The following is a 90,004-nucleotide window of genomic DNA, read 5'->3' as shown; positions in this document are numbered from 1 at the left end:
CCCGTCGCCTACGACCGCGAGCATGTGCTGGTCCTGTCGGACTGGAGCTTTATGCACCCACACGAAATCCTGGAGAAGCTGAAGAAGAGCCCGGGCTACTTCAACCGGCAGCGCACCACGCTCGCCGGTCTGATCAACGGCAGCGACCGCATGAGCCTGGAGGAGCGGCGCATGTGGGGTGAGATGCGGATGGACCCGCGCGACATCCTCGACGTCAGCGGCTCGACCTATACCTATTTGATCAACGGCCACGGGCCGCAGGAGAACTGGACCGGCCTTTTCAGCCCCGGCGAGCGCGTGCGGCTGCGCATCATCAACGCCTCGGCCATGTCGATCTTCAACGTCCGCATCCCCGGCTTGCCGATGACCGTGGTGCAGGCCGACGGCGAGAACGTCCGCCCGGTCGAGACCGACGAGTTCCAGATCTCGGTCGCCGAAACCTACGACGTCATCGTCCGGCCGACTGAAGACCGGGCCTACACCATCGTCTCGGAGGCGATCGATCGCTCGGGGATGGGCCGCGCCACCCTTGCGCCGCGCCTGGGCATGACCGCCGAGGTTCCGCCGCTGCGCGAGGTCCCGAACCTGACCATGCGAGACATGGGCATGGGCGGAATGGATCACGGCTCAATGGGCGGCATGTCCGGAATGGACCACGGCACGATGGCCGGCATGGACCACGGCGCCCCAGCCCAAGGCGCGGCGCCGGCGGGCGAGATGGGCGGAATGTCCATGTCAGGCATGAACATGCGAGATCCCGAGAACGCCCCGCCGGACATGGCGGTCGGCGTGGGCGTCGACGCGATAGCCATGGCCCCCGCCAACCGCCTCGGCGAGCGGCCGATCGGCCTGACCAACGTCGATCACCGCGTTCTCGTCTACACCGACCTGGTGTCGCTGCAGCCGAACAAGGACCAACGCCCGCCGTCGCGGACCATGGAAATACACCTGACCGGCAATATGGAGCGGTTCATGTGGGGCTTCGACGGGCGGAAGTTCAGTGAACTGGTCGAACCCATCCGTTTCGAGCGGAATGAGCGGGTGCGCGTGACCCTGGTGAACGACACCATGATGGCCCACCCCATCCACCTGCACGGCCACTTCTTCGAACTGGTGACCGGCGGTCCCCCGGGGCATCAGCCGCTGAAGCACACGGTAAACGTCGCGCCCGGGGGCAAGGTGACCTTCGACCTGACCGCCGACGCGCCCGGCGACTGGGCCTTCCACTGCCACATGCTGATGCACATGCACGCCGGCATGTTCAATGTCGTGACGGTCCGGCCCATGGACGGAGCCGCGTCATGAACCGCTTCGCCGTCGCCCTCGCTCCGCTGATCCTCGCCGCCAGCGCCGTCACCGCCCAAGCGCAGGACCCGCACGCGGGCCATGTCATGCCGGCGACCGCGGCGCCGCGAGCCACGCCCGCTCCGGCCGTTCGGCCTCAGACGTCCACCCGGCCGCCGGCGCAAGACCCGCACGCCGGTCATGTCATGCCGCCCGCGCAAACGCCGCCAGCTGCCGACCCTCACGCCGGCCATCAGATGCCGGCTGAGCCCCCGGTCGTTGATCCGCATGCGGGTCACGACATGTCGACAATGCCGCCGACGGCGCAGCCCGATCCGCACGCCGGCCACGACATGTCCGCCATGCCCTCCACCCAGGTCGACCCTCGTGCCGGGCATGATATGTCGACCATGAGTATGGGACCGCCGGACGTGCCGACCAGCGCCGACAATCCCGGCCGTCCTCCGGAGGACCCGCTCCCAGCCGCCGCCCTGAGCGGCCCCACGCACGCCGCCGATCTGGTCTTTGGCGCCGAAGCGATGGCGGCCGCCCGTCAGATTCTGGTTCGCGAGAACGGCGAGGTCCGCACCACCGCCGTCATCATCGATCGTCTCGAAGCCGGCTTCGGCGGTGCTGAGGAGTCGTATCTCTGGGACGTCCAGGGCTGGAGCGGCGGCGACATCAATCGCTTCTGGTGGAAGTCCGAGGGCGAAGGCGACTTTGGCGGCAAGTTGGAAGAGGCCGAACTCCAAGCGCTTTACAGCCGCGCGATAGCGCCGTTCTGGGATGTGCAGGCCGGCGTGCGTCAGGATTTCCGGCCCGACGGCGAGGATACGACGCACCTGGTCCTCGGCCTCCAGGGCCTGGCGCCCTATTGGTGGGAGATCGACGCGGCCGCCTTCCTCTCCACCGAGGGCGACCTGACCGCCCGCGTCGAGGCCGAATACGACCAGCGCATCACCCAGCGCCTGATCCTCCAGCCCCGCCTCGAAATCGACGCCTCAGCCAGCGACATTCCGGAGTTGGAGATCGGCTCGGGCTTGTCGTCCATCGAGGCGGGCCTGCGCCTGCGCTACGAGTTCCGCAAGGAGTTCGCCCCCTATGTCGGCGTTGAGTGGAGCCGGGCGCTCGGAAACACCGCCGACTACATCGAAGCCCGAGGCGGTGGGGCTGATGACACCCGCTTCGTCGTCGGCCTCAAGGCCTGGTTCTGACCTAAGGAGACCACCCCATGATCCGCATTCTCACCCTCACGGCCGCCCTGGCCTTCGCCGGCGCCGCCGCCGCCCAGGATCCGCACGCCGGGCACAATATGCAGACGCAGGCCGCCGAGCCTCAATCGGCCGTCACCACGGTTCCGGCGAACGGGGCCATGACCCACGGATCGCCAGAACGCTTCAGCGTCACCTTCCCCCATGCGATGGTCCTGAAGACGGTGACCCTGAGCGCCGAGGGGCAGGCCCCGGTGGTCGTGAATGCCCCCGCCGCACCGGCCGCCGCGACCGTCAGCGTGGCCCTTCCCCGGCTTGCCCCGGGAACCTACACCGCCGCCTGGACCGCTGAAGGTCCGGACGGCCACAAGATGTCCGGCTCTGTCAGCTTCATGGTTCACTAGGAGAACGACGATGCGAGTTTCCAACCTGCTGGCCGCCGCCGGCGCGATTCTGGCCCTGAGCGCTGGAGCGGCCCTGGCCGCCGAAGGCTGCGAATGCTGCAAGGATATGGCCGCTGACGCCGCCATGAGCTGCTGCGACAAGATGAAGTCCGACGCTCCGCCGCCCGCCGAACCCGCGCCGCCCGCGCCGGCGCCCTCAGATGCTCCGGCTCCCCAGGGTCACGCCGACCATAACTGACCGCCCGATCTGAACCACTCCGGCAGGCGCTCCGACGGATCGGAGGTCTGTCCGGAGCAGACAGGCGTCAACTCTCGGTCTTCGCCGCGCTGAGCCGCGCCGCGCTCCCTGTGACGCCCACTCCCGCAACCCGGATGAAACGGACGGTTTCGGCCCGCGTCCGCGGTTCGGCGACGAAGCCCGCGTCGGCGAAGGCGAGGTGCTGGGGCATTTGCTCCCTCGCCGGATTCGCGCGCCACCAGTCCTCCAGCGAGGCCCCCTTGGGCAAGATGCCGCCGACGATCCGCTCGATGTCCCGAAACGACAGGTCCACCTCGGCGCCCTTCTGACGTCTGAGAAAGGCTGCGAGCGGCGTGTATTTAGCCATCTGGGTGTCTTGCTCCGCTGCTGCCGGGGGTCAAGCCCGGCTGGCGCGCTTGCGCTGCCCGATCTAGACTTACCGGCGGCGGGTTCCGGGAACGATAGGCGCCGATCGAGAGCCAGGGGACGTGCAAACGTCGGCGGCGATCGGCGGCGAAACGCCGGGCTTCATCACAGAAGTTCCTGGCCCGCCCCCTTCCCTCATCCCGGGTCGATCAGACCGCGCCGGACCGCCGAGGCGACCGCTTCGATCCGGGTCCGGACCCGGAGTTTGGAACAGACCTTCTCAAGATAGCTGTCCACGGTGCGGGGCGACAGCGACAATATGGTTCCGATGTCGGAGGAGCTCTTCCCGCGACAGACCCATTGCAGGCATTCCTGTTCGCGCGGGCTCAGGCTGACCGCGGGCGATCCACGGTCCGGATCTTCGGAGACAGCTTCCATATTACACCACGGGTTGTCCGACTTTCTCCGTACACGGCGGGTTCGGACCCGGGCAACGTCGATCAATTGCGGGCCGCCCGCAGGTTTCTTGCGGTCCGACGGCGCCGGTTGAACCGTAGAAGGGTCGCGCCTACAGCGGAGCCGTCGGGCGCCGCGAGATAGGCGCACAGCCGGAGCCGGGGTTCGTCGCTGACGGAGGCGGCGCTGCGCGCTGAAGTAACGGGCCTCGATCGCAGAGGATTCCAACGCCCGACCCCTCCCGCTTGCGTCGGGATTCCGTTTGATTCATGCTTCGATGTCGGCGTTCGCGCCGATAGGGGCCTGGAATCCCCTGTGCGATATCAAATCATCGACGGCTGCCGCTCTGTGCGTCGGCCGGTTGCCGCCATCTGAGCGCGCGCGTCGGCGCGCCTGCCCGGAATCGCGCGGCCACGCCGGGATTCCCGCCCCTCTCGTCGAGAGGTCGGAGATCCGTGGTGACCGATACGAAGCAGCTGGGGGTGGAGGCGCAGGACGGGATCAACCGTCTCTACCGGCGATACGCCGTCTGGCTGGATCGCCGGTTGCGCCCTCACATCGGCGCCGACGCTGCGGCGGATGTCGTCCAGGAGACCTACCTCAGGGCGGCGCCTTACGCCGTGTCGGACATCCGCCATCCAAAAGCGTTCTTGCTGCAGATCGCCCTCAATCTGGTCCGCGATGAAAGCCGAAGAGAGGGCCGACGCCGCCAGAGCCAGGCGCTTCAAAGACCTGCCGAGGCCGAGGCCGCGCCGCAGTTCGACCAAGTTCTTCTCGAACAGGTTATCCGGTCCATGCCGCAACTCTACCGCGACGTCTTCGTCTTGAACCGCTTTGGCGGTATGACTTATCCCGAGATCTCCGTGTCGCTCGAGATCAGCGTGAAAACGGTGGAATGGCGAATGTCCAGGGCGCTTCAGTACTGCGCGTCTCGGCTGGACCTGTAGGCAACGGATGATGATCGAGGCTGAAGCCGACATCAGGCGCAAGGAAGCCGCCGACTGGTTCAGCAAGTTGAACCAGCGCAAGGTCACGACCGCCGACGTGAAGGCGTTCAGCGCGTGGCGGCGAGACCCGGAGAACGCGCGCGCTTTCAGCCGTCTCGAAGCCATGTGGGACGCGGCAGGGACGCTGGCGCAAAGCCCCGGGATGGCGGGGCTCGCCGACGAGGCCTTGAGTCGGGTCGAAAAGGCGCGCCCGCGCCGTCGGATGCGGGACGCCGGCCGTCTGATCCCGCTCGGCGTCGCGGGCGCCATGGCGCTTGTGATCGGAGCCGGGAGCCTGACCTGGTGGTCCCTGCAGCGGCCGGACGCCTACGCCACGGCCATCGGCGAGCAACGCACCGTGCGGCTGGAAGACGGTTCCCGCATCGTCCTCGACACGGACTCGCGGGTCACCGTTCGCTTCACCGACGCCCGTCGCGTGGTCACGCTCGCAGCAGGACGCGCCATGTTTGAGGTCGAGGGCGACGCCGCGCGGCCTTTCTTCGTCCAGGCGGGCGACACGGAGGTCACCGCCGTCGGCACGCGCTTTGACGTTCGGCGATCCGGCTCCGGGGCGCGTGTCGTCCTGGTCGAAGGGCGCGTCGACGTTCACAAGCCGTCCTCGAGGACGGCCCAATGGACCCTGGAGCCCGGCCAGCAGGTCACCACCTCGGGTCCAACGCCCCGGGTCGTCGCGGTCAATGTCCCGGCCGAAACCAGTTGGACAGTCGGCCGGCTGACCTTTGAGAACACGCCGATCGCTGCGGCCGTGACGGAGGTGAACCGCTACACCTCCAAACCGATCGAGCTTCGCGACGAACGCATCTCGTCGATCCGGGTCAGCGGCGTTTTCAACGCCGGGGACATCGACGGCTTCGTCGCCGCCCTGCGCGACCTCTATCACCTTGAAGCCGCCACGGCGGCCGACGGCCATCTGATCCTTTCGGGGCCGGCATGAAAATAATCTGCGTCCGGACTTAGGGGACGCCCCGCGACCCAACGTCTCCTCCCCGCCCCGCAAAGCCGCGGGTAGAAAAGAGGGGGAGATCATGGGTCACAGGTTCACTTCAACCGCGCTCGCTGCGCTCATGCTGGGTGTCGCGACGCCGGTCATCGCGCAATCGACCGAGGCCGTCCGGACGTTCAGCATCGGCGCCGGGCCGCTTGAGCGTAGCCTGCCGGTGTTCGCCCAGCAGAGCGGCCTGCAGATCCTCTATCCCAGCGCGCTGGTAACCGGCCGACAGGCTCGCGCCCTCACCGGCGAATACACTCCTGAGGCCGCGCTCGCGGAGCTCCTGCGCGGGACGGGCCTGGCCTATCGCCAGAGCCGCCCGACGGTCTTCGTGCTCGTTGATCCCTCAGCCCGCGCCGAGGCCGAACCGCAGGCCACCCAGCTTGAAGAAATCGTGGTCACGGGGACCTATCTGCGGGGCGCGGACAGTCCGTCGCCGGTCACCGTCATCACCCAGGACGACATCGCCCGGCAAGGCCGCGCGACGGTCGCCGAGACCCTCGCCGCCTTGCCGCAGAACTTCACCGGGGCGGCCTATGAGGGGTCTGCCGGGACAGGCGCAGACCGCACGAGCCGAAACTCGGCTTATGCGACCGGGGTGAACCTGCGGGGTCTGGGCGCGGATGCAACCCTCGTCCTGGTCAACGGCCGGCGGATCGCGGGCACGGGCAGCGCCGGCGACTTCTCGGACATCTCCAATCTTCCCAGCAGCGCCATCGCCCGAGCGGATGTGCTGCTCGACGGCGCGTCGGCCCTCTACGGCGCAGACGCGGTCGGCGGTGTGGTCAACATCATCCTGAAGTCACGGTTCGACGGCGCCGAAACCCGGCTACGTGTTGGCGGCACCAGCGACGGCGGGGCCGAGGAGACTCTCCTGTCTCACAGCGGCGGTTTCAACTGGTCCAACGGCGGCCTCCTCGCCGCTTACGAATTCCACGACCGCGGCGAGTTGCGCGCCGCCGACCGTCGCGCAACCGCGAATGCGGACCTGCGCCCGCTGGGCGGCTCGGACTGGCGCTTCACCTACGCGGCCCCGGGCAACCTCATGGCGTTCGATCCGGTCAGCGGATCCTATGAACCGGTCTACGCCATCCCACGCAATCAGAACGGCGTGGGCCTCCCGCCTGGAGACTTTCGCCCGGGCGAAGTCAATCTGACCAATCAGATGGAGGGCCTGTGGAGCCTGCCGCACCAGCGCCGGCACAGCCTTTTCGTGGCGGGCCGGCAGGACCTTCCGGGTGGTTTCAGTCTGGACGGCGACCTTCGCTACACCGACCGGACCTACATCCAGGAGTCGGTGGCCGACATCGGCATCCTGTTCGTGACGCCGGACAATCCCTTCTTCGTGCCGGTGGCGGGCGAGCCCTATCAGGAGATCGCCTATTCCTTCATCAACGACCTGGGGCCGGGCCGTGACGAAGGCTTCTCCCGCAGCGTCGGCGGCGCCGTCGGGGTCACGGGTGAACTCGCCGGATGGAACCTCGCGGCCTATCTGAGCGGAGGTCGGGAGACTACCGGGCTTATGGCCTCGAACCGGGTCCAGACGACCCGGCTCGACGAAGCCCTCGGCTCTACGCCGAACAATCCGGGAACCACCTTCAACCCGGCCGTCGACGGCTACTTCAATCCCTATGGCGATCCCGCCGCCCATAGCCCGGCCCTGTTGGCCTTCATCGGGTCCGGCTACCTTCGGTCCGAGAACATCAGCACGGTCGGCTCCTTCAACCTCAAGGCCGACGGCGTCCTCTTCGCCCTGCCAGGCGGGGACCTGCGCATGGCCGTCGGTGTCGACTATCGCCAGGAGCGTTTCGAAACCTCCGGCGAGAATTTCATCTCCGGCGCAGCGCTGCGCATCGCCGCCCCGACGGCGTTCGAGCGCGACGTCTCGGCCGCCTTCGTCGAACTGCGCGCGCCGCTCGTGGGGCCCGACAACGCCCGGCCCGGCCTCGAACGGTTGGAGCTGTCCCTTGCCGGTCGTGTCGAGGACCATGAGGGGATCGGCCAGACCAGCAATCCCAAGGTCGGCGTCCTCTACAACCCGACCCCCGACCTGCTCCTGCGCGCCAGCTACGGCACCTCGTTCCGCGCCCCTTCGCTGAGGGAGTTGAACAGCGCCTACCGGCTCGGCCCGGTGTTCCTGGACCGCGCCGGCGCCAATGTGATCAGCATCGTCCAGTACGGGGGCAACCCGAATCTCATCCCGGAGACCGCGGAGTCCTGGACGGCGGACTTCGTCTGGACGCCCGCCGCCGCCGAAGGTCTCCGGATCGAGGGCGGCTGGTTCCGGACGACCTTCGAGGACCGGATCGCGACCCCGGTCGCGGAGAACCTGATCAATGCGCTCAATGATCCGACCCTGGCCCCTTTCATCCGCTATGTGAGCCCCGGCTCAAACGCGGACGACCGGGCCTATGTCCAGTCCCTGCTCGGCCACCCGGGCAACTTCAATCCGAACGTCTTCCCGGCGACCGCCTACGGCGCCGTCATCGATAACCGCTACGTCAATGCTTCGGCCGTGGAGGTCGAGGGGCTCGACCTTTCGACCCGCTATCGCTTCACCCTGGGGTCGGATGACATCTCGCTCGACGCGAGCGTGACCCATCTGCTGACCAACGACCGGACGGTCACGGCTGCGTCGCCCACCGAGGACCTGCTCGGCGCCCCGAACTTTCCCGCCCGGTGGCGGGGCCGCTTCGGCGCCCAGTGGCAGCGGGGCCCGCTCACCCTCGGCAGCGCCCTCAACCACGTCAGCGGAGGACGCGATCGGGTCAACGGACGCGGGATCGATGACTGGATCACCCTGGACGGCCAGGTCCGCTACGACTTCGGGAGCGGATGGGGCGAAGGCCTTTCGCTCACCCTCAATGTGCTCAACCTGACCAATGAGGAGCCGCCCTTCTACGATGCGCCGGCGGGGATCGGTTACGACGCCGCCAACACCAATGTGCTGGGCCGGCAGATCTCCCTTCAGCTCGTCAAGCGCTGGTGAGCGTCCATGCGCATGGTCGCTTTCGCCCTCGCGGGCCTGCTCGCGACGGCGGGCCCGGCGTTGGCCAGGCAAGAGCCGCTCACGGTGGATGTCATTCTGGGGCTCGAGAGCTTCGGACGGGTCGCGATCGATCCGTCCGGCGCGGTCGCCGTCTTCGAGGAGCGGCGCGCCCGAGGCGATCTCCCCCGCCATGATCTGGAGGCCGAAGGCGCCAACCGGTACGCCCGGCTGTACCGCATCGACCTCGACGCCCCCGACCATCCGCGACCGCTCCTGACGATGGACGAAGACGCCGGCTATTCCGTCGGCGCCTTCTCGCCCAGCGGTCGGCGTCTGGCCGTGTTTCGGCTCCGGAACGACGAATGGCGGCTGGGAATCGTCGAGATCGCCGCGGGGGAGGTGGTGTGGACCGATGTGGCGCCGGAGCTTAGCCTATGGGGCCGGTCCCTGGAATGGCTCACGGACGACACCCTCGTCGTGCTTGGCATGCCGGACGGGGCGCTTCCTCCAAGACTGGCGGGCCCCCGCGCCGAACAGGCACGCCTGCTGGCGCTGAGGGCGGCGGCGACGGCCGGGTCGCCGGCTGCGATCACGGTGGGCGAAGACGGCCCGCCGGAAGCCTTGCCGCCGCGACGTCTCTGGCGGATCGACGCCGTCACCGGAGAGGCCGCGGCGATCGCCGACGGTCCCTTCCTCGACCTCGAGGTCTCTCCGGACGGACGATACGCCGCGCTTCTGCTGGACGGCCCCCTCCTGCCGCCGCCCTCCGCCGATACCGCGAGCGAGGTGCGCCGCGCCCGGGGGCTGGAGCTCGTCGAGCTGACCACCGGGGCCGCCGTCCGGCCGCCCGAAGCCGGCAACATCTCCACGAGCCTGCTGGCCTGGTCGCCGGCCTCCGACGCCCTTCTGGTGGCGACGATCGGCGACGAACCGGCCCGGCTCCTGACCGTCGCTCCGGACGGCGCGGCGCGGGATGTGACCCCGGCCGGGGCGCACCCGACCACGCCGATCGACTTCCAGGGCATGGCCACGGCCGAGGGCGGCTGGTTGGGCGGTGTCCCGATCTTCAAGGGCCGCTCCGCATCCGGCGAGGGCTGGTTCGTCGCAGGGGCCGACGCCCAGCCGCTCACAGGCCTGTCTCCGGACGCCCGACTCGTCGCCGAGGGTCGCTCCTCGGTTCTGTTCGCCAGCGGCGGTCGCGTCATCCGCCTCGGCGCAGACGGCGAGTCCGTCGATCTCGGGGCCGCCGCCTCGGCGGTGAACCCGCGCGGTCCCTTCGGATTGCGGGCTCAGAGCGGTCCGCTGAAGGCGGACTTCGCGGTGATCGAACGTCCCGACGGGCGACTGTGCCAGGCCTGGGCCGATCCCGGGGCCGAGCCCCGATGCGTCGCGGCGACGCCTGGGGCCGCGATCAGCTGGAGCCGGGGGATCGGCCTCGACCGGAGCGGGCCGGAGGCCGAACCGAATACGCTTCGCCTCCAGCGCGGCCATAGCCGGGAGGTGGTCTGGCGGCTGAACCCCGAGCTCGACCGGATCGCGGTCGCGGCGCCCCGGCGCATCACCGGCGTTGGCGGCGCGGGCGGCTGGCTCTATTCGCCGTCGAACCCGACAGCGACGCCGCCCGTGATCGTGGTGCCCTATCAGGGCGAGGCCTACCCCGCCCCGCCGTGGTGGATGCGGCGGGAGTCCACCGGCCTGTCGCTGGCGCCCCAGCTGATGGTCGCGGCGGGCTACGCCATCCTCATCCCGGACCTCCCCGCGACCCCGGAACCGGCGGACGGCCTCGCCCAGCGCATCCTGTCGGTCGTCGACGCCGCGGCGGCGGAGGGGCTGGTCGATGCGGAGCGCATTGGTCTGTGGGGCTGGAGCTTCGGCGCCTGGTCCGCCGTGATGAGCGCTGCCCAGTCTCCCCGCTTCGACGCCGTGGTGGCGTTAAACGGGCCGATGAATTTCTCGACGGTCATCGGAGACGTCGGTTCGACCCTGCGGCTGGAGGGCGGGCATGCGCTCGCCGCGACGGCCGGCGCCCGCTGGCTGGAATCCGGCCAGGCCGAGATGCGTGACGCCTACTGGCGCGCCCCCGACCGGTATCGGCGCAACAGTCCGTTCGAGCAGGCGGACCGCATCACCGCGCCGACGCTTCTCGTGGTGGGCGAGTATGACCTGATGCTGGGCCAGTCGGAGCAGCTCTATGGCGCCCTGCACCGTCTGAACCGCCCGGTGGCCCTGACCCTGCTCATCGGCGAGGACCACGGGGTTCAGAGCCCGGGCAACATCCGGCTCTATTACGACCAGGTCCGCGACTGGTTCGACCGGCATCTCAGGGGTTCCGGTGGTCCAGCCGTTCCCGCCAGCGCCGCACCCAGGCCTCCGTCAGGGCCAGACTGAGCAGGTGGGAATGGCCGCCACGCCACAGCAGGGCGTCCCGGGTGAGGCGGTCCTCCAGGCCGGGATCGATCAGCCCCGCCTCGGCCAGGGCGCCGCCGAGCAGATAGTCGCGCAGGAAGTCCAGGTGCGCGGCGACCGCGTTGCCATAGTAGGCGCCCAGTTCGCCCTTCGAGCGGCGATCGAGGATCGAGGGCGGCAAGACATCCGCGAAGGCGGCGCGCGCGGCGGCGCGATCCCGTCCGCCCCAGGTCAGATCGACCGCCGACAGGGCCAGCCCCGCCTCCATCACCGGCTGGCTGAGCAGCGGATTGAGGCAGGGACCGAGACGGCTGCGGACCGCCAGCCCCTGGAAGGTCTGACAGAAGGCCAGGGCGGACATCTGCAAGGCCTTGGCTGGCGGGACGCCGCCCAGATCGTCGAGCCAGGGGTGATCCCAGTCTGCGCGATGGCGGACCTCCTCGCGCCAGTCCTTCGCCAGCGCCGTCGGCCACAGGGGGCGCCGCAGCCAGCGCGAGAGCCGATGCAGGACCGCCAATCGCGCGCGACCGCGCCGCTCCCAGATCTCGTCCAGCCCGATCAGCAGGCTGGGCATCTGAAAGAAGACCGCGTCGCCGCCCTGCCCCGTCAGCGAGCCCCAGCCGCCTGTCGCCTCGATCCGGTCGGCGATGTCGTCGTTGTAGTCGGGATCGATGTCGTTGGCCGCCGGCCGGAAGGTCTCGGCGCAGGCGGCCAGACGCACGGCGTCGAGTCTGAGGCCGTCGCGGCGGACTTCGGTCAACGCGAAGCCATGCCTTTCCGCCACCGCCCGGGCGTAGGCCCGCTCGTCGCCCTCGGGCTGATCGACGTAATGGTTGACCCAGGCGGCGACGTTGCGGCGTTGGTCGGCGGTCAGGACGCCCGCCACGATGGCGGAGTCCAGGCCGCCGCTGACCTCGGTGATCCAGGGCCTGTCGCCCGCCAGCGCCCGCACCGACCGTTGCACCGCCCCTCGGAGGTCGGGAGGCGGACGCGAACCCCGGTCCCGGTACACCTCCGCGGGCCGCCAGATCTGGCGACCTTGGTTGACGCCCTCCCCAACGACCCGCAGTTCGCCACCGGCGACGGCCTGCAATCCGGTTAGGGCCAGTCGATGTCGATATTCGCCGGGGCGGGCCACCAGGGCGGCGACCGCGTCCCAATCCAGCGCGATCCCGTCGGGCAGCCAGGGATCGATGACCGCCGCGGCGCTCGTCGAGATCAAGGTCACGCCGGCCTTGCGCCAGACGACGCAGTCCAGGGCGCCCGACGGGTCGCGGAGCACGGCGACGTCGCCCTCGACCCGCCGGACCAGCAGGTAGCGCCCCCAATGGTCCGAACAGACCGTGCGGGCCTGCGCCGCGTCCAGCCGTCGGCATCCCAGGGCGCCGCGCGCCCGCAGCGACAGCGCCTGGCCCTCGCGGTCGTAGATCTCGCCGAGCACCACGCCGTGCCCGTCGAGCCCCCGCGCCACCTCGAGCCGTCCGCCGGTCGGGGCGAACACCTGGATGAAGGGGTCATGCGACTTGCGCGACCAGCCGGCCCGGCTCAGGCGCTGTCGAAGCGGCGCGACCAAGGCGTCGAGCGCAGCCGGATTGTCGCCGACCAGAATGATCGCAGAGTCCGCCGCCACCTCAGATCACCAGGATCGGTCGATAGACGGTCAGGGTTTCCGGGGCTTCGCTGACGCACTGGTCTCCGCTCTGCAACCAGCAATGGGCGAGAAAGGGGAAGGTGCGGACCCCGAACACCCAGTCCGCGTCCAGATCCGCGGCGTTCACGAAGCGCAGCAGCAGTTCCGCCTGAAGCAGACAGGCGCCGGTCCAGGGCGCCAGCGGCAGCAACTGGCGGAACACCTCGACCCGCGCGGCGAGCGCCTCGGGATCCGACCGGCGACCGCGACGCCGGGCGTATCGCCGGCTGAGGTCCAGAAGTGTCGGCCGACGCCGCACCGCTTCGACCCAGATGACGCCGAAGGTAACGAGGTCCCGCAGCGTCGGCCGGATCGGCGGCGCAGGCGGCAGGCGCGCCGACGGCAGGGCCGGCGGCGGGCTCCGATCTTCCGGCGCCGACGTGGGATGCAGCAACTCCTCGGCGGCCAGGCGAAGAAGATCGTCCATCGACCCCAGCGCCCGCCGTCCCTCGATCCGGAGATCGCCGCACTCCGGCAGGCACAGATAATCGTCCGCGGCGAGATCGAGCAGGACCAGATCGTCGCCGACACGGACCGCGTGAATGCCCTCGGCGAGCCAGCCGCAGTGACCGTCCTCGGCGCGAAGCGCTTCGGCCATTCCCAGACCTCTCCCTGTTAGAGCTGAACTTGGCTGGTCCGCCCTGCGGCAGGACCCGGCGGGGCCGTCCGGAACCGGACGGCCCCCTGGGCTCATTCCGGCGGCATGGTCCAGTGACGGGCCGGGTTCAGTTCGGTGAACGGTCCCATCAGGATCGCCCGGGTCAGCCGACGGGCGGCCCCCAGACGCAGCATGCGCGTCTCGTTCTGGATCTTCATCGATCCCTCTCCTGTGTCAGGAATGGCCCCTGCTTGCGGCGTCCGGGGCGAGGCCGGGCCCGGACGTCCGGGCCGCCGAAGCGGCCCGTCCGATCATTCGCTGGGCGGAATGGTGTACTTCAGCACCGGATTCAGCTCGTCGAATTCGCCGCGCGAGACCGCGCGGGTCAGGGTGCGGGCGGCCCCGAGGCGCACGAGGCGCGAGGTGCTCTTGGTCATGGTCGTCTCCTGTTTTGAAGGCCGACAAAACGTCGACGACGAACCATCAACGCCGGAAAGCAAATCGATTCAAACTATATTTCGCGTATACTTCGACTGACCTGGATCGATCCGCCGAACACGGGAGGCGAGGCCCGTCGCGGCGATCCGCCAGCGCGCATAGTAGGCCTCGACCTTGCTCGCCGGCGCGGGACCCGCGGCCGCTTCGGTCGGGCCGTTCAGGCGTCTGAGCGGCGCCAGGCGACGGCGCACGCGAACGAGGCTCTCGATCAGGGGTTGGTTGTCGCAGGCGTCAACCAGGTCGTCGATCCACGCCTCGACGGACGCGTCCGTGGCGTCGCAGGGCTGGGCGACCCGGGTGTAGAGCGCCGCGAGACCGACATGGGCGGCCTCCAGATCGAGCAGACCCAGAACGTCCTCCAGAGGCGCGGCGCGGGTGAAATAGCCCAGACCGCGGCGATCCTCGACGAGGCCTTCGCCGCACAGGCGGGACAGGGCTTCGCGCACCGGGCTGGTGCTCAGCCCGAGCGAGGCGGCGATGTCGACCACGGACAGATGCTGGCCGGGGGCCAGGCCGTCCTCGAGCGCGGCGCGCAGGCTGGCGAGCGCCAGGCCGAAGGGATCGCGCTGCCTCACGACCGCCTCCGGGCCGCTCCGGGACGCAGATCGACGACCGGCAGGCTTCGGGGCGATCGGGTCATGCGGCGCTCCTATACTGATGTCCGCAAGATAATTGCGTCGTATCCGCAGCTTTTATGCTGTTGATCTTTCTAGGCTTTCATTTGACGCATCGCTGAGGCATTTTTCAACCTGTAGGGGTGCACTCGCTTCGTAGTCGCGTGGCGCCGGAGGCGAGGGAGTAACTGGAGACATGGACGCCCGACACACCCAGACGGCGAACGCGGTGCTCTCCTCCAGCCTGCGCCTGATCCGGTCCCATCGGCGGATGCGGGCCGCGGACGTCGCCCAAGGCATGAATATGGCGCTGCGGTCCTATGAGCATTTCGAGTCCGGCGCCGGTCGGATCAACCTCGAACGTATTCACCGCTTCGCGGAGGTCACCGACAGCGATCCGCACGGAATCCTCGCCGCCCTGGCCCTTGGGTCGCCCGCCTTCGCCTTGCGGTGCGCCGACAACAAATTGGCGACCATCCTCGCCGTGGCGCTGCAGGAGTTCGACGAAGAAGCCGGGGACGCCATCGGCGATCTGGACGCCCGCACCATCATCAACGCCTTCACCAAGAGCCTGAAGGACCTCGCCGATCAATCCGTCCGGCGCGACGCCGAGGCCGAGGCCTGGCTTGAACAGCGCCGGGGACGGTTGATGGCGCCCGCCCGGGAGGATGGGACCGGCGACGGCGCGTAACGCCCCCTCGCCACGGTCGTAGACTTGCGGTCCGAGACTCGCGGACTGGCGCGCGGGACCGATTGCGCGGTTGGATTCGGGCATGAAAGTCCTCCCCCCTCATTCCCCTCCCCATCTGCTTCACCCTGCCACCGGCTGTCGGATCGCCAGCGGGAATGTCTGGACCTGGCGGCTCTGGGTCTGACCTCCGCCCGGATCGGCGATCGGCTCGGCCTGTCGCCCCGAACGGTCGACGAGCATCTCATGGCCGCCTGTCGCGTCCTCGGCGTCCGCACCCGCATCCAGGCCGTCGCCCGGCTCGCCGCCGCTCAGCGGCCGTCCGAACCCCGGACCTTCCTACCGTAGATTTCCGGCGGGGAGCTCGCGGGTCGCCGGTCCCGCTCCCGATCGGGTTTGCTGGGGGCTCATGCTGGAGCCCGCCGTGCTGGACCTCAATCTGATCCTCGCCCTGTCCCAGGCCTGCGCGCCGCAGGTGGCGCCGGAAACCTTGGCGGCCATCGCCTATGCGGAGAGCCGGTTCAACCCGATCGCGATCGGCGTCAACCGGGGTCCGCGTCCGGCCCGATCGCCTCGGGACGCCGCGGACGCGGCGCGCATCGCCCGCGGCCTGCTGGCGCGGGGCGCGAACCTCGATCTCGGCGTGGCCCAGATCAACAGCGACAATCTGGACTGGCTCGGCCTGTCCGTGGAGGCGGCCTTCGACCCGTGCCGCAACCTCGCCGCCGCCGGCGTCGTCCTGCGCGCGGGCTATCGCCCGGCCGAAGGTGTCGATCGCCAGACGACCCTGAGGGTCGCGCTGTCCCGATACAACACCGGCCATCCGGAGCGCGGCTTCCGCAACGGCTACGTCGCTCGCGTCGAGGCGGCCGCCGCGACCCTCGGCGTCCTGCCGCTCGCCCCTGTTCGAACCCCTGCAGACGACCGGCCCGCACCACCCGCTCCGCCGCTGCCGCCGCCCGCCTGGGACGTTTTCGGGCGGGCCCAGGCCAGCGCCGTCCTCACCTTCACCGCCGCCCCAGACACGGAGTTCTGAGATGACCGCATCCGCGACCGTCCGCAGGGCCGGCGCCGCCGGCGCCATCGCCCTCGCCGCCAGCCTCGTCCTGGTCCAGCCCGCCTTCGCCTCGGCCAATGTCGAAGGCCTTCTGCAGAACGTCGTCGACATGCTCACCGGCAACACGGCCCGGCTTCTGGCCGTGCTGGCGGTCGTGGTCGTCGGCATCCTGTGGATGTTCGGCCTGTTCGACCTGCGGCGGGCGGCGATCGTCGTGCTCGGCATCGTCGTGGTCTTCGGCGCGGCCGAGATCGTCAACCTGATCACTGGCGGTGCGTGATGGAGGCGACCCTGCCCTGGCTGGCGGTCGCTTCGGCCGCGATCGTCCTGGCCCTGTGCCTGATGCTCGGCCTGAAGCTGATCTCGCCCACGCGGTTCGCCCAGATCCTCGCCGGCCTCGCCTCGGGGCTCGCCCTCGCCCTGACCCTGTCGCGCCTGTCCGCCGGAGGTCATCATGGCTGACGAACGTCTGACCGAGGACCCGCTGTTCCTGGCCTGCACGCGGCCGGCCATGATCCTGGGCGTGCCCATGGAGGCCATGGGCGTCAACGTCATCGTCTCGGGCGTCGTCTTCCTCGTCGGCGGCAGCCTGCTCTATCTGCTCGTCGCCCCGGCCCTGCATTTGGTCTTCCGGGCGATCTGCCGGGCGGACCACAACGCCTTCCGGCTCCTCTTCGTCTATGTCGACACCAAGGGCCGGTCGCGCAATGCGGGCCTCTGGGGCGGGAGTTCGGCGACGCCCCTCCCCCTCGTCCGCCGCTATCGCCTGGCGGAGCTGACCCGTGGCTGAGGGCGGGGTTCCTCCGGCGCGCCTGCGGCGGGAGGCCGACGCCCGGCCGCACCTGCCCTATGCGCGTCATGTCTCCGACCATGTGGTCACGCTCGACAGCGGCGCCCTGATGATGGTGTTCCAGATCGACGGAGCCAGCTTCGAGACCGCCGACGCCCGGGACCTCAACGACTGGCACGTCAAGCTCAACCAGGCCTGGCGCAATCTCGCCGACGACCGGCTGGCGGTCTGGCATCATGTGGTCCGGCGTCCGGTGGAGCTGGAACGCTCCTCCGGGTTTCGATCGACCTTCGCCGGCGAACTCGGCGCCCTCTACGACCATCGGGTCGCGCGCCGGCAGCTCTGGATCAACGAGCTGTTCGTCACCCTCGTCCTTCATCCGGGTCGCGACGCGGGCGACCGGGCCGCGGCGCTCGCGAAACGCCTGAAGGCGGCGCGCCGCAGCGACGGCGAGGTCGAGGTCGCCCATATCCGGCGCCTCGAGGAGGCCGGGCGCGACCTGGCCCAGTACCTTGGGCGGTACGCGCCGCGCCGGCTCGGTCTCTACGAACGCGACGGCCTGTGGTTCTCCGAGCCGATGGAGGTCATGCGGCTCGTCTTGACCGGACGCCGGTCGCCGGTCCCGATCGTGTTCGGCCACCTCGGCTCGGCGGTCTACACCGTGCGCGCCATCTTCGGTCGCGAGACCCTCGAGCTGCGCGACGCGGCCGATGCGCGCTACGCCGGCGTCCTGGCCATCAAGGAGTATCCGGCGACGACCCGGCCCGGACTGTGGGACGACCTGCTGAGCGTCCGCTTCGGCTTCGTGATCAGCCAGTCCTTCGCCTTCCTGTCCAAGGCCTCGGCCCGGGCGGTGATGGAGCGCAAGCAGAACCAGATGGTCTCGGCGCGCGACCGCGCGGCCTCCCAGATCACCGGCCTGTCCGACGCGCTGGACGATCTCGTCAGCAACCGCTTCGTCATGGGCGAGCATCAGGCCTCGATCCTCGTCCACGGCGACACGCCGACCGCGCTGGCGGAGCATCTGTCCAAGGCCCGCGCCATCCTCGCGGACTCCGGCCTGGTCGTCGCGCGCGAGGATCTGGGGCTGGAAGCCGCCTTCTGGTCCCAGTTCCCCGGAGCCTTCGCCCGCCGCACCCGGCCCGCCGCCATCACCTCGCGCAATTTCGCGGCCCTGGCGCCGTTCCACGCCCATCCCGTCGGCAAGGCCCACGGCAATCACTGGGGCGAGGCCGTCGCCGTGCTGCGCACCACGGCCGGTTCGCCCTTCTGGTTCCACTTCCATGTCGGCGATCTGGGCCACACCTTCATCTGCGGACCGTCCGGATCGGGCAAGACCGTCGTCCAGAACTTCATGCTGGCGCAGTTGGAGCGGTTCGACGCCCAGCAGCTGTTCATCGACAAGGACCGGGGCGCCGAGATCTTCGTCCGCGCCTGCGGCGGAACCTACCTCGCCCTGCGCAACGGCGAGCCGACCGGCTTCGCCCCGTTCAAGGCGCTCGACCCCAGCCCCGCCAACCGCGCCTTCCTGGTCCGGCTCGTCCGGGCCCTCGTCGCCCGCCCGAACGAGACCCTGACCGTACCCGAGGCCCGCGCCATAGACCAGGGCGTCGCCGCTCTGGAGGCCTTGCCGCGCGAGCGTCGCTCCATCGCCGCCCTGCGCAGCCTCCTCGGTCAGGGCGACGCCGGCGGCGTGAGCGCTCGGCTGGAGCGCTGGCAAAGGGGCGGCCCGCTCGGCTGGGTGCTCGACAACGATGAGGACGCCCTCAGTCTGGAGGCCCGCTTCGCCGGTTTCGACATCACCCAGGTGCTGGACCACGACGAGGTTCGCACGCCGGCGATGCTGTACCTGTTCCATCGCATCGCCGAGCGGGTCGACGGTCGCCGCCTCGTCCTCGACATCGACGAGTTCTGGAAGGTGCTGGGCGACCCGGCCTTCACCGATCTCGCCCAGGACGGGCTCAAGACCTGGCGCAAGCAGAACGCCTTCATGGTGTTCGGCACCCAGTCGCCCGCCGACGCCCTGCGATCCCCGATCGCCCACGCCATCCTCGAGCAGTGCGCGACCAAGATCTTCCTGCCCAACGCCCACGGTCAGGCGCGCGACTATGTCGACGGCTTCGGCCTGACCCAGGAGGAGTTCCGTCTCGTCCGCGAGGTCCTCACCCCGGAGTCGCACCGCTTCCTGGTCAAGCAGGGCCACGACAGCGTGGTCGTCGAGTTGGACCTCGGCGGCATGGACGACGCCCTGTCGATCCTGTCCGGCCGCACCGAGACCACCGCCCTGCTCGACCGGCTGCGCGCCGAGGTCGGCGACGACTACGCGCGCTGGCGCGATCCCTTCCATGACCAGAGGAGGTTCCTATGAGAGCCGGCATTCCCTTCGCCGCGGCGGCGGCCGCATTCGCCCTCGCCGTCGCCCCGACGGTCCAGGCCCAGCAGATCGTCCACGATCCCCGGGCCCTGGCCCAGATGATCGAGGAGGCGCGCACGACGCTAGACCAGCTGAGGGCGCTGCAGACCCAGGTCGAACAGGGCCGGCAGCTGTTCGACAGCCTGAACGACCTGTCCGGCGTCAACGCCCTGGCCGGCGAGCTCGGCTTGCCGACGGTGCGCAATCCGCTGCCGGACATGCGCGCCCTTCGCGCCGCGGCCGACGGCGACCTGTCGGCACTCGGCGACCTGGCCGACCGCGCCGACGCCATCCGCCGCGACACCCGGCTCTATACGCCGCCGGCGGGCGACCTCGACCCGGCCGAGGCCTATTACCGCGACAGCCTCGAACGCGCCGGCGCCCGCACCGCGCGGGACCTCGCCGTCGGTGAGGCGGTGGCCGGCGCCGCGGACCGGCGTCTGCAGGGTCTGGAGACGCTCCGGTCCGCTCTCGACACCGCGCCCAACGCCCGCGCCGTCCTGGATCTCGAAGCCCGCCTCGCGGCCGAACAGGCGATGATCCAGAACGAACAGGTGCGGCTGCAGGGTCTGGCCCTGACCCAAGCCGCCGAAGCTCGGCTCGAGGAGCAACGCGCCCGCGAGCGGGCGGAAGCCGCCCGGGCGGCGCGCATGACAGTCTATGAGAGGGCGTTCCAGTGAGACGATCCGCCCTGCTCGTCGCCCTCGGCCTGGTCGGCTGCGGGTCGCCCGAGCGAACGGCCGAAGACTTCGCCGCCGATCCCGACGCGGCCGAAGCGGTCGTGGCGGCGTGCGACGCCGGTCGAGCCGAGCGCGAATGCGAAGCGGCGCGTCAGGGCCTGGCCGAAGCGCGTCGGCAGGCGCGGATGCGCGTCTATGAGCGGGCCTTCTGAGGATCCCGACGATGAGCTTTCGCGTCTTCGAACCCAGCTACGACTTCATCGACGAACGGCTCAACGTCTTCCTCGGCGACCGTCTGTCGTCTGTGATCGCCGAGGTCGAGGGACCGCTGCGCATCGCCCTGGTCCTCTATGTCGTGCTCTACGGCGTCGCCATCCTGAGGGGCGCGATCAGCGAACCGGTGATGGACTTCGCGGTCCGCTCGCTGAAGCTCGCCTTCCTCTATCTGCTGGCGACCACGGCCGCCTATTCCACCTTCGTCACCGAGCCGCTGTTCACCGGCCTGCCCAACGCCCTCACCCGGGCGGTCAGCGGCGCGGACACCCCCAGCGTCGGCGCGGCCTTCGACCAGTTCTTCGCCTATGCGGCCTGGCTGGGCGAGGACATCTCGCGCGAGGGCTCCGCCTTCAATCCGGGCCCTTGGGTCGTCTCGGCCGCCGTCTTCATCATCGGCGCCCTGGCCGCCGCCCTCGGCTTTGGGGTGGTTCTGGTGGCCAAGCTGGCCCTGGCCCTGCTCGTCACCCTCGGCCCCATCTTCATCGCCTGCGCCCTGTTCGACGCCACCCGCCGCTTCTTCTTCGGCTGGCTCAGCCAGGCGGTGAACTACCTCGTCCTGTTCGCCCTGATCATCGTCATCTTCCAGCTCGTCCTGTCGCTCGTGCGCGACCAGTGGGGCGCGATCCAGGGGGCCGACCCGATGATCGGCGGGCTGATCTTCATCGCCCTGTGCCTGCTGGGGGCGATCTTCTTCCTTCAGACCCCGGCCATCGCCGCCGGCATCGCGGGCGGCGCCAGCGCCGGCCTCGCCGACTTCGCCAACGCCGCGGCCCTGGGCGGGAGCGGCTCGGGCCGCACCAAGGGTCCGCAAGAAGCCAGCCGCCAACCGCCCAGGGGCGGCGGCTCCATTCGACCGAGAGGCGCCTGACATGACCCACCGCTCCCTCCTGCTCGCCGGCCTGATGCTGCTGGGCGCCTGCGCCCACCGGGGCGATCCCGCCCTGCCGACCTGCGACGGCTCCGCCCGGCGGCCGGCTAATCCCCACGGCTCGGTGCTTGCGCCGCACGCCGAACCACGACCGGCCGAGGCCGCCGCCGGTCCCGACGCCGGAACAGGAGGCTGCGCATGAGCGGCGTCCCTTCCTCCGAACTGAAGCGCTATTTCACCGAGGCGCGGCGCTGGGACCAGGATCGTCTGGCCGCGGCGCTCCGGTCCCGCCGCCTCGCCTGGTCGGCGGCGGCGCTGGCCACGGGTCTGGCGGTGATCGCGACCGGCGCGGTGGCGATGCTGACGCCGCTGAAATCCACCGAACCCTTCGTCATCCGGGTGGACCGGACGACCGGCGCGGTCGATGTCGTGCGCGGCCTCTCGGCCGAGGACGGGCCGGTCCACTACGACGAGGCGGTCAGCAAATACTTCCTCGGCCAGTATGTACGCCAGCGCGAGGGCTACCTCGACCCGGCCGCCGAGGACGCCTTCCGTCTGGTCTCCATCCTGTCGGCGCCGGCTGAACAGCGGCGCTGGGCCGATCTGTTCCGCGGCTCCAATCCCGACAGCCCGCAGAACCTCTATGGCCGCGACGGCGAGGCCGTCATCTCGATCCGCGCCATCGGCTTCATCAACGACGGCGTCGCCAACGTCCGCTTCCACCGCACGGTCCGCCAGGCCCAGCAGACGGTGGAGAGCGACTGGATCGCCACCATCGCCTTTACCTACACCCGCGCGCCGATGTCGGAACCGGACCGGCTGAGGAATCCCCTCGGCTTCCAGGTGACCTCCTACCGCGCCGATCCTGAGGTCATCCGATGAGACGCTCCCTGTCCCTGCTGGCCCTGGCCGCCGGCCTCGCCCTCGCATCCCCGGTCGCGGCGCAGGCCCCTCTGGACCCGCGCATTCGCGAACTCGCCTATGATCCGGCGGCCGTCTACCGGATCGCCGGAGCGTTCCGGACGGCGACCCAGATCGTGTTCTCGCCGGACGAGACCATCCGACACGCCGCGATCGGCGACAGCGTCGCCTGGGAGGTGGCTGCGGAAGGGTCAGTGCTGTTCCTCAAGCCGCGCGAGCGCCATCAGGCGACCAACCTGCTGGTCGTCACCGAGCGCGCCGGCGTGATCCGCCACTACGCCTTCGAGCTCGTCGCCCGCGAGCCCGGCGACCGGTCCGCGATCGCCTATCAGGTCCGGTTCCGCTACCCGGCCGACGATCAGGCCGAGGCGGCCCGGGCGCTGGCCGTCCAGGCCGAGGCGGTGGAGCAGCGTCTCATCGGACTGGAACTGGAGCGCGGCGTGGTCGAAGGGACCCGCAATCTGGCTTGGTCGGCCCAGGGCGACGCCGCCCTGCAGCCGAGCGAGGTCAGCGACAACGGTCGTTTCACCGTGCTGCGCTTCCCCGGCGTCCAACCCCTGCCGGCCGTGTTCGAGGTCGGGGAGGACGGGGCGGAACGCCTCATCCCCTATGACGTGCGCGGCGAGTTCGTCGTCATCCACGGCGTGACGCGCGGTCTGCGGCTGCGGCGGGGGCAGTTGGTGCTGTGCCTGTTCAACGACGCCTATGACGCCCGCGGCGTCGCGGTGGGCACGGGCACGGCCTCTCCGGCCGTCGACCGCGGCCCCCTCGGAGGCCGGTCATGACCGCGCCCGATCCCATGCCGCCCGCTGACGCGCCGCCTCCCCCCGCCGCTCCCGGCGATCGCGGCGTCTCGCCGATCGCCGGCCGGTTCGGCGGACGGCAGGGCAAGCTCATCACCCTGGCCGCCCTGGCCGTCGGCTGCGGCGTCTTTCTGATCGCCAGCTGGGATCGCGGCGACGCCGAGCGCGGCGGGCCGTCCCGTCGCGACGAACCGGCCCGGCAAACGACGCCCTTCGAGCCTGCTCGCCGTGAAGCGCCGCCTCTGCTCAGCGAGGCCGCCTTCGATCCGAACGCGCCCGCCCTGACCGACGACGACGCCATCCCGCCTCTGGAAGCCGCGCCCCGGGGCGAACCCCCACCCCGATCCGGCCCCAGTCCGGCGGAACAGCAGCACGCCCTGGCCGAGAGCGCCCGACGCGCGCCCGTGCTCGCCTATAGCCGGGCCGGCGGCCAATCTGGCCCGCCGCCGATCTCGACGACGGCGGCGCCTCCGGGCGAGCCGACGTCGCTCGACCAACTCCGTCAGCTCACGCCCGTGGGCCAGACCCGCGCCGGCCGCCTGCCCGACCGCAACCTGCTGGTCACGGCGGGGACCAGCGTGCCCTGCGTCCTGCAAACGGCCCTGGACAGCACCACGCCCGGCTATGTGACCTGCGTCCTGCCGCGTGACGTCTGGTCCGACAACGGCGCCGTGGTGTTGCTGGAGCGCGGCACCCGGGTTCTGGGCGAGTATCGCGGCGGTCTTCAGCAGGGCCGCCGCCGGCTGTTCGTGCTCTGGACCCGGGCGGTGACGCCGACCGGGGTCGCCGTCGCGCTCGCCTCGCCGGCCGCCGACGCCCTCGGCCGGTCAGGATTCGACGGCGTGGTCGACACTCATTTCTGGGACCGGTTCGGCGGCGCCCTGCTGCTTTCCATCGTCGACGACGGCGTCCATGCCGCCGCGGGCCGGAACGACGGCGCATCCTCCACCGCCCGCCTGCCGTCCGACGCCGCCAGCGTCGCCCTACAGGGCTCGGTCGAGATCCCGCCCACGCTGCGCAAGGGCCAGGGCGCGGAGGTGTCGATCTTCGTCGCCCAGGACCTGGATTTCTCCGGGGTTTATCGGCTGCGGCCTCGCTGATGGATGACACCTCGGTCCTGGATCACTACCTCGCGCCCCTGCGCCCCTTCCTCGAGCCGGCGACCGTGACCGAGGTCGTCATCAACCGGCCGGGCGAGGTCGGCGTCGAGGCGGACGGGACCTGGCGCTGGGCCGAGGCGCCCGAACTGACCGAGGCGTGGCTGCGCACCCTGGCGGTGGCCGCCGCGGCCTACACCCGTCAGGACGTTGGACCCGAGCAACCGATCTGCTCGACCACCCTGCCCGGCGACGTGCGCTGCCAGATCGTCCTGCCGCCGGTGGCGGCGGACGGGGGCCTCTCCCTCACCCTGAGAAAGCCGTCGCGGCGACGTCTGGGCCTGAAGGAGTTCGCGGCGGCCGGTCTGTTCGACGAGGTCGCCGACGCCCAGACGGACGCCACGGATCTCGTCGACGCGGAACTGGTTCGTCTGCGGCAGGCCGGCGACTGGTCCGGCTTTCTGACCCTGGCGGTCACGGCCCGGCGCAACATCCTGATCTCCGGCGCAACCGGCTCGGGCAAGACGACCCTGGCCAAGGGGTTGATCGAACTGATCCCGGACCATGAGCGGCTGCTGACCATCGAGGACACCCGCGAGTTCGTCGTGCCGCATCGCAACGTCGTCCACCTGGTCTATTCCAAGGACGGACAGGGCCTGGCCCGGATCGGTCCGAAACAGCTTCTGGAAAGCGCCCTGCGCATGCGGCCGGACCGCATCCTGCTGCAGGAACTCCGCGACGGCACGGCCTTCTTCTATCTGCGCAACGTCAACTCGGGGCACCCGGGCTCGATCACCACGGTGCATGCGGATTCCGCCGCCCTGGCCTTCGAGCAGCTCACCCTGCTGGTGCGGGAGTCCGAAGGCGGGCGCGACCTGCCGCGCGAGGACATCCGCGCCCTGCTGCATCTGCTCGTCGACGTCGTCATCCAGATGAAGAAGGTCGACGGGCGCTTCCGTGTGACGGAGGTCTGGCATGACCCGGATCGCAAGCGCCAGCCCGGGGGCTAGGGCGGCGGCTTTCGCCGTCGGCAGCCTGGCCGCCGTGACCCTGCTGGCCATCCTAGCCGCCCTCATCGCTCTTGTCGGTCTGGGCCAATTCTCCGGCGCCATCGATCCCGCCCGCGTCCCCGGCTGGTTCTGGTACTATCGCCAGGACCCGGAGGTGCGGCGCTGGCTGACCGTCGGCGTCTCGGTGTCGGTTCTGCTCGGCGGGGTTCTCGTCGCGGCGATCCTGCTCTCCCGACGCCGGCCCTTGCACGGCGCCGCCCGCTGGGCCTCGGGATCGGAACAGCGGCGCGCGGGTCTGCGGGCCGACCGCGGCGTCATCCTGGGCCGGGCCGACGGCGGCTTCCTCATCGCCGACGGGCCCGAGCACGTCATGCTCTACGCGCCCACCCGCACCGGCAAGGGGGTCGGCGTGGTCATCCCCAACCTCCTAGCGTGGTCGGACTCCGTAGTCGTGCTGGACATCAAGCGCGAGAATTTCCTCGCCACGGGGGGCTATCGCGCCGAGGCCGGCCAGACTGTGCATCTGTTCGATCCTCTGGCGCGGGATGGTCGCACGGCGCGGTTCAATCCGCTCGGCCATGTCGATCGCACGGACCCCATCGCGGTGCTGGACGAGCTGCAGCGCATGGCGGTGATGCTGTTCCCGGTCCACGACCGGGCCGATCCCTTCTGGGCGGAGGCGGCCAGAACGGGGTTCATCGGCGTCGGCGGCTATGTCGCGGCCACGCCCGAACGGCCCTTCACCCTGGGCGAGATCTTCCGCCAGTTGACCGCCGGGGACGCCCGCGCCCGCCTGCCCCGGATCGTCGCGGCCCGGGAACAAGAGGGCCGCCCCCTGCCTGGTCCGGTCGTGGCGGCGCTCACCGACTTCACCAGCTCCAGCGAGAACACCTTCGCCTCGGTGCGCCAGTCGATCACCACCCGGATGGGGCTCTGGCTCAATCCCCGGGTCGACGCCGCCACCTCCGCCTCGGATTTCGACCTGCGCGACCTGCGCGGCGGCCGGCTCTCCCTCTATCTGGGCGCCACCCCGGACAATATGCTGCGGATCCAGCCGCTCTATGCGCTGCTCTTCCAGCAGTTGGTCGACCTGAACAGCCGCGCCCTGCCCGGCCCCGCCGACCGACCCGCCCTGATTGTGCTCGACGAGTTTGCCCGTCTCGGGCCCGCGCCGGTGCTGGCCCACGCCTTCGCCTGGGTCGCCGGCTACGATCTGCGGCTGCTCGCGGTGCTTCAGAGCCCGTCCCAGCTGAGGGCCATCTACGGTCCGGACGTGGCCGAGGAGGTGATGACCAACTGCGGGGTCGAGATCGTCTTCGCGCCCAAGGAGCTGAAGGTCGCCCAGGAGCTCAGCGATCGGCTGGGCGCCTATACGACGGACGGCCGCAGCCGCAGCCGACCGACGGGACTGAGCCAGGGTCGTCGCAGCACGACCGTGTCCGACCAGCGCCGGGCGCTGATGCTGCCACAGGAGCTGATGCAGCTCCCGCAATCGGCCCTGATCGTGTTGAAGGCCGGCCTGCCGCCGGTGCGGGGCCGGAAGATTGCCTACTTCCGGGAGCGCGTCTTCCAGCGCCGACTGCGGCCCGCCCCCGACCTGGCGCCGGTCGCCGCGCCGACATCGCCCCCTGTTCCGGAGGAGGATCCGATGGATTTCGACGTCATCGCCCGGGCCTTCGCCGCCGAAGGCCTGCCGCCGCCTCCCGCCGGAGCGGATGAGAGCGCCGTCGGCGCCTGGCTGGATCGGGTCGTCGATACGGCCGTGCTGGAACGCGAGCCATGAAGACGCCCGACGACGCCCCGTCCAACCGCCTCGCCCCCGCATCAAGTGCGACCGGGTCGCGGCGTTCGACCGCCAAGGGCGATGTGCACGAGGCGGTGCTCGATCGCTATCTGGTCGAGCGCGACCTGCGGGGCCGACCGGAACGCTTCTTCCGCGATCATCGCGCGTCCGAGCCGACGTTCCGCGACCGCGGCGGCTCGCTCGTCTCCAGTCAGGCCTATCCGGACGCGGTCGTCGATATGCTCAAGATCGCCCGCCACCGCGGCTGGGACCAGGTTCGGGTGTCCGGCGATCCGGCCTTCCGGCGCGAGGTGTGGATCCAGGCCCAAGCCCTGGGGCTGGAGGTGCAGGGCCATCGACCGCGAGAGCGGGATCGGCAGGCCGCCGGCGAGCCACATCCCCAAGCCTCCCCGGACCTCGGCGCGCGGCTCGACCGCGCCGCCGTCGTGGTGCGCGCGCTCATCGCCGATCCGGCCGCCCAAGCGCGGCTGATGGCCCGCGCTCTGACCCGGGCTGCGGACCGGACTCCTCAACCGGAGCAGGTCCGCGAGCAGCGAACCCGAACCCGGTAACCGAACCTCGGATCTGTTGATGATCAGACAGTGCCAATTGATCGGGCCATAAGTTCGCGCTATGTTCTTGCAATGCCTGTTCGAAAGAAAGTCCTGGTCGAGTGGCAAACAGCGGGGCCGCGCCGGTCCTACTTCGTGCGGCCCGGTTCCCGATCGCGACCCTGGATCTGGTTCAGGGACGGCCACATGCCTCATTTCGACGAACCGACGGCCTGGTTCATCGTGGAAAAACGCAAGGGCTATTGGGTGGCGGTCGAACGGGTCGATCAGCCCTGAAGGCCTTGGCCGCGCGCGTTTGCGATCGGTCGTGACTGTGCCACGCTGGTGGCATGTGCAACCTCTACAGCCTGTCCAAACACATCTCGGCCATCCTTCAGATGGTCGCGGCCATGACCAAGGACATCGGCAATTTCGGCCCGATGCCGGCGGTCTTTCCCGACTATTCGGGGCCGATCCTGCGCGGTCAGGCTGACGGGTCGCTCCTGCTCGCCCGGGCTCGGTGGGGCATGCCGAGCAGTCGGAAGGCGCTGTTCGAGGCGGCCACCAAGCGGGCCGACAAGCTGAGGGCCAAGGGCAAGCCGTTCGACTTTGAAGAACTGCTGCGGATGGAACCCGACAAGGGCACCACGAATATTCGCCGCACCGAGAGCCGGCACTGGTGGCCCTGGCTCGCTCCGGAGAACCGATGTCTGGTCCCCTTCACCGCCTTCAATGAACCCGACCAGGTCAACCGCGGCGACAGCGTCTGGTACGCCCTCGGCGAAGACCTGCCGCTCGCTTTCTTCGCCGGCGTCTGGACCCAGCACGCCTGCGTTCGGATGATCAGCAAGGGGTGGGAAGAGCTGGACACCTATGGCTTCCTGACGACGGACGCGAACGCCGATGTGGCGCCGTTTCATCCCAAGGCGATGCCGGTGATCCTGCGGACAGCGGAGGAGCGCGACGTCTGGATGCGGGCGCCTTGGGACGAGGCCAAGGCCCTTCAGCGGCCGCTGCCGGCGGGCGTCCTGACCATCGTCCAACGCGGCGGCACGGAGCATTCCGACGGACCCCTCTGACGGGCAGGTTCAGCAGCCAGCCCTTCAGCGTTTGCGTTTGGATTTCGACGGCGGTTTGGTCGTCTTCAACGCCTTCCGGATTTTCTTCACCTCAGCGACGCCGCGCTTCGCCTCGGCGCGAACCCAGTTCGGGTCAAAGCCAAGGACCGTGGACAACTCATCGAGATTCTCGTCGCCCTTTGAGAATTCGACGGCATGAACAATGCGCGTGTTGCTGAGAGGAAAGGTCTCGTCCCGGGGGTCCAGACGGGAGAGCATGACCTGGACCTGCACGGCCTTATCCAGACTATCCGTCAGGCTGGTCGCCGTCGGCGCCGTCGCGCCCCACTGATCATACAGGGCGACGCGGTGAACGGCCCTCTGGTTGGGAGCCAACTCATAGGGGTGAAGACGAAAGACGTGACGTTCCTGGAAGAAGCGCGTCAGGCTCGACCAGTCGCAGATTTTCACGCCATCGCGGCCCTCGGGGAGTGCGAACGGCTCACTGAACAGAATGCAGGGGACGATCGTGTAGTCCGCGATATCAATGCCGCCGGCGGCAAGCGCCATATCCGGATGGCGTCGCAAGCCGCCGATCTGACGTTCGATCTGGCTGACGAAATCGTCGAGTTGTTCGCCGAAACAGTACCCGGCCATGGGATTGCCGTCGGACAGCCCCCGGTTCTTGCACTCGAAGACGAAAAGTCTGTCGCCCCACGGCACCAGGACATCGAGCTCATAATCTTCGCCGTCCCGAGTGGTGTCGATTGTGAACGGCTTCAGCCCCTGCGCGACAAACAGGTCGTGCACGGCCTGCTCAAAAACGGTGCCCTTGTCCTGGGGCGCGGCGCCCATCGCATTCAGTCGAGAGAGCGTGGTCTTGCCCGGGTCCGCGTTGAACGATGCGGCAGAGATGAGGAAAAATCCGCCGTCATCGAGGCGGACCAAGGGCGTATCGAACAGGTCGCCGCTGCGCTTGTGCAAGCTGGCGTGGGCGACGAAGGCCTCAGCGGTCGCTAGATCCAACCCAACGGTCCCCAGTCTTGCCTCCAGATCGCCCGGCGCGAACCGAACCACCCACCGATCCACCCCGTCCTGGCCGACAGCGCCTCTTCCGCGAAAAACCCCAGCGCTGCATAGCCCCGCAACCATTCGACCAGCCTGAGCCCCGCAAAGCGTCGGACGTCCTGAAAAATGTTCTGGCCAAGCACCGTTGCGAGGTAGCCGGCGCCCACGATCTCGGGGGCTCGCAGCGCCGCCAGCGGCGCCAGCGGAACGGGTGAGCCAGGCGCCGGACTCCGACACGGCCCCGCGCCGAAGCTAGCCAAAATGGTCTTTGCGAAGCTCTGGATTGCGACCTCTTTGGCCCGTTCATTGGCGATCCAGTCGAGAACCTCCTCTTCGGTCGCATGATACTGCAGCACCTCCGACGGCCCGGGCGGCGGCGCGGACGCCTCGCCCTCTTTCGCCGTGCGCGGATCTGTCGGACCTGACGTCAGCGTCCAGTCCCCGCCCCAGAATCGCCGACGTTCCTCCACCCGTTCCCAGCGCCGCCAGAAGGCGGCCATGATCTCGCAGCCGTGTCCGTCCTGGGGCTGTGCGGCCTGGAGATCCAACGATGCCGGGAAAACCGCGACGCCGGCCTTGTCAAACCAGTGGCGCTCGTACGCCAGCATGGTCAGGGTGATGCGGAGACCGCTCAACAACGCCCCGGTCACGCCGTCGATGGAATACGGCTGACCATCAGAATCCAGGCCCCGAATTTCGTTGCCGAGATTCAGCGCCGTCATGCGGGCAAGGGCCGCGTCCGCCTCTGTGTGAAGGCCCTCTGACCGAACCGCAATCAGGGCCAGGGCGATGGCCGCCTGGTCTTCGGGCGAACGGGACCGGACCGGCAAGGCGGCCAGATGTCCGCCCAGGCTGTGGTAACCGGCCTCGATTTCCCGATGCACCGCGAAGACCGCCGCCAGGCGCTGCCCTTCGGTTTGGCCCGTCGTCGTCGTGACGTGCGCAACGATGTCGGCGGCAAAGGCATCGCGTCGGGACTGGCGCGCCAAGTTCGGAGTTTTGGAGAAGAGATCGCCCGATCGGAGCAGCAAACCGCAAAGCTTGTCCATCTCTTCCGGCGCCAGCGCGCCTGTCGGCAGCGCCAAAATGAACCCCGCCGGGGATAGCGACGCGAGCGGGCTACGCAAGGCAGAGAGGGACACGCGGGATTTGGCCATCGCGATCAGATAGGGCCCGGGACGCCGTCGCGTAAGGGTCCGATCAGTCCGGCCAAACCACCGCTTGCATTCAGGTCAGGCGACAGCCCCGGCGTTGGCTCGCCGGGCGAGATCCGCACAGGTCTCCATCAAGGCCTCGAACGGTTCGGCGTCCGCCTCGAGCAGACCGTCCTCGACCATCCGACGATAGTCCTCGCCCAAAGCCTCCAGGGATGCTCCCTCCGGCTTCAACTGAAGACCGCCGGCGACCGCCCGACCGTAGTCGATCTCCGCCCCGTCGGCGGTCTCGCGGAAAAACATCGCCTTATGCCGCGCGACCGCCTCGGCCACCGCGCGATCGGTGATCGCCGTCCCCGCAAAACCGGCGGCGTCCAGACGGGCCAGATCGTGCCAGTGACGCGAGAAGCGATCCCCGCGCAGGCGACCCTGAACGCAATAGACATGGGCCGCCGTGGCCTTCTCCCAGAAGGTTCGTTCGGCGGCCATCACCCGGGGCGTGGCGATCGGGAACGTCACGCCCTGCAGATGGGCGGCCGCATCGCAGACCACCGGACGCGGCGCGCTCGGTTCGCCGGTCGCACGAGCCCCGAACTCGAGCATCACGCTGGGCGAGACATAGCCCGTGCCGGTGCTGGTCGGGGCGTAGTCCACGAAGGCCTTGGCGCCCTCGATCCGCACCTCGGCGGCGACTCCGTCGGCGGCCAGGCGCGCCTCGAGCACCGGCCGGACCTCGCCCTCGACCCAGAGCGGCAACAGCCGGTGAACGTCGCGCGACCAACGCCGCTCCTCGGCGCGGGTCGCCGGCACGGGGTCTTCGGGCGCGTCGGCCAGGTCCGGAAGGAGCCGGCGGATGTCATAGGTCAGGTCGATGTCTTCAGAGAAGCGCTGGATGACGTCATAGGCCTTGGACAGGGACGTGCCGCCCTTGAAGACCAGCGCCTCGCCCAACGGCGCGTCGAACAGAGCCCGAAGCGCCCACACGACCCAGACGTCTTTCTCCAGCAGATGCGCGGGACGGCCGGACTCGGCCGCCGCCGTCGCAAGCGCCTCGATCCGGTCCTCGGCGGACAACTGCAGGAAGACGTCAGACATGCGCCGCCTGGCTCACCGAACGCGCCAACCACGTCGGCAGACGCGGTCCGACGGACACCAGTTCTCCGAACGCCGAAGGCCCTAGCTTGCGCTTCAAGGTTTCGAGCGCCGTTCCGGCCTTCTCCGGCCCGAGCCAGGCTAGGGCGCGAACCGCCTCGCCGGCGGGACGATCGGCCAGGAGCAGTTGCCATGCGGGCGCGTGCTGGAATTCCACCGTCTGCTTGCCGACGCTGAAGATACGGCTCTTACCGTTGGTCAGATAGACCATGCGGATCGGCACCTGGGTGGTCAGGCCCAAGGCGTTGGCTGCGGCGGCGCCATTGGAGGCGACGACCTCGCCACGCTGCTCGCTGACGGCTCGCACCACCTTTTCGATCGAGGGCGTACGAGCGCCGAACCGGCTTTCCAGCGGGCGCATATAGACGCCGCGACCGGCGCGCAGCAGCCGGCCCCGGCGCACCAGCCGCGACAGGGCCTGATCCACAGCCGCGCGGCTGCCCAGGTGCAACAACCCCTTGGCGGCGATCGGCGCGCCTTCCGGCAGCGTCGAGGCGCGCTTCATGATTTGATCGGCGAGTGTTTGCATCACAACCTCTGTGTCAGAAATATAGGTCAGCTTCTGACACTTCGCAAACACCATGCGCCCGCCTGCAATGTCCGACCTATCGGTCACGCGTCCGGCCGGCATCGCGCCGGGCCTCCCGTCCCTGTCGCAGCGCCTGATCTCGCGTCATCGGGGCCGGCCGTTCCCGGACGAACCGCTCCACCAAAGCGGCGAGCGCGCGGTCCCTGGGCTGCTCCGATCGCGACAGACGAAGGGCCTCGGCCACAAGGGTGCGCCGGATGGACAGCTCACGTATCCGGATCGCGTCCAGCCAGGGCGTTTCGCCACCGCCTACTGTGAGCGCGGCCCGATAGGCCGCGGCGAGGACCTCGGGCAACGGCCCCTGCCCCGCCGCGAACCGCTCGCGCATCTTGCGCACCGGGATGCGCTCGGCCTTGCGAGTGACGCCCCGGGACCGGCGCGGCGTCGCCTCGGCCTCGATCGACCGGTCGCTAAGGGCGCGCGCGAAGCCTTCCCGCCAAATCTGCAGGTCCGCCTTGCGAGGATTCAACCGCTCGCCGTCCCGCCCCAATCTTCGCACCGTCAGATGGACGTGCGGATGTCGGCCTTCATCATGCAGGGCGAAGACATAGGGAAAGCGCTCGCCGAACGTCCCGGCCGCAAAGGCCCGCGCCGCGTCCTGCAAACGGGCGGCGTCGGTCCCGGACGGCATGCTCAGCACGATCGACAGGGTGATCGACGCATCCCGCCGACGTCCCGGCTCGAGGGCGAACTCCTCGGCCCAGTCGCGCGCCAGTTCTCGCACCTGCCCACGGCCTTCCAGTCGCTCTCCATCGGGCCCTTCCAGCGCCAGCGCTCCGTTACGGCTGATGTAGTCTAGGTGCGCCTTCAGATGAGCGTTGTCCCGGGTCCGTCCGGTGATCTTCACCATCACCTCGGGTACGCGGCGAGCCACCCGCGCGAACCGGACGGACGGATCGCCGCCGTCCCCGCGAGACGGACGCAGCACCGCAGGCGTGATCCGGGCGCGCCGGATTTCGACGGGCGGACGCAGCACCTCCTCGAAACCGCGCGATGACCGGAAGTCGGTCACGACGCCGGCGCCCAATAGGCGAGATTGCCCTCGAAGGCCTCGCCGAGCGCCTCGACCCAGGCCGAGATCTCAGCCTGGAAAGCGCCGAGTTGGGCCAGTTCCAGATCCAGCACCGCACCGTCCATCACGGCGGTGTTTAGCGCGCGGGCGATCTGATTGATGTTCACGCCGATCCGCCTGAGCTCGCGGCGCACCTCGATCAGGGTCAGAGCTTCGGGCCGGCTGAACTGCGGCCGATCATGCAGGCGGCGACGGATGAGCGCCACGCTCCACTGGGTTCGCGACAGGCCCGTCGCCGCCGCCTCGCGCTCCAGGAGACGCAGGTCTGCTTCGCCAAGACGCAGAGTCAGCTTGCCCGACCGCACCGCCACCGGTGCTTCCTCCAGCGCCGGAAGAGCCGCCTGAGCGGCGCCGTCCATGAGCCTCCGGAGAAGCCGCGAGCGCCCGCCTTGATCGGCCGCGGCGGCGTCGAACCGGCGGATCAAATCGGGCGAAACGCGGAGGGTGAGGCGGTCCATGGGAGAGCGGGTCTGTCAGACATTGCCGGCGCAAAGCCTATCCTGCCCTAGACCGTCACCCCCCTCGCCCCGTAGGCCTCCGGTGCTGCACGTCCTCCCCTCGGCGACCGCTGCACGGCCGCTCGCCCGCCGTCCTGTCGGACGCCCCAGCCGGACGGATCATGAGGAGGGAAGCGGCCTCGGAGGCAGACGCCCGCGCTTTCGCGCGGGCGTCCTCCGTCAGCGGATCAGCAGCAGGGTCCGCCGTTACAGCAGGCCGCGAGAAGCTCGCAGCAGGAGGCGGCGGCCTTGACCACCGAGTCGGGCGCGGCCGCGAAGGCAGCCGAGGCCGAGGTCAGCAGCACGAGGGCCGCGAGCGAAAAAGCACGTTTCATTGTCGATCTCCATGGATCGGTTTTCTGAGAAAAGGATCGTCGGTGGAGATCAGGTTCGAGGGGGCGGGTCCTCCGCTTCCGGCTCCACCCCCGCGAGGGCGTCGGCCGGTAAACGATCGTGCACATCGGCGGAGGCCGCTACCGGGACGGCCGCGGCGGGCGTCGGAACCAGGCCATGGCAGAGCACGGCGCACAGCCGAGCGCAGCTCATCTTCACGGGATCGCAGGGGGCATCCGGACTGGAGCCGTCGGCGGGCGCCATCGGCATCGACATGGCCGCGGCCGGAGTCTCCCAGGCCGTGACCGGGCTCGACGCGAACAGCAGGGCGAACACGGCCAGAATGGCCGGCGCCCAGGCCGCAGTTGTTCGACGTCCGATCATCAAGCTCAATACGTCCAGCAAGACCCCAAGGTTACAGCGCAGGTGACGCGCGCGCCAGCCATGACCGGCGCGCGCCCCTGCATCTTTTACGTCCCCGGCGTCAGCCGCCCTCGCCGGCCGCATGAAGAAAGTCCACGGCGCGCTGGGCGTGGGCGGCGGCCGAGAAGATGAATCGCTTGTCGTCGCGCAGCACCTCGAGCCATGAGGCGACATAGGCGGCGTGATCCTCGCGCGGCTCGAGAGCCAGCCCCAGGTCGGCGCAGAGGAAGGCGGCGCCGATTTCGGCCACCAGTTCTTCCCGGGCGTAGCCGGCGTCTCCATGCCGGCGGCGTCCGAAGTCGCGGTCGAGCCGAGCGGGGTGCCTGGTCCAGTGCGTCAGCTCGTGGCCCAGCGTCGCGTAGTAGGCTTCCGGATCGCGGAAGCTTTCGAACACCGGCATCTGCACGAAGTCCGGTCCCGGCGCATAGAAGGCGCAGCCGCCGCCATGACGGACGTCGGCGCCCGTCGCGGCGAAGAACGTCTCGGCCCGGGCGATCCGTTGACCGAGGTTCAGGACCGGCGCGGGCGCCGGGGCGGACGAGGCCGGGAGACCCTCGATCTGTTCGACGTTGAAGACCGTGTAGGCCTTCAGGAACGGAATGCGTCGGGTCGTCTCCTCCCCGGCGTCGTCATCGTCGATGCGGACCAGCTGGTCGGCGTAGACGACGGTGGAACCCTTTTCGCCCTTGCGGACATGAGCGCCCAGGGCCAGCGCCTGCCGGAAGGTCATCCAGGTGGAGGACTGAAAGCCTCGGGCGGCGGCCTCGCCCCACAGCAGGACGACGTTGACGCCGCGGTAAGGCGTGCCGTCGTGCCGGAGGGGTCGGCTGACGCTTTCGGATGCGGCCCAGGGCTGGCTCCAGGGCCGGACGCCGGCTTCGAGCTGGGCGACGATCTGGTGGGTGATGCGGGTGTAGAGGTCGGGACGTGAGGGTTCGTTGGGGCGCGACATGGCGGCCTCCTCAAGACGGGATTTGAAGAAGGGGCGGCGGCGCTGTCGTCAGCGCCGCCGCGGCTCGCTCAGCGGGACCAGATCAGGCTGTGTCCGCCATCGATCTCGACCAGCGAGGCGTAGATCGGGGCCGGGAAGCTGGGATCGTCGAGCTTGACCGACAGGTAGTCGCGGTTCTGCTGGCTCGTTTTCTTCCAGGCCGCGCCGAACTCGGTCTGGCCGGAGAAGATGCGGAAATCAGGAGCCTTGTCGTCGGTCTTGTCATTGGCCCGGAGTTGGGCCGCCTTGACGTTGAGGGTCAGGGTCTTGATCGAACCGCTGTAGCTGCCGTCCGCTTGCTGGGTGAAGGAACCGATGGTGGCCATGGAAGTCTCTCCTTGCTGATCTCGGGCCACGCCTGCCGCGGCCTCGATGGCGATCGGCGGACCGGAGGCCGGGCGGCCCGCAGGCGAGCACAGGGAGCCCCGCAGCGCAGCGGAGGACCGGGAGCGCGACTTTCTTGCCTCGCGAGGAAGGCCGTCAGGCCGGGGAAGAAAGTCGCGCGAACGGTTGCGGAAGCCGGACGGGCTTCGGTCAGATCAGGCCATTGAGAGGCCGCGCAAGGCTTGGCGCGTCGCAGGAGAGACGGCTGGTCACCGCCGCTTGAACCATGCGGCCAATCGCGGCGCTCGTAGGGATCGTGCCGCCAATGCCGGTGCATCCGCTCCGCCACCAAAGACGTGCCCAGGATTCACCGCTTCCGCGTCGTCGCAGCTGACGCGCGGCATGGCGACGGGCGCGGCCACGCCTGGCATGAATCTGAGGTGTCTCCTGCTATGAAGGGAACCTGAAGCAACTCCAGCTTCGTTCCCCTTCCGAGCGTTCCGTTCGAGGGACAGTCGCGGTGTCGTAAGCCAGCCGGATGAGGCGGCCGGAGCGTGCTCATCGGGAGTCAGAACAATGCGCAACTCCATCAAAATCGCTGGCTGCGGAGACAGCCCTCGGCGTCATCGCCGGTCTCGTGGCCACGAGGGTAACCGAGAGGGCGCAGACGGCGCTCTACCAGATCAAGCCGCCGAAAGTACGGGAAGAGGAAGTGCTGGAGCGACCATGCTCTTGATGATCGACGAAGGTCTGACGCCTGTGTTCGGCTACAGTGCTCCCAATCGAGACAACCCCCTGCTCACCCAGGCTAGAGGGGTCGCCGGGCACCTTCTCTTTGGCGCCGTCAACGCGGTGGTGACCGAGGCACTGTACCGCCTCGTCCGTCCCAAGGTAGCCGCTACAGAGCGAGCGCGGAGCATACATCGATGACCAAACATTATGATCTTGTGGTGATCGGGACCGGGACCGCCGCCATGGTCGGAGCCATGCGGGTTCGCGCTGCTGGTCGCAGCGTCGCGGTTGTCGATTTTCGTCCCTTTGGAGGCACGTGCGCGCTCCGGGGCTGCGATCCAAAAAAAATGCTGATCAGCGGGGCCAACGCCGTCGATCATACATGGCGGATGCGAGGCAGGGGTGTCGCCGGCGACGCCCGAATTGCTTGGGCCGACCTCATGGCCTTCAAGCGGGGTTTCACCGATCCCGTTCCCCAAAAGCACCAAGAGCGGTACTCTGAAAGAGGCATCGACACTTTTCATGGACGGGCGCGCCTCACCGGCCGCAACAGCCTTGAGGTGGGCGAGGAAACGCTGGAGTTTTCGAACCTGCTCATCGCCGCCGGAGCCGAACCCAGGAAACTCGGCATCCCGGGGGAAGAGCATCTGGTCACCAACGAGGGCTTCCTCGAGCTGGGTGACATGCCAAAGCGCATTGTGCTGGTCGGCGGAGGCTATATCGCGGCCGAGTTCTCCCACATCGCCGCGCGGGCTGGCGCCGAAGTCGTAATCCTCCAGCGTGGCGAGCGATTGCTTCCCCAGTTCGACCCGGACGTGGTCGGTTGGCTCATGGAAAGCTTTCGCCAACTCGGCGTTGACGTGCGCCTCGAAACGACAGTCCAGGCGGTCGAGCAGACGCGCGCAGGCTTTCGGGTTCACTCCCAGACGAAGGGGAAAGCCGTCGATGTCCATGCTGATCTGGTCATTCACGCCGCCGGACGAGGACCTGCGATCGACGATCTCGGCCTTGACGCCGCCGGGGTCGAGCATGAAGGAGGCCGCCTGAAGCTCAACGAATTTCTGCAGAGCGTTTCCAATCCAGCCGTCTATGCCGCGGGCGACGCAGCCCAGGTCGGTCCGCCGCTGACCCCCGTGTCCAGCCACGACGCCAAGGTCGTGGCGGCCAACATTTTGAACGGTAACTCCGAAAGGCCGAACTATCGCGGCGTCCCGAGCGTGGCCTTCACAATCCCGCCTATCGCGGCGGTCGGGCTGACGGAGAGGGAGGCTAAGGATCAGGGTCTGCTCTACCGAGTCAAAAATCAGAAGGCCTCCGACTGGTTCACAGCACGCGCAGCGGCCGAACCCACCTTCGGCTTCAAGGTCTTGGTCGAGGAAGGGACGGAACGGGTGTTGGGCGCCCACCTCGTGGGCCCGAACGTGGACGAGGTCATCAATATTTTCGCTTTGGCGATCCGCCATGGACTGACTGCGGATGACCTCAAGACCACGATGTTCGCCTATCCGACGGGCGCATCGGATGTGGGCTACATGCTATGACGCTCAAGCGGTGTCGCGGTAGGTTCATGGCGCCATCCGCATCGCGGATTGGAGCGAAGGAGGGATCCCTTGGAGAGGCAGTCCGACACCATCCAGTTCACGGTGATCCGGGGCGACGGCGACTGGCGGGTGCTTCGCGATGGCCGACCCTCAGGGCATTTCGACTTCAGCGTCGACGCCATAGAGTCCGCGCTCGTGAAGGCGACGACGCTGATCGACAAGGGCGAGCAAGTGGAAGTCTTTGTCCAGGACGCGGCCGGCCAGTTGCGTCAGGTCGATCCGGTCGGCGGGGAAGTGCTCCACTAAGAGGACGGCGATTCCGACCTCGTCGCCTTTTAACCCGTCCACTCGAGTTCGAAATCCGGAGTGAGCGCGATCAAGCCTGTTTCGATCTGGTTCCAGGTCAGGCGGAGCGCCTTCAGATCTTCGGGCGTGAACAGGTGCGCATGGTGCGACGCCGCGCGCAGCTTCCCGGCCTGCTTCAGAAGATCGAACACCGCCTCTGGGTCGTCGAAACCAGCCTCGAAGATCGCCTGGAAATGCTCCGGATGGCTCATGATCCGCGCGTAGTGGGTGTAGTCGGCATGGTCGAAAACCTCGCCTCCCCGCTTCTTCCACTTCCCCAGCAAATCCTTGCAGTCGCACAGCGGCAGGCGCTCGTCCGCCCAGTCCTCACCGTAGGTCTCGGCCATCACGGCATCTAGAATTTCCCTCAAGGTCAGTTCGTAGCGGTGAACCAGAGTTTTGGCGCGCTTCACATGCGGCGGGGCCGAGTTGGCCTGAAGGCGGGCCTTCAGGCGACGGCGCTTCTCCGCCATCGTCAGGAGACGCCGTCTCGGCCAGTGCGCAAGCCGCAGTCCCGCCGCGTCGAGGAAACTGCGATAACCGGCCAGATTGGCGAACTGCGGCATCTCCGTGATGGAGAAGGCGCCGACCGCCTCTCGCACTCCCCGCGTCAGCCGGTCGCTCTCGGCGAACATGTCGGCCATCGCCGAGGCCCGCGCGAAGGCCTCGATCTGGGCGGGTCGCCCGATCGCCAGGGCGCTCGCGCCAAGACCACTGTCCGACAGTCGGAGGATGCGATCGACGAAACTGTCCGTCGGCGTCCTGAAGCGCTCGAGACCATCCGGCAAGGCGAAGCCGGCGGACAGTTGCGCGATCCGCTCGGCCTGCTCGATCAGGCCATTCGGAAACGCGGCGCGATAGACGCGGTCCGCGTCGGTCTGAGCCCTCATCAGGGCGCCGACGCCCTGCATCCGGTCCATGAACGGGTTACGACCCATCGCGGCCAAGGCCAGCGGGGTCTCCAGCTTCATGCGCTCGGCGATGCCGAGCACGCCGCTGGCCCGCAGCATATCGTGCTGTCGGCGGACGTCCTCAAAGGGATCGGCCATCCGTCTTGCGGCGTCCAGCGTCGCGCGCATGCTGGGCGGGATCAAATCACGCGGAAGGGTCATCGCTCGCCGCTTCGCGCAGATGGGCCAGCCGTTCCTCGCACACAGTCGTCGCCAGCGCGCGCAGCACCTCAACCCGCTGGGTCAACCAGGTCAGTTCCTCGACGCTGATCTTGTAGTGCTTGGAGTAACGAGCCTTCACATAGGCCTCGCGCAGCAGCTCGAAGCAGCGGCGCTCGAACTTGGTCTCGCGCGGCCAGGCCTCGGCCAGGCGGGCGTCGATCGCCTCGCACTTCTTGCGCAGGAAGGCGAGGTTGTGCGCCTTGCCGCTGTAGAGCGTCACAACCAGCAAAACGCAGTGGTAGAGGTGTTCAGCCGATTGATGAAGGTTGAACGCGGCGAGCTTAGGATCAGCGCCCTCGCCCATATAGAATTTCGCGCCACGAGCAAAGCTGGCCGAACTCTGCGTCCAATCTCCGAAGAACTCCTCCGCTTCCTTAAGGGCAACCTGAGCTTTCAGGTCAGCCGGCTTGCGCAGCTTGGCGCCGGGCGTGTCGAAGAGAACGATGCCCTCACGCACGATGTCGGCCCAGAAGTATCGCCCGCGGTCCAACTGCTCGTTCACGTCTTCCAGACTGTGCACGATAAGGCTCACCGGCGTGCGGATCAGGGTCTCGCCCGGCATCAGCTTGTTCTCGGCGTCATGCCAGAACTCGCCGTCGGTCAGATCCTCATGATCGACAACGATCAACAGATCGAAATCCGAGAAGTAGCGTCCGACCGGATCATGGACCCAATCGCCGCGCGCATACGATCCGTAGAGGATGATCTTGAGGATCTTGCCGTTCTTCAGCCGCTCGGCCCGACGGGTCGAGACGGTTTCGGCGAACGACTCGCGGATCACCTCGACCACCCGGCGCAGTTCCACCTGCTTGCGCGGCGGCAGATGATCGATCGAAGTCTTCATGACGCGAGTCTCGCGCAACGCGTGCATCGGGGCAAGGCGCGAAGCCTCAGTTCTGGATCAGGCGGATCAGGGTTCCGTCCGGGTCGATGAGCGCGCCGATCCGCATGCCCGACTCCTCGATCTTGGGCGCGTGCAATCGGGGTTGGCCCCAGCACGTCTCCGGCAGTCCGGTGCCAAGGCACACGGCGTAGAACGCGTCGAGATCGTCAAGCCGCAGGCAACAGCTGAAGTTGCTGGTCAGCGGATCAAGTTCCGGGTGCGGGAAGAACTCAAGCGTCAGCCCGCCCCGTTTCAGGATCATCCACCCTTCGTCGCGCCAGCCCTGCTGGAAGCCCAGTCGAGTGTAGAACTGGGACGTAGCTTCGAAATCCCGCGACGGCAGGTTGGGCGTGGCGTGATCGGTCACGGCGAACTCCGGAATGCAGCAGTGCCGCCTAAGCCTAGCCGCAACAGCCCTTTCCATCCACCTGGATCGGCGGACACGGCACGTCGGCATAGGAGCAGAACACGCAGCAATCGCCGGGTTGAGGCTTCAGCTTCACGCCGCAACCGAGGCAATCGTAAAACCAGATGCAGGCGTCGGTGGGCATGGTCTCGGTCGCGACGTGACCGCAGTGCGGGCAGGTCAGCGTCGATTCCAGAACGATGGCGGGGCTCATCGCATGGCCGCCAGTCGCGGCATGGCCCATGGTTCGATGTAGGGCTGCCAGGCCAGGGACAGGACGATCAGCAGGCTGGCGATCACCAGCAGCCAGAACGCCAGACGCGAGGGCCGGCGGCAGGATGCGTCCTTCCGACACATCCGCAGGCGACGCCAATGCAGCAGCCAGCCGGCGGCCAAGATGACGGCGGCCAGAAGCGTCAGCCAGGTTCGCGCGCCCGCGATGACCGCGGCGCCGGCGAAGGACACGCCCGCCACCGAGAGAGCCAGAGGCAGTACACAGCACGCGGCCCAGGCGAACACCGAGGCCACACCGCCGATGGCGGCCGAGGCGCTGACGGCGACCTCAGGAATGTTGGGCCGGTCTTGATCGATGGCCATGGGGCCTCCCGTTCGATTTCTGCTACAGGCTACAACCCGTAGCCGCTACGGGATCAAGAGCCATGTCCGCACGAAGTTTGACGATCGGGCGCCTCGCAGAGAGCGCCGGGGTGAACCTGGAAACGGTGCGCTACTACGAGCGGATCGGCCTGATGCCCGCCCCGGCCCGCACCGAGGGCGGACACAGGAGCTATGAGCCGGAACACGCCCAACGCCTGCGCTTCATCCGCCGGTCCCGCGAACTGGGATTCGGCATCGACGCCATTCGGCGGCTGATCGCGTTGAGTGAGCCGGGCGTCCAGGCCTGCTGCGAAGTCCGCGACATGGCCCAGGACCACATCGCCAGCGTGGACGCCAAAATCGCGGATCTGGAGCGGCTCCGGACGGTGCTTAAGCAGGCCGTCGCGGACTGCAGCGAAGGCGGGCGGGTTCGGTGTCCGGTGATCGCAGAACTCGGATCGATCGCATAGGTGATGACCTGCGCACCCTGTCGAGCCGGTAGGGTCCTGGCAATCACGCGCCGATGACGCCGAGGTGCTCAAGCAGGATCATCAGACCGAGCGCGACAAGCGCGAGCCCTCCCAGAAGCTCGGCGATCTTGCCAAAACGCTGGCCGACGGCCCGGCCAATCAGCATGCCGATCGTGGTCAGCAGGAAGGTCGTGACGCCGATTGAGGCCGCGATAACCCAGATATTGGCTCCGATGAAGGCCAGGCCGACGCCAACAGCCGCCGCGTCGATGCTGGTCCCGACCGCCATGGCGATCAGCGCCCAAGGTCCGGACCGGCGTGGGGCATCCTCAGCCAGGGGACGGGTCGCTTCCCAGATCATCTTGCCGCCAACAGCGGCGAGGAGGCCGAAGGCGATCCAATGATCCACGCGTTCGACGAGGCCTGCAGCGACCATGCCGAGCCCCCAGCCAATCACCGGGGTGATGGCCTCGATACACCCGAATACCAGGCCTGCCTTCACGGCGCCGGCCAGGTTCGGTCGATGCAAAGCACCACGCCCAACGGCGGCGGCGAAGGCGTCGGTAGACATGCTGAGAGACAGAACGGCGATGGCGACAGGAGTCATGACGAGCATCCACCCGGCAACGAACAGCGCTTCCCTCCCCGGCCGGTGCGGCGGTGGGACGCGCTGGTCTCGCTAGGCGGCGGTTCCGCTGGTCGGACCGCGCGCCGAAACGCGAGTGTGTTGATCCGACCCCGGCGATCAGACGCCGGAAGCTACTCCCCAACAGGAAGCGGCCTCATAGGAGGTGTCGCGCGCCGGTGCAAGATACTATAGGGGAGTATCCATGGCGCATACCTCCACGAACAAGAAGAAGCTCGTCGCGCGGGTCCGGAGGATCTCGGGTCAGCTCAGCGCAATAGAGCGCGCCATCGAGTCTGAAGCCGGGTGTTCGCAAATCCTGCAGCAGGTCGCGGCCGCGCGGGGCGCCATGGGCGGGCTTCTGGAAGAGTTGATTGAAGACCATCTGCGCCACCACGTCGCTCATCCCGATCTGAGCAAGGACGCCCGGCAGGGCGGCGCCGACGAGTTGATCGCCATCATTCGCCGCTATTCAAAGTAAGGCCCGCGCCATGTCCGCGTCCGAGACCGACTATCTGACCCACGACCACTATTTCCTCAGCCGTTCGCACGACGACAGCGCACGGCGAACGCTGTGGGTGGTCGGCCTGACGGCCGTCATGATGGTCGGGGAGATCATCGCCGGCCTGGTCTACGGCTCGATGGCCCTGCTGGCCGACGGCTTTCACATGGCGACCCACGCCGGCGCCCTGGCCGTTGCGGCCGGCGCCTACGCCTACGCCAAGCGGCATGCCGCCAACCGGCGCTTCAGCTTCGGGACCGGCAAGGTCGGGGACCTGGCGGGGTTCGCCTCGGCGCTGGTTCTGGGCATCGTGGCGCTCGGGATCGCGGGAGAGTCCATCGGCCGCCTGATCGATCCGCGCTCGGTCGCCTTCGGCCAGGCGACGCTGGTCGCCATCCTGGGTCTCGTGGTCAATCTGGTCAGCGCCGTCCTTCTGTCCGGCGGGGGGCACCACCACGGTCGTCATGGCCACGGGCATGGCCATCACCACGACCACGATCATCACGACGACCATGATCACCAGCACGGTCATGGCGGCCATCGCGACAACAACCTGCGCGCCGCCTACATCCATGTGCTGGCCGACGCCCTGACCTCGGTGCTGGCGATCATCGCCCTGCTTGCGGGCCGCTATATGGGATGGGTCTGGCTAGACCCGCTGATGGGCATCGTCGGCGCGATCGTCATCGCCCGGTGGTCGTGGTCCCTGATGCGCGACACCGCCGCGGTGCTGCTCGACACAACGGACACCGCCATCGAGGCCGAGGTACGCGAATTCGTCGAGGGGCCGGGCGACGCCCGGATCACCGATCTGCACGTCTGGCGCATCGGGCCGGACGCGCACTCGGCTATCGTCAGCGTGACCGGGGCTGTGGATGTCGCGACCGTTCGCGACCGGCTGAGGCCGGTCCACGAGCTCGGGCATCTGACGGTCGAGTGCCGTTGACGGCGATCGGCCTCAATGGCGTGACGGTGTGATCGAGGAGGCAGCCTCGCGGCAAGCGTTTTCGCAGCGGCGGCATTCCTCGGCGCAGATGCGGCAATGCTCGTGCATCTCGGCGTGTTTCTCACATTCGACAGCGCAATCCGCGCAGGCCTCGGCGCAAGTCTCGAGCATGCGCTGGATCAGTGTCTCGTGGCTGCCGGCGCGACGCGCGGCGAGGCCGGCCGTGACCAGGCAGACGTCGGCGCAATCAAGATTGAGGCGGATGCACTGGGTGAGATCCTTCACCATATCCTCGGCCAGGCAGGCATCGGCGCAGATGTGGCACACCGCGGCGCAGCCGTAAGCCGCTTCGATCGCGCGAACGAGACTGTCGTTGACGCTTCCGCGCACGTCGGGATGGGTGCTGATCATTGGTTGGATTTGCATCGGAGGGCTCCTTGGTTGATCGGAGTCCAACCCAAGCGCCGCGACGGGGTTCCGAATGGCGACGCCTCCGGATATCCCGCGGATGACCATCGCCTCCTCTCTGGGGCTACGGACAGATAAGACTGCGGTGAAGCGCCAAAGAGCGGACATCAGTCCGCCGCCGAGAACTAGATGTTTCGACAAAATCGAAGTTGTCCGCACGCGGCGGCGGACCAACATACATCGTATGGCTGGCTGTCCGATCGCGAACCCGTAGTGGCGGGAATATCCGACAACCGTAGCCGTTGACTCGGAGGACCGCCGAGCGCAACCCAAGCGTTAGCAAGGGGCGATTCAGACCCGTGGAGGGAAACATGGCACGTCGGGTGTTCTTCAGTTTTCACTATCAACGCGACATCTGGCGTGTGAATCAGATTCGCAACATCGGCGAGATCGTGGGCACCGCGGCGGTCGGGTTCCATGACGCCTCGCTCTGGGAAGAAGCCAAAAAGAAGGGCGATACGGCGATCAAGAAGATGATCGACGACGCGCTGCTCAACACGTCGGTTACGGTTGTTTGCATCGGCGCGGCCTCAGCGGGCCGCAAGTACATCGACTACGAAATCAGCCAATCGATCGCGCGGGGCAACGGGATAGTGGGCATCCAGATTCACGAGCTCAAGGATAGGCTCGGAAATACGGATCTTGCCGGCGCTACCCCGGCTCTTCTTACGAGGGCCGGGGCGCCCGTCTACAAGTATGCCGATCACGCCCGGTTGGCGGCTCGGATTGAAGAGGCGGCCAAGCGGGCCGGACGGTAGGATGCCTACGTCAAGCCGAAATCGCTTTCTCAAGGATTTTCCAGCTGCCCTCCACGAAGGCGTTGGCGCAGTGTTCGTCGGCGCCGGTGTTTCGAAGGCCGCGGGATATCCGACTTGGGCGGAGCTTCTTAAGGACATCGGCGAGGAACTCGGTGTCCGCTCCAGCGACATCCAGGACCTCGCCGCACTGGCCCAGTGGCACATCAGCGAGAGCGGTGCCGCGACCGGCGTCCGCAACGTGATCCGGCAAGAGATCGGCAAAGATCGACCGGTTCCGCCGACCTTGGAGGTGCTGGCGCGCCTCCCCGTTCGGCAGATCTGGACGACGAACTACGACCGTCTGGTCGAGCGCGCCTTCGCCGTGATCAATCGGCCTGTCGATGTTGTCTCCGGGGCGGCCGACCTTTCGCTCCGCGCCCGGCCCGGCGCGGCACGGCTCTACAAGATGCATGGGTCCGTCGACCGAATGGACGACATCGTCATCTCGACCGACGACTACGAACTCTATCGGTCCAAGCGTGGGGCCTTCCTCCCCCTGCTGCAGGCGCATCTCAGCAGCATGTCCGTTCTTTTCATCGGGCTCAGCCTGACCGATCCCAATGTCCGGCACGTGCTATCCCTCATTCGTGAGAGCTTCACTGAAGCGCCGCCGGAGCACTTCGCAATCGTGAAGCCGCCCAGCCTGGCGGACTGTTCTTCCGAGGACGAGTTCAGGGCCCGCACGGCGCAGCATAAGCACTGGGCCAAGGACCTTCGCCGCTACGGACTGAGGACAATCGAGGTAGAGCATTACGACGAAATTCCCGAACTGATGCGCCAGGTAGAGCGCCGCGTCGCCGCGATGCGGGTATGGGTCAGTGGAAGCTGGCCGCTCGACGGCGACGACGGTCGCGCCGGCGATCTGTATCGCCTTTCCGAGGCGGTCGGCGGGTTGATCGCGGACACCGGGCGGGATCTGGTGAGCGGATCGGGCTTACTGGTCGGCCCAGCTGTGATTGGGGGCTTTATCGACCGTCTCCGTCAGGACGGCGGGTGGGATCTGGACCGCCGGCTGATCGTCCGACCCTTCCCTCAACCGCTGACGGATAGGGAGCCGGACCAGAAACGATGGACCGCGCTTCGCGCCGAGATGGCGCGACAGGCCGGGATTGTGATTTTCCTAGGCGGCGCAAAGCTCGAGGGCGGCTCTCAGATCGTTGCGGACGGCGTGTTGAAGGAGTTCGAGGTCGCGCGCGAGGCCGGGGCCTTCATACTGCCCATCGGTGCGACCGGAGGCGCGGCCGAGCAAATCGCGCAAGATCTGACTGGGTCCGCTATCCCATCGCAGGGCGCAAGCGCGGCCAGGCCAACCGACGAAGAGCTAGCCGTCCTGTCAAACCAGGCCACAACACCCGACAAGCTCCTGAAGCTCGTTCGAGAGATACTCCAACGGCTGGCGAAGCCACAGGACGACAACTGAGGTGACCCGGTTCGTAACAAGGGCGGAACTTCGGGGTTTCGCCGCGAACATCACTTTGACCGAACAGGCCTCCGTGCTTCGCACGGCTTCGGCGCGAAGCCCTGCCGGCTCAACTTTCCTGTCCCACTCCAGCAAGGACCAGGATCTTGTCGTGGGTGCCACGATCGTCCTGCAGAACCACGGCGCCGTGGTCTACATCGATGAAATCGACCCGGAGATGCCTCCCTACACCACGGACGAAACCGCCAATTTGCTGAAGTCTCGCATCAAGCAGAGCAGCAGGTTCGTTCTTCTGACGAGCAAGAACAGTAAGGGGTCGCGCTGGGTGCCTTGGGAGCTGGGAGTGGCTGACGGCTACAAGGGCCTCGGACAAATCGCTCTGTTTCCGTCCTCGGACGATCTGCACGACTCGACCTGGGCCTCATGGGAATATCTGGGCCTCTATCGCCGGATCGTTTGGGGCCAGATGAAGGGCAGCGACCAAGACATCTGGATGGTACTAAATCACAAAGCGAACACCGCAACGCCTCTCCGGAAATGGCTGACGGGTGGGTAGCTAGGTCGTGGGTCTAAGCTTATCAGCGCCACGCCGCCATTCATCATAGGACTTGTACGACCCCATCTCCGTGCGTCGTACTTGGTTCACGAATATGCTGGGGCTGCCGCTTAGGTTTGCGAAGTCTATCTTGGGATAAATCTCTAGATACTCTTCGCCTGTGAAGTCGAGTTCGCCCGTTGGAGGGATCAGCGGAAGGATCGCGACGTTGCCGTTATGGCCGTCGAAAAAACCGAGCTCCCACGGCATCCACCTCGACCGCCTCGAATGTCGGGAAAAGAGATAGAAGCAGGCGTCGCACTTCCTCATACGATGCCGCAACCTCTCTGCCGTAGCGCCGGTGACTGCGTTTCGGTCAAGGTTCGGATCGCTGATCCAGTCCACGTAGACGGTCTTTCCGGCCTCCTCCAGGATCCGCTTCACCCCCATGACGAGACTAGCGTCCCGAACGGAATGGGAGAGGAAAATGTCGAAGCGATCTGTCAGGGCGCTCAGCGCGGAGTCGAGAGCGAGCGCGAACGCCAGCACATGAGCGGGCTCGTCCTCTGCTACGCCAGCGCGAGCGCGGGCTTGAGCTTCAGTTAGATACATACGGTCAAGCTGAAGCGTAGACCCGCCCGTGTCCAATTGGAGATTGAGTAGGCATCGGAAGTCCGGGGTTCAGCAACTCGAAGCGGTTTGACGCCCTGCTCCCCGAAGCGCGATCTTGTTTTTGAAGGACCTGCCGCCGGGAGGCCGACAATGCAGCGGCCTTCATTGCGCTGGGTACTGCGGAGAGCGCCACAAGCGAACCAAGAGCGACGGCTCTATAGCGGATGTCAAATCCGGATCTGCGTGAGCGACACTTCCAATCCCTTCCAGCCATATTCTCTTTAGCAACGGCAGGTCATAACTTCCGCATGGCCTTGCCTTGGGACTTCAGCTCGGACCACTGTCCGGTCGTATACCACTACACCTCGATCGAGGCGGCGCGGGCGATCGTTGAAAACCGGACCTTTCGGCTCTCCGAGTATACCGCGCTGAACGACGCTTCGGAGTTTTCGTATGCTCGTGATCGACTGATCGGCCTTATGCGGGATCGACAGGTCTACACGGACCTCACGACCCGCATTTTCGTCGTGTCGGAGCTTGAGGGGCTGACCGCAAACACCGGCCTCATGATCGGGTCATTGACTCCTCGGCGCGACGATCTGGGGCAGTGGCGAAGCTACGCGGGCGATGGTGGCGGGTGCGTTCTGGGCTTGGACGCACGGCATCTCGAACACGACGCCGGCGTCGCGATCCGGACCGTGGTTTACGACGAAGCCTTGGTCGACCGAATGCTCTGTCTCGGCTTGGGCGTCGTCCAGCAACAGCTAGAGGATGATCCTGACGATCACCCGACGCTTTCGGACTATGCGCGGCGCCTGTGCGTCGACCTCTTTTCGATGAAACACCCTGGCTTCGCGGACGAGCGCGAAGTGCGGATATCGCGGATGCTAGTTCGCAATGGCGACGGCGCACTCGAGGACGTTGGTGGAAATCGGACGGGCGGAGAAAAGACACCTGCGCTTCCAGTGGGTCTTCGCGCCGGCCGTTTCGGGCCGACGCGATATGTGGATGTGCCCCTCGCCCGCCAGGATGGTTCGTCGGCGATAGTCAGCGTCGGCATGGGCCCGACCATGTCTGCGGACGCCGCCCCTGAGGCCAGCGACTTCTTCCAGTCTCACGGGCTCGAAATCTGGCGCTCCTCGCTCCCATACCGGGCTTGATATTCAGAAAGCCGCTTCTGCTGGGCCGAAAGGCCCGTTCTGGTGACGGCCCGACCCCGCGATGGCGACCTGCTAGCGCTTTATCAAGCCGAATGTCAGAGGCGTCCAAAAGTCGGCGCGGATCCGAGTGAGACGCAGGACACCTGCGGTATTCAGGCCCCGACTCCAAGCCCGGTTAGTCCAAGTCGGCCCGGCCATAGCCAGACCTCCACTTGCCTGTGAGCGCAAGGACAGGGTTGCGGCTCCGTCGAAACAGCCGACATCGCCGGCCTTGGGGTTCAACACCCGCCCCTCGAAGACATAGCTGAGGACGGCGTCCCCGGCTTCGTTCGCCGGCCTTAGTTCAACGGCCTTCAGGGTTGATATCTGATAGCGATCGTCGGCACTTTCGAGTTCGAGATAAATCCGGGCGAAGGTGGTCCGGATTTTCACCGACACGGGAACCTCGACCAAGTCCGGCAAGGGCCTAGCCAAGTCATCCACGTCGAGAGCGGGTGCGCCAGCCTGTTTGGCCGCCTCCTTAAGCCGCTCGACGACGGACCAATTCGAGGCGACCACGCCCGACCACTCCCCGTCAAGCTGCGGAGCCTTGCGTTGAAAATAGGGGACAAGCCACAGCAGCCGCCAGATCGGCGTCGCGACGAAAACCGTCACTAAAAGCGAGGTCAGGCTCATACCGCTTTGCAATGACGGGAGGATTTCGCTTCCGACCAACAAGCGCGCGCCAATGATCGCGACGCAGATCGCCAAAGCTGCCGTGAGCCAAGCCTTCCAACCCAGAACGGAATGCATTTCGCCCCCTTGCGGTCACAATCTTTAACCCTAGATGTAGGGTTCGGGCGCGCTCAGGACAACAACATGCGGTATAATGCACATCGGCTTCTTCATCAGGCGGCGAATCAACCGTGCCTGAGATGCGAACTGGTTATCACCGACGCGCAGAAGCACAAACTCCAGACCGCACAGAAGCTGGTCCGCAACGCGCTTCGTGCAGGGCTGCGGGTGGCCGGTGCCTATCTGACCCAGGACGAGGTCCCTCTGGTCAAGGCGCACGGGGTTCCGGACCCCGCCGCCCTGTCCTTTACCCCGAAGTTCCGCACCCAAGGATCTTGGGCGTACGGCACGCTGAATCAGCCCGCGAAGGCCTGTCAGCAACTCGACCTCGATGACGGCATGTATGTCCCCATGTCGATCGTCGGGCTCAACCCGGCCGTGGCCTCGAACACGCTGTTCGCGATCGTCGAACGCATCCTGGGCGCCCTCTGCGACGCCCAAGGCTGGACCCTCGACACAAGCAAAAGCATCTGCGTCCGGGTCGTGATTGATGCGGAAGCGCACCTCGACCTCAACATCTACGCCATCCCTGACGTGAAGATGGCCCTACTTGAAAAAGCCTTTCATGCGGCGGCCAATCGCGCAATGGCCGGCTCCGCGTTCTCGTCCCCGCCGCCCGAAATCCGGCTCGATCCGAGCGAGATCTATGTCGCCCACCGGACTACAGGCTGGGAGCAGTCGGACCCGCTGGAACTCGAGGACTGGTTCGTCAATGCGGCGGCGCGTCATGCCAGCTGGACCGACCTAAAGCGGCTTACTCGCTATCTCAAGGCGTGGCGGGACTACCACTGGGACAGCTGTCGTTTGAGCTCTCTGGTCCTGATGGTCTGCGCTGTTGAAGCCTTGGACGAAGCCAATACCCCGCCCCAGCCTGGGCGGGACGACGACGGGCTGCTGGTGGTGGCCCGCGCCCTGTCCGCCAAGATCGCGGGCGTGGTGTGGAACCCGGTGGTTGACGACAAGGCCCTGAACGACAACTGGACCACAACCGAGCAGAACCAGTTCGAACTCAAAGCGCGCGCCCTCGCCAGTGAATTGGACGGTGCTCTCAACAACGAGACCAGCATCTTCAATGTCGTCGAGCGCTTCCGCAGGCTCTTCGGTCATCGGGTGCCGGACAACGCCGCTCTTGTGTCGCCCATCGCATCCGCAAGCCAGGTGCGCTCCACCGTTGCAGCGCAAAGCCCATCGCCCCGGGTGGGGTCCCAGACCTCCGGGTGACGCCTCTGGAGACCCGCGCTTGGGCGGCCCTCGACGCCGCCCTCAAGGCGCGAGGGTTCGCCTATGTGCAAAGCCGACGCGGGATCACCCGCTATCGCGGCGACCTCCGGTCGGGGAGGACCACCATCGCGGTCGCGGTCTGCGTGACTGATCCGGTGATGACGACGCCACCGAAGATCTATGTCGAAGACCTCGCGATCCGCAGGCGCCTTTTGGCCCACCTGAACGCCGATGACAGCCTCTGCTTCGCCGAGAAAGAGGTCGAGGAATATGATCCCTACAATGCCGGAGGGGCCATCCTTAGGGTGCTCGAGTCCGCCAAAGAGACGCTCGACCAAGTGCTCCACGCTTCCACGCTCGCCGACCGCCAAAGGGAGTTCGTCTCCTACTGGAACCCTGACACCTATCTCTATACGGACCTCCCCGCAGGGTTCTCCGGTCGCGCGCGCTGCTGCACCTGGAACAGGGTCGGCGGGCGAGACAGTTTGGTGATCACGACACCAGAACGGGTTAGCCGATGGAGCCGGGACAAGCCTGACGATGTACGGCAGGCATATGTGCTGCGCGGCAACCGCCCTTTCGACATTCGGCGAGGCGGAGGGCCGGGCAAAACCCTCGCCACGCTAAAGACTTGGATCGCGCATTTCGTCGATGAGCCGGACGCCATCGCCCACGCATTTGCGCCTGCCTTGGTGGACAAGGGGCACATCATCCTTGCGGCCGAGAACGGGGTCGTCGCCGCGTCATTCAAATGGCCCGAGTTCGCCAGGATCGCCTATGCGAAAGCGCCCCAGAATCGTCGCGCCCGATCCATATCTCACGGAGAGAACGAGATGACCCTCGATCGTGGCCTTGCCGACAGCGTCGCTCTCCCGGACTTGGTCAACGGCCGGCTCAGCGCGCCTTCTCCCCTTATCGGAAAGGCCGTCGCAGTCGTGGGCGCGGGCGCAATTGGTTCCCGAGTCTGCCTAGAGCTGGCGAGGTCCGGCGCCGGTCAATCTCAGCGCCCCATGTTGATCATCGACGGCGATCAGTTCTCGACCGCCAATTTTGGCCGCCATGTCCTGCCGGTTTCCGCGGTTCGCCTCGCCAAGGCCGGCGCTCTCGCCGCCGAAGTTCGACGGCTCCATCCCGACCTGACGGTGGAGGGCGTGGCCACCGACGTGTTCGGGGTCACAGCCCGACTCCAAGACTACGACCTCGTCATCGACGCGACTGGCTCAACACCTGTGGGCCTTCGTCTCAACGATTTGGCCGTAACGACCCGCCGCCTAGGCAAGCCCTTCCCCCCGGTGATCCACGCCGCCATCCACGGCAATGGTCTGGCGGCCCAGACCGTGCTGGTCACCCGCTCAGCCCATGCCTGTCTAAAGTGCTTGCGGCCTAACCACGGCGAACTCAAAGCCAATCCCCTCAAACCCGGCGTGACCACGGCGGTCGAGAGCGGCACCTGCGGCGATGGCGCTCATATCAACTATGCAGCCCCGGCGCCGATGCTCGCTGCCACCCTTGTCGTTCAAGCCGCCCTTGAATGGGCGGCGGCACCCGACATGCCAGGTCCTCGCGTCCGCACTCGGGTGCTGGATCTCGAGCATACGGCTCCTCCGAAGGACCGAAACTGGCCCATCGAGCCGCTTTGTCCGGCCTGCCAAGGCCCGGTGACTTGAGTTTCGGCCCCCCGCAACGTCCTTGTCGAACACATGGTGTTGAGCCGCATCAAGGCCATCGCAGAAGCCGCAGCCTTTCGACACGAGGTCGGTGGGATTCTGTTGGGGAGCTATCGTGGCCGCGATCTTCATGTCATCGACGCTTCCGCTCCTCAGAACAGCGACCGTTGGTCCCCGACACGGTTCTGGCGATCTCCAGCCGGTCACCAGGCCTTTGCGGATGCAGCATGGAGACGGTCTGGCGGTCTGGTAACCCATATTGGCGAATGGCATTCCCACCCGGAACTCCGCCCGACCCCCTCGGTGATCGACCGGGCGTCCTGGCTCAAGTCGCGACGTGAGCAGCGACGCCCGCTCGCCTTCCTCATTGTCGGGACCGCCGATGTCTGCGTCTGCGCCGACGCGGAGCTCGGAACGATCCGGGCGCTTGTCCCCATCGACCAAGACGAAATGGGCGTTCTGTTTGGGCATCCCCTGAGCGATCCATCGCGACCTGTGACCGTAAGCTAATGACGAAGGCACGTCTCGATGTTCCCGAAGACTGGATTTCCCGGACGCTGGATCACGCGGTCCAGCGCTATGCGAACCGGACGGGTGAACTATTCTATTTCAGCATGAAGGGTCACCACGAGGCGGTCCGTCACGCTTACGAGGACCTCGGTGGCGAAGGTCAGTGGTGGATCCCCACCCTCAGCAACAATCTGCTCAAGGCCATCGCCCTGACGTTGAACGGCCAGTGGCAGAACGACGTGGTGGAATGGTTGTGCGAAACCCAGGCCTTCGGATCATCAGGTGCCACGGACTTCTCCAAATTCAGGAAAAGCGCGTCGCCGGAAGCGGTCGACAAGCACGTCCGCCGCCTACGGGGATGCGGCCTCTCGACATTCCCGGAATACGCCACGCTCCGGGAACTGCACCTCGTCGCTAATGCGGTGAGGCACGGTCCGGGACGTTCCCTGACCGAACTTTGGGAAGCCCATCCGGAACTGTGGGCACCCGATAGCGAGATCATCCGACTGCGCCCTTGGTACATGCCCGCGAAAGAGCCCTTGTCTCAGTTCATCGTCAGCGAGGCTGACATGAACCGATACAACGATGCGGTTTGCACCTTCTGGAACCGGGTCGCTGAGGCAGCCCTCACGGAGGGTGAAGGATCAGACTGACCTGCGTCAGCGGTCAAAATTAACAGAGTCCGCACCCCAAGATCTCGATACTCGATTTGCTTAGCTACCCGCTCCCGCAAAGCAGACCAGATCGACGACGGCTCAGAGTCACGAGCCGCCATCAAGCCATGAAAAAGCCGCGCGCCCCCAAAGGGCGCGCGGCGAGTTTTCGCTCGATCTGTGCGCTGCGGCTATTCGGCCGCGAACGCATAGGCGTCGTCGTTCGGCGCGGTGCGGGTTTCGTCGTCAGCACCCTCGCCTGCCTCCTGCGCCTCCGCAGGCACACCAGCCTGCGTCCGCAACACCGACGGCAGCCAGCCCCGACCCTCCACTAGCCGTTCCGCCGCCTCGGCCATGTCGCCCTTTCTGAACCCGGCGATCCGGCCCGCTTCCTCCGGATTGACGGCCTCGGTCACCGCCTCCAGCACCCGCGCCTTGGCCACCCGCGAGAAGTAACTGGCCGCCGTCGCCGTCCACGTCCCGGCCATGTCGAGCCCTACAGCCGTCGCCAGCGTCTCGGCCTGCGCCAAGGCGCCGGGCCGCCGGTCGTGCGGATCGCGCACCGCGTAGAGACCGACCCCGGCGCAGCAGGCCATCAGGTCCAACTGCTCCGAAGGCGGCAGCGCGGCCACCACGCCCCAGAGGTCTTCCGGGCGCTCGGGCAGGCGCGCGCCCCACGCCTCGCACCGGTCGCTGACCCGGCGTCCGGCGGGGCCGTCCTCCACCCCCGGCGCCAGCCGCTCCAGCCCGGTCGTCGTCAACCGAAGCTGCAACGGCGTCCAGACGCCGTAGCCCGGATAGAAGACCTGCAGGGCGAGCGCGTGAACCACCGTCGCCAGCGCCGCATTCACATCGGCCTGCACCGCGTCGCGCAGACCCATGGTCTTGTGGGCGGTCAGGTCGATCAGCAGACGATCCGACAAGGCCGAGGGCGCCTCGTCCTCGGCGGCCTCCGCCTCCGAGCCCGGCGAATTGTCCGCACTCTCGTCCGCCGCCTCTTCCTCCTGCCACGGCGACGGCGGATCGGCGGGCACGTCCTCGGCGCGGACCAGTCCGCGCTCGAAGCGGGCGAGGCCGTCGTGACCCAGCGTCACCACGACCCCGGCCCGCGCCCTGGCCTCGCCGGCATAGGCGAAGTCCGGGCCGAAGGCCTGCAAGGCCTTGTCGATCTCCTCCAGCCGGGCGTCCACCTCGGGGGGGAACATTTCCGCCGCGTCGGTTTCAGAGACGAGGCGGTCGTATTCCTCGGACAGGGCCGCGATTTCGGCGACGTCCGCGTCCGACCGTTCGACCGCCACCGGATAGACCCGCCCGAACGCCGAAACGTCGGGGTAGTCCAGACAGGCCTCGGCCCATTTCCAGCCCTCGCGCTCGCGGGCCTCGTCGGCCAGTCCGGTCAGCTTGTCGCCGACCAGCCGGTCCAGCAGGACCACATCCTCCAGCCAGCCGCCGCCGTCCTCGGTGAACAGGTCGCGCAGCACCCCGCCCCCCTCGGCCTCGTAGGCCTCCACGCCGACGAAGCGGACGCGCCGGTCATCGACGCGGACCTTGGCCTCGGTCATGGCGCGGCGGATGGCGTAGGCCGGGGTGTGCGGCCCGATCTGCTCCAGCACCTGCCGTTGCCGCTCGCGGTCCTCGCTGACGCAGAAGGCGGTCAGTTGGTCGAGCGCCAGCGTCCCCTCCCGATAGGCCGTCATCAACTCCGGCGCCGCCGACCCGAGCCGCAGCCGCTGGCGCACCACATGGGCCGACACTCCGAACCGGGCGCCGATCTCTTCGGGTCCGTAGCCCTTCTCGGCGGCGAGCCGCTGGAAGGCCTCGAACTGGTCGGCGGGGTGCATGGCCTCACGGGTCATGTTTTCGTCGAGGCTGATCTCGTGGGCGTCGTTCTCGGCGTCCACGATGACCCGCACCGGATGGGTCCGCTTGATGGCCTTGCGCTTGGCCAGCAGCCGCAGCCCCTGACGGCGCCCTTCGCCGATGGTGACGAGGTAGTTTCCGGTGGGCGCGCCCTCCCCGTCCCGCTCGATCTCGACCACGGGCGGCTGCAACACCCCCTTGGCCTTGATGGAGGCCGCGAAGGCCTCGATGGTCGCCGGGCTGTGCGGCGTCTTCCTCGCATTCTTCGGCGAGGCCTTGAGCCGGTTGAGCGGCACGGTGATCTCCGAGCCGTGCTGCGGCGCGGTCGCTTCGGTCGCGGCGGTTTCGATGGATTGAGCAGTCATGTCTGCCTCCTTTGGGCATGGGTTGCAGGGACGCGAACTGCGCACCTGAAACCCTGCCCGTCGGCGAGACCGGGGTAGCAAGGGCCAGGGCGGACCGGCCGGAGGGGGATCGCCCGGCCTGCACAAGCCGACGACGATGATGAAAATGAACAGCATGACCGCGCGGAAGGTCGGGGAGACCGGCCGGTCCGGCGGCGCAGCCGCTTCACCCTGACCCGCGCGAGGGCGGAGCCCTTAGCCTTCTGGGCGGCGTCCCGGCGTGCGCCTGTGGATGACGACGGCGGGCGCGCGAAGCCGGCTTGACCCCGCTTCGTGTTCTGCGTTTGTTCTTGCCATGCCCCTCCGCAAGACCGTCACCATCGAATGGCAGGACGCCGGCTCCAGCCGCGCCTATTTCGTGCGCCCGGGCAGCCGGTCGCGCCCGTGGATCTGGTTCCGGGACGGCGACGTGCCGGCCTTCGAGGAAACGTCCGCCCGCTTCGTGGTCGAGAAGCGCGGCGGACGCTGGGTCGCGGTCGAACGGGTGGACACCTGACCGCAGGGGTCGCCCATTGACGGCGGACGCCCGCGGGCCGATCAAGGCGGCTCGATTTCAAGGAGACCCGCGATGACCCTCAAGATCGCCGCCGCGGCGGCCGCCTTCCTCGCCCTCAGCGCCGGCGCGGTGCTCGCGGCGGAGGCCTGCGCCTGCTGCAAGGACATGGCCCCCGGCGCCGCCATGGAGTGCTGCGACGAGATGAACGCTCCGGCCCCGGCTCCGGACGCACCCGCCCCGGCTCCGGCGCCCGCTCCCGAAACGCCGCAGAGCGGCGGGCACGCAGGTCACACGCCCGGCTAAGCCGCGGCGTCATCGTCACCCAGGACCGCCATGAACCGTTCTCCGACCATCCTTGACCGCCGGTCCATCCTGAGCGGCCTGTCCCTCGCCGCCTTCGCCGCCCCGGCCCTCGCCGCGCCGCCGAAGCGGATGACCGCCTACAAGACGCCCTGGTGCGGCTGCTGCGGCGGCTGGATCGCCCACATGCGCCAGGCCGGCTGGACCGTCGAGGTCGTCGAGCGCGAAGATCTCGCGCCGACCCGGGCGCAACATGGCGTTCCGGACCGGCTGGCCTCCTGCCACACGGCGGTCGTCGGCCCCTATGCGATCGAGGGCCATGTTCCGGCCGGCGACGTCGACCGGCTGCTCAGCGAACGCCCCGGCGCCCGGGCGCTGAGCGCCCCCGGCATGCCGGCTGGCTCGCCGGGCATGGAAGCCGCCGGGCGCGAACCCTATACGACCGTCCTGATCCTCAACGATGGTTCAACCCGCGTGTTCGGCCGCCACAACGGCGCCTGACGCCCGAGGCGTCGCGGGTGCGTTCCTGTCCGCAGCCGCCAGCCTGACGCGCGACGGGTTGAGCCAGCTCTGCACCGGCCGGTCGAAGCCATAGCGGAACACCGCCGCGGCCGCGAAGGCGCCGATGAAATCGATCGACCACAGCGCCCAGCGAACCCCCGACGACAGGGCGTCCTGGCCCAGGGCGTCGAGCAGGCCGAACCAAACGATACGGGTGACCTCATTGGTCAGGAACATCGAGAACGACATCAGGGCCAGATGTTCGATCAGGCGTGACGGCCTGCGCACCGATACGGCCCCGGCGGCCCAGATGATCACGGTCATCAGGCCCAGCGACAACAGGCTGAAGGCGCCGAAGGCCTGAAGGATGACAAGCGCGATGGCGGCGCCGACCCCGATCGCGCCGGCCAGACGGGATGCGACATAGACGCGTGAACCGTAGAAGGCCGCCGCGACCCCGAGCAGGAACAGCGGCAAGGCGCGCAGGACGCCGTAGCGCATCGGCAGGCGGTAGATCGGATCGCCGAGCCACAGCGAGGCCGCGAGGTCGGCGCCGACGACCAGCAGCGTCGCGCCGATCACCACGGCGATCGGCGGCCAGCGCCACAGGGCCCGGCAGATCCAGGGCAGCAGGAGGTAGCAGGCAATCAGGGCCGAGAGCGTCCAGGTCGGGGCGTTCCACCCCTGCCCGCCCGGCACGCCCCAGGCCTGGAGCAGCAGCACCTGGGCCGGCAGCTGCGACCAGTCGAACCAGCGCGGGTTGCTGGGCGCGATCCCCGCCAGAGCCGCGCCGCCGACGAGGACGACGAGGATAAGGCTGACGACGAGGTGGGCCGAAATGACCCGCAGCAGCCGCTGGCGCGCATAGGCGCGCAGCGACGCCTGACCGGCGGCGAGCCGGTCGCCGTAGATGCGCGCCAGGACGTAACCGGAGTCGATGATGAAGAAGTCGGTGAGCAGATAGCCGCGGTCGATCACCGGATGCAGCTGGGGCAGCGGGACCGGCGAGGCCTCGCGGAAATGGTAGAGGATGATCAGCGCCCCGACGATGAAGCGGAGCGCGTCGAGCCAGCCGCCGCGGGCGATGCGCGGTGGGCGGGACTTCATCGGCGCGGCGTCGCTGCGGACCATGGGCGCAGCCTAGTCCGCAACGGGGCAAGGAATGGTTATCAGCGCGGGCCGCTCACTTCGCCACCGACCCGGGCTTTGGCCCCGGCCGTGTGATCATGGGCGTAGCCGCCGTCGTCACTCAGGCTTCTTCCCCCGCTCTCGTTTCGGCCCGGGAGTCGCGGAGGATGTCGACGCCGCCCTTCACGGCGATGCCGGCCACGATTAGGCCCACGACCAGATCCGGCCAGGACTGATCCAGCCACAGGACCAGGCCACCCGCGATCAGGATGCCGCCGTTGGAGGCGAAATCGTTGAAGCTGAAGGTCTCGGCGGCCTTCATGTTCACATCCTCGCTGCGTTGGCGCCGGATCAGTTCCAGGCACACCAGGTTCACGATGGCGGCGACCACCGCCATGCCCATCATCGTCCAGCCTATGGGCTCCGTCCCCATCAGCGTTCGTCTCAGCACGTCCAGCAGGACGCCCGCAGCGAAGATCAGCAGCAGGATTCCGGAGGCCCGGGCGGCGCGGGTCTTCCAGATCAGGGCGCGGCCCACCGCCAGAAAGCTGATGAGGTAGACGGCGGAGTCAGACGCATTGTCCAGGGCATTGGCCAGCAGAGCGCTGGAATCGGCGAGCAAGCCGCCGATCCCGAGCCCTACAAACAGGGCGGCGTTGAGGATCAACACCACCAGCAGGGTGCGGCGCTGGACGCCTTCCGTCTCGTCTCGTTCGCTCATCAATCCTCGATCCCTTCCGCCTTGCGATGCTTCACCGCCTTGGCGGCGAAGGTGGGCAACACCAGCAGTGTCAACGCAGTCGCCGTCAAAAGGCCCCCGATGACCACTGTGGCCAATGGTTTCTGGACCTCGGCCCCGGCCCCGTGGGCGATGGCCATGGGAATAAAGCCCACGATGGCCACCAGGGCGGTGGTCAGAACCGCCCGCAGGCGGCTGGACGCCCCTTCGATCGCGGCCTCACGCGGCGCCAGGCCCGCCGTCAGCCGCTCGCGGATGGCCTGCATCAGCACCAGGCCATTCAGGGTCGCCACCCCCGAGACGGCGATGAAGCCGACCGCCGCCGAGACGGAGAAGGGCATGCCGCGCAAGAGCAGCGCCAGGGCCCCGCCGACCAAGGCGAGCGGGACGCAGGCGAACACCAGACCGGCTTCAGCGAATGAGCCGAGGGCCATGAAAAGCAGGACCCCGATGAGGATGAATACGATCGGAACCACGAGGCCCAGACGCTGTTCGGCGCGCTTGAGATTCTCGAACTGACCGCCCCAATCGAGCCGGACGCCCGGCGGAAGATCGATCCGCTCCACCCGCGTCTGCGCATCCGTGACGAAACCGCCGAGATCCCGGCCGCGGACGTTGGCCTGCACCACCATGCGCCGACTGCCGTTGTCGCGGCTGATCTGGTTGGGCCCCTCGGCGGTCTGGATGCGCGCCACCGAGGACAGGGGCACCACCACGCCGCTCGAGGAGACGATCGGCAGGGCGGCCAGGCTGGTTGGATCGTTGCGGGTCGCCTCGGGCAGACGGACGACAACGTCGAAGCGCCGATCCCCTTCGAAGATGCGTCCAGCCTCTGTTCCGCCGATGGCGGTGGAGACCGCCTCCGAGACGTCCGCCGCCGACAGGCCGTAGTTGGCCGCCGCGAAGCGGTCGACGCTGACCGTCAGCGTCGGCAACCCCGACGCCTGTTCCACTCGAACGTCGGCGGAACCCGGTGTTTCCTCCAATGCGCGAGCCACCTGCTCGCCGACCCTCTGCAGGGTGTCGAAGTCGTCGCCGTAGACCAGCACCGCCAAATCGGTCCGGACGCCGGAGATCAGTTCGTTGAAGCGCAGTTCGATCGGCTGGCTGAACTCGAAATTATTGCCGATCTGCTGACTAACCGCCTCCTCAATGCGCTCGATGAGCGCCTCCTTTTCGAGGCCCGGGTCTGGCCAGTCGCCTCGGTCCTTGAGGATGATCACGCTGTCGGAGATGTTACGCGGCATGGGATCGACGGCGGCCTCCGCCGTGCCGGTGCGCGAGAACACCGTCTCCACCTCGGGCTGGGCCTTGACGACCCGCTCGAGGGCCATCTGCATAGCCAAGGACTGGTCCAGCGAAGCGGACGGCACCCGCAGGGCCTGCATGGCGATATCGCCCTCATCGAGGGTGGGAATGAACTCCCGGCCGAGGGTGGCGAAGGCCAGACTGCCGACGACCAAGGCGCCCAGGGCCGAGGCGAGCACGACACGGGGCTTGTCTACGGCGGCGCTGATCGCGGGTTGGATCCAGCGGCGGGCGAAGCGCAGGACGCAGGTTTCGTGCTCCTGCACGCGGTCGTTGGCGTCGAGGTGGGCGCTTTTCGGGTCGCGTACCAGCAGCGCAGTCATGGCCGGGACGAAGGTGAAGGAGAAGATGAAGGCGCCGACCAGGGCGAGCATGACGGTCGCCCCCATGGGAATGAAGGTCTTACCCTCCACGCCCTCGAGCATCAGCAGGGGGGTGAAGACCAGCAGAATGATCAGCTGGCCGAAGGCGGCCGGCTTCACCATCTGCCGGGCCGCGGCCATGGCGACGTCCAGTCGTTCGTGACGGCTGAGCATGCGGCCCAATTCCGCGCGCCGCCGGGTCATCATCAGCAGGGTATTCTCCACCACCACCACCGCCCCGTCGACCATCAGGCCGAAGTCGAGGGCGCCGAGGCTCATCAGGTTTCCGCTGATGCCGAAGCGGTTCATGCCGATGACGGCGAACAGGAAGCTGATCGGGATCATCAGGGCGGTGATGCTCGCCGCCCGCAGGTTCCCCAGCAGCAGGAACAGCACGACGATGACGAGCAGGGCGCCTTCGGTCAGATTGCGCGCCACCGTGCCGATGGTGGAGTTCACCAGGGCGCTTCGGTCGAGCACGGTCATCGCCTCGATCCCGGGGGGCAGGGTCTCGCGCACCTCCTCGAGGCGCTCTCCGGCGGCCTGGGCCACGGTGCGGCTGTTGCCGCCGGCGATCATCAAGGCCGTGCCGAGCACCGACTCGTGGCCATCGCGGCTCGCGCCGCCCAGCCGCGGAGCTTGCCCGACCTCGACCGTCGCCACATCGGCGACGCGCACCACCAGGCCGCCCCGGTTGACGACCGGGGCCTGGGCAAGATCCTCGACGGTGGAGGCCAGGGCGTCGGTCCGGACGGTCAGCGCCTCGCCGCCGCGCTGGACGTAGCCGGCTCCGGCCTGGGTGTTGGCCCGCTCCAGGGCCGTGACGAGGTCGCCCAGCCCCAGCCCATACGCTGACAGGCGGGCGGCGTCGGGGCGGACGGCGTATTCCTTCACATAGCCGCCGATGGTGTCGACGCCGGCGAGCCCGGGCGTCGTCCGCATCTGCGGCGCGACGATCCAGTCCTGAACAGTGCGCAGGTAGGTGGCGCGCGCCTCGGGCGTGGTCAACCGCTCCCCCTCGGGGGTCAGGTAGACGCCGCCTGGCTGCCAGCCGGGTTGTCCCGGCCGGGCGAGGTTGCGGCTGTTGAACGGCAGATAGTCCACGGTCCACATCAGGACCTCGCCGAGGCCGGTGGTGATCGGCGCCAATGCCGGCTCCACGCCCTCGGGCATGCTTTCGCGCGCCTGGGCGAGGCGTTCGGCCACCTGCTGGCGCGCGAAATAGATGTCCGTCTGGTCGGTGAAGATGACCGTGATCTGGCTGAAGCCGTTGCGGCTCAACGAGCGAGTGCTGGTCAGTCCGGGAATGCCGGCCATGGCCGTCTCGAGCGGATAGGTGACCTGCCGCTCGATCTGTTCCGGCGCGAGCGCCGGGGCGACGGTGGTGATCTGGACCTGCCGGTTGGTGATGTCCGGAACGGCGTCGATCGGCAGCTTGGTCAGTTCGAACAGACCGAGCGCGGCGACCAGCGCGGTCGCCAACACAACGAACCAGCGGAAGCGCACCGAGGCTTCAATGATGGATTTGAACATGCCGCGCCTCAGTCGTCATCGCCGGCCTCGCCCTTGGCGAGTTCGGCTTTCAAGAGAAAGGCGTTGGCGGCGGCGATGCGTTCACCCTCGTCGAGGCCGCGCAGGATCTCCGTGCGCCCTCCCGCCTGACGACCGGCCAGCACCGGGACGGCCCGGAAGCCGCCCTGGACCTGAACGAACACGACCGTCGCGCCTTCGATGGTCTGCACGGCTTCGCTGGGGACCGTCAGGCCGCCGGGGACGGCATCGCCCGTAACGATGGCGCCGGTGACGGCGGATCCCGTCGGCGGCAGCGACACGCCCGACGGCCGGGCGCGAATGATCGTCGCGCCGCTCTCGGCGCCGGCGCCGGGCGCCACGCCGGTGACGACGGCTTCGAATTCCCCGTTGGGCCCGGTCGCCCTCAGGCGCGATCCGGCGCGGACCTGGGCGGCCAGAGCCGGCGGCGCGTTGAAGACCAGTTCAATCCGCGCGGGGTTGGTGACCTCGGCGACGACGCCGCCCTGGGGGACAAAGCCTCCGGGGCCGACCTGCACCGAGGTGACGACGCCCGAAATCGGGCTGGTCACGCTCAGCCGTCCCGAAGCGTTTGGCGATCCGGCCGCCGAAGCCCTGGCGCGGGCGGCGCGCGCCGACGCCTCGGCGCTGAGCGACTGGGCTCGGGAGGTCTCCACCTCCTGCCGGGCCACCACGCCCTGGTCGGCCAGGTTGCGATCGCGGTGATAGGCCTGGCGCGCGGCTTCGGCCTGCGCCACCGCCGCGTCGGCGTCGGCGCGGAAGGTCGCGGCGTCGCCGCTGACCAATGTGGCGAGGGCCTGACCGGCGCGCACGGACTGCCCCGGCGCGACGAGCACGCGCTCGACCCGGCCGCCGACCGAGGCGGCCACGGCGGCGCGCGCATCGACCATGGGCTCGACGCGTCCCGCCAGCCGGGTCTCTGACCCGCCGCCGGCGCCGACGGCGACCACGGCGATGCCGGCGGCGCGGATCTGTTCGGCCGTGAGCGCCACGACGCCTTCGGGGGCCTCGGCGCCCTCGCCTTCCGCGTGCCCCTCCTCTTCCGCGTGACCGGCCTCGCCCTCGGCGGCCGGCCGCGCGTCGCGATTGAGAGCCAGGAACAGCCCGCCGCCTCCGAGCAGGACGACGGCGGCGACGCCGCCAATGAGCAGCGTTCTGTTGGATTGCGGCTTGCGCATTATTGGACCCCTCCGAAGGGTGCGCGCGCTTGCAGGCGCGCGAGATCGATTTCGGCGCGGACGCGCGCCAGGCGGGCGTCGACGGCGGCGTTGCGGGCGGTGATGAGGGCGGCGCGGGTTCCGCGCAGCTCCAGTTGCGAGATGCGGCCGGCCTCGAAGCCGATCCGGGACAGGCGATAGGCTTCCTCGGATGAGGTCACGCCGGCGTCGGCGGCCGCGACGCGGCTCACCGAGGCGTTCAGCCGGGCGACCGCGGCCTGACCGTCGGCCTCGGCCTCCTGGCGCGCGCCGGCCAGGCGGGCGTCCGCGGCGCGGAACTCGGCCTGGGCCGCGTCGATATTGCCGCGGTTCCGGTCGAACAGGGGCAGCGGCATGCTGATGCCGAAGGTCAGCGCTGTCGCATCCTCGGCTTCGTAACGCCGAACGCCGACGCTGGCGCTGACATCGGGCCGCGCGCGCACTCGCTCGACGGCGATCCGCCGTTCGGCCGCTTCGCGTTCGGCCTCGGCGACGCGAACGGCCGGCGCCCCGGGAGCGGCTTCGATGGCCGTCCGGGTCGGCGCGTCGTCCAGCAGGCTGTCGACGATCGAGGTGACCGGCGCGGGCAGCATCGCGACAGCCGTCAGGCGGGCGAACGCCGCGTCCCGCTCGGCCTGCGCCTCGTCACGGGTCGCGCGGGCCGCCGCCGCCTCGCTCTCGGCCTGGATGCCGCGCAGCATGGGCTCGCGTCCCTCCTCCACGAGCACCAGGGCGGCGCGGGCGTCCGCGATGGTCAGGCTGAGCGCCTCCTCGGCCAGGGCGAAGCGCCGCTCGGCGGCTTCCGCTTCGGCGTAGGCGAGTGCGAGCCGTCCGGCGGCGTCGACGACCGCCTGATCGCGACGCAGCGAAGCCGTTCCGGCCTCCGCCCGCGCCACCTCGACCCGGGCGCCGCGCCGGCCCCACAGTTCGAGGTCCTGGGTGAGCGAGAGCGTGGTCTCGGCGTTGTCGTAGCCGGAAAAGGGACCGCTGCCGAAGGCGTTCTCCGCCTCGAGGGCGGCGGTCGGGTTGGGCCGCACGCGCGCCTGGCGCACCCGGGCCTCGGCCGCTTCGAGCAAGGCGTCGGCCTCGGCCGCGGAGGGGCTGGCCCCTATGCGCTCAAGCAGGGTCCGGAAGGATGGCGCGGGATCGGCCCAGGCCGGGCCGGTCAAGGCGGTCGTCAGGGCGACCACAGCGCAGCCGACCGCGAAAGGCGGCAAGCGGCGAATAGGGGATGGCATGTCTCATGTCCCGGAAGGTTGACGTGAAGGGCGCGCGCGAACGCGAGGTCACGTCAGGTTCTGGGCGGGCGCATGGGACCGGCGGGCATCCGGGAGGCCGGCGCCTGATCGAGCGATGGCGCCAAGGGCGCGCGATCGAGGGCCATCGACCTCATGTCGTCAATCGCCGGCGGCGCGGTAATGCCGCAATGGTGGCAATGGCCGTGGGCGCAGGCGACCTGACCTGCTGCGTCCTTGCGTTCGCCGTGACCTGTATCGGACACAGCGACGACGTCCGACGCGGCCAGGCCTTGCAAGCTTCCGGTCTCGGGTGCGCAGGCGAAGGCGTCGGCTGCGGAAACCAGGACGAACAGGGCCAGGAACGACGCGAGCAGCGCCGCCATCCACCCATGCCTAGTCGAGGGAAACCCCATGCCGTCCCATAACACGGTGCGCCGCGACATCAATCGCCTCATCGTCGCACCGCCCGATACAGAGAGATGGATCCGGTGGCGGTCGGGATGACATCGAGCACTTGAACCTGTGTGAAGCCGGCCTCGGCCATCAGCGTAGGCAGAACGCCGTCGGCGTTCGGTTGGGTGTTTTCGTAGCCGTCCAGAGACTGCACCAGGCGGAAGAGCACGCGCATCGCACCCGACTGGCGGCCGTAGTCCGCGACATGCAGCGTTCCGCCCGGCTTGAGCGCCCGCAGGCTCGCGGCGAGGCCCGCTCGCTTCTCGGCCATGGGCAGCTGATGGAAGACCAAGCTGGAGACCACCTTGTCGGCGGCGTCCTCGCCCAGGAGCGCCGCCACATCGCGCGAAAACCCCTGGATGAAACGGACGGCCTGACCTGCAGCGGCCGTCTTCGTCTCGGCCCGCCTGAGGATGTCGCCGTCGGGATCGAGGCCGAAGATGCGCGCGTCCGGCGCCCGGTTCGCCATGGCGATCGCGAATGAGCCGGTTCCACATCCAAGATCGATGATCGTCTCGCCAGGGGACGGAGCCACCTGTTCGAGAAGGCGGCTCCGCCACAGCGGTTCCCGGGTCAAAAGCGCGATGGCCGGATCATACAGCCCGCTCAGGGCTGTATGGCCGAGCGCGGGGGTGAAGTTCGCGGTCACGCGGCGGCCTTCAGTTCTTCGCGGGACTGACGAATGATCGACCAGCCGGATTGCAGGAAGACCACCGCCAGGATCGCGCCGGCGATCAGGTCGGGCCAGCGAGAGGCGGTCAACCAGACGGCCACGCCCGTGGCCGCGACCACCAGGCTCTGGATCAGGTCGTTGCGCGTGCACAGCCAGACCGAACGGACATTGGCGTCGCCTTCGCGATGGCGGACCAGCAGCAGCGCGGCCAGGGCGTTGGCGAAAAAGCCCAGGGCGCCCAGGCCGGTGATGACGACGCCTTCCGGGGGCGCCCCCGAGGTCGCCCGCCAGATCGCGTAGCCAAGGATGAACAGCGCCAGCGCCGCGAGGCTGGCGCCCTTGATGATGGCGGCCCCGGATCTCACGGCGACCGAGCGCCCGATCACGGCCAGGCTGATGCCGTAGGTGGCGGCGTCGGCCAGGAAGTCGAGGGCGTTGGCACCCAGCGAGGCCGAGCCCTGCAGGGCCGCGCCGCCGGCGATGGCCAGGAAGGCGGCGCCGTTGATAGCGATCACCGCCATCAGGATGCGGCGATAGGCCGGCGTGGCGCCGTCGAACTTGACGGCCGCGCCGCAGCCGCAGCCGGCGGCCGCCGGTTCGGGGGACGAGAGGGAGTCAGTCATCGAAGTCCGCCTTTCACCACGAGAATGCATCCTCCAGTCGCTCGAGGATCAAGAACAAAAATGGATGCCTCGCCCAAAAAGACGCGGTTTGGCGGAACCGACTTGATCCTCTAGTAGCTAGAGGACGCACAATCGGACGAAATCCACAGGAGGCCTCATGATCACGATGCACCCGTCGCGACGCGGTCCCAGCCGCATGCGGGCGATCGCCTTCTCGTTCTTCATGCTGATCGCCGCTCTGGATCAGGCCGCCAAGGCCGCGGCTCGCGCCCGACTCGAGAGCCCGGTGGACCTCACGCCGTTCCTCGCGCTGCGTTTGGGATTCAATCCCGGCGTCACCTTTGGCCTGTTCGCAGACTCGGGCGCGGTGGGACGATGGGCCCTGAGCGCCGTGGCATTCCTGATCATCGGCGTCCTGCTGACCTGGATCTGGCGTACGCGAAGCGCCGTCACGGCGGTCGCGGCGAGCCTCATCGCCGGTGGAGCGCTCGGGAACCTGCTCGATCGTCTGCGCTCCGGCGCGGTGACGGATTTCATCGATCTTCATTGGGGCGACGCGCACTGGCCGACCTTCAACCTCGCCGATGCGGCCATTGTTTGCGGCGTGGCGCTGCTCCTCCTGACCGTCCGGGGCTCGGACGGCCGCCCGGCGACGTCGACCCTGGGACGGGCGGCGCGATGACCTTTTCCGCCGAACAGAAGGCGATCGCCGTCCGTTCGGGGTTGGCGATTCTCATCACCGCTGCGGCGGTGGCGTCAGCTTGGCTATGGCTTTCGCCACGTCTCCTGGGCGCCGCGCCGGACATGGCGACAGCTGATCGGCTGGCCTACGCCCTGAAGGCGGACCTCCTCGTTTTCCTGTGGCTCGCCGGTTGTTTGAGGGCCGTGGCGAGCATCCGGTTCCGGTCCGACGCCGACCGGCCGGGTTCCGCCTATGCGGCGCCCAGCTCGAGGCTCGCCGTGCCTGCCGCCGTGCTTCAGAACACCCTGGAGCAGACGGTCCTGGCGGTGGGCGCCCACCTGGTGCTCGCCACCGTGCTGCGCGGCGAGGAGATGGTCGTGCTGCCGGTGCTGGTCGCCCTCTATCTGATCGGCCGCGTGTTGTTCGCCCACGGTTATGCCCGGGGCGCGGCGGCCAGGGCCTTCGGCATGGCCCTTACCGGCGCTTCCACGATCGCCGCCTTCGGCGCCGCCATCGTCCTCATGGGGCTGGGCCGATGATCCTTTTCCGTCCTGCGCCTGCCGCCCTTCAGCCCGCTGCTGCGAGATGATGCGATGACCCTGCCCTCCCCGGCCTCGTCCGGCCTGCGCCCTATCGGCAAGCTCGCCGCGGCCACCGGCGTCAAGGTCCCGACCATCCGCTTCTACGAGGAGATCGGCCTGCTTCCCGCCGCCCCGCGCACCGCCAGCGACCGGCGGATGTATGACGACGCGGCGGAACGCCGCCTGTCGTTCATTCGGCATGCACGGCAATTGGGCTTCGATCTGGACTCGATCCGCTCCCTGCTGGATCTGTCCGATCACCCTGATCGGCCCTGCGCCGAAGCCAGCATCCTCGCCGAACGTCATCTGGCGGAGGTGACGCATAAGATCGCCCGACTCCGGGCCCTGCAACGCGAGCTTTCGCGGATGACGGCGGAATGTGCCGGCGGCCGCGTGTCCGCCTGCAAGGTGATCGAAGCCCTGCACGATCCCTCGGCGCCGGTTTGAAGACGAACCCGACCCGGGTTTGCACCGCTCCTCGGCCTCGCCGTGCAGGTCGGCGCTGAAGGTCAGAACGGGCCCGGGATGATGCAGGAGCCATTGGGTCACCGCGACGTTTTGAGTAATCCCGCGGCCCTCGTCGCGCTCCCTTCGTCCATGGAGGACTTCGATGGCGCATCGATCGACACAGCGACACGCCGATCAGACGTTCGCCCTTTTGACGGACCCGTACAGGCGCATCTCCCGCCTGTTCGAGCAGGCCGGCGCGGACGCAATCGAGACCCGTCTGGCGCTGAAGGAGACGGCCTGTCTGAGAGGGCGCGAAGCGGCCCAGGTCTTCTACGACGAGACCCGCATCTCGCGCGCGGGCGCCATGCCGGCGCCTGTCCGACGCACACTGCTCGGCGAAGGCGGCGTCCAGGGCCTGGATGGCGAAGCGCACCGCGCCCGCAAACGCGTGTTCATGGCTCTTATGTCGCCGGAACGGATCGCGCGGCTGGGCGACCTGTTCGAGGCGGAATGGCGACGCGCGGCCGTTGAATGGGCTGGCCAGGAAGAGATCGTGCTGTACGACGCCCTGCAGCCGGTGCTCACCCGCGCCGTCTGCCGCTGGGCGGGGGTGCCGCTGAATCCCGACGACGAAGCGAAACGGGTCAGTCACCTCAGGGCGCTGTTTGACGCGGCAGGATCGCGGGGGCCTCGCCACCTGTGGTCGAGGTACGCGCGGCGACGCGTCGACGCCTGGCTGGCCTCGATCATCGAGGGCATTCGCGCCGGACGACTGGCGCCGGATCCAGACACCGCCGCCTACGCCTGGGCCTGGGCGAGCGCGGATGATGGCGAACCGTTGGCGGCCCGGACGGCGGCGGTCGAACTGGCCAATGTGCTGAGGCCGACCGTGGCGACCTCGGTCTATATCGTGTTTGTGGCGCACGCGATGCAGGCGCACCCCGCGGCGGCCCGTCTGGCCACCGCGGACGCCGGCCGCCGCCGCGCCTTCGTTCAGGAGGTGCGACGCCTTTATCCGTTTTTCCCGGCGGTGATCGGGCGTGTGCGCGCGCCGTTTCGCTGGCGCAACCTTGACTTCCCGGTGGGTCGGCAGGTGATCCTCGATCTCTATGGCTCCAATCACGATCCTGCCGTCTGGACCGATCCCGACGAATTCCGGCCAGAGCGTTTCATCGACGGCTCCGGGGACGCGTTCGGCCTGATTCCCCAAGGCGGCGGGAACGCCCTGACCGGTCACCGTTGTCCCGGCGAAAGCATCGTCGTCGAATTGATGGAGCGGGCCCTCGGCTTGCTCGCCGGCCTGAACTACCGGCTGCCGGCTCAGGATCTGGAGATCGACTTCCGCCGCCTTCCGGCCCTCCCCAGGAGCGGGTTCCGAATGATGACGCGTCGGACTTCCCCGCGTGAGGGCGGCGCCTGATGTTTGCTCATGCGGGTGGCCGGCGCCTTCGTCCCTCTTTCACTTACAGCGAAGGCTGACGCGATGGCTTCGATGACATCCTATGACCTGGTGATAATCGGCGGCGGGCCGGGCGGGTACCCCTGCGCCATCCGGGCGAGCCAGCTCGGCATGTCGGTGGCGGTTATCGACGACCGGGAACTCCTCGGTGGAACCTGCCTGAACATCGGGTGCATTCCGTCAAAGGCGCTGCTGCAGGCCACAGAGCGGCTGGAGATGGCCCGCAATCTCGAGGCTTTCGGCGTCCTGGTCGACAATGTGCGGGCCGACCTTGCAGGCGTCATGCGGCACAAGGCCAGGGTCGTGACGGAGCTTGGTGAAGGGGTCGCCTACCTCCTGCGCAAGAACAAGGTCACCCGCCTGCAGGGCCGCGGCCGGCTGCTGTCGCGCGACCGTGTGGAAGTGAGCGCCCCGGACGGCAGCTTCGAGGTGCAGGTCCGCAAGGCGATCGTGCTCGCCAGCGGATCGAAAGCGGCGACGTTGCCGGACCTGCCCATCGACGAGCAGCGGATCGTCACCTCGGCGGGCGCCCTCAGCCTGACGGCGGCGCCGCGCCATCTGGCGGTGATCGGCGGCGGCTATGTCGGACTGGAGCTGGGCTCCGTCTGGCGCCGTCTCGGCAGCGAGGTCACCGTCGTCGAGGTGCTCGACCGGATCGCGTCCGGCGTTGATTCAGAGATGTCGACGGCGCTGCACAAGGTGCTCGAGGCCCAGGGCTTCCAATTCTGCCTGGCGCACAAGGTGGTCGGATCGCGAATGGAGGCGGACGACGTCGTCCTTGAGGTCGAGCCCATGGGAGACGGCGCGCGAGGAACCATCAAGGCCGATGTCGTGCTCGTGTCCATTGGCCGACGTCCCGCCACCGACGGACTCGATCTGGAGACGGTCGGCATCAAGCCGGACCCAAGGGGCTATATTCCGGTCGACGACGGCTTTCGAACCAGCGCCGAAGGGGTCTACGCCATCGGCGATGTCATCGGCGGCGCCATGCTGGCCCACAAGGCGGAGGAAGAAGGGATCGCCCTTGCCGAGCGCCTTGCCGGCGCCGCGGGCCATGTCGACTACGGAACGATCCCGGCCGTCGTCTACACCTGGCCGGAACTGGCCTCAGTCGGGCGCACCGAGGACGACCTCAAGGCGGCCGGCGTGGCCTATCGCGTCGGGCGCTTTCCGTTCTCGGCAAACGCCATGGCCAAGGCGCGGTTGGAGAAGAACGGGCTGGTCAAGGTGTTGGCGGACGCCGGCACGGACAGGATTCTCGGCGTGCACATCCTGGGGCCGGACGCGGGCAGCCTGATCCATGAAGCGGTCGCCGTCATGCAATTCGGCGCGGCGGCCGAAGACGTGGCGCGGACGAGCCATGCGCATCCGACGCTTCCGGAAGCCTTGCGCGAGGCATGCCTGGCTGTGGCCGACCGCACGATCCACCTGTAACGACCGCCCGTCGCGTGGCTGCCCGGGCTGGCCGCGCGGCGCCGAGGCGTCCCGGCGGGCGTAGAGGACCCGTAGCCGCCTACGAGCCCGGCCGCGTCGCGAATAAAGCGCGACAGCGTCGCCGCCTGAATGCTAATGCGAGCCGTTCACATCTGGATTGACCATGCGTCCTCTGCTCCGTCTGCTTGCCCTGCTGTTCGCCCTGGGGCTGGCCGCGCCCGCCCTGGCCCAGACGCCGTCCGCCTCCGAGGCCCAGGTCGCCTGGCGGCTGCTCGACTATGTAGCGGTCGACTACGCCGGCGCGGTGGCCGACGGTCAGGTGACCAATCCGGCCGAATACGGGGAGATGATCGAGTTCGGCGGCCAGATCCGGACCCGCCTGGACGCCCTGCCGCCGAATCCGGCCAAGGCCGGTCTGGTCCGCGACGCCGAGGCCCTGCAGGCGGCCATCAGGGACAAGGCGGATCCGCGCGTCGTTGGCGACCGGGCCAAGGCGCTCGCCGGCGCGGTGCTGACGGCCTATCCGAGCCCGCTGGCGCCTTCGTTCCCGCCTGATCTGGCCCGCGGCGCGACGCTCTATGCCGAGCAATGCTCGGTCTGCCATGGCGTGACCGGACGCGCCGACGGCCCGGGCGCCGAGGGGCTTGATCCGCCCGCGATCGCCTTCGCGGATGTGGAGCGCGCCCGTCAGCGCAGCGTGTTCGGCCTCTACCAGGTCATCGATCAGGGGCTGGAGGGCACGGCGATGGCCAGCTTCGCCCATCTGCCGGCCGAGGACCGCTGGGCCCTGGCCTTCTACGTGGGCCGGTTCGCCTTCACCGACGCCGAAGCCGCCGAAGGTCGACGCCTCTGGGAGAGCGACCCGGCGATCCGCGCCGTCTTCCCGGACCTGGCCGCCCTCACCCAGGCGACGCCGGCCGAGCTGGCGACAAGGATCGGCGAGACGAAGGCACGGGCGGTCACGGCCTACCTGCGCCGCCACCCGGAGGCGACGGTCCGCGCCGAGGGATCGACCCTGTCCCTGGCCCGGACGCGACTGGCCGAAAGCGAGGCCGCCTATCGCCGGGGCGATCGCAGGGCCGCGACCGACCTGGCCCTGTCGGCCTATCTCGACGGCGTCGAACCGATGGAGCCGGCGCTGGGCGCCCGCGACGGCGCCTTGCTGCGGCGGGTCGAGACGGCCATGACCGACCTGCGCGTCTCGATCAGCAGGGGCGCGCCGGCCCAGGAGGTCGCGGACCGGGTCGCCCGCGCGAACGCCCTGCTGGACACGGCCGAACGCGCACTCGCGCCCCAGGAGGCGGACAATCTCGCCAGCTTCCTCGGCGCCTTCACCATCCTGCTGCGCGAAGGTCTGGAAGCCATCCTCATCGTGGTGGCGATGATCGCCTTCCTCAGGAAGGCCGAACGTCCCGAGGTGCTGCGCTACGTCCACGGCGGCTGGGTGGCCGCGCTGGTCGCCGGCGGCGCCACCTGGGCGGCCGCGACCTTCTTCATCTCCATCAGCGGCGCCAGCCGGGAGCTGACCGAAGGGTTCGGCTCGCTTCTGGCGGCCGTCGTGCTCGTCTCGGTCGGCATCTGGATGCACGGCAAGTCGCACGCCGACGCCTGGCAGACCTATATCCGCGACAAGCTCTCTCACGCCCTGTCGAAACGGTCGGCCTGGTTCCTGTTCCTGCTGGCCTTCGTGGTGGTCTACCGCGAGGTGTTCGAGACCATCCTGTTCTATGCGGCGATCTGGAGCCAGGGCGGCCATCTCGGCATGCTGGCCGGCGCCCTTACGGCGGTGGCGATCCTGGCCGTGGTGGCCTGGGCCTTGCTGGCCTACAGCAAGCGCCTCCCGATCGGCCGGTTCTTCTCCCTGAGCTCGATCCTGATGGCCATCCTGTCGGTCGTCCTCGTCGGCAAGGGGGTGGCGGCGCTGCAGGAGGCGGGCTGGCTCGATGTCCATCCGCTGGCGTGGATCCCCCGCATCGAGATCCTCGGTCTTTATCCGACGGTCGAAGGCGTCGCCGTTCAGCTTCTGACGATCGCTATCCTCGTGGTCGGCTTCTCCCGGCATGCGGCGCCGAAAGGCGCGCGCCCAGCCTCTTGAGCGGGCGTCTGAGGCCCTCAACTGCGACCCGTTGGCAGGGTTTCGGAGCTGCTTGGGCGCCGATAGCCGCGCAGTCCGCGGATACCCAAGGTGCGGGGCCGCAGCCGATAGCGTGCGGAGACCACCCTTGGTGCGGAGATTAGGCGCCCTATTCTCCGCACTTCGCGCGGAGAATAACCTTGCTCTTGCGGCGAATAGCGCCCATATTCTCCGCAAGGAGTGCGGGGAATGGCGCAATACATCCATGAGATCGAAGGCTGGCCGCGTCTGGACTGGCGCGCTGACGCGCTTGCCGATCGCCTCGCAGCCGTCCGTCATCGCCAGGGCCTTCTGCTTGGCCGGATGCACACGCTCGGCTTCGACCTCCGCGCTGAAGCCGTCCTCGAGACCCTTACCGAAGATGTCCTGAAATCCAGCGAAATCGAAGGCGAGCTGCTCGACAAGGATCAGGTGCGATCCTCCATCGCCCGCCGCCTCGGCATGGATATCGGGGCCCTCGCCGCCGCGGATCGCAACGTCGAAGGCGTCGTCGAAATGATGCTCGACGCGACCCAGAACTTTGCGTCTCCGCTCACCGAGGAACGGCTGTTCGCCTGGCACGCCGCCCTGTTTCCGACCGGGCGCAGCGGCATGACGAGGATCGTCGTCGGCGCCTGCCGCAACGAGAGCTCCGGCCCGATGCAGGTCGTCTCGGGCCCCTTCGGACGAGAGCGCGTGCACTATGAAGCGCCCCTTGCCGACCGTCTGCAGGACGAGATGCGGGCGTTCCTCGACTGGTTCAATGACGAGCCGCGGACGGATCCGGTCCTCAAGGCCGCGATCGCCCACCTGTGGTTCGTGACCATCCACCCGTTCGACGACGGGAACGGCCGGATCGCGCGGGCGATCGCCGACATGGCGCTCGCCCGCTCCGAGAAAAGCGCTCAACGCTTCTACAGCATGTCCGCCCAGATCAGGCTGGAGCGCAAGGACTACTACGCCACCCTGGAGGCGACCCAGAAAGGCGCGCTGGACGTGTCCCTCTGGCTGGACTGGTTCCTCGGCTGCCTCGATCGCGCGTTCGATGGCGCGGAAACCACCCTGACGCATGTCATGCGCAAGGCGCGCTTCTGGGAGGCGCTAGCAGGTCAGACGTTGAGCGAGCGCCAGAGCACGGTCATCAACCGGCTGCTCGACGGCTTCGAAGGCAAGCTCACCTCGACCAAATGGGCGGCGCTGACGAGGTCCTCGCCCGACACGGCCCTGCGCGACATCAACGATCTGGTGGGGCGGGGCATCCTCGTGAAGGATGAAGGCGGCGGGCGCAGCACAAGCTATTCGCTGGTCGATCGAGGATAGGCGGGACCGCACGACGCCGGCACGGCACTTCGCCAGGTCGGTCGCTCAAGACCCGAGCCTCAACAGGGAGGATCGCAATTCGCCACATCTGGCGAGTTACCGCCAACAACCCGCCTAATTCGCCAGAAGTGGCGAATTACCACCTTTGCCAGGCGCGCGACGCCGCAAGGCGCCGCCGACGCGGCCTCACGCCTGACGCGCGATGGCGATGGCGGAGAGATCCGCTGCGGCCTCGACCGGACTGCCGGCCGCCTTGCGCTCGGAGTAGCGGTCCACGAGCTGGGTGGCGTGCGGTCGAGTGAGGACAGTGAAGCGCACCAGCTCCTCCATCACATCGACGATGCGCTCATAGTAGGCCGAAGGCTTCATCCGGCCGGCCTCGTCGAACTCCTGAAAGGCCTTGGCCACGCTCGACTGGTTGGGAATGGTGATCATCCGCATCCAGCGGCCCAGAAGGCGCAGGGTGTTGACGGCGTTGAAGCTCTGGGAACCGCCCGACACCTGCATCACCGCGAGCGTGCGGCCCTGGGTCGGGCGCATGCCGCCCAAACTCAATGGCAGGTGATCGATCTGCAGCTTCATCAGTCCGGAGACCTGGCCGTGCCGTTCCGGACTGCACCAGACCATGCCCTCCGACCACAGGGCGTGCTCGCGCAGCTCGCGCACCGCCGGATGGTCGTCGTCGCCGGGCGAGCCCGGCAGAGGCAGGTCGGAGGGGTCGAAGATGCGGGTCTCGCATCCCATGCGCTGCAGCAAGCGGGCCGCTTCCTCGACGCAGAGCCGCGAATAGGAGCGCTCGCGCAGCGACCCGTACAGGAGAAGGATGCGTGGCGGGTGGTCGTGCGGACCCAGGCCGGCGGCCGGGTTGCTCGACAGATAGGCCGCGTCCAGGGCCGGCAGATGATCGGGATCCGGCAGCGGCCGCAGGCGGGCGAAGATCATCCGAGATCCTTGGTCAGATAGGCGGCCGAGGCCGGGCAGATGTCTGCGAACTCGCGGGTTCGCCGGATCGCGGCGGGCGCGGCCGCCCGATCTGCGGCGGCGAAGCCGCGCCGGGCGAAGAAGGGCTCGGCCGTCGTGGTGAGCAGGTGGAGCCGTTCTCCGCCCAGCTCGCTCGCCGCGGCCTCGGCGGCGCTCAGGATCCGGCTCCCGAGCCCCCGCGAATTCAGGCCAGCGAGTACGACCAGGGAGCGCAGCAGCAGGTCCCGCCCCTCTCCGTCCAGGCCGACGTAGCCGGCCAGGGCGCTGTCGTCGTCGGCTCGGAAGTAGCGGCCGGCCCCGGGCTCCGGCAGGCCCTCGCCCTGCAGGGCCGCGATCAGGCCGGCGTCATCCGCGTCCAGGAGATGCAGCACGACCATCAGGCGGCGTCCGCCGGCGGGGCCGTGTCCGGAAACCAGCGTCGGCCCATCCACAGCGCGACCGAGACCAGAAGGATCAGCACCGGCACCTCGACCAGCGGACCGATGACCGCAGCGAAGGCGACCGGCGAGGTCAGCCCGAAGGCCGCGATGGCCACCGCGATGGCCAGCTCGAAATTGTTCGAGGCGGCGGTGAAGGCCAGGGCGGTCGTGCGCGGGTAGTCGGCATCGATCAGCTTGCCCATGAGGAAGCTGACCACGAACATGACGAGGAAGTAGATGGTCAGGGGAATGGCGATGCGCAGGGCGTCCAGCGGCAGGGCCACCACCTCGCCGCCCTTCAGGCTGAACATGACCACGATGGTGAACAGCAGGGCGATCAGGGTGATCGGTCCGATGCGCGGCAGGAAGCGCCGCTCGTACCAGTCGGCCCCGCGGCGGGCGATCAGGCTGCGCCGGGTCAGGAAGCCGGCCAGGAAGGGAAGACCGAGGTAGACGAGAACGGCGCCGGCGATGGTCCAGACGCTGACGTCCACCACGCTGCCCTGCAGGCCGAACAGGGGCGGCAGGACGGTGAGGAAGACCCAGGCGTAGAGGCTGAAGAACAGGATCTGGAAGATCGAGTTGAACGCGACGAGACCGGCGACATACTGGTCGTCGCCCCGCGCCAGTTGGTTCCAGACCAGCACCATGGCGATGCAGCGCGCCAGCCCGATCAGGATCACGCCGGTCATGTATTCCGGCTGGTCGCGCAGGAAGATGACCGCAAGGGCGAACATCAGCACAGGGCCCAGCACCCAGTTCTGGAACAGGGACAGGGCCAGCACCCGCTTGTCGGCGAAGACGCGCGGCAGTTCCTCGTACCGGACCCTGGCCAGCGGAGGATACATCATCAGGATCAGGCCGATGGCGATCGGAATGTTGGTGGTCCCGACCGAGAGGCCGTCGACCCAGGCGGGCAGGCCGGGAACCAGAGTCCCCAGTGCGACGCCCAAAGCCATGGCGGCGAAGATCCATCCCGTCAGCCAGCGGTCGAGAAAGGACAGGCGGCGCGGCGGGGCCGCGTCGGTGACCGGCGTATCGATCATCGCGCCACCCGAAGGCCAGCCGCCTCGATGACGACCTCGCCGTCCTCCTTGGTGAACCGCTTGAGATCATCGGCGGGCAGGAGGTCCAGAACGGCCTCGGACGGTCGGCACAGGCCGACGCCGAGAGGACTGACGACGATCGGGCGATTGAGCAGGATCGGATGGGCCTCGATCGCATCGAGCAACTGATCGTCTGTCAGGCCCGGGTCCCCGAGGCCCAGGTCGGCGAAGGGCGTGCCCTTGTCGCGCAACAGGTCGCGCAGCGGCTTGCCGGTTCGTTCGGCCAGCCAGGCGATCATGACGCGCGATGGCGGCGACCTCAGATACTCGATGACGTGCGGCTCGATGCCGACGTGGCGAATGAGCTCCAGAGCGTTGCGCGACGTCCCGCAGGCCGGGTTGTGATAGATGATGACGTCCACGGGATCCTCAGGCGCAGCAGGGGGTCAGTTCGGCCAGCAGAGGCTCGCATAGCTCCGCCCGGCCGCCGCAGCAGTCCTTGAGCAGGAACAGGACCAGGTCGCGCAGCCGGTCCAGATCGGCCCGGTAGATGATCGACCGGCTGCGACGCTCCGATTTGATAAGTCCCGCTCGGGACAGCACCCCCAGATGCGACGACAGGGTATTGGCCGGGATCGCCAGATGGTTGGAGATGTCACCGGCCGGCAGACCGGCCGGTTCGTGCCGCACGAGAAGTCGGAACGCCTCCAGCCGCGTCGACTGCGCCAGGGCGGCGAGAGCAAGAATCGAGGCTGCGGTTTCCATATTTCCGAACTAGTCGAACTATAGAAATGTGCAATCCCCGCTCTGCAGCCGGCCGTAAGCTTACGGTGGAGAGTTTGGCGGCTTGGCCTGCCGCAGCCTTTCGAGTTCGATTCCCATGACAACATGGAGATCTTCGATGGCCCAGGCCGACCCGCCGCTGAGGCGCACGATCAAGAAGCCGCAGCTCCGTCAGATGGTGCCATTGGCGGACAGCACCATCTGGGAGATGGAGCAGCGCGGCCAGTTTCCCCGGCGCTTCCTGCTGACCCCGCGCTGCGTGGTCTGGGACCTGGCCGAGGTGGAAGCCTGGCTGGCGCTTCGGCGGGCCAAGCCGATCCGCCGGGCGCCGCCGCCCGATGTCCGCAAGCGGATCACCCGCCCGGTCAGAGCCGCGGATCGAAACGAGGGCCGGCCGTTTCCGGGATAGTCAGATCCGGCGTGAATCCGCGCCCCGCCTCCCAGGCGTCCACGGCGTCTGACCACTGCTGGGCCATGTGGCGCCGCTGGGCCTCGAATTCGGCCTTGTTGTACACGCCGCGGGAAGATCGCTCTTCGTGGGCGAGGCATTTCTCGATCCAGTCCGAGTTGAAACTCATCTCGTGCAGGAGCGTGGAGGCCGTCCGGCGCAGGTCGTGAACCGTGAAGGGCTCCAGGGGCAGATCGCGCTCGCGCGCCAGCTCGGCGATGGCGCTGGTCACCCGGTTGAAAGTCGCCCGCGACATCGGCGCGTCGGCGTCATAGCGCGACGGCAGGATGTAGCGAGAGTTCCCGGCGCAGGTCTTCAGCGCGATCAGGATGTCGAGCATCTGGGTCGACAGGTAGACGTTATGCGGCCGCGACCGCTTCATCCGCTCTTTCGGGATCGACCAAACTGCGTTCTCGAAATCGACCTCGTCCCAGGTCCCGTCCTGCAATTCGCTCTTCCGCACCATGCTCAGCAGGATGAACTTCAGCCCGAGACGGATGGTCGGCAGGGTGGCCACCTCCCCCAGCAGGTTCAGCGCGATCCGGATCTCGCTCGGCGACAGCGACCGGTCCCGCGGCCGGAAGGTCGCGATGGACGCCGGCCCGACCCCGTCGGCGGGATTGTCGATCTTCTCGCCGTGCAGGATGGCGTAGGCGTAGATTTGTTTGACGATGTCGCGAACATGGATGGCCGTCGCCGGGGCGCCGCGATCCACAATGGTCATGCAGTGCGCTCTCAGGTCGTTCGGCGTGATCTCGTTCAGGAGCCGGTTTCGCCATTCGGGCAAAACCTCTCGGTTGAAGATCGACCGTCGCATCTGGCGCGTGCTGTCGGCCATCGGAGCGTGGTCCATCCACCGGATCGCCACCTGTTCAAACCGCTGGGCCTCTCTCAGCCTGCGTTTCACGCGTTGCTTGTCCAGCGCCGGTGAAACGCCCTCGGCGATCAGGCGCTTCGCTTCACGCAGCTTTTCCCGCGCCTCCCCCAGGGAGAGTCCCGCCGGACCGTAGGAACCGAAGGTCACCGTCTCGCGCCGCCCGTTGAAGCGATAGTCGTACCGGAAAGCGATGCCGCCTGTCGGTGTTACGAGCACGTACAAACCGTCCCTGTCGGTCTTTTTGTACGCTTTTGATTTCCCTCGCGTATTTCGCAATTCTGCGTCGGTTAGCTTGCGAATTTTACTCCAAAAGACCGTCAGGCGTTTTCGGGGTCTTCGGCAGCGATTTCTTCAAGAAACTCATAGGCTTGTTTCAGAAAAAAGACCGTCAGGACGCCCTCAGCCCTATGAGGGTATGAATCGGGGGGTCGAGAGGCAACGGGAGAAAGACCGTCTGGCATACCGACACACGGGTTCGCTGCCCCTCGATAGATACCGAGAGGCAGCGAACATATTTTTCTTGTAAGTCAGTGTTTTAGTGGTAGATTCGGAAGTGGCGTCGAAAGGCACCGAAAGCTCTGAATCATTCCCTGACTCTCCGCCTGGGCCGACGGGTCCAACTGAGGAGCCCGCGGCGATGCTTACCGCAGATGTCCGGGTATGACGAAACAGGAGCGCCGCCCTCTCGGTTCAAAAAAGTCAAAGACACCGGCCGCGCCTCTTCATAGGCTGTTCGCCTGGATGACCGTGGAAGGCGATGGAGGGGGCGGATGGCTGAATATCAACTCATCCTAGACGACGGACGCAGCACCGACTTGATGGCCGAAACCGTTGAGGCGGTCGACCCCGCAGAAGCGCAACTCCTGGCGCAACTGCGCTTCGCAGCCAGTCCGGACCTGTTCAGCATCCTGGTGACGCGACGCGGAATGGAAGTGGCGCTCGTCAGGCGGCCCCAGTAACCGCCGCCAATCGGCGCGAGCCCGATCGGCCTGGAGGCGACGTCCGGAGCAGGCGGACAGGCCCGCGATGGTTTCTCGGCAGAAAAAAGGGGCCGTCATGCGGCCCCGAAGTTCATAGGGAGGAAAACGCCCCAGGAAGGGCGACACCGAACTTATGTTGCAGCGCAGCATCGTGCAAGCTTCGTTCATCGATGAATGAATAGCCGCCGGCAGGAACGCCTGAACCTGTCCAGGCCCGGCGGCCCGGACGCCGGGCGAAACACTCTCCTGGCTGCCATATTTCAAATATCACACGATATGCGACTCGAATATCGTGTGATATGTGAGTTGATGTTCCACGACGACGGCAAAGGTCACGACGCTATGAGGGTCAACCGGAAGGAAGCGCAAGGGCGGACCCGACGTCGCCTCTTGGCGGCCGCCCACGCCTCGATCGTCGAGAAGGGCGTAGCCGCCCTGTCGATCCGCAACATCTGCGGCGCGGCCGGTCATTCCCAGGGCGCCTTCTATTCCAACTTCGCCACCAAGGACGACCTGCTCGTCGAGATCATGGAGACGCACATCCATGACGAGGTGATGTTCCTCCGCGATCTGATCCGCCGCGCCGATGGAGACGACATCGAACGGACCCTGCTTGGTCTGGCGGGCCGATTGTCCGATCTGGCGGCCCAACCCGAATGGTCCCTGCTGTCCGTGGAGTTGCAATTACACGCCCGTCGGGATCCCGACTTCGCCGAACGACATCGCGAGAGCAAGGCGTCCTGTTATCGACTGTTCGGCGACCTCATAGAGGAACTGGCTCAAAGGTTCGACCTGCGCCCTCTCCTGCCGCCGTTCCAGGCCGGGATCGGTCTTTACGGCCTCTGGATGGGGCTGGCGGTCCAGGGGGATATCGAAGGAGCCGCCGCCCGGGACGCCATGTTGCTGGCCTTCTTTCGCGCCACCGCGGGCCTGCAGGCCAGCCCTCTCGAAAGCGTCCGGGGATGACCTCCGTCCTGCCGAGGCATCGTCGAATCGGCTGTCATCCGTCCGGCGCGCCCCTGAAGGGCGAGGTGGACGAACAGCGGCGGTTCCACCTTTGCTTCCAGGCGCAGGACGAGGACATCGACGAACTCGGCCATGTGAACAATGCGGTCTGGATCGTCTGGATCCAGGACGCCTCGGTGGCGCACTGGTTCGCCATGGCCTCCCCGGGCGATGTGGACCGCTACGTCTCGGTGGTTCTGCGTCATCAGGTCGATTACCGCGGCAGTATCGCGGCCGAAGAGGCGGTGACCGCCGTCACCTGGGTCGAGGACTCGCTCCGCGGCGCGCGCTACCGGCGCCGGATCGACTTCATTGACGTCAAGGGCCGGGTCGTCGTCGCGGGCCTGGCCGAATGGGCCGTGATCGATCGATGCACCCACAAGCTTGTTCGCGTCGTGCCTGACATGGCGGCGCCGTTTCCTTCTCCAGGACAACTGAAACAGGAATCCGACGATGGGCGAAATCAAGAAGGTGGTCGTGATCGGGACGGGCGTCCTGGGAAGCCAGATCGCTTTTCAGACCGCCTACAGCGGCTTCGACGTCATTGCCTGCGACGTCAGCGACGACGTCCTCGCCAAGGCGCGCCTGCGACTGGCGGCCTTGGTCGAGACGTACCGGAAGGAGGTTCCGGGCGCGGTCGGCGGAAAGGAGGCGGAGGCCATAAGGCGTCTGACGCTGTCGACGGATCTGGCGGCCGCCGTCGCCGATGCGGATCTCGTGATCGAGGCCGTGCCCGAGGTTCTGGCTTTCAAACAGGCGGTCTATGAACAGTTGGCCACGCTCGCGCCGGCCAGGACGATCTTCGCCACCAACTCCTCCACCCTTCTGCCGAGCGCATTAAAGGCGTTCACCGGCCGACCCGACCGGTTTCTCGCGCTGCATTTCGCCAACAACATCTGGAAGTTCAACACCGCGGAGGTCATGGGAACGGACGACACCGATCCGTCGGTGTTCGAGACCGTCCTGAAGTTCGCTGCGGACATCGGCATGGAGCCGATCCCGATCCGCAAGGAAAAGGCCGGTTACATCCTCAACTCCCTCCTGGCACCATTCCTGAACGCCGCCGCCGATCTGGCGGCGGGCGGCTATGCCGATCCCCACGATGTCGACAAGGTCTGGCGGATCGCGACGGGCGCGCCGATGGGCCCCTTCCAGATGTACGACGTCATCGGCCTGAACACGCCCTACAACATCCTGTCGCAGGGCGACGCCCGCGCCCGCGCGCTCGCCGCCTGGCTGAAGGAAAACTACATCGACAAGGGCAGGCTGGGCGTCGCCTCCGGCGAAGGCTTCTACAGCTACAAATCCACCGACTGAGCCCTGACCAAATCCTCCCCCACGCCCAACCGAAGGAGTTCGCCGTGCACTACAGCAGTGGAAACTATGAGGCCTTTGTTCGTCCCCGCAAACCCGAGGGCGCCGACAGGAAGACGGCGTGGTTTGTGGGATCGGGGCTGGCCGGTCTCGCGGGGGCCGCGTTCCTGATCCGGGACGGCGGCGTGCCCGGTGATCGCATCACCATCCTTGAGGAACTGGAGATTCCCGGCGGGGCGCTCGACGGGCTGGACGTGCCGGAAAAGGGCTTCGTTATCCGCGGCGGTCGCGAGATGGAGGAGCATTTCGAGTGCCTGTGGGATCTCTATCGCTCGATCCCCTCGCTAGAAATCGAGGACGCCAGCGTTCTTGACGAATTCTACCGGCTCAACAGGGACGATCCGAACTTCTCCTTGCAGCGTACAACCCAGAACCAGGGCCAGGACGTCCCGGACAAGCATCTGCTGACGCTGAATGACCGGGCGCAGAAGGATCTAATCTCCATCTTTCTGGCGACCCGCGAGGAGATGGAGAACAAGCGGATCAACGAGGTCTTCAGCGAGGACTTCCTCAAGAGCAATTTCTGGCTCTACTGGCGCACCATGTTCGCCTTCGAGGAATGGCACTCGGCGCTGGAGATGAAGCTCTATCTCCACCGCTTCATCCACCACATCGCCAACCTGGCGGACTTCTCCTCGCTCAAGTTCAACCGCTACAACCAGTATGAATCCATGGTCCTGCCGCTGGTCAAATGGCTGACCGAACGTGGCGTCCGGTTCCGCTACGGCGTGGAGGTCACGGATGTGGACTTCGACATCCAGAACGGACGCAAACAGGCCACCCGCATTCACTGGATCGAGAAGGGCGAGGAGGGCGGGGTCGATCTCGGCGACGACGATCTCGTCTTCATCACCATCGGATCGCTGACGGAAAACTCGGACAACGGCGACCATCACACGCCGGCGAAGCTGAAGGAAGGCCCTGCTCCCGCCTGGGACCTGTGGCGACGCATCGCGGCCAAGGATCCGTCCTTCGGACGTCCGGACGTGTTCGGCGCCCATATTCCCGAGACCAAATGGGCCTCGGCCTCGATCACCGCCTTCGATCCGCGGATCGCCCACTATGTCGAGAAGATCACCAAGCGGAACCCGTTCTCTGGCAAGATCGTCTCCGCCGGCATCGTCACGGTCAAGGATTCCAGTTGGCTGCTCAGTTGGACGGTGCATCGCCAGCCGCATTTCAAGAAACAGCCCAAGGACCAGATGATCGCCTGGTTCTACGCCCTCTTCGTCGACACCCCCGGCGACTATGTGAAGAAGCCCATGCAGGACTGCACCGGCGAGGAGATCACCCAGGAATGGCTCTATCACCTCGGCGTCCCGGTGGAGGAGATTGCGGAACTCGCCGCCAAGGGCGCCAGCACCGTCCCGACCATGATGCCCTACATCACCGCCTTCTTCATGCCGCGCCAAGCCGGCGACCGGCCGGACGTGGTGCCTGAAGGCGCCGTCAACTTCGCCTTCATCGGGCAGTTCGCGGAATCGAAACAACGCGACTGCATCTTCACCACCGAATATTCGGTGCGTACGCCGATGGAGGCCGTCTATACGCTGATGAATGTGGAACGCGGCGTGCCGAAAGTGTTCAACTCCACCTATGACATCCGCACCCTGCTGGCCGCCGTCACGCCTCTGCGGGATGGCGAAGGCATAGAAGTCCCCGGCCCCGCCTTCCTGCGCAAACTGCTGATGAAGAAGCTTGAAGGCACCGAGATTGCGAAACTGATCGAGGAGTTTCACCTGATATCGGAGTGAGCGAAGCGCGACGTCGTCCCGAAGGAAGGTGAAGGATGGCTGACGACGATCACCGAAGCGGACCCGCCGCAGGCCGACGGCAACGGCTTTCTCAAGGGCTGGACGGCGCAGCGCCGTCCAGTTCCCTCCAAGAGAAGGGAATGGACGTGTCGATGCACATCATCCGGTCCGAACTGGCGCCCTTGGGGCGGTTGCGCGTGGCGATCAATCTCGGCAATCCGGTCCTGGCGCAGAGGGCGGCGGACGGAACTCTCGCTGGCGTGTCGGTCGATCTCGCCTGGGAGATCGCTGTGCGCCTCGGCGTGGAGATGGAGCTGTCGAACTTCGCCACGGCGGGAGCGGCGGTGGCGGCGCTTCAGGATCAGGCCTGCGATCTCGCCTTCCTCGCGATCGATCCGGATCGTCGCACCGTCTTGGATTATACCGCGCCCTACGTCCGGATCGAAGCTCCTATCTGGTCCCCTCCGAGTCCCGCTTCCGCTCCGTCCGCGACGTGGACGTTGCGGACGTGACGATCGCGTCGGGCCTGAACACCGCCTACGACCTCTTTCTCAACCGTTCGCTGAAACAGGCCCGACGGATTCATACGCCCTCCTCCCAGGCAGCCGTCGCCCTCTTCCTGGAGGGCGGCGCCGATGTCTGCGCCGGTGTGCGCCAGACGCTTGAGGCGGCGGCGCGCGACCGGGCCGGCGTCCGCCTGCTCCCGGACAGTTTCCAGGCCATCGACCAGGCCGTCGCCCTCCCCCGCGAGCGGCCTCACGGGCGCGGTTTCCTGGAAGCGCTCTTCGAAGATCTGGTCGCCTCCGGCTTCGTCGCCCGAAGGCCGGTCGCCAGCGGACAGGACGCCGCCCTCGCGATCGGTCCGGGACGCCCGGCGCCGGCCTAGGCTGCGGCGGGCGATCATTCCCAGCCGCAGTTCACGCTCCGGTCGAGGGCGCTCCGGACGGCCGGGTGAAGCGCCACCACGCCACGCCGCCGTAAAGGAGGATGAGGCCCAGGAGGTTGAGAACCTCGCGCCCCTGTTCGACGAGGCTGGCCCCCATCTGGTTCACCCCGACCATGAGATGGATTCCGGGCGTCGTGGGCAGCAGTCGGGCGAGGAAGGCGAGCCAGGTCGGCGTCGCCTCCGCGGGCCAGGACAGTCCAGCGAGAAAGAAGATGACCAGGGAGGTGCCCATGAGCAGTTGCAGGGGCCGCTCGCGGGTGCGGAAGACGCTCGCCAGGGCAAGCGCCGCTGCAACCGTCGCCGCCACGAAGAGGCTGCCGGCCACGATCAGCGTTCCGGGCGCGGCGGCGGCCCGTGGATAGTCCTGGAACCAGAAGACGAAGCCGGCGTAGTAGGCGACATCGATCCAGCCGATGACGAAGAAGGCGAGCGCGACGCCGAGGAGACGACGGGACGCAAACCGAAGCCGCTCCCCCTCGCCACGCAGGGTGGCCGCCAGCATTGCCAGTCCCATCAGCAGCGTCTGATGAATGATGAGGAAGCCGACGCCCGGAAAGACGGTGCTGCCGTATCCTTCGCGGGTGTTGAACAGCGGGTGCGCGATCACCGACAGGGCCGGCGGCGCCGGCGCGCCCTGCGCCATCGCCTGATCGACGGCGGCCTCGCCCGCCTCGGCCGTGATCGCCGCGCCTATGCCGGCCAGCGCCGTGCTGCTGCGCAGCAGATAGGCGCCGTTGCCATAGAGGGCCACCGTCCCTTGCCCGCCGGTGAGGATGCGACGTTCGAACCCCGCAGGCACGACGACGATCGCCCCCGCCCCTCTCGTCCGCAACCAGTCGTCCGCCGCCTCGGGCGACGGCAGGCGGGCGACGAGATCCGCCTGCTGCAGACCCGAGAGCTTGTGCACCAGCGAACGGCTGGCCCCGGTGTTGTCCAGATCCACCACGGCGACCGGGATCCGGACGGCGACCTCGCCGGAATAGGCGGAAGGGTAGAAGAAGGAATAGAGGATCGTCGACACCACGATCAGCATGAAGGCCGACCGGTCGGCGAGGACCGCGCGAAACGTCGCGATGAAGGCCCGGCCGATCAACGTCGCCCCCAGACATCGGGTTTGCGGGAGGCGGCCAGATATCGCGGCAGGCCCAGCCCGAACCCCACGACCGCGAAGGTCATCAGGATCAGCAGCAGTTTGACCGACATCGCCGCGGGCGCGCCCATCATCCATTGTTCGGCGACGAGACGGGCGAAGGTGGTGTAGGGCAGAAGCGCGCTCCAGACGCGCGCGAAGGCCGAAGCGGATTCGATTGGAAAGACGGCCCCGGCGAAGGCGAAGGAGGCGCCCGCATAGAGGGCGGTCATGGACAGCGCCTGCCCCATGGACAGCGTCAGGCCGACGATCAGCGTGGCCATACCCGCATAAGCGAGATAGAGGCCGACATAGCCCGCCAGGAGCAGGCCGACGCTGCCTTCAACCGGCCAGCCGCGAAACGCCGCGAGATAGATGGTCGCCAGGGCGCCCCAGACGAGAAAGATCGCCACATAGGGCGCGATCTTGCCCACGACCGCCGCAGCGGCCTCGCGCGGCGGCCCGGCCAGCCAGCCGCCGATCGTCCCGTCTCGCAGTTCGCGTCCCAGGGCGCTGACGACCGCCACCATGAACAGCAGATGCAGCAAGGCCGGGTGGATCAGGGCGACCAGTTGCAGCTCGTAGCTGGCCTGGGGATTGTAGAGGATGCGGCTCTGGACCTGGATCGGCGCCGGCCGCACCCGGCCCGGGCCGAGGATCGCCGCGCTCTGTTGCGCGGCCAGGGTCCGGGCCTGGCTCTGGATCACGGCGCCGACCTCGCGCAGCACTGACCCCGAGGGCGTGGAGTAGCTGGCGTTGTAGAAGACCAGCGCCCTGCCCGCCTCGCCGCGCAGCACCGCGCGTTCGAGCCCTTGCGGCAGCATGACGATCGCATAGGCGCGGTTGGACCGCACCACGCTCTCGGCCTCGGCCATATCCTTGGGGCGGGCCGCCACGTGCAGGCCGGGCGAGGCGTCCAGACGACGAACCAGATCGCGAGCGACGCTTCCGCCGTCGGCGTCGACGACGGCGACCGGCAGATCGCGCATAACCCCCGCCGACATCTGCACGGCGACGAGGGCGAGAAGCGCCAGCGGTAGCCAGACGACGAGGAACAGATCCCAGAAGCTCCCGCGCAGAAAGGCGATCTCGCGTCGGGCGCCGGCGAGAAACGCCGCGATCATTGCGGCCAGTCGAACAGGACGGTCATGCCCGGCCGCAGCCCGTCGACGCGCGAGACCGGTGCGACGCGCACCTCGAAACTCTTGACGTCGAAGCCGCTCGACTGCCGGGTCGCACGCCAGGTAGCGAAATCTCCGGCGGGAGCGATGAAGGTCACCCGGAACCGGGCCGTGCGGTTCTCCAGAGCGGGAATACGACCCGTCAGAGTCTGTCCGCGTCGAATCCCGCTGAACTGATCCTCGCGCAGGGTGAGCGTCACCCAGGGATGCTCTATGTCCGTGAGCATGAAGACCGGGAACCCTTGGGGGACCAGTTCGCCGGGCTGGGCGAGCCGCCGGCCCACCTCGCCGGACGACGGCGCCAGCACCCGGGTTTCGCGCTCCGCCGCCTCGACCTCCGCCACGGCGCCGCGCGCCTGCCGCACCTGTCCCCCGGCCGCCTGGCGATCCTGTCGGCGCGCCCCGGCCAGCGCCAGGTCATACTGGGCGCGAGCGGCGCGGGCGGCCTCCGTCGAGGCCACCGCATTGGCCCGGCTCTCGTCGCGCTTCTGCCCCGCGATCACGCCCTGATCGTACATCTCCTGGGTGCGGGCATACGTCGTCTGGGCCAGATCCGCCGCCGCCTGCGCGCGCCGCCATTGCGCTTCCGCGGCCCGGATATCCTCCGGACGCGCACCTTCGTCGGCCTTGTCGGCCGTGGCCTCGGCGGCGACGAGGGCGCCGCCCGCCTGTTCTGAACGTGCCGCGACCTCGGGACTGTCGAGGGTGTAGAGCAGTTGGCCGGCCCGGACCGGCTGCCCCTCCTCCACATGGAAGTCGGCGATCCGCCCCGTCACCTTGCTGGTGATCCGAAGCTCCCGCGCATCCACCATCCCCTGAAGCTGATCGGGAACGGGTCGGTAGCTGAGCCAGAGGCCGACGCCGAGCCCCGCCACGATCAGCGCCCCGATGCCGAGGGGCAGCAGTTTTCGGCGCCGTCGAGACGGTCCGGCGTCGCCCCGTTCCCCGCCCGGCTCCGTGTTCGGCGTCGGCGTGTCCTGGGTGTCGGTCATGGCGCGATCCTTTCGCCCTGGTCGATATAGTCGGGCATGTCCTCGATCCGGCCGCTGACATGAAGAAGGCGGGCGAGCGCGACCACGAAGTCATGGGCGGCCTGGGCGCGCTGGATCCGCGCGCGTCCGACGCCGAGTTGGGCGTCGATGACGTCGAGCGAGGTGGTTTGCTGCACCTGGTAGCCGACCATCTGGACGCGCAGGTTCTCCTCGGCGGCGACGATGGCGCTGTCGGTTCTCTGGAACCGCCGCCGGGCCGCTTCCGCGTCGTTCCAGGATCGGGTCACGCCGATCTCGATCTGGCTTTGCGCCTCGCGCAGCCCCGCCTGGGCCTGGGCGACCTTCTCGCGCGCGGCGCGGACATTCTGCGAGCGATCGACGCCGGAGAAGAGGGTGTAACGGAGACCGACCCCCACGGACCAGTCCGGATCGGTCAACAAGGTGTCCTGACGATCAAAGTTGTACTGGGCGAAGCCATAGACCGTCGGCAGAAGCTCGGCGCGCTGGGCGGTGACCCCGGCTTCCGCCTGGTCTTCCAGGGCCTGGAGCCGCTCCAGCTGCGGGTGGGCGCGATAGGCGGCTTGCAGATAGGTCTCCAGCGGCTCGAGCGGCCGGAGAAGCACGAAGAGAGACGTAGCCGGATCGATCCCCGACGGCGCCCTCAAGGTCCCAGAGAGCGCCGTGTCCGCGCTGGCCAGATTGGCTTCGGCCGTCTCCAGCTCGCGCGCCGCGTCGTCACGCGCCACCTCCACCTGCAGGCGCTGGGCGCGACTGA

At 67.9% G+C, this 90,004-nt stretch carries 101 protein-coding genes and 1 pseudogene (1 of these 102 only partly in view); 57 read left to right on the top strand and 45 right to left on the bottom strand.

Annotation, left to right across the window (positions count from 1 at the left end; translation table 11 throughout):
• From BVE01S_RS05000 to BVE01S_RS04985, 4 genes are all read left to right on the top strand, one after another.
• Window positions 1–1,305 (top strand): copper resistance system multicopper oxidase (locus BVE01S_RS05000; RefSeq protein WP_066624987.1); only part of this gene is annotated, 1,305 nt, incomplete at its 5' end.
• Entirely contained in the window at window positions 1,302–2,498 is a 1,197-nt protein-coding gene (locus tag BVE01S_RS04995) for a copper resistance protein B (protein WP_066624985.1), read from the top strand. The genes BVE01S_RS05000 and BVE01S_RS04995, both read left to right, overlap by 4 nt.
• A 17-nt stretch (window positions 2,499–2,515) precedes the next feature.
• On the top strand, window positions 2,516–2,899 hold the full coding sequence (locus BVE01S_RS04990) for a copper resistance CopC family protein (protein WP_017505553.1): 384 nt from the start codon (window positions 2,516–2,518) through the stop codon (window positions 2,897–2,899).
• Between the two features lie 10 nt (window positions 2,900–2,909).
• Entirely contained in the window at window positions 2,910–3,137 is a 228-nt protein-coding gene (locus tag BVE01S_RS04985; protein WP_017505554.1) for a hypothetical protein, read from the top strand.
• Window positions 3,138–3,204: 67 nt separating this feature from the next.
• Here BVE01S_RS04985 and BVE01S_RS04980 read toward each other — a convergent pair whose 3' ends face one another.
• Entirely contained in the window at window positions 3,205–3,504 is a 300-nt protein-coding gene (locus BVE01S_RS04980) for a DUF7662 domain-containing protein (protein WP_066624983.1), read from the bottom strand.
• A 194-nt stretch (window positions 3,505–3,698) separates the two neighbouring features.
• Window positions 3,699–3,941 (bottom strand): helix-turn-helix domain-containing protein, encoded by a 243-nt coding sequence (locus BVE01S_RS04975; protein WP_084375300.1) that lies wholly within the window; start codon window positions 3,939–3,941, stop codon window positions 3,699–3,701.
• A gap of 476 nt (window positions 3,942–4,417) precedes the next feature.
• Between BVE01S_RS04975 and BVE01S_RS04970 the strand changes: the two genes are divergently transcribed.
• The 4 genes from BVE01S_RS04970 to BVE01S_RS04955 all read left to right on the top strand — a co-directional run bounded on the left by BVE01S_RS04970 (window position 4,418) and on the right by BVE01S_RS04955 (window position 11,331).
• Window positions 4,418–4,906 carry an RNA polymerase sigma factor gene (locus BVE01S_RS04970; RefSeq protein ID WP_066625047.1) on the top strand — a complete coding sequence of 163 codons (489 nt, stop codon included), beginning with the start codon at window positions 4,418–4,420 and terminating at the stop codon, window positions 4,904–4,906.
• Between the two features lie 10 nt (window positions 4,907–4,916).
• Window positions 4,917–5,900 (top strand): FecR family protein, encoded by a 984-nt coding sequence (locus BVE01S_RS04965; protein ID WP_244878354.1) that lies wholly within the window; start codon window positions 4,917–4,919, stop codon window positions 5,898–5,900.
• Window positions 5,901–5,991: 91 nt separating this feature from the next.
• Window positions 5,992–8,943, top strand: a complete 2,952-nt coding sequence (locus tag BVE01S_RS04960) for a TonB-dependent receptor (protein WP_084375299.1) — start codon at window positions 5,992–5,994, stop codon at window positions 8,941–8,943.
• A 6-nt stretch (window positions 8,944–8,949) separates the two neighbouring features.
• Window positions 8,950–11,331, top strand: a complete 2,382-nt coding sequence (locus BVE01S_RS04955; protein WP_066624969.1) for a S9 family peptidase — start codon at window positions 8,950–8,952, stop codon at window positions 11,329–11,331.
• Here the strand turns inward: BVE01S_RS04955 and BVE01S_RS04950 are convergent.
• The 5 genes from BVE01S_RS04950 to BVE01S_RS04940 form a co-directional block, all read right to left on the bottom strand.
• Entirely contained in the window at window positions 11,264–12,979 is a 1,716-nt protein-coding gene (locus BVE01S_RS04950; protein WP_066624967.1) for an asparagine synthase-related protein, read from the bottom strand. The two genes, BVE01S_RS04955 and BVE01S_RS04950, sit on opposite strands and share 68 nt — an antisense overlap.
• Window position 12,980: 1 nt before the next feature.
• On the bottom strand, window positions 12,981–13,637 hold the full coding sequence (locus BVE01S_RS04945; protein WP_066624966.1) for a lasso peptide biosynthesis B2 protein: 657 nt from the start codon (window positions 13,635–13,637) through the stop codon (window positions 12,981–12,983).
• Window positions 13,638–13,729: 92 nt separating this feature from the next.
• Window positions 13,730–13,855: a hypothetical protein gene (locus tag BVE01S_RS17375; RefSeq protein ID WP_280513208.1), complete on the bottom strand. Its 126-nt coding sequence runs from the start codon at window positions 13,853–13,855 to the stop codon at window positions 13,730–13,732.
• Between the two features lie 93 nt (window positions 13,856–13,948).
• Window positions 13,949–14,074, bottom strand: a complete 126-nt coding sequence (locus BVE01S_RS17370; protein ID WP_280513207.1) for a hypothetical protein — start codon at window positions 14,072–14,074, stop codon at window positions 13,949–13,951.
• A 69-nt stretch (window positions 14,075–14,143) separates the two neighbouring features.
• The gene (locus BVE01S_RS04940; RefSeq protein WP_066624965.1) at window positions 14,144–14,710 is read right to left on the bottom strand and encodes a GntR family transcriptional regulator; all 567 of its coding nucleotides are present in this window, start codon (window positions 14,708–14,710) and stop codon (window positions 14,144–14,146) included.
• A gap of 235 nt (window positions 14,711–14,945) precedes the next feature.
• Between BVE01S_RS04940 and BVE01S_RS04935 the strand changes: the two genes are divergently transcribed.
• The 18 genes from BVE01S_RS04935 (at window position 14,946) to BVE01S_RS04850 (ending at window position 28,765) form a co-directional block, all read left to right on the top strand.
• Entirely contained in the window at window positions 14,946–15,440 is a 495-nt protein-coding gene (locus BVE01S_RS04935) for a helix-turn-helix domain-containing protein (protein ID WP_218015909.1), read from the top strand.
• A gap of 24 nt (window positions 15,441–15,464) precedes the next feature.
• Window positions 15,465–15,785, top strand: a complete 321-nt coding sequence (locus BVE01S_RS16500) for a LuxR C-terminal-related transcriptional regulator (RefSeq protein ID WP_084375297.1) — start codon at window positions 15,465–15,467, stop codon at window positions 15,783–15,785.
• Between the two features lie 61 nt (window positions 15,786–15,846).
• Window positions 15,847–16,473 (top strand): lytic transglycosylase domain-containing protein, encoded by a 627-nt coding sequence (locus BVE01S_RS04930; RefSeq protein ID WP_084375296.1) that lies wholly within the window; start codon window positions 15,847–15,849, stop codon window positions 16,471–16,473.
• A gap of 1 nt (window position 16,474) precedes the next feature.
• Window positions 16,475–16,774: a TrbC/VirB2 family protein gene (locus tag BVE01S_RS04925; RefSeq protein WP_066624959.1), complete on the top strand. Its 300-nt coding sequence runs from the start codon at window positions 16,475–16,477 to the stop codon at window positions 16,772–16,774.
• Complete coding sequence (locus BVE01S_RS04920) at window positions 16,774–16,956, top strand: hypothetical protein (protein ID WP_066624957.1); 183 nt, start codon at window positions 16,774–16,776, stop codon at window positions 16,954–16,956. The genes BVE01S_RS04925 and BVE01S_RS04920 overlap by 1 nt, the downstream gene beginning before the upstream one ends.
• Window positions 16,949–17,284 (top strand): VirB3 family type IV secretion system protein, encoded by a 336-nt coding sequence (locus tag BVE01S_RS04915; RefSeq protein WP_066624953.1) that lies wholly within the window; start codon window positions 16,949–16,951, stop codon window positions 17,282–17,284. Before BVE01S_RS04920 ends, BVE01S_RS04915 begins: the two co-directional genes overlap by 8 nt.
• Complete coding sequence (locus BVE01S_RS04910) at window positions 17,277–19,652, top strand: VirB4 family type IV secretion/conjugal transfer ATPase (protein ID WP_066624940.1); 2,376 nt, start codon at window positions 17,277–17,279, stop codon at window positions 19,650–19,652. Before BVE01S_RS04915 ends, BVE01S_RS04910 begins: the two co-directional genes overlap by 8 nt.
• Window positions 19,649–20,377, top strand: a complete 729-nt coding sequence (locus BVE01S_RS04905) for a TrbJ/VirB5 family protein (RefSeq protein ID WP_066624933.1) — start codon at window positions 19,649–19,651, stop codon at window positions 20,375–20,377. The genes BVE01S_RS04910 and BVE01S_RS04905 overlap by 4 nt, the downstream gene beginning before the upstream one ends.
• Window positions 20,374–20,589: an EexN family lipoprotein gene (locus BVE01S_RS04900; RefSeq protein WP_066624932.1), complete on the top strand. Its 216-nt coding sequence runs from the start codon at window positions 20,374–20,376 to the stop codon at window positions 20,587–20,589. Before BVE01S_RS04905 ends, BVE01S_RS04900 begins: the two co-directional genes overlap by 4 nt.
• Window positions 20,590–20,600: 11 nt before the next feature.
• Complete coding sequence (locus BVE01S_RS04895; protein ID WP_066624926.1) at window positions 20,601–21,521, top strand: TrbL/VirB6 family protein; 921 nt, start codon at window positions 20,601–20,603, stop codon at window positions 21,519–21,521.
• 1 nt (window position 21,522) lies between these two features.
• Window positions 21,523–21,723, top strand: coding sequence for a hypothetical protein (locus BVE01S_RS04890; RefSeq protein ID WP_066624925.1), 201 nt, complete (start codon window positions 21,523–21,525; stop codon window positions 21,721–21,723).
• Window positions 21,720–22,403 (top strand): VirB8 family type IV secretion system protein, encoded by a 684-nt coding sequence (locus tag BVE01S_RS04885; RefSeq protein ID WP_066624923.1) that lies wholly within the window; start codon window positions 21,720–21,722, stop codon window positions 22,401–22,403. Before BVE01S_RS04890 ends, BVE01S_RS04885 begins: the two co-directional genes overlap by 4 nt.
• The gene (locus BVE01S_RS04880; RefSeq protein ID WP_157076428.1) at window positions 22,400–23,227 is read left to right on the top strand and encodes a TrbG/VirB9 family P-type conjugative transfer protein; all 828 of its coding nucleotides are present in this window, start codon (window positions 22,400–22,402) and stop codon (window positions 23,225–23,227) included. Before BVE01S_RS04885 ends, BVE01S_RS04880 begins: the two co-directional genes overlap by 4 nt.
• Complete coding sequence (virB10, locus tag BVE01S_RS04875) at window positions 23,224–24,345, top strand: type IV secretion system protein VirB10 (protein WP_157076427.1); 1,122 nt, start codon at window positions 23,224–23,226, stop codon at window positions 24,343–24,345. The genes BVE01S_RS04880 and virB10 overlap by 4 nt, the downstream gene beginning before the upstream one ends.
• On the top strand, window positions 24,345–25,352 hold the full coding sequence (gene virB11 / locus BVE01S_RS04870) for a P-type DNA transfer ATPase VirB11 (RefSeq protein ID WP_066624916.1): 1,008 nt from the start codon (window positions 24,345–24,347) through the stop codon (window positions 25,350–25,352). Before virB10 ends, virB11 begins: the two co-directional genes overlap by 1 nt.
• Window positions 25,318–27,135: a type IV secretory system conjugative DNA transfer family protein gene (locus tag BVE01S_RS04865; protein WP_066624913.1), complete on the top strand. Its 1,818-nt coding sequence runs from the start codon at window positions 25,318–25,320 to the stop codon at window positions 27,133–27,135. The genes virB11 and BVE01S_RS04865 overlap by 35 nt, the downstream gene beginning before the upstream one ends.
• A complete protein-coding gene (locus BVE01S_RS04860) occupies window positions 27,132–27,707 on the top strand; it encodes an LPD7 domain-containing protein (RefSeq protein WP_066624910.1) in 576 nt (191 codons plus the stop codon). Before BVE01S_RS04865 ends, BVE01S_RS04860 begins: the two co-directional genes overlap by 4 nt.
• Window positions 27,708–28,036: 329 nt before the next feature.
• Window positions 28,037–28,765, top strand: a complete 729-nt coding sequence (locus tag BVE01S_RS04850) for an SOS response-associated peptidase family protein (protein WP_066624904.1) — start codon at window positions 28,037–28,039, stop codon at window positions 28,763–28,765.
• A gap of 24 nt (window positions 28,766–28,789) precedes the next feature.
• Here the strand turns inward: BVE01S_RS04850 and BVE01S_RS04845 are convergent, their stop codons facing one another.
• The 10 genes from BVE01S_RS04845 to BVE01S_RS04805 form a co-directional block, all read right to left on the bottom strand.
• Complete coding sequence (locus BVE01S_RS04845; protein WP_066624902.1) at window positions 28,790–29,770, bottom strand: PDDEXK family nuclease; 981 nt, start codon at window positions 29,768–29,770, stop codon at window positions 28,790–28,792.
• Window positions 29,761–30,969, bottom strand: coding sequence for a hypothetical protein (locus tag BVE01S_RS04840; protein WP_157076426.1), 1,209 nt, complete (start codon window positions 30,967–30,969; stop codon window positions 29,761–29,763). The genes BVE01S_RS04845 and BVE01S_RS04840 overlap by 10 nt, the downstream gene beginning before the upstream one ends.
• A 75-nt stretch (window positions 30,970–31,044) precedes the next feature.
• Window positions 31,045–32,061 (bottom strand): nucleotidyl transferase AbiEii/AbiGii toxin family protein, encoded by a 1,017-nt coding sequence (locus tag BVE01S_RS04835; protein ID WP_054765698.1) that lies wholly within the window; start codon window positions 32,059–32,061, stop codon window positions 31,045–31,047.
• Complete coding sequence (locus BVE01S_RS04830; protein ID WP_054766932.1) at window positions 32,054–32,647, bottom strand: DUF6088 family protein; 594 nt, start codon at window positions 32,645–32,647, stop codon at window positions 32,054–32,056. The genes BVE01S_RS04835 and BVE01S_RS04830 overlap by 8 nt, the downstream gene beginning before the upstream one ends.
• 76 nt (window positions 32,648–32,723) lie before the next feature.
• A complete protein-coding gene (locus BVE01S_RS04825; protein ID WP_244878353.1) occupies window positions 32,724–33,719 on the bottom strand; it encodes a relaxase/mobilization nuclease domain-containing protein in 996 nt (331 codons plus the stop codon).
• Window positions 33,716–34,138, bottom strand: a complete 423-nt coding sequence (locus BVE01S_RS04820; RefSeq protein ID WP_231681270.1) for a MobC family plasmid mobilization relaxosome protein — start codon at window positions 34,136–34,138, stop codon at window positions 33,716–33,718. The genes BVE01S_RS04825 and BVE01S_RS04820 overlap by 4 nt, the downstream gene beginning before the upstream one ends.
• A 326-nt stretch (window positions 34,139–34,464) precedes the next feature.
• Window positions 34,465–34,611, bottom strand: a complete 147-nt coding sequence (locus tag BVE01S_RS17000; RefSeq protein WP_169802110.1) for a hypothetical protein — start codon at window positions 34,609–34,611, stop codon at window positions 34,465–34,467.
• A 49-nt stretch (window positions 34,612–34,660) separates the two neighbouring features.
• On the bottom strand, window positions 34,661–35,014 hold the full coding sequence (locus tag BVE01S_RS04815; protein ID WP_169802109.1) for a hypothetical protein: 354 nt from the start codon (window positions 35,012–35,014) through the stop codon (window positions 34,661–34,663).
• 79 nt (window positions 35,015–35,093) lie between these two features.
• A complete protein-coding gene (locus tag BVE01S_RS04810; protein WP_066624883.1) occupies window positions 35,094–35,984 on the bottom strand; it encodes an ArdC family protein in 891 nt (296 codons plus the stop codon).
• A 68-nt stretch (window positions 35,985–36,052) separates the two neighbouring features.
• Window positions 36,053–36,349, bottom strand: coding sequence for a DUF736 domain-containing protein (locus BVE01S_RS04805; RefSeq protein WP_054765695.1), 297 nt, complete (start codon window positions 36,347–36,349; stop codon window positions 36,053–36,055).
• A 924-nt stretch (window positions 36,350–37,273) separates the two neighbouring features.
• Between BVE01S_RS04805 and BVE01S_RS04795 the strand changes: the two genes are divergently transcribed.
• Window positions 37,274–38,620, top strand: coding sequence for a dihydrolipoyl dehydrogenase family protein (locus BVE01S_RS04795; protein WP_054765693.1), 1,347 nt, complete (start codon window positions 37,274–37,276; stop codon window positions 38,618–38,620).
• A 69-nt stretch (window positions 38,621–38,689) separates the two neighbouring features.
• Complete coding sequence (locus BVE01S_RS04790; RefSeq protein WP_054765692.1) at window positions 38,690–38,926, top strand: DUF2188 domain-containing protein; 237 nt, start codon at window positions 38,690–38,692, stop codon at window positions 38,924–38,926.
• A gap of 29 nt (window positions 38,927–38,955) precedes the next feature.
• On the opposite strand, the gene BVE01S_RS04785 is transcribed toward BVE01S_RS04790, so the two are convergent.
• The 5 genes from BVE01S_RS04785 to BVE01S_RS04765 are packed head-to-tail and all read right to left on the bottom strand — an operon-like array spanning window position 38,956 to window position 42,023.
• Complete coding sequence (locus BVE01S_RS04785) at window positions 38,956–40,077, bottom strand: hypothetical protein (protein WP_054765691.1); 1,122 nt, start codon at window positions 40,075–40,077, stop codon at window positions 38,956–38,958.
• Window positions 40,061–40,981: a HEPN domain-containing protein gene (locus BVE01S_RS04780; protein WP_066625035.1), complete on the bottom strand. Its 921-nt coding sequence runs from the start codon at window positions 40,979–40,981 to the stop codon at window positions 40,061–40,063. Before BVE01S_RS04780 ends, BVE01S_RS04785 begins: the two co-directional genes overlap by 17 nt.
• 46 nt (window positions 40,982–41,027) lie before the next feature.
• Complete coding sequence (locus BVE01S_RS04775; protein ID WP_054765689.1) at window positions 41,028–41,387, bottom strand: bleomycin resistance protein; 360 nt, start codon at window positions 41,385–41,387, stop codon at window positions 41,028–41,030.
• Between the two features lie 34 nt (window positions 41,388–41,421).
• Window positions 41,422–41,640: a GDCCVxC domain-containing (seleno)protein gene (locus tag BVE01S_RS04770; RefSeq protein WP_054765688.1), complete on the bottom strand. Its 219-nt coding sequence runs from the start codon at window positions 41,638–41,640 to the stop codon at window positions 41,422–41,424.
• Window positions 41,637–42,023, bottom strand: coding sequence for an MFS transporter permease (locus BVE01S_RS04765; RefSeq protein WP_066624881.1), 387 nt, complete (start codon window positions 42,021–42,023; stop codon window positions 41,637–41,639). Before BVE01S_RS04765 ends, BVE01S_RS04770 begins: the two co-directional genes overlap by 4 nt.
• Before the next feature lie 62 nt (window positions 42,024–42,085).
• Between BVE01S_RS04765 and BVE01S_RS04760 the strand changes: the two genes are divergently transcribed.
• Window positions 42,086–42,493, top strand: coding sequence for a MerR family transcriptional regulator (locus tag BVE01S_RS04760; RefSeq protein WP_054765686.1), 408 nt, complete (start codon window positions 42,086–42,088; stop codon window positions 42,491–42,493).
• Window positions 42,494–42,536: 43 nt separating this feature from the next.
• Here the strand turns inward: BVE01S_RS04760 and BVE01S_RS04755 are convergent, their stop codons facing one another.
• Window positions 42,537–43,100, bottom strand: coding sequence for a manganese efflux pump MntP (locus BVE01S_RS04755; protein WP_054766931.1), 564 nt, complete (start codon window positions 43,098–43,100; stop codon window positions 42,537–42,539).
• A gap of 223 nt (window positions 43,101–43,323) precedes the next feature.
• Between BVE01S_RS04755 and BVE01S_RS04750 the strand changes: the two genes are divergently transcribed.
• Complete coding sequence (locus tag BVE01S_RS04750) at window positions 43,324–43,599, top strand: metal/formaldehyde-sensitive transcriptional repressor (RefSeq protein WP_066624874.1); 276 nt, start codon at window positions 43,324–43,326, stop codon at window positions 43,597–43,599.
• Window positions 43,600–43,609: 10 nt separating this feature from the next.
• Window positions 43,610–44,566 carry a CDF family Co(II)/Ni(II) efflux transporter DmeF gene (gene dmeF, locus BVE01S_RS04745; RefSeq protein WP_054765684.1) on the top strand — a complete coding sequence of 319 codons (957 nt, stop codon included), beginning with the start codon at window positions 43,610–43,612 and terminating at the stop codon, window positions 44,564–44,566.
• Window positions 44,567–44,578: 12 nt separating this feature from the next.
• Here the strand turns inward: dmeF and BVE01S_RS04740 are convergent, their stop codons facing one another.
• Window positions 44,579–44,992: a four-helix bundle copper-binding protein gene (locus BVE01S_RS04740; protein ID WP_066624872.1), complete on the bottom strand. Its 414-nt coding sequence runs from the start codon at window positions 44,990–44,992 to the stop codon at window positions 44,579–44,581.
• Between the two features lie 353 nt (window positions 44,993–45,345).
• Between BVE01S_RS04740 and BVE01S_RS04735 the strand changes: the two genes are divergently transcribed.
• Genes BVE01S_RS04735 through BVE01S_RS04725 form a run of 3 tightly spaced genes read left to right on the top strand, consistent with a single transcriptional unit; the run spans window position 45,346 to window position 47,807 of the window.
• Entirely contained in the window at window positions 45,346–45,792 is a 447-nt protein-coding gene (locus BVE01S_RS04735; protein ID WP_054765682.1) for a TIR domain-containing protein, read from the top strand.
• A gap of 1 nt (window position 45,793) precedes the next feature.
• Window positions 45,794–47,251: an SIR2 family protein gene (locus BVE01S_RS04730; RefSeq protein WP_054765681.1), complete on the top strand. Its 1,458-nt coding sequence runs from the start codon at window positions 45,794–45,796 to the stop codon at window positions 47,249–47,251.
• A gap of 55 nt (window positions 47,252–47,306) precedes the next feature.
• Complete coding sequence (locus BVE01S_RS04725) at window positions 47,307–47,807, top strand: toll/interleukin-1 receptor domain-containing protein (protein ID WP_218015908.1); 501 nt, start codon at window positions 47,307–47,309, stop codon at window positions 47,805–47,807.
• On the opposite strand, the gene BVE01S_RS04720 is transcribed toward BVE01S_RS04725, so the two are convergent.
• Window positions 47,808–48,335, bottom strand: a complete 528-nt coding sequence (locus BVE01S_RS04720; protein ID WP_054765679.1) for a toll/interleukin-1 receptor domain-containing protein — start codon at window positions 48,333–48,335, stop codon at window positions 47,808–47,810.
• Between the two features lie 371 nt (window positions 48,336–48,706).
• On the opposite strand from BVE01S_RS04720, the gene BVE01S_RS04715 reads away from it, so the two are divergent.
• Window positions 48,707–49,558: a DUF2971 domain-containing protein gene (locus BVE01S_RS04715; protein WP_054765678.1), complete on the top strand. Its 852-nt coding sequence runs from the start codon at window positions 48,707–48,709 to the stop codon at window positions 49,556–49,558.
• A gap of 72 nt (window positions 49,559–49,630) precedes the next feature.
• Here BVE01S_RS04715 and BVE01S_RS04710 read toward each other — a convergent pair whose 3' ends face one another.
• On the bottom strand, window positions 49,631–50,350 hold the full coding sequence (locus tag BVE01S_RS04710) for a hypothetical protein (RefSeq protein ID WP_054765677.1): 720 nt from the start codon (window positions 50,348–50,350) through the stop codon (window positions 49,631–49,633).
• Between the two features lie 66 nt (window positions 50,351–50,416).
• Here BVE01S_RS04710 and BVE01S_RS04705 point away from each other — a divergent pair, with 66 nt between their 5' ends.
• Genes BVE01S_RS04705 through BVE01S_RS16995 form a run of 4 tightly spaced genes read left to right on the top strand, consistent with a single transcriptional unit; the run spans window position 50,417 to window position 54,443 of the window.
• Window positions 50,417–51,613: a CBASS cGAMP synthase gene (locus BVE01S_RS04705; protein ID WP_066624866.1), complete on the top strand. Its 1,197-nt coding sequence runs from the start codon at window positions 50,417–50,419 to the stop codon at window positions 51,611–51,613.
• Complete coding sequence (locus BVE01S_RS04700) at window positions 51,610–53,280, top strand: ThiF family adenylyltransferase (protein WP_003169300.1); 1,671 nt, start codon at window positions 51,610–51,612, stop codon at window positions 53,278–53,280. Before BVE01S_RS04705 ends, BVE01S_RS04700 begins: the two co-directional genes overlap by 4 nt.
• Window positions 53,281–53,313: 33 nt before the next feature.
• Window positions 53,314–53,790: a Mov34/MPN/PAD-1 family protein gene (locus BVE01S_RS17445; protein ID WP_081602746.1), complete on the top strand. Its 477-nt coding sequence runs from the start codon at window positions 53,314–53,316 to the stop codon at window positions 53,788–53,790.
• Window positions 53,790–54,443 carry a hypothetical protein gene (locus BVE01S_RS16995; protein ID WP_054765674.1) on the top strand — a complete coding sequence of 218 codons (654 nt, stop codon included), beginning with the start codon at window positions 53,790–53,792 and terminating at the stop codon, window positions 54,441–54,443. Before BVE01S_RS17445 ends, BVE01S_RS16995 begins: the two co-directional genes overlap by 1 nt.
• Window positions 54,444–54,634: 191 nt before the next feature.
• Here the strand turns inward: BVE01S_RS16995 and BVE01S_RS04685 are convergent, their stop codons facing one another.
• On the bottom strand, window positions 54,635–56,668 hold the full coding sequence (locus BVE01S_RS04685) for a ParB/RepB/Spo0J family partition protein (RefSeq protein WP_066624858.1): 2,034 nt from the start codon (window positions 56,666–56,668) through the stop codon (window positions 54,635–54,637).
• Window positions 56,669–57,002: 334 nt separating this feature from the next.
• On the opposite strand from BVE01S_RS04685, the gene BVE01S_RS04680 reads away from it, so the two are divergent.
• From BVE01S_RS04680 to BVE01S_RS04670, 3 genes are all read left to right on the top strand, one after another.
• Window positions 57,003–57,203: a hypothetical protein gene (locus tag BVE01S_RS04680; protein WP_066550996.1), complete on the top strand. Its 201-nt coding sequence runs from the start codon at window positions 57,003–57,005 to the stop codon at window positions 57,201–57,203.
• A 72-nt stretch (window positions 57,204–57,275) separates the two neighbouring features.
• The gene (locus BVE01S_RS04675) at window positions 57,276–57,506 is read left to right on the top strand and encodes a hypothetical protein (RefSeq protein ID WP_054765671.1); all 231 of its coding nucleotides are present in this window, start codon (window positions 57,276–57,278) and stop codon (window positions 57,504–57,506) included.
• A gap of 30 nt (window positions 57,507–57,536) precedes the next feature.
• Window positions 57,537–58,004 (top strand): DUF411 domain-containing protein, encoded by a 468-nt coding sequence (locus tag BVE01S_RS04670; RefSeq protein ID WP_054765670.1) that lies wholly within the window; start codon window positions 57,537–57,539, stop codon window positions 58,002–58,004.
• Here the strand turns inward: BVE01S_RS04670 and BVE01S_RS04665 are convergent.
• From BVE01S_RS04665 to BVE01S_RS04630, 8 genes are all read right to left on the bottom strand, one after another.
• Window positions 57,969–59,135: an acyltransferase family protein gene (locus tag BVE01S_RS04665; RefSeq protein WP_066624854.1), complete on the bottom strand. Its 1,167-nt coding sequence runs from the start codon at window positions 59,133–59,135 to the stop codon at window positions 57,969–57,971. The two genes, BVE01S_RS04670 and BVE01S_RS04665, sit on opposite strands and share 36 nt — an antisense overlap.
• A 118-nt stretch (window positions 59,136–59,253) precedes the next feature.
• Window positions 59,254–59,853 (bottom strand): cation efflux transmembrane domain-containing protein, encoded by a 600-nt coding sequence (locus BVE01S_RS04660; RefSeq protein ID WP_054765668.1) that lies wholly within the window; start codon window positions 59,851–59,853, stop codon window positions 59,254–59,256.
• Window positions 59,853–63,074, bottom strand: coding sequence for an efflux RND transporter permease subunit (locus BVE01S_RS04655; protein ID WP_066624851.1), 3,222 nt, complete (start codon window positions 63,072–63,074; stop codon window positions 59,853–59,855). The genes BVE01S_RS04660 and BVE01S_RS04655 overlap by 1 nt, the downstream gene beginning before the upstream one ends.
• Window positions 63,075–63,082: 8 nt before the next feature.
• Complete coding sequence (locus BVE01S_RS04650; protein ID WP_066624849.1) at window positions 63,083–64,270, bottom strand: efflux RND transporter periplasmic adaptor subunit; 1,188 nt, start codon at window positions 64,268–64,270, stop codon at window positions 63,083–63,085.
• A complete protein-coding gene (locus BVE01S_RS04645; RefSeq protein WP_054765665.1) occupies window positions 64,270–65,526 on the bottom strand; it encodes a TolC family protein in 1,257 nt (418 codons plus the stop codon). Before BVE01S_RS04645 ends, BVE01S_RS04650 begins: the two co-directional genes overlap by 1 nt.
• A 53-nt stretch (window positions 65,527–65,579) precedes the next feature.
• The gene (locus BVE01S_RS04640; protein ID WP_066624846.1) at window positions 65,580–65,909 is read right to left on the bottom strand and encodes a hypothetical protein; all 330 of its coding nucleotides are present in this window, start codon (window positions 65,907–65,909) and stop codon (window positions 65,580–65,582) included.
• A gap of 68 nt (window positions 65,910–65,977) precedes the next feature.
• Entirely contained in the window at window positions 65,978–66,628 is a 651-nt protein-coding gene (locus BVE01S_RS04635; RefSeq protein WP_054765663.1) for a class I SAM-dependent methyltransferase, read from the bottom strand.
• Window positions 66,625–67,275 (bottom strand): cation efflux transmembrane domain-containing protein, encoded by a 651-nt coding sequence (locus BVE01S_RS04630; protein WP_054765662.1) that lies wholly within the window; start codon window positions 67,273–67,275, stop codon window positions 66,625–66,627. Before BVE01S_RS04630 ends, BVE01S_RS04635 begins: the two co-directional genes overlap by 4 nt.
• 157 nt (window positions 67,276–67,432) lie before the next feature.
• Between BVE01S_RS04630 and lspA the strand changes: the two genes are divergently transcribed.
• From lspA to BVE01S_RS04595, 7 genes are all read left to right on the top strand, one after another.
• On the top strand, window positions 67,433–67,957 hold the full coding sequence (gene lspA / locus BVE01S_RS04625) for a signal peptidase II (protein ID WP_082382684.1): 525 nt from the start codon (window positions 67,433–67,435) through the stop codon (window positions 67,955–67,957).
• Window positions 67,954–68,496: an MAPEG family protein gene (locus tag BVE01S_RS04620; protein WP_054765661.1), complete on the top strand. Its 543-nt coding sequence runs from the start codon at window positions 67,954–67,956 to the stop codon at window positions 68,494–68,496. Before lspA ends, BVE01S_RS04620 begins: the two co-directional genes overlap by 4 nt.
• Window positions 68,497–68,550: 54 nt before the next feature.
• Window positions 68,551–68,985 (top strand): MerR family transcriptional regulator, encoded by a 435-nt coding sequence (locus BVE01S_RS04615; RefSeq protein WP_054765660.1) that lies wholly within the window; start codon window positions 68,551–68,553, stop codon window positions 68,983–68,985.
• A gap of 163 nt (window positions 68,986–69,148) precedes the next feature.
• Window positions 69,149–70,408 carry a cytochrome P450 gene (locus BVE01S_RS04610; RefSeq protein ID WP_054765659.1) on the top strand — a complete coding sequence of 420 codons (1,260 nt, stop codon included), beginning with the start codon at window positions 69,149–69,151 and terminating at the stop codon, window positions 70,406–70,408.
• A gap of 72 nt (window positions 70,409–70,480) precedes the next feature.
• The gene (gene lpdA / locus BVE01S_RS04605) at window positions 70,481–71,881 is read left to right on the top strand and encodes a dihydrolipoyl dehydrogenase (protein WP_197273300.1); all 1,401 of its coding nucleotides are present in this window, start codon (window positions 70,481–70,483) and stop codon (window positions 71,879–71,881) included.
• A 163-nt stretch (window positions 71,882–72,044) separates the two neighbouring features.
• A complete protein-coding gene (locus BVE01S_RS04600; protein ID WP_003169303.1) occupies window positions 72,045–73,976 on the top strand; it encodes a cytochrome c/FTR1 family iron permease in 1,932 nt (643 codons plus the stop codon).
• A 228-nt stretch (window positions 73,977–74,204) separates the two neighbouring features.
• A complete protein-coding gene (locus tag BVE01S_RS04595) occupies window positions 74,205–75,314 on the top strand; it encodes a Fic family protein (protein ID WP_066624843.1) in 1,110 nt (369 codons plus the stop codon).
• A gap of 186 nt (window positions 75,315–75,500) precedes the next feature.
• On the opposite strand, the gene arsH is transcribed toward BVE01S_RS04595, so the two are convergent.
• From arsH to BVE01S_RS04570, 5 genes are read right to left on the bottom strand one after another with little or no spacing between them, the layout of a single operon-like run.
• A complete protein-coding gene (gene arsH, locus BVE01S_RS04590; protein ID WP_003169308.1) occupies window positions 75,501–76,256 on the bottom strand; it encodes an arsenical resistance protein ArsH in 756 nt (251 codons plus the stop codon).
• Window positions 76,253–76,672: a GNAT family N-acetyltransferase gene (locus BVE01S_RS04585; protein WP_066625033.1), complete on the bottom strand. Its 420-nt coding sequence runs from the start codon at window positions 76,670–76,672 to the stop codon at window positions 76,253–76,255. Before BVE01S_RS04585 ends, arsH begins: the two co-directional genes overlap by 4 nt.
• A complete protein-coding gene (arsB, locus tag BVE01S_RS04580; protein WP_054765657.1) occupies window positions 76,672–77,760 on the bottom strand; it encodes an ACR3 family arsenite efflux transporter in 1,089 nt (362 codons plus the stop codon). Before arsB ends, BVE01S_RS04585 begins: the two co-directional genes overlap by 1 nt.
• The gene (arsC, locus tag BVE01S_RS04575) at window positions 77,757–78,182 is read right to left on the bottom strand and encodes an arsenate reductase (glutaredoxin) (protein WP_003169312.1); all 426 of its coding nucleotides are present in this window, start codon (window positions 78,180–78,182) and stop codon (window positions 77,757–77,759) included. Before arsC ends, arsB begins: the two co-directional genes overlap by 4 nt.
• Before the next feature lie 7 nt (window positions 78,183–78,189).
• Complete coding sequence (locus BVE01S_RS04570) at window positions 78,190–78,525, bottom strand: ArsR/SmtB family transcription factor (protein WP_003169314.1); 336 nt, start codon at window positions 78,523–78,525, stop codon at window positions 78,190–78,192.
• A gap of 136 nt (window positions 78,526–78,661) precedes the next feature.
• Here BVE01S_RS04570 and BVE01S_RS04565 point away from each other — a divergent pair, with 136 nt between their 5' ends.
• On the top strand, window positions 78,662–78,952 hold the full coding sequence (locus BVE01S_RS04565; RefSeq protein ID WP_066624841.1) for a helix-turn-helix transcriptional regulator: 291 nt from the start codon (window positions 78,662–78,664) through the stop codon (window positions 78,950–78,952).
• On the opposite strand, the gene BVE01S_RS04560 is transcribed toward BVE01S_RS04565, so the two are convergent.
• Window positions 78,909–80,168 carry a tyrosine-type recombinase/integrase gene (locus tag BVE01S_RS04560; protein WP_084375294.1) on the bottom strand — a complete coding sequence of 420 codons (1,260 nt, stop codon included), beginning with the start codon at window positions 80,166–80,168 and terminating at the stop codon, window positions 78,909–78,911. The two genes, BVE01S_RS04565 and BVE01S_RS04560, sit on opposite strands and share 44 nt — an antisense overlap.
• A 470-nt stretch (window positions 80,169–80,638) precedes the next feature.
• Here BVE01S_RS04560 and BVE01S_RS04555 point away from each other — a divergent pair, with 470 nt between their 5' ends.
• From BVE01S_RS04555 to BVE01S_RS04530, 7 genes and pseudogenes are all read left to right on the top strand, one after another.
• On the top strand, window positions 80,639–80,827 hold the full coding sequence (locus BVE01S_RS04555; protein WP_003169318.1) for a hypothetical protein: 189 nt from the start codon (window positions 80,639–80,641) through the stop codon (window positions 80,825–80,827).
• Between the two features lie 363 nt (window positions 80,828–81,190).
• The gene (locus BVE01S_RS04550; RefSeq protein ID WP_066625030.1) at window positions 81,191–81,814 is read left to right on the top strand and encodes a TetR/AcrR family transcriptional regulator; all 624 of its coding nucleotides are present in this window, start codon (window positions 81,191–81,193) and stop codon (window positions 81,812–81,814) included.
• Window positions 81,811–82,257: pseudogene (locus BVE01S_RS17440) on the top strand (acyl-CoA thioesterase); the annotation flags it as partial. The gene BVE01S_RS04550 and the pseudogene BVE01S_RS17440, both read left to right, overlap by 4 nt.
• Window positions 82,258–82,306: 49 nt before the next feature.
• Window positions 82,307–83,170 carry a 3-hydroxyacyl-CoA dehydrogenase gene (locus BVE01S_RS04545; protein WP_003169322.1) on the top strand — a complete coding sequence of 288 codons (864 nt, stop codon included), beginning with the start codon at window positions 82,307–82,309 and terminating at the stop codon, window positions 83,168–83,170.
• Between the two features lie 44 nt (window positions 83,171–83,214).
• Window positions 83,215–84,981, top strand: a complete 1,767-nt coding sequence (locus BVE01S_RS04540; RefSeq protein WP_066624837.1) for an oleate hydratase — start codon at window positions 83,215–83,217, stop codon at window positions 84,979–84,981.
• Between the two features lie 140 nt (window positions 84,982–85,121).
• Complete coding sequence (locus tag BVE01S_RS04535; protein WP_066624834.1) at window positions 85,122–85,493, top strand: transporter substrate-binding domain-containing protein; 372 nt, start codon at window positions 85,122–85,124, stop codon at window positions 85,491–85,493.
• The gene (locus BVE01S_RS04530; RefSeq protein ID WP_066624831.1) at window positions 85,490–85,867 is read left to right on the top strand and encodes a type 2 periplasmic-binding domain-containing protein; all 378 of its coding nucleotides are present in this window, start codon (window positions 85,490–85,492) and stop codon (window positions 85,865–85,867) included. The genes BVE01S_RS04535 and BVE01S_RS04530 overlap by 4 nt, the downstream gene beginning before the upstream one ends.
• A gap of 31 nt (window positions 85,868–85,898) precedes the next feature.
• Here the strand turns inward: BVE01S_RS04530 and BVE01S_RS04525 are convergent, their stop codons facing one another.
• The 4 genes in view from BVE01S_RS04525 to BVE01S_RS04510 are tightly spaced (each overlapping or abutting the next) and all read right to left on the bottom strand, a layout consistent with a single transcriptional unit that may run on beyond the window.
• Entirely contained in the window at window positions 85,899–87,020 is a 1,122-nt protein-coding gene (locus tag BVE01S_RS04525) for an ABC transporter permease (protein ID WP_054765653.1), read from the bottom strand.
• Window positions 87,017–88,180 carry an ABC transporter permease gene (locus BVE01S_RS04520; protein WP_066624828.1) on the bottom strand — a complete coding sequence of 388 codons (1,164 nt, stop codon included), beginning with the start codon at window positions 88,178–88,180 and terminating at the stop codon, window positions 87,017–87,019. Before BVE01S_RS04520 ends, BVE01S_RS04525 begins: the two co-directional genes overlap by 4 nt.
• Window positions 88,177–89,229: an HlyD family secretion protein gene (locus tag BVE01S_RS04515; protein ID WP_017505076.1), complete on the bottom strand. Its 1,053-nt coding sequence runs from the start codon at window positions 89,227–89,229 to the stop codon at window positions 88,177–88,179. The genes BVE01S_RS04520 and BVE01S_RS04515 overlap by 4 nt, the downstream gene beginning before the upstream one ends.
• Window positions 89,226–90,004, bottom strand: the 3' portion of a protein-coding gene (locus BVE01S_RS04510; RefSeq protein WP_054765651.1) for a TolC family protein. The gene runs 637 nt beyond the window's last position; 779 of the gene's 1,416 nt are visible here — the last part of the coding sequence; its start codon lies off the right edge, out of view — the gene reads right to left on this strand; it ends in the stop codon at window positions 89,226–89,228. Before BVE01S_RS04510 ends, BVE01S_RS04515 begins: the two co-directional genes overlap by 4 nt.

This window comes from Brevundimonas vesicularis NBRC 12165 (genome assembly GCF_001592205.1).
Taxonomy (GTDB): domain Bacteria; phylum Pseudomonadota; class Alphaproteobacteria; order Caulobacterales; family Caulobacteraceae; genus Brevundimonas; species Brevundimonas vesicularis.
This window is presented reverse-complemented; position numbering and strand designations above follow the sequence as displayed.

Coding starts and splice junctions, on each gene's coding strand:
- BVE01S_RS04895 (WP_066624926.1), top strand. CDS start 20,601: ATGAGCTTTCGCGTCTTCGAACCCAGCTACGACTTCATCGACGAACGG.
- BVE01S_RS04765 (WP_066624881.1), bottom strand. CDS start 42,023: ATGGCCATCGATCAAGACCGGCCCAACATTCCTGAGGTCGCCGTCAGC.
- BVE01S_RS04660 (WP_054765668.1), bottom strand. CDS start 59,853: ATGAGCGAACGAGACGAGACGGAAGGCGTCCAGCGCCGCACCCTGCTG.
- BVE01S_RS04735 (WP_054765682.1), top strand. CDS start 45,346: ATGGCACGTCGGGTGTTCTTCAGTTTTCACTATCAACGCGACATCTGG.
- BVE01S_RS04615 (WP_054765660.1), top strand. CDS start 68,551: ATGACCCTGCCCTCCCCGGCCTCGTCCGGCCTGCGCCCTATCGGCAAG.
- BVE01S_RS04830 (WP_054766932.1), bottom strand. CDS start 32,647: ATGCAAACACTCGCCGATCAAATCATGAAGCGCGCCTCGACGCTGCCG.
- BVE01S_RS04610 (WP_054765659.1), top strand. CDS start 69,149: ATGGCGCATCGATCGACACAGCGACACGCCGATCAGACGTTCGCCCTT.
- BVE01S_RS04550 (WP_066625030.1), top strand. CDS start 81,191: ATGAGGGTCAACCGGAAGGAAGCGCAAGGGCGGACCCGACGTCGCCTC.
- dmeF (WP_054765684.1), top strand. CDS start 43,610: ATGTCCGCGTCCGAGACCGACTATCTGACCCACGACCACTATTTCCTC.
- BVE01S_RS17370 (WP_280513207.1), bottom strand. CDS start 14,074: ATGACCAAGAGCACCTCGCGCCTCGTGCGCCTCGGGGCCGCCCGCACC.
- BVE01S_RS04805 (WP_054765695.1), bottom strand. CDS start 36,349: ATGGCCACCATCGGTTCCTTCACCCAGCAAGCGGACGGCAGCTACAGC.
- BVE01S_RS04915 (WP_066624953.1), top strand. CDS start 16,949: ATGGCTGACGAACGTCTGACCGAGGACCCGCTGTTCCTGGCCTGCACG.
- BVE01S_RS04675 (WP_054765671.1), top strand. CDS start 57,276: ATGACCCTCAAGATCGCCGCCGCGGCGGCCGCCTTCCTCGCCCTCAGC.
- BVE01S_RS04680 (WP_066550996.1), top strand. CDS start 57,003: ATGCCCCTCCGCAAGACCGTCACCATCGAATGGCAGGACGCCGGCTCC.
- BVE01S_RS04880 (WP_157076428.1), top strand. CDS start 22,400: ATGAGACGCTCCCTGTCCCTGCTGGCCCTGGCCGCCGGCCTCGCCCTC.
- BVE01S_RS04840 (WP_157076426.1), bottom strand. CDS start 30,969: ATGGCCAAATCCCGCGTGTCCCTCTCTGCCTTGCGTAGCCCGCTCGCG.
- BVE01S_RS04770 (WP_054765688.1), bottom strand. CDS start 41,640: ATGAGCCCCGCCATCGTTCTGGAATCGACGCTGACCTGCCCGCACTGC.
- BVE01S_RS04935 (WP_218015909.1), top strand. CDS start 14,946: ATGGACGCCCGACACACCCAGACGGCGAACGCGGTGCTCTCCTCCAGC.
- BVE01S_RS04600 (WP_003169303.1), top strand. CDS start 72,045: ATGCGTCCTCTGCTCCGTCTGCTTGCCCTGCTGTTCGCCCTGGGGCTG.
- BVE01S_RS04985 (WP_017505554.1), top strand. CDS start 2,910: ATGCGAGTTTCCAACCTGCTGGCCGCCGCCGGCGCGATTCTGGCCCTG.
- BVE01S_RS04595 (WP_066624843.1), top strand. CDS start 74,205: ATGGCGCAATACATCCATGAGATCGAAGGCTGGCCGCGTCTGGACTGG.
- BVE01S_RS04650 (WP_066624849.1), bottom strand. CDS start 64,270: ATGCGCAAGCCGCAATCCAACAGAACGCTGCTCATTGGCGGCGTCGCC.
- BVE01S_RS04555 (WP_003169318.1), top strand. CDS start 80,639: ATGGCTGAATATCAACTCATCCTAGACGACGGACGCAGCACCGACTTG.
- BVE01S_RS04545 (WP_003169322.1), top strand. CDS start 82,307: ATGGGCGAAATCAAGAAGGTGGTCGTGATCGGGACGGGCGTCCTGGGA.
- BVE01S_RS04620 (WP_054765661.1), top strand. CDS start 67,954: ATGACCTTTTCCGCCGAACAGAAGGCGATCGCCGTCCGTTCGGGGTTG.
- BVE01S_RS04730 (WP_054765681.1), top strand. CDS start 45,794: ATGCCTACGTCAAGCCGAAATCGCTTTCTCAAGGATTTTCCAGCTGCC.
- BVE01S_RS04710 (WP_054765677.1), bottom strand. CDS start 50,350: ATGCATTCCGTTCTGGGTTGGAAGGCTTGGCTCACGGCAGCTTTGGCG.
- BVE01S_RS04885 (WP_066624923.1), top strand. CDS start 21,720: ATGAGCGGCGTCCCTTCCTCCGAACTGAAGCGCTATTTCACCGAGGCG.
- BVE01S_RS04640 (WP_066624846.1), bottom strand. CDS start 65,909: ATGGCGGCGCTGCTCGCGTCGTTCCTGGCCCTGTTCGTCCTGGTTTCC.
- BVE01S_RS04570 (WP_003169314.1), bottom strand. CDS start 78,525: ATGGAAACCGCAGCCTCGATTCTTGCTCTCGCCGCCCTGGCGCAGTCG.
- BVE01S_RS04810 (WP_066624883.1), bottom strand. CDS start 35,984: ATGTCGCGCCCCAACGAACCCTCACGTCCCGACCTCTACACCCGCATC.
- BVE01S_RS04980 (WP_066624983.1), bottom strand. CDS start 3,504: ATGGCTAAATACACGCCGCTCGCAGCCTTTCTCAGACGTCAGAAGGGC.
- lspA (WP_082382684.1), top strand. CDS start 67,433: ATGATCACGATGCACCCGTCGCGACGCGGTCCCAGCCGCATGCGGGCG.
- virB10 (WP_157076427.1), top strand. CDS start 23,224: ATGACCGCGCCCGATCCCATGCCGCCCGCTGACGCGCCGCCTCCCCCC.
- BVE01S_RS04780 (WP_066625035.1), bottom strand. CDS start 40,981: ATGAAGACTTCGATCGATCATCTGCCGCCGCGCAAGCAGGTGGAACTG.
- BVE01S_RS04515 (WP_017505076.1), bottom strand. CDS start 89,229: ATGACCGACACCCAGGACACGCCGACGCCGAACACGGAGCCGGGCGGG.
- BVE01S_RS04995 (WP_066624985.1), top strand. CDS start 1,302: ATGAACCGCTTCGCCGTCGCCCTCGCTCCGCTGATCCTCGCCGCCAGC.
- BVE01S_RS17445 (WP_081602746.1), top strand. CDS start 53,314: ATGGTGTTGAGCCGCATCAAGGCCATCGCAGAAGCCGCAGCCTTTCGA.
- BVE01S_RS04865 (WP_066624913.1), top strand. CDS start 25,318: ATGACCCGGATCGCAAGCGCCAGCCCGGGGGCTAGGGCGGCGGCTTTC.
- arsH (WP_003169308.1), bottom strand. CDS start 76,256: ATGATCTTCGCCCGCCTGCGGCCGCTGCCGGATCCCGATCATCTGCCG.
- BVE01S_RS17000 (WP_169802110.1), bottom strand. CDS start 34,611: ATGAAACGTGCTTTTTCGCTCGCGGCCCTCGTGCTGCTGACCTCGGCC.
- BVE01S_RS04955 (WP_066624969.1), top strand. CDS start 8,950: ATGCGCATGGTCGCTTTCGCCCTCGCGGGCCTGCTCGCGACGGCGGGC.
- lpdA (WP_197273300.1), top strand. CDS start 70,481: ATGACATCCTATGACCTGGTGATAATCGGCGGCGGGCCGGGCGGGTAC.
- BVE01S_RS04665 (WP_066624854.1), bottom strand. CDS start 59,135: ATGGTCCGCAGCGACGCCGCGCCGATGAAGTCCCGCCCACCGCGCATC.
- BVE01S_RS04785 (WP_054765691.1), bottom strand. CDS start 40,077: ATGACCCTTCCGCGTGATTTGATCCCGCCCAGCATGCGCGCGACGCTG.
- BVE01S_RS04860 (WP_066624910.1), top strand. CDS start 27,132: ATGAAGACGCCCGACGACGCCCCGTCCAACCGCCTCGCCCCCGCATCA.
- BVE01S_RS04975 (WP_084375300.1), bottom strand. CDS start 3,941: ATGGAAGCTGTCTCCGAAGATCCGGACCGTGGATCGCCCGCGGTCAGC.
- BVE01S_RS04850 (WP_066624904.1), top strand. CDS start 28,037: ATGTGCAACCTCTACAGCCTGTCCAAACACATCTCGGCCATCCTTCAG.
- virB11 (WP_066624916.1), top strand. CDS start 24,345: ATGGATGACACCTCGGTCCTGGATCACTACCTCGCGCCCCTGCGCCCC.
- BVE01S_RS17375 (WP_280513208.1), bottom strand. CDS start 13,855: ATGAAGATCCAGAACGAGACGCGCATGCTGCGTCTGGGGGCCGCCCGT.
- BVE01S_RS04535 (WP_066624834.1), top strand. CDS start 85,122: ATGGACGTGTCGATGCACATCATCCGGTCCGAACTGGCGCCCTTGGGG.
- BVE01S_RS04930 (WP_084375296.1), top strand. CDS start 15,847: ATGCTGGAGCCCGCCGTGCTGGACCTCAATCTGATCCTCGCCCTGTCC.
- BVE01S_RS04630 (WP_054765662.1), bottom strand. CDS start 67,275: ATGACTGACTCCCTCTCGTCCCCCGAACCGGCGGCCGCCGGCTGCGGC.
- BVE01S_RS04945 (WP_066624966.1), bottom strand. CDS start 13,637: ATGGCCGAAGCGCTTCGCGCCGAGGACGGTCACTGCGGCTGGCTCGCC.
- BVE01S_RS04715 (WP_054765678.1), top strand. CDS start 48,707: ATGGCCTTGCCTTGGGACTTCAGCTCGGACCACTGTCCGGTCGTATAC.
- BVE01S_RS04755 (WP_054766931.1), bottom strand. CDS start 43,100: ATGACTCCTGTCGCCATCGCCGTTCTGTCTCTCAGCATGTCTACCGAC.
- BVE01S_RS04920 (WP_066624957.1), top strand. CDS start 16,774: ATGGAGGCGACCCTGCCCTGGCTGGCGGTCGCTTCGGCCGCGATCGTC.
- BVE01S_RS04925 (WP_066624959.1), top strand. CDS start 16,475: ATGACCGCATCCGCGACCGTCCGCAGGGCCGGCGCCGCCGGCGCCATC.
- BVE01S_RS04760 (WP_054765686.1), top strand. CDS start 42,086: ATGTCCGCACGAAGTTTGACGATCGGGCGCCTCGCAGAGAGCGCCGGG.
- BVE01S_RS04705 (WP_066624866.1), top strand. CDS start 50,417: ATGCGGTATAATGCACATCGGCTTCTTCATCAGGCGGCGAATCAACCG.
- BVE01S_RS04670 (WP_054765670.1), top strand. CDS start 57,537: ATGAACCGTTCTCCGACCATCCTTGACCGCCGGTCCATCCTGAGCGGC.
- BVE01S_RS04890 (WP_066624925.1), top strand. CDS start 21,523: ATGACCCACCGCTCCCTCCTGCTCGCCGGCCTGATGCTGCTGGGCGCC.
- BVE01S_RS04965 (WP_244878354.1), top strand. CDS start 4,917: ATGATCGAGGCTGAAGCCGACATCAGGCGCAAGGAAGCCGCCGACTGG.
- BVE01S_RS04750 (WP_066624874.1), top strand. CDS start 43,324: ATGGCGCATACCTCCACGAACAAGAAGAAGCTCGTCGCGCGGGTCCGG.
- BVE01S_RS04820 (WP_231681270.1), bottom strand. CDS start 34,138: ATGGACGGCGCCGCTCAGGCGGCTCTTCCGGCGCTGGAGGAAGCACCG.
- BVE01S_RS04565 (WP_066624841.1), top strand. CDS start 78,662: ATGGCCCAGGCCGACCCGCCGCTGAGGCGCACGATCAAGAAGCCGCAG.
- arsB (WP_054765657.1), bottom strand. CDS start 77,760: ATGATCGATACGCCGGTCACCGACGCGGCCCCGCCGCGCCGCCTGTCC.
- BVE01S_RS04960 (WP_084375299.1), top strand. CDS start 5,992: ATGGGTCACAGGTTCACTTCAACCGCGCTCGCTGCGCTCATGCTGGGT.
- BVE01S_RS04990 (WP_017505553.1), top strand. CDS start 2,516: ATGATCCGCATTCTCACCCTCACGGCCGCCCTGGCCTTCGCCGGCGCC.
- BVE01S_RS04655 (WP_066624851.1), bottom strand. CDS start 63,074: ATGTTCAAATCCATCATTGAAGCCTCGGTGCGCTTCCGCTGGTTCGTT.
- BVE01S_RS04795 (WP_054765693.1), top strand. CDS start 37,274: ATGACCAAACATTATGATCTTGTGGTGATCGGGACCGGGACCGCCGCC.
- BVE01S_RS04585 (WP_066625033.1), bottom strand. CDS start 76,672: ATGGTCGTGCTGCATCTCCTGGACGCGGATGACGCCGGCCTGATCGCG.
- BVE01S_RS16995 (WP_054765674.1), top strand. CDS start 53,790: ATGACGAAGGCACGTCTCGATGTTCCCGAAGACTGGATTTCCCGGACG.
- BVE01S_RS04645 (WP_054765665.1), bottom strand. CDS start 65,526: ATGCCATCCCCTATTCGCCGCTTGCCGCCTTTCGCGGTCGGCTGCGCT.
- BVE01S_RS04905 (WP_066624933.1), top strand. CDS start 19,649: ATGAGAGCCGGCATTCCCTTCGCCGCGGCGGCGGCCGCATTCGCCCTC.
- BVE01S_RS04685 (WP_066624858.1), bottom strand. CDS start 56,668: ATGACTGCTCAATCCATCGAAACCGCCGCGACCGAAGCGACCGCGCCG.
- BVE01S_RS04835 (WP_054765698.1), bottom strand. CDS start 32,061: ATGTCTGACGTCTTCCTGCAGTTGTCCGCCGAGGACCGGATCGAGGCG.
- BVE01S_RS04520 (WP_066624828.1), bottom strand. CDS start 88,180: ATGATCGCGGCGTTTCTCGCCGGCGCCCGACGCGAGATCGCCTTTCTG.
- BVE01S_RS04740 (WP_066624872.1), bottom strand. CDS start 44,992: ATGCAAATCCAACCAATGATCAGCACCCATCCCGACGTGCGCGGAAGC.